The sequence below is a fragment of the Poseidonocella pacifica genome (assembly GCF_900111875.1).
Lineage (GTDB): Bacteria > Pseudomonadota > Alphaproteobacteria > Rhodobacterales > Rhodobacteraceae > Poseidonocella > Poseidonocella pacifica.
On sequence record NZ_FOJU01000001.1, the window covers coordinates 396,929 to 510,882 of the forward strand.

Consider the following 113,954-nt stretch of genomic DNA (forward strand, 5'->3'; position numbering starts at 1 on the left):
TTTTTGTTGCGAGGTTTTCAACGACTTTTGCGAAAGCCCAACGGGGTGGGCCTCTTGGAACGCGTTGTCTCGTTATCCGGCCTGAGCGTCTGCGCGGCTCTTGCCGGCAACATCCATGGCAAGGGTCGCGGCCATGAAGGGATCAAGATCTCCGTCCAGAACGCCCTTGGTGTCGGAGGTTTCGTGGTTCGTCCGCAGATCCTTGACCATCTGATAGGGCTGCAGAACGTAGGACCTGATCTGATTGCCCCAACCGGCATCGCCCTTTGCCTCGTGCGCTGCGTTGATCTCTGCGTTCCGGCGATCAAGCTCCAACTGGTAGAGCCGGGATTTCAGCGCCTTCATCGCGATATCGCGGTTCTGGTGCTGGGACTTTTCCGAGGAGGTCACAACGATCCCGGTCGGCATGTGCGTGATGCGAACCGCCGAATCGGTGGTGTTCACGTGCTGACCGCCCGCGCCGGAGGATCGATAGGTGTCGATGCGGATGTCGGAGGGGTTCACCTCAATCTCGATGTTGTCATCGACGACTGGATAGACCCAGACCGAGGAAAACGACGTGTGCCGTTTCGCGGCGCTGTCGTATGGGGAAATCCGCACCAACCGGTGAACACCCGACTCGGATTTGAGCCAGCCATAGGCGTTGTGCCCGGTGATCTTGTAGGTCGCGGATTTGATACCGGCTTCTTCGCCGGCGCTTTCTGACTGCAATTCGACTTTGTAGCCGCGCTTTTCGGCCCAGCGGACATACATCCGCGCCAGCATCGACGCCCAATCGCAACTTTCCGTACCACCGGCCCCGGCATTGATCTCAAGGAAGGTGTCGTTGGGATCCGCTTCGCCATCAAGCAGCGCTTCCAACTCCTTTTCGGCGGCCCTGTCGCGCAGCGCGCGGATCGCGCCTTCGGCATCGGTGACGACTTCGGCATCGTCTTCCATCTCGCCCATCTCGATCAGTTCGAGATTGTCAGCCAGATCCTGCTTGATGGAGCGGTGCGTTTCCATGGAATCGAGCAACGCCTGTCGTTCGCGCATAAGCTTTTGTGCGCCTTCGGGATTGTCCCACAGGGTGGGATCCTCCACCCGCGCGTTGAATTCTTCCAGACGGTGCTGCGCCGTCTCGATGTCCATCCGCTGGGCCAACAGGTCCAAGGATTTCTCGATCTCGGTCACGAAGGTCTGGATCTCTGCGCGCATTTGGGTCCCGCTCTTTGGCTTGTCAGGCCGCCCTGATACCAAGCCGTGCGGCCCGGAACAAGATGGCGCTCAGCGATCCGCGTCTTCGGCCTCGGCCCACACCGTGACGGCCTGCGCAATCGCGGCGGCCATCCGTTGACGCCACGCCGGATCGTTGAGATCGGCGCGATCCCGTTCGGAGGAGAGGAAACCCAGCTCCAGCAGGATGGAGGGCATGTCGGCGGCTTTCAGAACGGAGAAGCCCGCGCGGCGTATCGGGCGGGAGTTCACGGCCAGCTCTGCGGCACGCAGTTCGGTAAGGATGCCCCGGGCCAGCCGTTCGGTACGTGGCGACGTGCTTTGGCGGGCGAGGTCGAGCAGGACATGCGCCACGCGGTCATCCGTCCCGGTGAGATCGTGTCCCTCTAGGAGATGGCTTCTGTCATGGCGCTCTGTGAGGCGCTGGCTCGCCCGTTGACGACTGGACGGCGACAGGAGGTGTACGGTGGCGCCGTGGGCTTCGCCTTCGGTCACGGCGTCGGCGTGTAGCGAGATGAACAGCCCCCCTCCGGCGGCCCGTGCGCGCCGCAAACGCTCCTCCAGCCCGACAAACACGTCACTGTCCCGCGTAAGAACCACCTCAATATCTGCGCCGGCCTTTGGCAAAGCTGCCGCCAGATCCCGCGCCATGGCCAGCATCAGCGTCTTTTCAGGGACCCGCCCATATTCGGCGCCCGGATCGTGGCCCCCGTGGCCCGGGTCGATCACGACGCGGAAGGGGGGAGGATCGGCGGGCAGTTCGGGCGTCTCTTGCGCCGGGAGGGCGACGTCGCGAAAGGCGGCCTCGCTCGCCGGGCGCAAGATGGCGATAAGTTGCGCGGAGCCATCTTCGTTGATCGACATGGAGATGTCGCCGGGCAGGAGCGGGCGCGCCAGATACATGGTGAGTCGCGCCCAGCCGGTGCCTGCGGGCTCTACCTGCGTGCTTGTGATGTCTTTGACCTGCAATTGAACTTGATCAAACGCGGTCAGGTCAGCATCGCGCAGGTCGAAGGTGATGCGGGGCGGCCCCTGATGGAACACTGCGCGATAGGGTACGCCGCGACTCAGCCCGATCCGAATCTCCACGCCGCGCCAAAGCTGCTGCACCTCCGTGCGGGCCGGATCGATCCGCGCGGATTCGGCGACGAGTGGCGCGGCAAGCCCTGTCCAGAGCGCGGCCAAGAGTAACAATAGGAGGCGATACACTGCACGATCCCCGCTGGCGAGCCTGTCTTGTCGCAGGCTTTTCAATCGCCACGAGCCTAGGTGCAAACGGTTCCTCGGGGAAGGGCGCCTTATGAGCGAAAAAGCGGCGATTGGCGGGTTGCATGCGCGCAAACCTTCTGGCATATGCTCCGCCAATCCTGCACACTCGGGATTGTGTGCCGCCTTAGCTCAGTTGGTTAGAGCACTGGTTTGTGGAACCAGGGGTCCCCCGTTCAAGCCGGGGAGGCGGTACCATCACTCTCCTTCGATCTCGATCCGCTGCTTCAAGGCACCGTTAGCATCGTAGATCAGGATCTCGTCCTCTGCCGTGACCACCGCGAACCAGTCGGGCCCTCGGGTAAAGGCTGTAGGCCTCGTTCCGTCGGGCAGTGCGATTGCCTCGGGCAAGGTAACGCGAACTTCCGGTAAGCGGATGACAAGCAGGACGATCAGCACTATGACCCCCACGATCATCACCGAGGTCAAGGTCGTCACGAGCCTGCGCAGGAAGCGCAGAGTGGCGGCATCCTCAGGCGAAATAGGGGTCTCGTCCATGTCGGCTTCCTGCGTGGAATTCATCATAGCGGCCGATCCGCCGTCCCGGCTTGATAAGGCACTGGCCCGCGATGTGCCAGAGGAGGCCGCCCTGTCGCGCAGCCGCCTTGCCAAGCTCATCGCGGAAGGCGCGGTCGCAGTGAACGGCGTGACCGCGATGGAGCCGAAGGCCCGCGTGGCCGAAGGGGATCGTGTCGCCGTGACCCTTGCCCCTGCCGCCGAGAGCCACATGCTTCCCGAGGCGATTCCGCTGACCATCATCCATGAGGATGCCGATCTGGTGGTGGTGAACAAGCCCGCCGGGATGGTGGTGCATCCCGCGCCCGGTTCTCCCTCCGGGACGCTCGTCAATGCGCTGTTGCACCATTGCGGTGATGACCTGTCCGGGGTCGGTGGGGCGCGGCGACCCGGTATCGTGCACCGGATCGACAAGGATACATCGGGGCTGCTCGTGGTCGCCAAAACAGATCGCGCGCATCACGGGTTGGCTGAGCAGTTTGCGGCCCACACGGTCGAACGCCATTATCGCGCAGTTGTTCATGGGGTGCCCGACGCGGCGGACCCGCGGCTTCGCGGGTTGCGCGGCGTGGCCTTCGAATCGGGGCAGGTGCTGCGCATTGTTACCCAGCTTGATCGCCACCCGACCGATCGTCAGCGTCAGGCGGTTACTTTCGAGCGGGGACGTCATGCCGTCACCCGCGCGCGTCTGGTAGAGAGCTTCGCAGGAACAGCGGCGTTGGTGGAATGCTGGCTGGAGACAGGCCGGACCCATCAGATCCGTGTGCATATGACTTATGCGGGCCATGCGCTGATCGGCGATCCTACCTATGGTGGCCGAAGAAAGCTGGCAGAAAAAGCGATCGGAGCGGGGGCAGTCGAGGCTGCGGCCGCGTTTGGCCGTCAGGCGCTTCATGCCGCGACACTGGGGTTCACGCATCCCGTGACGGGGGAGGCCTTGCGCTTCGAGGCCCCCTTACCAGAGGACATGGTCGCGCTTCTCGATGCCTTCAGGGGTGCCGCTGCGCCCTAGTGCAAGGCGCGATTACGGGGCGTGATCGCCCCCCTATTCAATCCCAAGTCTGCAAAATGGCCCGGGCACATGCGCGTGAACGCACTGAAATCTCTCTTTAGAGGTGGAACTGCGCGCGGTAGTGTTGCGTCGATCCGCTAGCTGGGACTTGTAACATTGTTTGTTCGATCCTAGCTCTATGTTAAGCGGTTATACATAAGAGGGAACAGGGCAGAATGGCCAACTTTGCAAATCTACCGGCTCCGTCACCGGAAGGTGGCCTCAACCGGTATCTTCAGGAAATCCGAAAATTCCCGCTCCTTGAGCCGGAAGAAGAATACATGCTCGCCAAACGGTGGGTCGAGGAACAGGACACCGAAGCGGCCCACAAGATGGTCACATCGCACCTGCGGCTCGCGGCCAAGATCGCCATGGGGTACCGCGGCTATGGGCTGCCGCAGGCCGAGGTGATCTCCGAGGCGAACGTGGGCCTCATGCAGGCGGTGAAACGCTTTGATCCTGAGCGAGGCTTTCGTCTGGCCACCTATGCGATGTGGTGGATCAGAGCGTCGATCCAAGAGTATATCCTGCGGTCATGGAGCCTCGTGAAGCTTGGCACCACGTCCGGCCAGAAGAAGCTTTTCTTCAATCTTCGCAAGGCGAAAGCCCGGATAGGCGCGCTGGAGGAAGGCGATCTTCGCCCCGATAACGTCAAGCGGATCGCCACCGATCTGGGCGTGACCGAAGCCGAAGTCATCAGCATGAACCGCCGTCTTGCGGGGAGCGATGCCTCGCTCAACGCGACCATCGGGTCCGATGATGAAAGCTCGATGCAGTGGCAGGATTGGCTTGAGGACGAGGACGCCGATCAGGCGGGCGACTATGAGGCTCGGGATGAGCTTGAGGCCCGCCGGGAAATGCTCTCCAGCTCCATGGATGTGCTCAACGACCGTGAGCGTGATATCCTGACTCAGCGGCGATTGTCAGACAAGCCGGTCACGCTCGAAGACCTGTCGGTTCAATACTCGGTCAGCCGGGAGCGCATCCGCCAGATCGAGGTGCGCGCGTTTGAAAAACTACAGGCCCGGATGAAGGAGCTTGCTGCGGAAAATGGAATGATGGCAGAGGTTTGAGGGTTTGATCTCACCCGGAACCTTCCTGTGATTTCCGCGGACTGAGCCCGAATTCGATCCATACACGAAAGCCCGTGCCGCCCTGCGGCGCGGGCTTTGTCGTTTGACCTTTCCCAGTGCCAAATCCCTTGCCGAACGTGGCTCGCTTCCGGTGAGGCCCGCTTGCACCCGGCGGGAAAAACGGGTTCTCTTGCGCGCGAGGATCAAGAGGGAGCACGACATGGCCGGACACGTCCGTTGGGGTATCATTGGCGCCGCGAAGTTCGCGTTTGAGCACATGGGGCCCGCTCTCCACGCGGCGAGCGGCGGCTGTTTGGAGGCGATTGCCACGCAAAGCCCCGAAAAGATTGCAAAATTCAAGGAGCGGTTCCCGCATCTGCGCGCGCATGAAAGCTATGACGCGCTGCTTGCGGACCCCGAGATCGACGCGGTTTATATCCCGTTGCCGAACGTCTTGCATGTGGAATGGGCGCTCAAGGCGCTGGACGCGGGCAAGCATGTTCTGGTGGAAAAACCGCTGGCGATGAAGGCGGAGGAATTCGACGCCATCATTGCCCGGCGTGACGCCACCGGATTGCACGCGGCCGAGGCCTATATGATCGTCCATCACCCCCAGTGGCAGTACGCCAAAGCGCTCTATGATGCGGGGGAGATCGGGCGGCTTTTGTCGGTCAGGGGTGTGTTTTCATACGATAATTCCGCGGATACGGCAAACATCCGGCTCAATCCCGCGCTCGGCGGGGGCGGGGTGCCGGATATCGGCGTCTATAGCTATGGCTGCACCCGGTTCCTGACCGGGGAGGAGCCAGAGGAGGTGACGCGGGCGGACCTTGATTGGGAAAACGGTGTGGACGTCTATGCGGAGGTCTCCGCCCGCTTCCCGAGTTTCCGCTATCACGCGATAAATTCGATGCGCATGTTCGCCCATCAGGAGATGCAATTCCACGGGGAAAAAGGCCTTATCCGGATGACGGCCCCGTTCAATGCGGGGGTCTTTGGCGAGGCGCGAGTGGAGCTTCACCGCACCAAGATGCGCATTGAGGAGAAGCGGTTTCCCGCCGTAAATCAGTACGTTATGCAGGTCGAGGCGTTCAACCAGACGGTGTTGAACGGTGATCGCTATGCCTGTCCTCTGGAGTTCTCCAAGGGGACGCAGGCGATGATCGACATGGTCTTTGCGGCGGCGAAGACATGAGCGGGGAAGAGCGGAACCACGACCCTCTGGAGGGGCGCGTTCACGGCGAACGGGATGAGCCGGAAACGCGGGACGGGATGCTGCTGCGGCTCATCTATTCGGTGCTGATCCTCGTAATGATCAACCTTGCGCAGACGGTGCTCATCGTGGTGACGGTGATCCAATACGTGGTCATGCTGGTGCACAAGCGGCCCAATGAGCGGGTGTCGGATTTCGGGCTGGACCTTGGGGTGTGGATCGCCAAGGCGGCGCGGTATCTCACCGGGGGCAGCGAGGAGAAACCCTGGCCCTGGAGCGATCTGGACTGAACCGCGTAAGCCTTTGAAAAGTGGGTATGACTTTTGTATGACATCCGTATGACTCTGCGTCATACATCTGTGTGACTCTGGTCATCCTTGGCGGGGGGCCTTTTCCACCGGCGACGCATGGGGCGGACATCCATCGCGGCGATGGCGACGCCCAGCGGGATCATCCAGAATCCGAGAATCGGCAGAAAGCCGAGGATCCCGCCGAAGATCAGCAGAACCCCAAGCACGAGCCGTAGACCCGGCGGCACGTTGCGGCGAACGCGGAGACGGGCCCGGGCAAGCCGGGCGCGCCAATCCGTTCGCTCATGCTGATTGCGGTGCAGATCAGTCCTCCATCGCCTCTAGCTCGTCGATGAATCCTTCGATCATCGACAGGCCCTTGTCCCAGAACTTGGGATCGGAGGCGTCGAGCCCGAAGGGGGCGAGAAGCTCCTTGTGGTGCTTTGACCCGCCCGCCTTGAGCATGTCGAAATACTTCTCTTGGAAGCCCTCGGGGTTTTCCTCGTAATTGGCATAGAGCGCATTCACGAGGCCGTCGCCGAACGCATAGGCATAGACGTAGAAGGGCGAGTGGACGAAGTGCGGGATGTAGGCCCAGAAGGTCTCATACCCGTCCATGTAATCGAACGCCGGCCCGAGGCTTTCGGCCTGAATCGACATCCAGATCGCGTTGATGTCATCGGGGGTCAATTCCCCGCCGCGGCGCGCCTCGTGCAGCTTGCATTCGAAATCGTAGAAGGCGATCTGGCGCACGACGGTGTTGATCATATCCTCGACCTTGCCGGCGAGCAGGACCTTGCGCTCCTTCTGATCCTTCGCTGTTTCCAGAAGTTTGCGGAAGGTCAACATTTCGCCAAACACCGAAGCGGTTTCGGCGAGGGTCAGCGGGGTGGAGGAGAGCATTTCGCCCTGCGGCGCGGCCAGACGCTGGTGCACGCCGTGGCCAAGCTCATGGGCGAGGGTCATCACATCGCGCGGTTTGCCCAGATAGTTGAGCATCACATAGGGATGCACGTTGGTGACGGTGGGGTGGGCAAAGGCGCCGGGGGCCTTGCCCGGTTTGACGCCCGCGTCGATCCAGCCATCGGTAAAGAACGGTTCGGCGAGATCGGCCATGCGCGGATCAAAGCCGGCATAGGCATCGGTCACGATCTTGCGCGCCTCGTCCCAACCGACGGTCTTTTGCGTTTCCATGGGCAGCGGCGCGTTGCGATCCCAAACCTGCATCCGGTCGAGGCCGAGCCACTTGCGCTTGAGCTCATAGTAGCGATGCGAGAGCCGGGGATAGGCCGAAACCACCGCGTTGCGCAGCGCTTCGACAACCTCGGGTTCCACATCGTTGGACAGGTGGCGCCCGGTCTGGGGCGTGGGCATTCCGCGCCAGCGGTCGATGACCTCCTTTTCCTTGGCTTGCGTATTGTGGACGCGGGCAAAGGTGCGGATGTTCTCGCCAAACACACGGGCCAATTCATTGGCGGCGGCCTCGCGCTTGTCGCGATCCTGATCGGTCAGGAAATTGAGCGTGCCCTCGATGCCGTATTCGTCGCCGTCGAGAAAGAAGGTGAGGCCGGCGATCGTCTCATCAAAGAGCTTTTCCCAAGCATCCCCGACCACGCCAAGATCGTGAAGGAATTTTTCCAGCTTATCGGAAAGCTGATAGGGCTTCATCGCGCGGATACGGTCGAACACCGGCTTGTAGCGGGCCAGTTCGGAATGCGAGGCGAAGTGTTGGTCCAGCGCATCGTCGTCGAGCCGGTTAAGCTCCAGCGTGAAAAAGACGAGCGGCGTGGTGAAGAGGGTGATCTTCTCCTGACAGTCGGACATGAACTTGGCGCGGCCCGCATCGGTCGTGTGCTGATAGTAGCGCAGCCCGGCAAAGGACATGATCCGCCCGGCGATGTTGTTGATCTTCTCATTGCGCTGCACGCATTCATAAAGACCGGCGGCGTCGAGATCGGCGAGCTTGTCTTCATACGCTTCGGCAAAGGCCGAACATTCTTTTTCCAACCAGTCGAGATCGGCGCGCAATTCGGGCGCGTCTTCGGAGGGGTAGAGATCCGTCAGATCCCATTCGGGCAAGTCGCCGAAACCCTTGTCGCCGGAACCGGCGTTGGCGTCTTGGACGGGGAAGGGCAGGTGCAGCATGCGGATCTCCTGAAAATACGGTCAATGACACATAGGGCCCCCGAACGGTGCGGTTCAAGGGTGACTAGCCGTAGGTGTCGAGCAATTGGTGCAGGTCGTCCAGCGAATTGGCCTCTGCCAGCGGCTTGTCGTGGCGCCAGCGCGCCATCCGGGGAAAGCGCAGGGCGATACCGGACTTGTGGCGCGGGCTTTCGTGGATACCTTCGAAAGCGATTTCAAAGACATGCTCGGGGCGGACCTGCCGGACAGGCCCGAAACGTTGCAGGGTATTCTTGCGCACCCACGCGGTGATCTTGCGGAATTCTTCGTCCGTCAGGCCCGAATAGGCCTTGGTAAAGGGCACGAGATCGTTGCCTTTCCAGACCGCGAAGGTAAAATCCGTGAAGAGGTTGGCGCGCCGGCCGTGACCCTGCTGGGCATAGATCAGCACGGCGTCGACGGTGAGGGGATCGAGCTTCCACTTCCACCAATCGCCCTTTTTTCGCCCGGCGAGATAGGGGCTGTCGCGGCGTTTGAGCATCACGCCCTCGGCGCTTTCTTCTCGGGCGGTCAGACGCGCCGTTTCGATAGTTTGCCAAGTATCGAACGGAATTTCGGGGGAAAGCCGTATGGGGGCCGTGTCGGACAGGGGCGTCACGAGATCGCAAAGAATTCTTCGACGATCCCCGAAGGGTTGGGCGCGCATGTCTTTGCCGTCCCATTCCAGCAGGTCGTAAGCATAAAGCAGGACGGGCGCGTCCTTCAACAGTTTTGCGGGCACCGTTTTGCGCCCGATCCGCTTTTGCAGGGCGTTGAACCCCATCGGGCCGTCGCGCCACGCGAGGATCTCTCCGTCCAGAACGGTGTTGTCAGGTATGAAATCGGTGAGGCGCGCAAACTCGGGGAAGCGGTCGGTCATCAACTCCTCCCCGCGCGACCAGACGTGGTGCACGCCGCCGCGCAGAACGATCTGGCCCCGGATCCCGTCCCATTTCCATTCCGCGTGCCAATCTGCGGGCGCGCCCAGATCCTTGGGAGGCTGTTCCAGCGCATAGGCGAGGTAAAAGGGATAGGGGCGCGAGAGGTCCGCGGCGGCGTCCTCTGCCTCCACCAGATCGTGATAGGAGATCGTGTCAGGGCTCCAATCCCCCATGAGCCGATGGGCCAGTTCAGGCTCCTCCCGGCCACTGGCGCGGGAGAGGGCGCGGGTCATCAGCTTCTGGCTGACCCCGATGCGAAACCCGCCGGTGATCAGCTTGTTGAAAAGAAACCGCTCTGTCGCCTGAAGCCTGTCCCACGCATCCAGAACGGCGGCCTTGCGCCCTTCTTCGGGCATCGCGGCCATCTCACGCAGATAGGTGATCCAGTAGGACAGGGATTGGTCAGAGCGTTGCGCCGGCGGCGGCAGGATCAGGGCGATGGTTTCCGCCAGATCACCGACGATGGGGTAGGATTCCTCGAAAAGCCACAAGGGGATACCCGCCCGCTCGGCGGCCCATTCCCGCAGCCGCGTGGTCGTCACCGCGCGCTTGGGGCGACGACCGGTGAAGATGGCGATGCACCACAGCTTGTCCTCGTCCGGGGCATCGCGGAAATAGGCGGCAAGCGCGTCCACCTTGGGATTGGTCCGGGTCGTCTGGTCGATAAGCGTGAAGAGATCGGCAAATCGCTTCATGTGTCCGTCTCCTCGACCACTTCGCCTTCGTATTCGGTGCTGACGACGGCGGCGGTATATCCGGCGCTGTTGAGGTATTTTGTGAAGATATCCGTATAACCATGTGTGACGTATATATTTTCTGCGCCGGTTTCCTTGATCGCGGAGAGCAGGCCGGTCCAGTCAGCGTGGTCCGATATGACAAAGCCGCGGTCGGCGGCGCGACGTCGTCGCACGCCCCGCAGCCGCATCCAGCCGCTGGCAAACGCGGTGGAAACCGGCCCGAAACGACGGGCCCACGGGGTGCCGAACGCCGAGGGCGTGGCGAGGACGAGCGCGCCGGGATACTCCTTTGGCGCCAGGTCGGGGGTGACCCGGTGGGTCGGGGGCAGCGTCAGACCCTGCGCGCGCAGAACCTCATTGGTATTTTCCACCGCGCCGTGGGTCAGGATCGGGCCTCTGTCCGGGTTGAGCATCGTCAGAAGCCGTTGCGCCTTGCCCAGCGCATAGGCTCCGAGCAGCGGGGTTCGCCCGCTCGTCTGGCAATCCGCCCACCAGGTGTCGATCTGCGCCGCGATGTCGGCTTGGGGGGCCCACGTGAACACGGGCAGGCCAAAGGTGCTTTCGGTGATGAAGTGGTGACAGGGGACCGGCTCAAACGGTTCGGACAGCCCGTCGTTTTCGATCTTGTAGTCCCCCGAGGCGACCCAGACCTGTCCGCCGACCTCCACCCGTATCTGGGCCGATCCCGGTACGTGGCTCGCCGGGTGGAAGGACACCGCCGCGCCGCCGATCATTCGACGTTCGCCGAAGTCTATTTCGTCGAGGGCGATATCCCCGAGCCTGTGCCGCATGACGGGGGCGGCGGCCCGCGTTGCGAGATAGGCGCCATGACCGGAGCGCGCATGGTCGGCGTGACCATGCGTGATGAGGGCGCGATCGACCGGGCGCCACGGGTCGATGTAGAAATCGCCAGCAGCGCAATAGATGCCGCGATCGGTGAAGCTGAGAACCGGGTCCATCCCGGTAAGGATAGCGTTGCCGCGCCCGCGGGCCAGCCCGCTTGTCGGGCCCTCAACCTGCGCCTAAGCTTGGTCGGAATGCGTCAGCGACGGGAGGACGAGATGCGATTTGTGCGTCATGGTGAGATTGGTCAGGAGCGTCCGGGGCTCATCGGGCCGGAAGGGGAACTGCGGGATCTGTCTGGAGTGATCGACGATCTGGGCGGGGAGGTGCTTGGCGCGCTTCCGCAGGTCGCTGCTGCGGAGTTGCCGCGCGTGGAAGGCACGCCACGTTTGGGGGTGCCCATCGCGGGGATCGGAAAACTGGTCGCCATCGGGCTGAATTATTCGGACCATGCGGCGGAAACCGGGATGCCCGTGCCGAAGGAGCCGATCCTGTTCATGAAGGCGACGTCCTGTATCGTCGGCCCAGATGATCCGGTCGTTCTGCCGCGCGGGCACAGCAAGGTGGATTGGGAGATCGAGCTGGGTATCGTGATCGGGCGCGCGGCGTCCTATGTGACGGAAGAGGACGCGCTCAACCACATCGCGGGGTTCACCATCGTCAACGACGTGAGCGAGCGGGCGTTTCAGTTGGAGCGCGGCGGGCAGTGGACCAAGGGCAAGAGCTGTGACACGTTCGGGCCGATCGGGCCCTGGCTGGTCACTCCGGATGAGATCGCCGACCCGCAGGATCTTGCGATGTCGCTCAAGGTGAACGGCGAGGTGATGCAATCGGGAACGACGCGCACCATGGTGTTCGATTGCGCCAAGATCGTCTCATACGTCAGTCAGCTCATGAGCCTTCAGCCGGGCGACGTGATCGCGACGGGAACGCCCCCCGGTGTCGGCATGGGAAAGACGCCGCAACGCTGGCTCAATCCCGGCGACGTTATGGAATTGGAGATTGCGGGGTTGGGCCGTCAGCGGCAGGAGGTCCTCGCGCCACGTTAGGGCGAGGGGCGTGCGGCCTGCCTGTGAAGGTGGCAGGCCGGCACGCTTAGCGGCGAAAGAGGACGGAGTGCTCTGACTGCGGGCGCGGACCGTCTTTGCGCAGATCGGCATGTAGCGCCCGGCCGCGCTGTACGCCCGGGCGGGCCGAGACTGTCTCCAGCCAGCGTTTGAAATGCGGCTTGTCGTCCAGCGTCTGTTGCTGACCTTCCCAAAGCGAGGCCCACCCCCAACAGGCGATGTCTGCGATTGTAAAGCTGTCCCCGGCGAGAAATTCGCGCTCCGCCAGCCGTCGATCCATGACGCCATACAGGCGGGCGACTTCGGCGCGGTAGCGGTCCTTGGGGTAGGGAAGATCCTGTGGGGGATCGAGTTGCGGCGCGTATTTCAGGAAGTGATGCGCCTGTCCCGCCATGGGGCCGAGGCCGCCCATTTGCCACATCAGCCATTCTTCTATGGCGATGCGGTCACGCTCCGTTTCGCCATAGAAAAGACCGGTCTTGCGGGCAAGATAGAGAAGTATCGCGCCGGATTCAAAAACCGAAATGGGCGCCCCGTCCGGGCCGTCGGGATCGGTGATCGCGGGCATTCTGTTGTTGGGGGAAATTTTCAGAAACTCGGGCGCGAATTGCTCACCCTTGCCGATATTGATCAGGTGGGTGTCATAGGGGAGCGCCATTTCCTCCAGCGCGATGGAGATCTTCCAGCCGTTGGGCGTGGGCCAGAAGTAGAGATCTATGGGGGCGGTCATCAAAATCCTCCGGGACATACCCGGTCAGATTGACGCGACGGGCCCCGGAGGCAAGGCATTTTCGGCGCGGCCGGAGAAAAGCCGCGACCAACGAGCCGATTGCCTTTTTGGCAGGATCGCCGACAGGCGGGCAGGGGCGACCTGCGGTTTGCCAGCGAGGAATGCGCGATAAAGCGGGAAAACTCCGGGCCGCATATAGGGGAACCAATGACAGATCTGTCGCGCTGGAGGGGCGATGCGGAACCCGAGTGCGGCGAGGCGTTCTCTGGCGTCTTCGCTGTCGATCTGGAGGTCGCACCAGTGGGGGTGACGCCGATCCAGCCCCTGTCCCAATGCACGGGCGCCGGTCAGCAGGGCCGTCAGGCGCAGCTCGAAAAGGAAGTCAAACAGATCGTTTTCGCGGCTCGTCACATTGAGCACACGGGCAAGCCGGCCCGCAGGTGTCTGGAGCGCGTCTTGACCAAGGCAGGTGAATTCCGCGCCCGCCATGAGGATGGCGCGCGTTTCGATAGGGCCAAGATGGCGGAGCGCCTCGAGATAGACCCGCGCCCCAAGCGAATGGGTCACGAGGCTGATCGGGCGACCCGGCGCAATGGCAGCGATGCGTGTCATCAGTGATGCCAGCGCCTTGCCAGCGCGCGCGGCCTCAGCATAGGCGCGGGGAAGCGATCCGCGGGCGCTCCACCCGAAGGCGATGCCCGCACCGTTGGTTTCCGTCACGCCGAGATGGCGGGGCCAGCTTATTCCGAGGCGGCCGGTAGATGTCGTTTTGGGGGCGAGGATCGTTTCAAAGGGGCAATGAGCTGAATCGGGCAGAAACTTGTAGCCATGGACCATGATGACGACGGGGACGGGGGCGCTTAGCAGCGTATCGAGGCTGCTCTGGGGCAGATCACCCGCGCCGTGGAGCACGGGCTGCTCTTCTTTGGCTGTGATCCGCACGAGGGGCATGCTGTGGCTCCGCTAGATGTTGTATCTCCGCATAACCAAAAGCATATGAAACGAGCGTGAAACCTGAGTTAAGGGACCGTGACGGTGTTGACGTGCCGCACCTGCGCCTCTAAAAAACACGGCGTGGCGATTTGTTACCGGATTGCGGGCCACGTTAATCCTTCCGCTAAAGAGGTCGAAGACTGGGAACCCCCTCGTCGCCCGACCGCGACCGGGGGTTTTTTATTGCTCCGCGATGGCGGACAGGAGGCGAGAATGGCACGCAAACCACGCACAGAGCTTGTCCATGGCGGCACGCGTCGCAGCCAGTACAACGAGGTCAGTGAGGCGATTTTCCTAACCCAGGGCTTCGTTTATGACACCGCCGATCAAGCGCGGATGCGCTTCGAAGCAGCGGGACCGGATGAGTTCATCTATGCCCGCTACGGCAACCCGACTGTCGCGATGTTCGAACAGCGGATCGCGCTTCTGGAAGGCGCAGAAGACGCCTTTGCGACAGCATCGGGAATGGCGGCTGTTAACGGTGCCTTGTGCTCGGCCCTGAAGGCGGGGGATCATGTGGTAGCGGGCAAGGCGCTTTTCGGGTCCTGCCTATACATACTTCAGGAGATTTTGCCGCGGTTCGGGGTTGAGGTGGACTTTGTAGATGGCACCGATCTTGATGCGTGGCGCGCCGCAATCCGCCCCGATACCCGGGCTGTCTTCTTCGAATCGGTCGCCAATCCGACGCTGGATGTCGTGGATATCGCGGGCGTCGTCGAGATCGCCCATGCGCATGGCGCTTTGGTCATGGTCGACAATGTCTTTGCGACCCCGGTCTTTTCGCGGGCCATCGAACTTGGGGCTGATGTGGTGATCTATTCGGCCACCAAACACATTGACGGTCAGGGGCGCGCCCTAGGGGGCGTCGTTCTGGGAACGAAGGAATTCATCCGCAAGACGCTTGAACCCTATATGAAGCATACCGGCGGATCGCTCAGCCCGTTCAACGCGTGGATTATGCTCAAGGGGCTGGAGACGATCGATCTGCGCGTCCGTGCGCAGGCGGACGCGACGCTTCAGATCGCGGAGGCGCTCCGGGGCCACGAAAAGCTGGGCCGTGTGCTCTATCCTGGGCTCGCGGATCACCCCCAAAAAGCGCTGGTGGATCGTCAGACGGGAAGCGGTGGAACGGTGCTCTCCCTCGATCTCAAGGGAGGGCAGGAGGCCGCGTTTGCATTCCTCGACGCGCTCGAGATCGTCATCATCTCGAACAACCTAGGCGATGCGAAATCCATCGCGACCCACCCGGCGACAACAACCCACCAACGATTGGACGATGCGTTGAAGCAGGAATTGGGAATTACTCCGGGATTGGTGCGGCTTTCCGTTGGGCTGGAGGATGTCGAAGATCTGATCGACGATATCGAACAGGCCCTCTCACGGTGTTGATTTAGGCGCTCTCGGTAAAGTCATGGCAAGGTGGGCCTCAAGGTCTTATGTTGGCAGGACGAAACCGGGGGGAGGCCCGAGATGAACGCCCATACCAAGGCATTGGACGGGGAAGAGCCGAAGCGTGAGGACGCAGAGGCCGCAATAGCGCTCTTGCGGCGCTGGGCAGAACGCGCGGAGGAAGAGGACCGGGCAGCGTTGGCAACGGCGCTTGCCGCCATCCGCCCCGACGCTGCGGCCTATCCGGCGTTGCGCCGCCAATATCCCGAAGAGTTTGACGCCAATCAGGCCTATCGCGCCGGTCTTCCGGATCTTCAGAACGGGCCTGCCAGCCTGATCCGAGGCGCGCGGCAGGAGATACAGCACGTCGGCATCTCCAACTTCCGGCTGCCGATCCGGTTTCACACCCGCGACGGAGGAGATCTGACGCTGGAAACCTCGGTCACCGGCACGGTCAGCCTCGATGCCGAGACCAAGGGCATCAACATGTCGCGCATCATGCGCACCTTTTATCAGCACGCCGAAGAGACCTTCAGTTTCGAGGTGATTGAGCGTGCGGTAGAAGCCTACAAGGCCGATCTGGGCAGTTTCGACGCGCGGATCCAGATGCGCTTTTCCTTCCCCATGAAGGTGCAAAGCCTGCGCTCCGGCCTCTGGGGCTATCAATATTATGACATGACGATGGAATTTGTCGAACAAGACGGGGTGCAGCGCAAGTTCATGCATCTTGACTATGTATATTCCTCGACCTGTCCCTGTTCGCTGGAGTTGAGCGAACACGCCCGCCAGACTCGCGGACAACTCGCCACTCCGCATTCTCAGCGTTCGGTTGCCCGGATCTCGCTTGAGGTTCTTCCGGGAGAAATCCTGTGGTTCGAAGATCTCGTGGAGATGTGCCGGCGCGCGGTGCCCACGGAAACGCAAGTGATGGTCAAGCGAGAGGATGAGCAGGCGTTCGCGGAGCTCAACGCGGCGAATCCCATCTTTGTCGAAGATGCTGCACGGCTCTTTTGCGAACATCTCATCGGAGATCCCCGGATCGGCGATTTTCGGGTCATCGCGAGCCATCAGGAAAGCCTGCACAGCCACGATGCGGTAAGCATTCTGACCGAGGGCGATACCTTTGCGCAGCCGAGCCACGACCCCAAGCTGTTCGCGACCCTCTTTCACGTCGGTTAGGCCCCCGGCGGGCTACTCGGTGAAGGCGCGCTCCGATACGGAGATGGAGTTGTTCGACGGATCCTTCGCGTTGGCGAATGAGTAGCCATCGGCGTGATGAATGGGGCCGAACAGCAATCCTTCCGCCTTCGCAGCGGCGCAGAATGCCGCGACATCTTTTACGTCGAACACCAGCTTTATGAGGGATTGCCCCTCTTTTTGCCCCTTGGCCGCAGGATGTAGCAGCAGGGGGAGACCCGGGCCCTTCGGAATCAATTCAACCAGCCGATCACCCTCGCGGCGATGCGCCTCGTATCCGAAGTGTCGTTTGTAAAACGCGATCATCTCTTCGGTACGCTTGGTGTAGAGGATCAGTCGACCTAGCTGCGCCATTTTGGACCCCTTTGCGCTGCGTGCGGGGTATCGCCGCTATCCCTGCGCCGCATACGTTGCGTCATTCACCAAGTTTTACAGAGTACGAGACGCGTTTTTTTGTTACACTATGGGTGGCGACACAGGGCACGAACCCTAAGTGTGGCCTCGGGAGGAAACCATAGCCCAGAGGGTTTCCAAATGTCGAATAACCACATCAATCTCGATTTCACCCGTCAGGTCTGGCGTCAGAGGATCGACGACTACCTCGCCTCACATGGCCTTGGCTTCAACACATACCTCGCGCGTGAAGAGCGGCTTGACCTGATTGCCCGCCTTGATCTGTTGCCAGAGCAGGAATTACGCCGGATTGGCCTTGATGGGCGGCAGGACATTCTGCCCTTTGCCTTTCGCGACCTGCTCGCAGCCTGAGCGGCTTGACAGCGACCGGGGCGCGCGCCAAGCCTGCGCCTTATGTTTGATCTTCGCCCCGTCGGATATGTGATCGGTCTGTTGCTGCTGGCGCTTGGGGCGACCATGCTGCTCCCGCTCGCGCTGGACATATATGATGGCGAAGGGCACTGGGACGCATTCCTTGAATCCTGCTTGATCACCATGCTTGCCGGCGGGCTGATGTCGCTTGCCTGTGCAAACGGGGTTGGCGATCGATTGTCACTGGAACAGACCTTCCTGCTCACTTCAGGGGTCTGGTTCATGCTGCCGATCTTTGGCGCGCTGCCCTTTATCTTGGGCGCGACGGAGGCGAGGGCGGTCGATGCTTTCTTCGAGGCTATGTCAGGGCTGACCACAACCGGCTCCACCGTATTCACCGGGCTTGAAGACTTGCCGCGCGGCCTGCTGCTCTGGCGCGGTATCCTGCAATGGCTGGGTGGGATCGGGATTATCGTCGTCGCCATGGTGTTCCTGCCGGAGCTGCGCGTCGGCGGGATGCAGATCTTTCGTTCCGAAGCGTTTGAGACGATGGGCAAGATCCTCCCCCGTGCGACGGCGATCGCAAGCCAGATTTCCGGGATCTATGTCGGCCTGACGCTCGCGTGTTTCCTCAGTTATGTGGGCGTCGGGATGGATTGGTTTGATGCCGTCGTCCATTCCCTGACCACCATTTCCACGGGCGGATTTGCAAACTACGACGCCTCCTTCGGGGTGTTCACCGGCGTCGCCGAATACGTCGCTTCCGTGTTCATGGTCCTCGCGGCGCTGCCCTTCGTGCGCTATGTGCAACTCGTCAATGGCAATACCACTGCGATCTTTCGCGATGCGCAGATACGGGGGTTTTTCTTTGTGATCGCCGTTCTCGTGACGGTCACGTCCGGCGTTTTGACGACTGTTTTCCCACACCACTGGGAGCAGGCATTGCGCGAGGCGCTCTTTAACATCACCTCCATCATCAGCGGCACGGGCTACTCCAGTGTCGATTACATGAATTGGGGTCCGTTTCTCATCGCGCTCTTTTTCTTCATCGGGTTGATAGGCGGCTGCGCCGGCTCGACCGCCTGTTCGGTGAAGATTTTCCGCTATCAGCTTTTGATCAGTGCGATCCGGGTGCAGTTGCAGCGGATTCACACCCCAAGCGGCGTGTTTACGACCCGCTATGACGGGCGCACCGTGGGCGATGACGTGATCAGTTCCGTCATGGCCTTCTTCACGTTCTTCATCGTTTCGCTCGGCGTGTTGTCGGTCGCGCTTGGGCTTACCGGGCTCGACTTCATCACCTCTGTGAGCGGGGCAGCCACGGCGCTTGCAAACATCGGCCCCGGACTTGGCGATCAGATCGGCCCGGCGGGGAATTTCGCCGGGCTGAACGACAGCGCCAAGTGGATGCTCAGCTTCGCCATGCTTGTCGGGCGGCTGGAGTTGCTGGCGGTGTTTGCGCTCTTTACCGTGCAGTTCTGGCGCGCCTGAGCGCCGCGCCTATTCCCAACAACTGACCAGAACAGTCATGTCCGCAGCATGATCCACGAGATCCTCCGGCGTCATGCCCGGAAGCCCCTGCGTCGCCTCATAGGAGATACCTGCCTCGGCAAGCAAAGCGCGGATCGCGGGGCCGTCGGCGGCAAAGGAGACATCTTCGGGAAGGCGCTGATCACCGCCCGCGCGGGGCAGCAGCATCCCGAGTACGGCACCGCCCGCATCAAACACCGGGCCGCCCACGTCACCGTCGAGCGCGGCAAGGCGAAGGCGGTTCAATCCATCTTCGCCCTGCAACCCGCGCAGATCCGCAAGTTCCCCGTAAGTCAGCGTCGGCGCCCCAAGAAGACCGCCATAGGAATACCCGGCTACGGCAACCTCGTCGCGCAGCCGCGGCGTGCCATCGCGAAATACGGCGGCACCCGGCGGCGTGATCGCCTCGGTGGGGCGCAACACGGCAAGCCCGCGTGCGGGATCGGTCGCGACGACTGTGGCCTCGTATTCCTCATCCAGCGTGATGCGGGTACAGCTTTCGACAACCTGCGCTGCGGTCAATACCGTGCCGTCACGGCCGATGTAAAAGCCCGAACCCGCGCGCTTCGCCTGACGGATCTGAAGCCCGGACAGAAGGTCGATGCGCTGTTCGGCTTCGAGCCCGGCGTCGGAGGGGAGCACACCGCCGATGGCCCGATAGCTCGCCTGCATATCTTGTAGAAGTCGGGTACGGCGCGCCTCATCTCCTACTGGCCAGACAAGGGCAAACCCTTTGATCGAGCGGCCCTCGATGGCCGCTTCCACGTGGGTGACGATCCGATCGTTGCTGCCTTCGATCGAAAAACGCCCCCGGCCGTTCTCGCGCGGCCCTTCCAGTGGCACGATCTCCAGCGTTTGCAGGATATCGTAGAGACCCTGAAGCGCATCGGAGCCTCCGAGCTTGCTGATGAGCAGAACACGCGCGGGAAGGTCGCCGGTGGGGGTATAATGGGCGAACGGCGCTTCGAGCCGGTCAAAGGCGACGACACCAAGCGGGATCTTCATTTCGATCCCCGCGTCGGTGTTGGACACGAGCGTCAGATCCAGCCCTTCGAGAACCGCGTTGTACTGCGAGAGCAACTCGGCGCGCTGCGCCGTGGTCAGCACGCCTGTAGGCTCAAAGTTCTGCTGTGTTTGCCACGCGGCCATCGCATCGCGCGTTCCCCGGCCAAAAGCACCATCGATCCCGGAGGCATAGACACCAGCCCAGCGAAGCGCGATCTGGAGTTCCTCCCGTTCCTGACGGCTGAGCAGCCGCTCGGACTGAAGGGCCTCGGCGCGCGTCTCGGAGGCCTCACGTTGCGGCGCCTCCTCAACCGGCGCGGTTTGCGCGGGCGCTTCGGCGACGGGTCCCTGATCCGGGAAAAAGCGGGTTTCATACGTAGAGGGCAGGGCCACATAACTGTCGCGCGGGATGACCCCTTCGGCGCGATAACGGCGGAGCACGACCTGCGCATCCTCCGGGCTATAGGGGCCAAGGGCAATGCCGTACCAGCCTGTCCCCAAGGCAAACCCGTTCACATCGGGCAAACGCGCGGCATAGGCGGCCAGCCGTTCCTCGGCTTCGGCCCGCGTTGGCTGCGCTTCGATCTGGACCCAGACCTGTTCTTGTCCGAACGCTGCGCTGGCGGTCAGAAGACCGCTGAGAACCATCCCGTAAACGAACCGCTTTTTCACTCGTGAAACCCTTTTGCCGATTTGTCGCGCCGCGTTGGCACATTGAGGTATGTGTAGCAAATGCGCCTTCCGATACACCTCACATCTGCCGATTGCGGGCGGGTGTGGCGGGCGCGCAATAGGCCCGCCCGTTGACGCTGCTGAGCCCGCGCAATAGGAGGGGGCTCAAGCGAAACGGGGGCCATGGCCATGAGCGACATTCCAGCAAGTTTTCAGGAAATCATCCTGCGCCTGCAGAGCTATTGGGCGGAGCGGGGCTGTGCCCTGATGCAACCCTATGACATGGAAGTCGGCGCGGGAACGTTCCACCCGGCCACCACGCTGCGGGCCCTTGGGCCAAAGCCGTGGGCCGCGGCTTATGTCCAGCCCTCGCGCCGCCCGACCGATGGGCGCTATGGCGAAAACCCCAACCGGTTGCAGCACTATTACCAGTTTCAGGTTCTCATCAAACCAAGTCCGCCCGATTTGCAGGCGCTCTATCTCGGCTCGCTCGAAGCGATCGGGATCGACATGACCAAGCACGACATCCGCTTTGTCGAGGATGACTGGGAAAGCCCGACACTCGGGGCTTGGGGTCTTGGCTGGGAAGTCTGGTGCGATGGGATGGAAGTCAGCCAGTTCACATATTTCCAGCAGGTGGGCGGCCATGATTGCGCGCCCGTCGCCGGAGAGTTGACCTATGGGCTGGAACGACTCGCCATGTATGTGCTGGGAATCGATCATGTGATGGACATGCCCTTCAACGCCCCCGACGCGCCGATCCCGCTCACCTATGGGGATGTGTTTCGCCAGACGGAACAGGAATTTTCCCGCTGGAACTTTGACGTGGCCAATACCGATGTGCTGTTGCGCCACTTCGAGGAGGCCGAAGCGGAGTGTGAAGCGATCCTGTCGCAAGACGAGGTTGATCCCAAGACAGGGCACCGGATCGTCATGGCGCATCCCGCTTATGATCAGTGCATCAAGGCCAGTCACCTCTTCAACCTGCTTGACGCGCGGGGCGTCATCTCCGTGACCGAACGGCAGGGGTATATCGGGCGCGTGCGTGCACTCGCCAAGCGATGCGCCGACGCCTTCTTGATGACCGAGGCGGGCGGTCACGCGGCATGACCGGCAAGATCCTCGTTCTGGCAATCGTTTTCAGCGCGCTTCTGGCGGGTGCCGGGCTCTATTACCTGCAGGTCTATGGCTATTATGAGGACGTGACCGATCCCGAGATCCGCCTGACCCGCCTCGGCGGTGAAGCCGAACCCATCCTGATCGAGGACTTCGAGGGGATCGACGCCACCAGTTCACCGATCCGCTTTCGCGCTTGTTTCACCGCGCAGAGCAGCCTCGCGACCCTGACCGAAACTTACGAGATATATGAGGGGGCGGAACCGCTTGTCGCGCCGGGCTGGTTCTCCTGCTTCGATGCGGATGGAATCGCCACTGAGCTGCGCGATGGCGCCGTGGCCTTTCTGGGCGAGAAGAACATCGAATACGGTGTCGACCGGGTCGTGGCGGTATTTCCCGACGGCCGGGGTTTTGCCTGGCACCAACTCAACGGCTGCGGCCAAAAGGCCTATGATGGCACCCCCGTAGGAGAGACCTGTCCCGCCCGAGAGTGATCAAATCGGAACCTTTCGTGCTGCCTGAGCGCTTGTCTTGCAAGGCAACACGGGAGAAAGATCATGGCAGACAAGGCGCCCGCATGGGTGGTGCCGGTGATGCGAGCGGGATACGGCGCGCGCGGGCTGGTCTATACGATCGTCGGGGGGCTTGCCGTTCTGGCCGCTGTTCGCGGCTCCAATGCGCAAGGCACGACGAATGCGCTGGCCGATCTCAAAGCCCAGAGTTGGGGCACCCTCGTGCTGTGGATCATCGCGGTAGGCCTTGTCGCGTATGCCGTCTGGCGTTTCATTGATGCCGCAATGGATCTTGAGGATCATGGCCATGATGCAAAGGGAATCGTCGCCCGCACGGGGCAAGTCGTCACGGGGCTGATTCACGGGGCGCTTGGCATTTCTGTCGCGGGCATTGCCCTTGGGGGCAACAGCGGAAGCGGAGGCGGCGGCGCGCAGGATATGACGGCACGGCTTATGCAAATGCCGTTTGGCCCGTGGATCGTCGGTTTTGCCGGGGTCTGTACCATCGGCGCCGGGATCTATTACGTGCAGAAAGGCGTACTGGAGAAATACAAACGCAACCTGCGCCTGACGTCGACGACGCAAAAGCTCGATCCTGCGTTGAAAGCAGGGCTTATCGCCGAGGGCATCGTCGTTGCCATCATCGGCGTTTCGATTGTGTATGCCGCAGTACAAACCAACCCGGCGCAGGCCGGCGGCGTCGGTCAAGCGCTCGATGCGGTTCGCTCCGCCCCCTTCGGTCGAGTCTTGCTTGGGATCTTGGCGCTTGGGCTGATGGGGTTCGGGGTCGAGAACTTCGTTGAGGCGATCTACCGGATCGTGCCGCGCCGCTCCGGGACCGACGTGGAGACTCTCGCGATGCGGGCAAAGGCCAAGGCACGTGCGATGACCTGATCGCAAGCGGCGCTATCGGCTGGACGCCGCCTGCGGGGGCCGTTATCCACCCTCCAAACTGCCACCCCCGCGCGGGCAAGTCGCGCGGGCCCAAGCGTTTGGTGAGGCCATGCCCGATCTGCTGATCGAACTATTCTCCGAGGAAATTCCTGCACGGATGCAGGCCCGCGCGGCCAAGGATCTCAAGGAACTCATGACCGGCGGTTTGGTCGATGCCGGGTTGACGTACCGGAGCGCTGGCGCATTCGCGACGCCCCGCCGCCTCACCCTTAATGTCGAAGCCCTCTTGGGGGAAAGCCCGACTGTTCGAGAAGAGCGCAAGGGCCCGAAAGTCGGCGCGCCGGAAAAGGCGATCGAGGGCTTTTGCCGTGGCGCCGGAATTGCACGCGACGACCTTGAAGAGCGTGAAACCCCGAAGGGCGCGGTTTATTTCGCCACGATCACCAAGCCGGGACGCCCCGCAGCGGAGATCGTTGCAGAGGTGCTTGACGCCACAATACGCAATTTCCCGTGGGCCAAGTCCATGCGTTGGGGGGCGGGATCCCTGCGGTGGGTGCGGCCCCTACACTCCATCCTCTGCATTCTCACCGATGACGCGGGCGATACCGAAGTCGTTCCGCTTGAAATCGACGGGATCACGGCGGGAAACATGACATTCGGTCACCGTTTCCTAGCCCCTGCAAGGTTTGCCGTATCGTCGTTCGACGATTATGCCGCCAAGTTGAAATCTGCCAAGGTCATGCTCGACCCCGAGGAGCGGGCGGAGCACATCTGGCACGATGCCACGAACCAAGCCTTCGCTGCCGGGCTTGAGGTTGTGGATGACCGGGGGCTGTTGTCCGAGGTTGCCGGACTGGTCGAGTGGCCCGTGGTGCTGATGGGGGAAATCGGCGCTGAGTTTCTGGAGTTGCCCCCCGAGGTCTTGCAGACATCGATGAAGGAGCATCAGAAATTCTTCTCCGTTCGTGACAAGACGGGCAAGATCACCCGTTTCATCACGGTGGCAAATACAGAGACCGCGGATCACGGTGCGACGATCCTTGCGGGAAACCAAAAGGTGCTTGCGGCGCGTCTCTCTGACGCCAAATTCTTCTGGACGAACGATCTTCGCATCGCGCAGGAGCAAAAGCTTGTGCCGTGGCAGCAGGCACTTGCGTCCGTCACCTTCCAGAACAAGCTAGGCAGCCAAGCGGCACGGATCGACCGTATCGCGGCACTCTCGCGGGAAATCGCGCCTTCAGTCGGTGCCGATCCCGACAAGGCAGAGAGCGCCGCGCGCATCGCCAAGGCCGATCTTTCTTCTGAAATGGTGTATGAGTTCCCCGAGTTGCAGGGCCTTATGGGGCGCTACTATGCAAAGGCGGCGGGCTTTGACGCCGATGTGGCGGCTGTTGCCGAGGAGCACTACCGCCCGCTCGGCCCCTCCGACGCCGTTCCCGAAGCGCCGCTCTCCGTCGCTGTTGCGCTTGCAGACAAACTCGATTTGCTGACCGGATTCTGGGCGATTGATGAGAAGCCTACCGGCTCAAAAGACCCATTTGCCCTGCGCCGCGCCGCACTCGGGGTGATCCGAATGGTACTTGTGAACGGGTTGCGCTTGTCCCTGATCCCGCTTTTGGGGGCATCGCTTCGCCAGCACGTCGAGGCGTTGGCACTGCGCGATGATGCCGTCGAGGTTTCGGACACATGGCAGGCCGAGGTAACTGAGAGTTTGCTCGCCTTCCTACATGATCGCCTCAAGGTTCATCTGCGGGACGAGGGCCTGCGCCATGACGTGATTGATGCCTGCCTTGCGATGGGGGGCTCGGACGATCTGGCGCTTGTCGTGGCCCGGACCCGTGCGTTGGCCGGATTCCTTGGCACCGATGACGGGGAAAACCTGCTTCAGGGGTTCAAGAGGGCGAACAATATCCTGTCGCAGGCCGAAGAAAGCGACGGTGTTGAATATTCCTACGGGGCCGACCCGAAGTTTGCCAAGGACGCAGCGGAAGTTGCTCTGTTCGACGCGCTGGAGACACGCGGACCTGCCATAGCCGAAGCGGTGCGGCAAGAGGATTTTGCCGCCGCAATGCAAGGGATGGCCACGCTTCGCGCGCCTATTGATGCGTTTTTCGAAGCCGTCCAGGTCAATGCGGAAAATGCGGTACTGCGGCGCAACCGTCTGAACCTGCTTGGTCAGATACGCGATGTCTGTAGCCTCGTTGCCGATTTGACCCGGATTGAGGGCTAGTCCCCCGTCGGGCATCGTCGCCTTGCGCTCCGCGGGCTTGCGTTGCGTCGCGCGGCCTCTATCCTTCGGCGGATCCAGAGAGGCGGCGCAGTGCAGCATGTTAATCCTGACGTGACCCCGATCACGCCCGAGGCCAATATCTCGGGCGCGACGCACGGGGGGCGGGCAAAATGCCTGCAACGGCTGATCCGCATGGATCTTCCCGTGCCGGACACTGTCGCGCTTTCTTTTGGGGCGGTTAACCGGATTGCATCGGGCGATATGCCCGATCTCAAGTCGCTTGTCGCCCGGTTCGGAGAGTGCCCGGTGATGTGCGTGCGTCCTTCCAGCGCGGACCCCGATTGGGGCGGACCCGGCGCGATGCTCAACATCGGCCTGTCGGATGCGACCTGTGCCGTGCTGTCGGACAAGATAGGTGAAGCCGCGGCGACCTCCCTCTATCTGCGCTTTGTGCAATCCTATGCGATCCACGTGGCGCGGCTCGACCCGGACATGTTCGACGATCTGCCTGACGCTGGAACCGAAGCACTCGCGCAAGCGCTGCGCGCATATGAGAGAGAGACGGAAGAGCCCTTTCCCCAAGATCCCGCCTTGCAATTGGGCGAAGTGCTGCGATCCATGGCGCGCGCTTGGGGCGGGACGACGGCGCGACTTTTGCGGGAATCCAAAGGCGCGCCTGCGGATGCAGGTCTTGGCCTTGTGGTTCAGAGAATGGCGTTCGGACTGGGGCGGGGCGTGTGCGGGTCCGGAGTGTTGCAACTGGTGAATTCGCAAACCGGGCTGCCTCTTGTCACGGGGCGATACCTGTCCCAATCGCAAGGCCGCGAGGCGTTGGAGCCGGGAGCGGAGGCGCTTTTTCTCGGTGCCGATCCGCGCGGGCCGTCGTTGGAGGATGCCGCGCCGGAAGCTTTTGCCGATCTCATTGCCTCTGCTGAGCGGATGCGGGTGCGGCTACGCGAAGAGATGCAGGTCGAATTCACGCTGCAGAACGGGGCGGTGCATATCCTTGATGGCGTGCCCGTCGTGCGCAGTGGGCGGGCCGCGGTTAGGATCGCGGTGGAGCTTGCGCGTACCGGGATCATTCCCCGCGAAGAGGCTGTGCTCCGCATTCCGCCGCGATCGCTCAACGAACTGCTGCACCGCCAAGTTGATCCCAAGGCCGCTCGCGACGTGTTGGCCATCGGAGTCGCGGCCAGCCCCGGCGCTGCGAGCGGGGCCATCGTGTTTACCGCAGCCGCGGCGCAAGCCTCTGCGGCGCGGGGGGAGGCTTGCATTCTCGTGCGCAGAGAGACCAGCCCGGAGGATGTGCGCGGGGTTCATGCGGCATCGGCCGTGCTGACAGAGCGAGGCGGCTTGACCAGCCATGCGGCGGTGATCGGGCGGGGGCTTGGCCTGCCGTGTGTTGTGGGGGCCTCGGATATTGGCTTCATGCTTCACAGCAAGGAATTGCGCATGCCAGACGGTCGGGTGTTTCGGGAGGGTGATATCCTGACCGTGGACGGCAGCACGGGGAGCGTGCTCGCCGGGTGCCCATCCATGGTGGAGCCGGCCATGGACGATGCCTTTCTGGCGCTGATGGACTGGGCGGATGCCTCCCGCGAGATCGGCATTCGTGCCAATGCAGACACGCCCGCTGATGCCCGGTTGGCCCGGAAATTCGGCGCGGAAGGCATCGGACTGTGCCGGACCGAGCACATGTTTTTCGACGCGGAACGCCTGACCGCGATGCGCGAGATGATCTTTGCCAATACGGCGGAAGACCGACGCGCTGCGCTTGATCTCATCCTACCAATGCAGCGAGCCGATTTTCAGGAGCTTTTCGAGATCATGGTTGGGCTGCCGGTCTGTATCCGCCTTTTCGATCCGCCCTTGCACGAATTCCTTCCCACGGATCGGGTCGGTCTGCGCGATCTGGCCGAAGCGCTCGACCTGCCTCTATCCGATGTGACCCGCCGGGTGGAGGCGCTTGCGGAATATAACCCAATGCTGGGGATGCGCGGCGTGCGCCTTGGGATCACGGTGCCGGAAATCTATGAGATGCAGGCCCGCGCGATTTTCGAGGCTGCGGTTTCCGTTACTGGCGAGGCGGTCGTGCCGGAGATCATGATCCCGCTCGTGTCCGCCCGCCGCGAAGTGGAACTGGTCAAGACGCGGGTCGAAGCGGTCGCGGCGGCGGTTCAGATGGAGACGGGCAGGACGGTGAACTATCGCCTCGGCGTCATGGTTGAAACCCCGCGGGCGGCCTTGCGCGCGGGCGAGATCGCGCCCTATTCGGACTTTCTCAGCTTTGGCACAAACGATCTGACCCAGATGACCTATGGGCTCTCACGCGATGACGCAGGGCGATTCATGTCAGCTTACGTGAAAGCAGGCGTCTATCCCGAAGATCCATTCCATACGCTCGACATCGATGGCGTGGGTGAATTGCTGGAAATCGGCGCGGCGCGGGGCCGAGAAGCGCGTCCGGGCTTGACCTTGTCCCTCTGCGGCGAGCACGGGGGCAACCCCGAATCAATCGCATTTTGCTCGGAAGCCGGCTTTGATTATGTGTCCTGTTCGTCCTTCCGCGTGCCCGTTGCGCGACTTGCCGCCGGTCAGATAGCGCTTAAAAAACGGGCATTCTTAGAAAAACCCCCCCAAACCCAGTGAGTTATCCAAAAATGCTCAGTCGGGAGCCTTTTAGCGGAATTTCGCGCAAATTCGCTCAGACTAGACGCATTCCAAATGCTGGGTTATCCGCCGCCTCGGACTTGACCATGACATATTTGACCGATCCGGGGGGATGGGATGAAGAATTTTTACATGCTGGTGTTGGGCGTTTGCCTGACGTTTGCTTCCAGTTCAGTGCCGGCGATGTCGTCGGAACAGATTGAGAAACTTGCTGCTGCCGAAGGAGAAGCTCTTGCCTCGGTCACCGAAGAGCGGATGCGCCTTCTGTCGACACCGATGCCGCCCGCCCGGCAGTTGAGCGTAAGCTATGATCGCGCGTTCCTCGCGGCACTGCCAAAGGCCAAGGGAAACGACGAATGGCGTTGCCTCGCCGAGGCGCTTTACTTCGAAGCGCGTGGCGAAACCGTGCGCGGCCAGTTCGCCGTCGCCGAGGTCATCATGAACCGCGTCGACAGCTCGCGCTATCCCGACAGCGTCTGCGGTGTGATTACGCAAGGCACCGGCAAACGGTTCCAGTGCCAGTTCACCTATACGTGCGACGGCAAGAAAGAGACCATCGCCGAACCGCGTGCCTGGACACGAGTGGGGAAGGTGGCGCGGCTGGTGCTTGATGGCGCGCCGAAGGTGCTGACCGAGGGCGCGACGCACTATCATACCAAGCACGTGCGCCCCAGCTGGTCGCGAAAGTTCGACCGTACCGCCGAAATCGGTGTGCATCTCTTCTATCGCCAGCCTACGCGGCTGTCGCAGAACTAACGCCCCGCGAGGCGTTTGAGCTCATCCCGCAGGGCGCGGGGTGGGTGACGGGCTGCGTCAAGAACCGGCCCTTCGGAAAGACCATCGGATGTGCCGCGCCCGACCTGCACCAAGCTGTAGGTATGGCTCCGGGCGATACCGGTGAGGGCATCGCGAACAAGCGCCTGCAGCGTCAGATGAAGCGGCTGTGCGCCAAGCACACCGGTGCCCGCAGCCGGAATCCCATCCGCATTCTTCATGCAGGCCTCGGCGCTCGTCGAATGGTAGCTTCGACAGATCATGGGGCGGTCTTCATAGACCCGACAGCGCATGGTTTCGGGGTCGAGCGCGGCGCAGGCATCCGGATGTGCCGCGCGTCCATCAGGTGATCCGGCGAAAGGGAGCAGCGCGGCATGCATTCTTTGCGCCTCATGCTCCAGGATCGTACCGCCATCTGCCCCGTTGAGAATGCAGCAAAAGGCGCAGCCCGCGCCGCAAGCGATGCCCTCCAGACGGGCGGCCTGATCCTCGAGGTCGATCTGCGCGATCTGTGTTGCCGCTTCGCCAGAGGCGAGTCGTCTGACCACCTGTGAAAACGGCATCCCGACGGAAGCTGCGTGGCGAAGCCAAGCGATGAGCATCCGGCGCGCACGATCGGCGATCTCGGGGCGTATTCCAGAAACGGAAGCACGCTCGACCCGGCCAACAAGGGCCGCCGTATCGCGGGGATTCTCCTTGGTCGCACGGCGGCGGCGGGCGCGGGGCGGTTGGGGCATCGGCTCTCCTCTGGGCGCGGTTTTGCCGTATACAGCAACACTCGGCAAGCCCCGCCAGCTACAGCTTTGCAGGCCCTTGCACAGCCTGCTAGAAGAAGCCAACAGGCCCGGTCCAAGGGGGGAGCCATGACCAACGAAATCCGTCTTGCCTTTGCGCATCCCGATGAACGCGCGGCAGCGTCGGCCATGGGGCAAAGTCGGCCACTTGACCGGATTTCCCTGCGCGATCACCTTGTGGAGGTAGAGATTGGCGCGTTTCAGGCTGAACGCGGCGTACGGCAACGGATCAATTTCAACGTGGTGGTCGAGGTCGCGCCCTCCGACGCGCCGCTTGGCGATGATGTCGACAGGATCCTTTCCTATGACCGCGTGACCGAAGCGATTGCCCACGCGCTCGCGGCCGAAAGGCTCAACCTGCTGGAAACACTTGCCGATCGCGTGGCAGAGCGGATCTTGCATGAACCGCAAGCTGTCCGTGCCTTTGTGCGCATCGAAAAGCTGGATCGCGGGCCCGGCGCGCTTGGGGTGGAAATCGTGCGGACACGGCGTGATCTTGAAGACGACGGCGATGATGATCCCGCGCCGCATCCACGCATCATCTATTTCTCGAATGCCGCGATTGCCTCGCCTCATCTCAAGGGGTGGATCGACCAGATTGATACAGGTGGCCAACCTACGATCCTTTGCGTTGGACCTGCGGATTTCCCCGCGCCGCAAATTGCGGGAAAGCCTCTGGTGCAACGCCGCGTGGATCTTCTGGCCATTGAGCAGAATGCGTGGATGCTGGCGAGCAAGGATCGCCGCTGTGTCGTCGTCGGCTCCCGCACCGAACTCGACTGGGGCATGAAGAATGGCCAGATCAGCATTTGGGCCCCATCCAAGGTGGTGCTTGATGCCGTTGATGGGCCCAAAGCCGGGCCCCGGGACGTGCTCGACCTCATCACCTGGTTCGCGAAGGAGATGGAAGCGGTGGAGTTGACCGTGATTGGCGATGCTTCGCCGGCGGGCGCACCGTGTCCGGTCACGTTGGTTGCACCCGAAAGCCCTTCGGTCTGAAAGGGTCGCAGGCCTGAAATCGTCGGCGCAAGAGGGATACATGACAGTCTATTTTCGCCCCATCCCGCAAAGTGGCCCGGAGGCGCCGGATGGTGCGCTTCGTCTCGCCGGTGGCTGGTGCTGGTTCAGCCACGTGGAGCGCCTTGAACGCGGCGCAGCGCCCGTTGTTCTTCCGGCAGAAGATCTGCCCGAGGATTGGCAGACGCGCCTGACCGCGCGCCGGGCGCCATTGATGGGGGTGTCCTTCGACCGGCCAAGGCTCATGGGAATTCTCAACGTCACGCCGGACAGCTTTTCGGACGGAGGCCGTTTTCTGGACCCCAAGAATGCGATGTCGCAAGCGCGGACGCTCATCGAGGGTGGCGCGGATATCCTCGACATAGGCGGAGAGTCAACGCGACCCGGCGCTGTGGAGGTAGAGACGGAAGAAGAGATCCGCCGCACCGCGCCGATCATAACCGCCCTCAGAAGAGAGATCGCCACCCCCATCTCCATCGACACGCGAAAAGCGCCGGTTGCCCGTGCGGCGCTCGATGCCGGTGCGGATATGGTAAACGATGTCGCGGCGCTGCTCTTTGATCCGGAGTTGCTGTCATTGGTGGCCGAAACCAATGTCCCCTTGTGCCTGATGCATGCGCAGGGCGATCCAGCCACGATGCAGAATGCGCCCGATTATGACGATGTGCTGCTCGACGTTTACGATTTTCTCTCCGAACGGTTGGAGGCGGCCGTGGCCGCGGGCGTGCCTCGGCATCGTATCGTGGTCGATCCCGGTATCGGCTTTGGCAAGACGCAGGCGCACAATCTCGCGCTTCTCTCACGGCTGAGCCTGTTTCACGGGCTCGGCGCGCCGGTTCTGCTCGGGGCCTCCCGCAAGAGGTTCATCGGGACAATCGGACAGGCCCCGGTCGCCGCGGATCGCATGCCGGGATCGATTGCCGTGGCATTGGCCGGGGTGTCGCAGGGGGCACAGATCCTGCGGGTTCATGACATGAAAGAGACCCGGCAGGCGCTTGACCTATACCGGGCCGCGATCGGAGGCACGACATGACAGGCAGGACTCTCTTCGGAACGGACGGCGTGCGTGGGCGCGCCAACACACATCCGATGACCGCCGAAATGGCGCTTCGGATCGGGGCGGCGGCGGGGCGTTACTTTCGCCGTGACGGCTCCGCCGCGCATCGGGTGGTGATCGGCAAGGACACGCGCCTGTCGGGCTATATGTTCGAAAACGCCCTGACCGCCGGGCTGACCTCGACGGGGATGAGTGTGCTGTTGCTGGGGCCCGTGCCGACACCAGCGGTCGGATTGCTCACGCCCTCGATGCGGGCCGATGTGGGTATCATGATCTCGGCAAGCCACAATCCGCACGAAGACAACGGCATCAAGTTCTTCGGGCCCGACGGATTCAAGCTGTCGGATGAGGCGGAGCAGGAGATCGAAGCGCTGGTGAATGCCGGGATAGAGCCGGCGCTCGCCGGTAATATCGGACGAGCCAAGCGGATCGACGACGGCCGTTTTCGCTATGTCGAACGGGTGAAGGGGACGCTGCCCCACGGCATGTCACTCGATGGGTTGAAGGTGGTGATCGATTGCGCCAATGGGGCGGCATACCGCGCGGCCCCCGAAGTTCTGTGGGAACTGGGCGCAGAGGTGATTCCCGTCGGGGTGTCGCCGAACGGCAAGAACATCAACGACCGGTGCGGCTCCACGCATCCGCAGGTCGCCGCTGAACAGGTGGTTGCCCATGGCGCGCATGTGGGGATCTGTCTTGATGGGGATGCCGACCGGGTGATCCTGATCGATGAACGCGGTCAGAAGGCGGACGGCGATCAGCTCATGGCGCTGCTGGCCGGGCGTTGGGCAGAAGAGGGACGGCTTCGGGGCGGTGCCTTGGTCGCAACGGTCATGTCGAACCTCGGGCTGGAGCGTTATCTCGGCGCGCGCGGTGTGCGGTTGGAACGTACCTCGGTGGGCGATCGCTATGTGGTCGAACGGATGCGCGCGGGGGGCTTCAACCTCGGCGGAGAGCAATCCGGGCATATCGTCATGACGGATTACGCGACCACCGGGGATGGTCTCATGGCCGCGCTACAATTTCTTGCGGAGATGGTCAGCACAGGCAAACCTGCGAGCGAACTTGCCCGTAACTTTGAGACGGTGCCACAACTGCTGAAGAACGTCCGGTATGCTGCGGGTGAGACTCCGCTGGAAGCGGGTAGCGTGAAAGCTGCGATTAAAGCGGCGGAGGCACGGCTGGACGGGCAGGGGCGTCTTCTTATCCGAAAGTCGGGGACAGAGCCCCTTATTCGGGTGATGGCGGAATGTGAGGACGACGCCGTTCTGACCGAAGTCGTAGATGGCGTCGTAGACGCAGTAGAGCGTGCGGTCGGAAGTTAGTCCGACGGCGACAGCGCGGCGTTCCGGGAGGGATCTTCGCAATCGAAGCTGGGCTGGCGGCTTGCACCAAGATCAAGGGACAGGGTCGCGGGGATAAGGCCCGCCGGACCTTGTGGCGCGGTTCCGGCGCGTGAGGCCCAATACCGCCGCTCTTCGGGGGCGAGACGGTGCCCGGCCATTTCCAGAACCAGCTTGGACATCAGCGTATCGCGAAACACTTCCCAGCTTCCCGCGACGACATGGAATGCGCCCGCGCCACCGATGACGCAATGCTCATAGAATAACCCGACATCAGGCCCGTGATACGCAGTGTTTCCGCGCGTTATGGGCAAACCATTGATGGTGATCCCGGCCCGAACGAGGTTGTCACGCACATGCGTCACGGAATGACCTGCATTGCTGTGCCCATCGCCGGAAATATCGATCACCCGATAGACGGCATCGCCCTCATGGCTTTCGAGCATCGTCGCCGCTGCGGTGAGCGCGTTGCCGATCGCGGTTGTACCATAGTGCATCGGATCGCCGATTTGATCCTCGATGGCACGGATCTGCATCGCGAAGGCGTTCATTTCTTCGAAGGTTCGGATTGTCCGCATGGGGACGAGGATTCTCTGCGACGATGGCCCGGACCACTCAAAATATCCGATCGCGATCCCGCCTCCGGCAAGGGCTGCGCGGGCGATACGATTGTCGGTCAGCGCGGTCGCGTAAGCTTCCCGTTGAAACAGGCGTTCTTGATCCGAAACCGAGGAGGAGACATCGACGGCAAGAACCAACGCGACCTCCACCGCATCATCAGCCGCGCTTTGACCTGCATGTGCAGTGAGGGAGCAGGCCATGGCGGCAAGCTGAAAAAGAGTACGAACGGGCTTTGAAAAACGGTTCAACATGGGCTATCCAGTGACTGATACACATCATTTCTACACAGGGGCGGTACCCGACCGTTTGGCTGTGTATTGGCGCCGTGCGATCTGGGCCTTGGCTTCATGATGTGGCTCGCAGCCCTGAAAGCAGGGTTAACAGCGCGCTTTTTCGAATTTCACAGAGGTGTTGGCGCGCATATTGTGCAGATTTTTGGTACCTGCCGAATTTTTGTGCGGAAAATCCATGAAATTTATGCTGCGATGCAGCATTTCAGTCAGCCATTTTGACCTAACTTCTGAGTCGTTTCCGTAAAGGAAAGATGAAAAAACCCCGCAGCGGCCTGCGGGGTTTGTGTCATCTCGAAAAGGTGAGGAATGCTCAGCTTTCGGCGCGTGTGGCCGGCTGGGGGGCGGCGCTCTTCTTCGGGCCGCCCGAGCTGAGCGGGTCATCTTGCCGCTGGACCGAGCCTTCGAAATGTGCGCCGGATTCGATCGCGATCGTCTTGTGGATGATGTCGCCTTCGACACGAGCGGTCGAAGTGAGTCGAACTTTCAAACCACGGACGCGGCCGACAATGCGGCCATTGATGACGACGTCATCGGCAATAACTTCGCCCTTGATCGTTGCGCCTTCGCCAATGGTCAGCAGGTGCGCGCGGATATCGCCCTCAACCGTTCCTTCGACCTGAATGTCGCCGGTCGTCTTGATGTTGCCGGTGATATGCAGATCCGAAGACAGGCTCGAAGCAGGCGGCTTGGCCTTCGGCGCGGGGGCCGGAGCGCTGCTCTGCACAGGAGCGGAGGTGCTGCCACCCGGCGCGGGAGCGGAGGAGCTTTCCTGCGGTTTGGGGGCGGGGTCGTTGATTTTGCTCTTAGAAAACATCTCTCGCGGCCTTTATGTAGCTCATCGGGTTTACGGGGGTTCCGTTGACGAGGACTTCGTAGTGCAGATGCACGCCCGTCACCCTACCGGACGCTCCCATATCACCGATCCTGTCGCCGCGCGAGACTCTATCGCCCACTTTGACACGCAATTTGGACAAATGCGCAAAGCGTGTCTCGATCCCGAAATCATGTTTGATCTTCACCAACCGGCCATAGCCCGAGCTCCACCCAGCATGGATCACGACGCCGTCGGCGGTGGAGTAAAGTGGGGTACCGGAGGGCGCTGCAAAGTCTACGCCCTGGTGCATCCTGCGCCCGCCGGTCTTGGGGTCGCGGCGATACCCAAAGGGAGAGGTAAAGCGGTAAGCGTTCTTGACGGGAAGGGCAAAGGGCGCCTTCTCGGCTGCGATGCGGTAAAGGTTCAACCGGTCCAGTTCCTGCAGGATTCCATTGGCCCGCAGCGCGTCGGGGCCCGGGGCCTGTCCCATGGTCGAGGTGATCGGGGTGAGCGGGCCACCCTGACCGGAGTAGCGGCGCTTGACCTGCGACAACAGCGTGTCGGTATCGAGACCGGCGCTGCGGAACATCTTGTCGAGCGGCTCGACCGAGACGGTCATGGCCTCTTCGAGTTGCCGGAAGATCTGGTCGTTGGAATCTTCCATGAGGCGGATACGCAGGGCGAGTTCGTCCGCATGGCCAACCACAAGCTCTGCGTCGCGCGCGACGGAGTCGCGTTCTTTCGCAGTGCGCTCAAGCGCGGCGGTCAGATGCGCCAGAGTCCCGGCGGTTTCTCCGTCGAGCGGCGCGCTTTCGCCAAGGTCGCCCTCTCCGCGCGTGGCAAGAAGCTCCATCCGGGCCGCATCGCGTTCCTTCATCGTCCGGCGAAGCCCGACCTGAATGACGTCTATGCCCTTCTCAAGCTCGCGCCGATGCTCTTCAGAGGCCAGAAGCTCTGACTGCATCGTCGAGATTTGCGCCAATGCGGAGGTGAAACGTTCCTGAGCGGCGCGGGCCTCTTCGGCGCGGGTGTCGCGCTCTTCCGAGAGGGCGTTCAAACGCGCCTGATAGGTTGCCAGATCGCGCTTGGCCTGATCGCGAAAATTGCCGGAGCCGATGCTATCCATCGTAAGAACGGCGGTCGCCACGATCGCCCACCCTATTACGGCGGTGCTTCCGGCAAGGGCAACAAGTTGCGATGTCGGTTTGAGACGAATGAAACGGGTTTCGGTATCGGATCGGAGGAAGAGGCGTCGTTCAGGAAGTATGCGCTCTAGAGCGGTATCAAGTCTGTGTCTGAAACGTGAAATCACGTGCCCGTCCTTCGTGCCAACCTCTTTTACCGGCGCGCCAATGTCCCCGTCGGCGCCGTGGGCAGATGATTAACGGGGCGCCGACGGGCTCGCAAAGGCTTTTCTGACACCTGCGTGGAACCCGGCGCAAAACGGGGTCCAACTGGCAGTTTTCCGCCGAAAACCGCCTTCAAAGACCTAACGAATGATTAACTATGATCCGAGTCTTCGGTGAGCGGCCAGTAGAAGTCAGGGGGTAGTCCGGCTTCGGCCCGCTTCTCATCGTTGAACGGCGGCTTGAGCGTGCTGTGGAAATAGCGGCGCACAAGATCGTGAAAGAGAGGCTTTGGATCACGGTTGTCTCGCCCGCAAAGGAAGTGAAACCACTTTGACCCATAGGCGACATGACCCACTTCTTCGGCGTAGATCGTCTCAAGCGCGTCTACTGCGCCAGCATCCCCCGCCTTGGTAAAGAGTGCGATCATCCCGGGCGTCACATCGAGGCCCCGCGCCTCCAGCACCATGGGCACCACCGCGAGCCTGCCAAAGATATCCTCGGCAGTATCACTGGCGGCGCGCCACATTCCCGCATGGGCGGGCAGTGCCCCATAAAAGCTGCCCTTCGCTTCGAGGCAGTCTGCCATGAGGTTGAAATGCTTTGATTCCTCATCGGCGGCGCGTACCCAATCATCATAGAATCCCGGCGGCATCGGCACATGGCCGAAGCGCGCAATGAGATCCCAATGGAGATCGACGGCGTTCAACTCAATATGGGCTACCGCATGCAGGAGCGCGATGCGCCCCTCAGGGCTCCCTGGTTTGCGCTTGGGGACGTCGCGCGGATCGCGGAGTTCGGGGCGCTCCGGCCGGGCGGGAAAATCCGGTGGTGCGCCGATCCCGATTTCGATCTCCTCACCTGCATCGCGGGCCTCGAACCAACGGGCGGCGTGGCGGTGCGACAGGGCGGTCTTTTCGCGGCCATCGGCGCAGGTCAGCACCTCCACCGCCATTTCCGTGAGCGTCATCACAGCGATTGCACCGCCTTGAGCACGTCTTCGGCATGGCCGGCGACTTTCACCTTCGGCCAGATACGGGCGATCTTTCCGTCACGGTCAATCAACACGGTCGTTCGCTCGATCCCCATGAAGGTCTTGCCGTACATGCTCTTTTCTTTCCAAACACCATACCGCTCGCAGGTATCGCCGTCTTCATCCGAAAGCAGCGCAACCTTGAGCCCGTGCTTGTCACGAAACTTGTCGTGCTTGGCGATGCTGTCCTTGGAAATCCCGAGAACAACCGAACCGGCCGCCGCGAATTCGTTGGCGGCATCGGTGAAGGCGATCGCTTCCTTGGTGCAGCCGGACGTATCGTCCCGCGGATAGAAATAGAGCACGACAATCTGGCCGCGCAGATCAGAGAGCGAAACACTGCCGCCCCCGTCGCGAGGCAACGTGACATCGGGTGCGAGTTGGCCGGGTTCGATCATAGGTTTCTCCTCATGGCGCAGCGAATGCTTTCATACTAGACCGGCATGCGGGAGATGAAAGAGATGACGCAACCCGATGCCCCCACGCGCGGGCAACGCCTTCGGCGCCACGCCTTGCGGACCTGCCTGACTGCAAGCGGGTTGGGGCTGATTTGTGCGCTGGTCGTCGGTCTGACGATCTACGCCCATTACGGACGCGCGGTTGCGGCGCCGGCGTGGTTGCAGGCGCGCGTCGAAGCGCGGCTGGCCGAAACCTTGCCGGGCATGCAATTGGATTTCGACGATATGGCGTTGGAACTGTCCACCTCTTGGCGGCCTCGGGTGATCCTGACGGGCGTTGAAATTTCGTCGCCCGAGGTCGGCCGAATTGCCCGGATCGAAGACCTCCGCGCCACCTTTGCCCGGCGCGCGGCCTTGCGCCGCGAGATGCGGCCAAGGGACATCGCGCTCACCGGGGCGGTTCTTACGGTGCGCCGTGATCACGACGGCGACTTTGAACTGGCCTTCGGGGATGCCGCCTCTCTTGGAGAGGGGGCGGTGCTTGATCTCATGGCTGCGATCGAGGCCGCCTTTGATGATCCGCGACTATCCTATCTTCGCGGGGTCGAAGCGCGCGCATTGACGCTGCGCTATGAGGATGCCCACGCGGAACGTGCGTGGACGGTGGATGGCGGGCTCATGTCGATTACGCGGGAGGGCGACACGCTCGACCTGTCCACCACACTCACGGTGCTCGGCCAACAGGGCGGGGCGGCGACGCTTGAAGGCGGTTTTGAAACGCAGATCGGCGCCGGCGCGTCAGAGTTCCAGATTCGCATCGCGGATGTCCCCGGATCGGATCTGGCGACACAAAGTCGCGCACTCGGATGGCTCGCGGGGCTGCAGGCCCCGATTTCCGGGGCGATCCGGGGTAGTGTGACAAATGCGGGCGGCCTTGGGCCCATCTCCGCGTCGCTGCGGATCGGCGCGGGCGCCCTGCAACCCAATGAGCGTACCCGGCCGATCCCCCTCCGTTCGGCGCGGGCCTATTTCACCTATGCGCCGGAAAGCCGGCTTCTGAATTTCGATGAGTTCTCGCTCGAAAGCGATTGGGTGACCGGCCGGGCCGAAGGCTACGCCCAGATTGTGGAGGATGAGGGCGGCTGGCCGACTGCTTTTGCCGGTCAGCTTGAATTCACCAATATCACCGCCAATCCCGGTGGGCTTTATCCCGAAGCGCGGGGGCTGGATCGCGCATTGCTGGACCTGCGCTTGACGCTTGATCCTTTCCGGATCGAACTGGGGGAGGGCACACTCTTTTCGGGGGATGAAGTCCTGCATCTTTCGGGGGCGGCCACGGCCGAGCCGGAGGGTTGGTCGGCCAGAGCGGAGGCCGAGATTGCCCGTCTTCCACGAGACAGGCTGTTTCACTATTGGCCCGAGACGTTCAAGCCCCGCGCCCGCAGGTGGGTCGGGGAGAACCTCTATGCGGCGGATCTGACGAATGCGGTTGGCAATATCGTCGCTGAGCCGGGGCGCCTGCCGGAGATATATTTGTCATCCGGGTTTGAGGGCGGAGAGGCGCGAATCCTGCGCGACATTCCCCCGATCAAGGATGTCTCTGGCCGGATCGAAATTCTGCGCGAGGCGCTGTCGGTGGTGGTTGAGAAGGGCACCATCACCGCGCCCGAAGGCGGCGCGCTTTCGATGGCGGACACGGTGTTTCACATTCCCGACACGCGCTGGCGCTACGGGCCCGCACTGACACGCATCTCGGCAGAAGGGCCGGTGACGGCGTTGCTGTCGCTGCTCGATCAACCGCCATTGGAGTTGATGTCCAAGGCGGGCAAACCCGTGGATCTGTTTGACGGTCAGATCCGCGTCGGGGGCACGGTCCGCTTTCCGCGCAAGTCCGGGACGACTTTCTCCGAACTGGCTCTGAACCTTGATGGGGTCGTGACGGACTTGCAAAGCGAGACGGTCATTCCGGGCCATGTACTCGCCGCTCCCGAAGCGCGGGTAACCCTGACGAACGAAGGGGTGAGTATTGCGGGCAAGGGCACCTTTGATGGGGTGCCCTTCGACGGGGAATGGACCAGACCTGTGGTGTCCACCGGCGGCCAACCGATCCCGAGCGCGGTGACCGCCGAAGTCACTCTTACTCCCGACGCGCTTGTTGGGCTTGGTGTTACCCTACCCAACGGGACGTTTGCGGGCGAGGCGTCGGGATACCTCACGCTGGATTTGCCGTCAGGGGAGACGCCCCAATTCACCTTTCGGTCCGATCTGATAGGTGCGCGCCTCTCGGTTGCGCCGCTCAACTGGAGCAAGGCCGCTGGCCGCGCTGCGGAATTGGAGCTGAGCGGGCGGCTCGGTTCACTAGCCGTGGTGGATCGCTTGCGCCTTGATGCGCCGGGTCTTCTGGCCGAGGGCCGTCTTTCGCTGCGGTCAGAAGGTGGGCTGGATCAGCTGCAACTCAGCACCCTGCGAAGTGGCGGTTGGCTCGACGTGTCGGCCACATTGACGGGGCGCGGCGCGGGGCGGACCCCCGCCGTCGCGGTTTCAGGCGGTACGGTCGATCTTGGCAAACGCCCCTCCAGCAATGCCAGCGGACCCTCGGGCGGGTCTGTACCGCTGTCCTTGGCGCTCGATCGGTTGCGTTTGACGGATACGATTTCTCTGACTCAATTGCGCGGGGATCTGACTTCCAATTCCGGCCTTTCAGGACAGGTGCAGGGGCGGATCAACGGCGGCGCGCGGGTCTCGGCCACGCTTGTGCCCCGGTCGGGTCGCACGGCGGTGCGCCTCAGGGGCGAGGATGCCGGCGACATGCTGCGCGATGCGGGGTTTCTCAAGAACGCGCGCAACGGCGCTTTCGATCTGCAACTCGTGCCCCGTGCCGCAGCCGGGCACTATGACGGGAACCTCTCGATCAGGACGATGCGCATGCAGGACATGCCCGTTTTGGCACAATTGCTTGACGCAATCTCGGTCGTTGGAATTCTGGATCAGCTTCGGGGGCCCGGCATCTTCTTCTCTGAGATAGACGCCCAGTTCCGGCTGACGCCGCAGCAGCTCATCGTCACCCAGTCCAGCGCCGTTGGCCCGTCAATCGGTGTATCGCTCGACGGGATCTACAATATCAACAGTAAGGACGTCGCGATGCAGGGCGTTCTTTCGCCTGTCTATGCGTTGAATGCGCTCGGTGCGCCGCTGACACGCAAGGGCGAGGGGTTGATCGGCTTCACCTATGAGATTAACGGGACGTCCTCCGATCCACGGGTTTCGGTCAATCCGCTCTCGGCCCTCACGCCGGGGTTCTTCCGTGAGATCTTTCGACGCCAGCCGCCGCAGACCGGGAACTGAACTCCATGCAACTGTCCGATTTCGATTTCGATCTTCCTGAGGCTCTCATCGCCACGCGGCCCGCGCGCCCCAGATCTTCCGCACGGCTTCTGGTGGCAGAGGGCGATGCGATCCACGATCAGCACGTCTTGGACCTGACCCAATGGCTGCGCCCCGGTGACAGGTTGGTTCTCAACGACACAAAGGTGATCCCCGCCCGTCTTTCCGGGCTGCGTCGCCGAGAGGGACCGGAGGGGTCAACGGAGGCCCGGATTGAGGCCACCTTGCTGGAGCCGAAACCGGGCGGCCAATGGTCGGCATTGCTCAAACCCCTGCGGAAGGTACGAGACGGCGAGGAAATCCGTTTCTCAGAGGCGCTTTCCGCGCGGGTGGAGAATCGTAAGGAGGGAACAGCGACGCTTTCCTTCAATCTGGCGGGCGAGGATTTTGACGCAGCGCTGGCCGAGGCAGGAGCCATGCCGCTTCCGCCCTATATCGCGGCGCGCCGTGCCGCCGACGCGCAGGATCACGAGGATTACCAAACCGTCTGGGCGCGGAACACGGGGGCCGTCGCGGCGCCTACCGCCTCATTGCATTTCGACGATGCTTTGCTCGCGGCACTGCGTGAGCGGGGAGTGGAGATTTCTTATGTCACTCTTCATGTGGGCGCGGGCACCTTCCTGCCGGTGAAGGTCGAGGACGTCAGCCGCCACAAGATGCATGGCGAATGGGGTGAGATCAGTGAAACGGCAGCAGCCGAGATCGCCGCCACGAAAGCCGCCGGTGGTCGCGTGATCCCAGTGGGCACCACCGCGTTGCGCCTGATTGAAACCGCAGCCCGGAGCACGGGCGCCATTGCGCCCTGGCAAGGCACCACAGACATCTTCATCTATCCCGGGTTTGCCTTTCATGTGGCCGACGCGCTTATGACGAATTTCCATCTTCCCAGATCGACGCTCATGATGCTGGTTTCGGCCTTTATGGGCATGGAGAGGATTCGCGCTATCTATGCCCACGCGGTAGCGGAAAGTTACCGGTTCTTCTCCTATGGGGATGCATCTCTCTTGCTCCCGACGTCGCGAAATGACACGGCGACAGTCGCGGACGGACAATCCGGGGACGGCGCGCGCCCCTAATCTTCTACCCAACTAGGGGAAAGCCATGCTGACGGTCTTTGCGAATTCTTGGGCTCTTCTTCTGGGCATGTTGCTGTTGATGCTGGGCAATGGCGTACAAGGCACGCTTCTGGGCATACGAGGCGGCGCGGCGGGCTTTGGCACGTTGCAGATGTCGATCGTCATGTCCGCATACTTCGCGGGTTTCTTGATCGCCAGCAGGCTTACTCCGGGTATGATTCGGCGCGTGGGGCATGTGCGGGTCTTTGCGGCGCTAGGCTCGCTCATCTCCGCCGTTCTCATTCTTTATCCGACATTCGAGAATCCGTGGGCTTGGGCCGTTGGGCGTATCATCATCGGCTTTTGCTTTTGCGGGGTCTACGTGACAGCGGAAAGCTGGCTCAACAATGCGGCCACCAATGAAACCCGCGGGCAGGCGCTTTCGCTCTACATGATTGTCCAGATGATCGGGATCATCGCAGCGCAGGCCGTCGTGCTGATCCCCGATGCGTCGGGCTTTCTGCTTTTCGTCATTCCCTCGGTGCTGGTGTCCGTGGCCTTTGCGCCGATTCTTCTGTCGATCAGCCCGACACCGTCGTTCGAGACGACCAAACCCATGAGCCTGCCGCAACTGTTCCAAAGCTCTCCGCTCGGCTGTGTCGGCATGTTCCTGCTTGGCGGCGTATACTCGGCCCAGTTCGGGATGTCGGCGGTCTATGGCACGACGGCGGGCCTGTCGCTTGCGCAGATTTCCATGTTCGTAGCAGCCTTCTATGTGGGCGCGCTCATCATGCAGTATCCGCTGGGTTGGCTCTCGGACCGTTCCGACCGGCGGCGTCTGGTGACCATCGTCGCAGCGGTGGGGGGATTTGCCTCCATCCTCGCGGTTCTCGCCAGCGGTTGGTTCACGGCGCTTCTGGTGGCGGCGTTCCTCGTTGGCGGAATGTCGAACCCGCTCTATTCCATGTTGATTGCCCATACGAACGACTTTCTTGAGGTGGAGGACATGGCCAGCGCCTCTGCTGGCCTGCTCTTTATCAACGGTCTGGGGGCGATCCTTGGACCGCTGGGGACCGGCTGGTTCATGGGCGCGGTCGGCGCAGAGGGCTACTTTATTATCATTGGGGCATTGCTCTTCATTCTGGCGGGCTATGGTCTTTACCGGATGACACAGCGCGCGGCGCCATCGTCTGAGGATACCCACGGGCTGGCACCACTGGCGCCGATGGGGTCGCATTATTCGGTCGAAGCCGCGCAAGAAGTCGCCATCGAAGAAGCGCAGGAGGACAGCCGAAACGTCGCCTGACGCTCGTCGCATGGGCAGGGCCGTGCGAGGCCTGTCTCAAACTGACGCAATTTGTGACTGGCTGCTTGAATTGTCGCGGGTTTATCCTTCCGATGGACCCAAGACCTGTAACATGAGGGGGAACGGATGGTACGGCCCGATGAGGTTCTGGAATTCTGGCTCGACGAGATCGGGCAAGAGGGATGGTACAAGGTCTCCGAGGACCTGGATGAGGCTGTGCGCAACCGCTTCGAGGAGCCTTGGGTGAACGCTTGCGAGGGCTCTTATGCGCTCTGGCTGACCTACCCGAGCGGGGCGCTGGCCTATATCATTCTCATGGACCAGTTCCCGCGCAACATGTTCCGGGGGATGGGGCGCGCCTTTTCCTCGGACAAATATGCCATGGCCGCCGCAAAGGTTGCGATTGACCGTGGCTGGGACATGAAGATCGATGAACCTGCTCGGCAATTCTTCTATCTCCCGCTGATGCACTCCGAGAGCCTTTCGGATCAGGACCGTTGCGTGCGACTCATGTGCGAACGGATGCCCGAGACCGGCGCACCGAACCTGCTCCATGCCCGTGCGCACCGCGAGGTGATCCGCATGTTTGGTCGCTTCCCCTACCGCAACGAGGCGCTGGCCCGTCGGACAACGCCGCAAGAGCAGAACTACATCGATCAAGGCGGCTATGGCAGCACCATCAAGGCGTTTCAGACAGCCGCGGAATAGGGCCTAAGGGCAATACACCTAGGAGGGGGCGTGGCCGATCTTTGTCGCCGCGGCCCTATCCGAAGGGCAGCGAAGTGACGTCGAGCTGGCGCGACTCTCCCCCGAGGGTGACACTAAGATCCGTTGCGTCGTCGCCGATCTCTGATGCGATCATTCCTACGCCCACATTGCAAGAAAAACGGCTTGAGTAGATGCTCTCGCTGAGGATGCCGACGGTTTCTCCATCAGCAGTTTGTACTGCGACCGAGGACTGGCAGGACCGTATCGGCGCGCCCGACACCCTGAACCCAACACGCCTGCGGCGCGGTCCTTCGGTCTTGATCTTCAGAAGTGCGGCGCGGCCGACAAAATCGTCGGGCTGATCGAAATCGACCAGCTTTCCCAGCGAAATTTCAAATGGATTGCAGGGGTTAGTCTGCAAACGGCCATCGGCACCGTAGGAGACAAGACCGCTTTCGATACGTTCTTGATCGTTGGGCGCGCCCGGCCGAATGCCATAGCGCTCCCCTGCGGCCTTGACGATGCTCCAGAGATCTCCGCCACGGGAGCCGTCGAGCAAGTAGAGTTCGAAACCGCCCTGTTTTGACCAGCCGGACCGCGCAAGGATCAAAGGAATCCCGCGAAGGCTCGTCTCCTTGAACCCGAAGTATTTCAAGGAGGTGACCCATTCGCCGAAAAGATCCACGGCCAGCGCTTCCGCCTTGGGGCCTTGAATGGCGAGGGGGGAAACGTCTGCTTCGGAAACCTGCACATCCATGCCGCGCTCCGCCGCGATGGCGCTCGCCCACAGTTCGATGTCGCTGTCGGCGATCGACAGCCAGTACCGGTCCGGCGCCACCATCAACGCAACCGGATCGTTGATGAGCCTGCCCGCGTGATTACAGATCGGCACATAGCGGCCTTGGCCAATCTTCGTCTTACTCATGTCGCGGGTTGTCAGAAATTGGATGAGCCGCCCGGCGTCGGGGCCGGAAATTTCAATCTGACGCTGCGCTGCGACATCCCACATGGCGACGCCGTTCATCAGGCTGTCGTATTCCGCTTCGGGATTTCCGAAATGTGCGGGGATATACATGTGGTTGTAGACTGAGAACCCCGCGACGCCATCTGCAACGGTGGCATCAAAATAGACGGACTTTCGAATGTTTGGCCCGATGCCGATCTGAAAGTTCACGTAAATTCCCCCCCGTATTTTCCTTGAGACCTCAGGGCCGGTTGGGGCGGAGTGTGCGTCCGCCCGAATGTGCCGTCGCCCATTGGTCTTTTCCCGATCCGACACTAGGCGGGGGAACGCGCAAGTCCAGCAGGTAGCGCGGCAGAGCGAAGGTTTTGTGGGGGGGGATGCGCAGGCTGAAACGAAAAAACGCCCGGGAAGAACCCGGGCGTTCGATGCTTCAGGACGTGCTGCGATCAGCAGCTGTAGTACATCTGGAATTCGACCGGATGCGGCGTGTGCTCGAAGAGTTCGATTTCTTCCATCTTCAGCGCGACATAGCCGTCAATCTGGTCCTTGGTGAAGACATCACCGGCCAGAAGGTACTCGTGGTCCTTCTCCAACTCGACAAGCGCCTCACGCAGCGAGCCGCAAACCGTGGGAATGCCTTCGAGCTCTTCGGCGGGCAGATCGTAGAGGTTCTTGTCCATGGCTTCGCCCGGATCGATCTTGTTCTGGATGCCGTCGAGGCCGGCCATCAGGAGCGCGGCAAAGCACAGATAGGGGTTTGCCGATGGATCGGGGAAACGGGCCTCAACGCGCTTGGCCTTCGGGCTTTCCGTCCATGGGATCCGGACGCAGCCAGACCGGTTGCGAGCGGAATAGGCGCGCAGAACCGGGGCTTCAAAGCCGGGGATCAGGCGCTTGTAGGAGTTGGTGGACGGGTTGGTGAAGGCGTTGAGCGACTTGGCGTGGACTAGGATGCCGCCGATGAACCACAGCGCTTCCTGGCTCAGATCCGCATATTTGTCGCCTGCGAAAAGCGGCTTGCCGTCTTTCCAGATCGACATGTTGCAGTGCATGCCGGTGCCGTTATCGCCATAGATCGGCTTCGGCATGAACGTGGCGGACTTGCCATAGGCGTGGGCCACGTTGTGGATCACGTATTTGTACTTCTGAAGCTCGTCGGCCTGCTTGGTGAGCGTGCCGAAGATGAGGCCAAGTTCGTGCTGGCACGACGCCACCTCGTGGTGGTGCTTGTCGACCTTCATCCCGAGGCGCTTCATGGTGGAGAGCATCTCCGAGCGCAGGTCCTGTGCTTCGTCGGTCGGGTTGACCGGGAAGTAGCCGCCCTTGATGCCGGGCCGGTGGCCCATGTTGCCCATCTCGTATTCGGTGTCTGAGTTCCACGACGCGTCGCTTGCGTCGACCTCGTAGGACACCTTGTTTATCTTGTTTGAGAAGCGAACGTCGTCAAACAAGAAGAATTCCGCTTCGGGGCCCCAATAGGACACATCGCCGATCCCGGAGGATTTGAGATAGGCTTCTGCCTTCTCCGCCGTGCCGCGCGGGTCGCGCTCATACGATTCGCCGGTGTCGGGCTCGACGACGGAACAGTGGATGCAGAGCGTCTTTTCCGCATAGAACGGATCGATATAGGCGCTTTCGGTGTCCGGCATGAGTTTCATGTCGGAGGCCTCGATCGATTTCCATCCTGCGATGGACGAGCCGTCGAACATGAAGCCTTCTTCGAGGAAGTCTTCGTCGACCTGATCGGCCATGATGGTTACGTGCTGCAGTTTCCCCCGCGGGTCGGTGAAGCGGATGTCGACATATGCGACCTCCTCGTCCTTCATCGTCTTGAGAACGTCCTTGTTGCTCATTCCCGTCTTCCCTTTCGTTTCTTGGTAATATCGTTGTTGTTCAGAGCGCGTCCGAGCCGGTTTCACCGGTGCGGATGCGGATAGCTTGCTCCACGGGGCTCACGAAGATCTTGCCGTCGCCAATCTTGTCGGTCTTGGCCGCAGCGATGATCGCCTCGATCGCGCCTTCGACTTGCGCGTCGTCAATCACCACCTCGATCTTCACCTTGGGCAGGAAGTCGACGACGTATTCGGCACCGCGGTACAGTTCGGTATGACCCTTTTGCCGCCCGAACCCTTTGACCTCAATGACCGAGAGGCCCTGAACCCCCACGTCCTGAAGCGCTTCTTTCACCTCATCGAGTTTGAAGGGTTTGATGATCGCTTCGATCTTCTTCATGGGGATCTCCTCGCCAATGACCTGCTGGTTTCGGTGCAGATCATTTTCATTACATGCTCACAATCGGATAGGGTGACAGTTAGTCAGCTCATCCGTGGCACCGATGTAGCGTGATTTTATTTTAAGCGTAATGCCTAAAGTATGTGCAGGGTTGAATCGAGGTGATCGAAAAAATGACGGACTTGCTTAGCACTGCTCAAATGCGCGCCACAGAAGCCCGCGCAATCGACTCGAAACAGGTATCTGGCGCCGACCTGATGGAGCGCGCAGGGGCAGCGGTCGCGGCGGCGATTGGGGAGCGGTTTGAACCTGGGCGGGCGCTTATTCTGGCCGGTCCGGGAAACAATGGCGGGGATGGTTTCGTCATCGCCCATCATCTTGCCCAAACCGGTTGGACCGTCGAGGTTGGCTTGCTCGGCGCAGCGGAAGCGTTGCCGCGTGATGCGCGCGCGATGCATGACCGATGGGCCGACGCGAACCCGGTGACAACGCTGGATAACGTGCGCGTCGAAGGGGCCGATCTGGTGGTCGATGCGCTCTTTGGAACGGGCCTCGCAAGACCCTTGGATGGGCGCGCGGCAGACTTGGCTCGGGATACTGTCCCGGCGACGTGCGTCGCGGTGGATATCCCCTCGGGGCTCTGCGCCGATAGCGGGCGTGCGCTTGGGGGCGTGGCGTTTCATGCAGCGTTGACGGTCACGTTTCATCGCCCGAAGCGCGGGCATTATATCTCCGCAGGGCCTGACCACTGTGGCGAGCTAGTCGTGACTGATATCGGGCTGGAGCACTTTGCGGAGCAGGACGGGATTCCGCTCATTGGTGCTCCGGTTCAGTCCGACCTCTCCAAAGGAGCCTCCGCGCACAAATATCACAGCGGGCATGCTTTTGTGGTCGCGGGCGGCCCCGGCAAGGGCGGAGCGGCGCGGCTTGCCGCGAGGGCTGCACTGCGAATCGGAGCGGGCCTTGTCACGGTTGGGTGTCCTCTGCGCGCTCTGACGGAAAACGCGGCGCGACTTGATGCGGTGATGCTGCGGCCGCTGGATGGTGCGCCGGGACTTGCCGAAGCGTTGGAGGATGAGCGTATCTCCTCGGTGTGCCTCGGCCCGGGGCTTGGCCTGCGCCACGATACCCAGATGCTGGCCATCACAGCACTGCGATCCGAGATTCCCGCCGTGCTGGATGCCGATGCCCTGAGTCGGTTTTCGCGTGATCCGTCTGTGCTGTTCGGCTTTCTTCACGACAAATGCGTGCTCACCCCGCACGGTGGCGAATTCGCGCGGCTCTTCCCTGATCTGGCGGAACGGTTGAGCGATCCGGCCGAGGCGGGCCCTGCCTATTCGCGGGTGGATGCCGCCCAGGCGGCGGCGGAGCGTGCGGGATGCACTGTGGTGCTCAAGGGGCCGGATACGATTATTGCAGGCCCCGACGGGCGCATTGCCGTGCACGTGGCCGCCTATGATCGCGCAGCGCCGTGGCTCGCAACGGCCGGGGCCGGAGATGTGCTCGCAGGTATGATCGTAGGGCTGATTGCGAGGGGCATGTCGCCCTTTGAGGCAGCTGCGGCGGCGGTCTGGCTTCATGTCCAAGCCGCCCGCACCTTCGGGCCGGGGCTCATTGCCGAGGATCTTTCCGATGCTCTCCCTGCCGTCTTTCGCACGATTGGGGTTTGACCGCGAGTTGGTGAAAGAATCCGCTCGCATCCCCCTCAGAGCTTTGTTATTGAGCGCCCCGTTGCGGGTGTGGCGAAATTGGTAGACGCACCAGATTTAGGTTCTGGCGCCGCAAGGCGTGGGGGTTCAAGTCCCTCCACCCGCACCACCTTCTTTCAGGGCATGATGGGCACAGGCTTGCGAAACCCGCAGTCTGAATCACACGCGCGGGTTGCATCGCGCGCCGGCTGCGAACATGGTCTTGCCATAGGTGGCGCTGGCCCGAGGGGGGCCATGCCACAACCATGCCGGATGGAGACCATGATGCGCCTGCGCTTTCTCGCCGCTTTTATCGTGCTCGCAGCGCCGGTTGAGGCCCGGATGATCACAGACAGCGCTGGTCGGCAGGTGGAGGTTCCCGAAGACATCACTACGGTGTTTGCCGCCGGACCCACGGCCTCGATCCTGACCTATGTGATACGTCCCGAGGTTCTGGCCGGTTGGCCGCGCGCGCTCCGGGCCGAAGAGAGGGATTATATCGCCGCTCCCTACCGCGACCTTCCCGAAACGGGGCGCCTGACGGGGCGGGGCGGGGAGGCAAACCTCGAACGGGTGTTGCAGATCGCGCCTGATCTCATCCTCGATTTCGGCTCGGTGCGCGACACCTATATCGATCTGGCAAACCGCGTGCAGGAACAAACCGGCATTCCCTACCTGCTGATCGACGGACGATTTGAGAATACTCCAGAGGCGCTGCGCCTCGTGGGAGAGATCCTGAACGTGCCGGAGCGAGGAGAGGCACTCGCCTCCGATACCGAGCAGATTTTTGCCCGGATCGATGCGATCCTCGGGGATGCTCCGGAAGAGGCGCGCCCGCGCACCTATCTCGCCCGCGGACCTGACGGGCTGGAGACGGGCATGAAGGGATCGATCAATACAGAGATCATCGAACGTGCAGGGGGCGTGAATGTCGCCGATGACGGTGGGGCAACCCGCGGGCTGGTGCAAAGCTCGATGGAAACAGTGATCGTTGCGAACCCCGAAGTCGTGGTGACATGGGACCGCAATTTTTATGGCCGCGTCTGGGCCGATCCTCTTTGGGCCGGTGTGGAGGCGGTGCGGACAGGGCAGGTCTATCTCTCGCCCACCGCTCCCTTTGGCTGGATCGACCGTCCCCCATCGGTCAACCGGATGATGGGGCTGCAATGGATGGCGGGACTGTTCTATCCCGATGACTGGGGGAGTGACCTTCGAGAGGAGACGCGCGACTTCTTCCAATTGTGGTATCACGTCGATCTTTCGGAAGAAGAGCTTGATCGCCTGCTGGAGTGGGCCGAGGGAAGGCCGCCAAGCTGACCCGGGTACCGAGATTGATGATCTGGCTCGCGGTGGGATTGGCGCTTCTTTCCTTCGGGGCCTTGCTGGTTGGTCCCTATGGGCTCACGCCTTCGGAAACGCTGGCCGCGTTGCTGGGTCGGGGGGATGCGCAATCCGGGATCGTCATCCTGAACATCCGCCTACCGCGCGTCGCCTCAGCGCTTCTCGTAGGGGCGGCGCTTTCTGCCGCCGGGGCGACCTATCAGGCGCTGTTTCGCAACCCGCTCGTTTCCCCGGACATCCTCGGTGTTTCCGCCGGTGCCGGCCTTGGGGCGGTCGGCGGGATCTTCCTTGGGATGCCTGTCCTCTTCATTCAAGGCTTCGCCTTTGCGGGTGGGCTTCTCTCCGTCGCGCTCGTGATGGCGGTGGCTTCACTTGTGCGGCATGCGGAACGAACGCTAAGCCTTGTCCTTACAGGGGTCGTCATCGGGGCGCTCGCCGGGGCCGCGACCTCTTTGCTCAAGGTGATGGCCGACCCCTATGATCAACTGCCCGCGATAACCTTCTGGCTCCTTGGGTCGCTGGCCTCGGTAACATCCGCCGATCTGACGCCCGCGCTCGTCCCGGTCGCGCTGGGGCTTTTGCCTTTGTTTTTGTTGCGCTGGCAGATCAACGTCCTGTCGATGGGGGATGAGGAGGCGCTCGCGCTGGGGATTGATACCACCCGCACGCGTATCGCCGTCATCGCGGCCGCGACCTTGGTGACGGCCAGCGTCACCGCTCTGGCCGGCGTAGTGGGGTGGGTCGGGCTCGTCATCCCGCACATCGCGCGAATGCTGGTGGGGCCGGGGTTCGGCAGGCTTCTCCCGGCATCCGCTCTGCTTGGAGCAGGCTACCTGTTGGCGGTCGATACGGCGGCGCGCACCATCGCCCGGGCCGAGGTGCCGCTCGGAATTCTCACCGCCGTAGTCGGGGCCCCGTTCTTTGTGTGGCTGCTCGCGCGTGGGCGGAGCGGCTGGTCATGACCTTGCGCGCGCGCGATCTTGCCATCGGGCATGGGGGGCGCAGGATCGGGGAGGGGCTTTCGCTTGCGCTTGGTCGGGGCGAAATCCTCTGCCTGCTTGGGCCAAATGGGTGCGGCAAGACCACCCTCTTTCGTACCCTGCTGGGATTGCTGCCTCCGCTTGGGGGAGAGATACACTTGGGCGACAGGCCCATGTTGCGTCTGTCCCGCGCCGAAATCGCAACCCGCATTGCCTATGTGCCACAGGCACATGCGCCGACATTTGCCTTCGACGTGCTCGAAGTTGTCCTTATGGGACGGACGGCGCGGCTCGGGGCATTCGGGCAACCGGGTGCGAAGGATCGGAAAATCGCATTAGAAGCTCTTGAGCGTCTGGGGATCGCCGAACTGGCGGCGCAGGACTACGCTCAACTCTCCGGGGGGCAGCGGCAATTGGTGATGATCGCCCGAGCCCTTGCGCAGGATACGTCCCTCATCGTTCTGGATGAGCCGACTGCCAGCCTCGACTTCGGCAATCAGGTTCAGGTTCTTGATCAGATCGCCAGGCTTTCCAAAGAGGAACAGGGGCGCGGTATCGTGCTATCCACCCACGACCCGGATCAGGCGTTTGCGCTAGAGGCGCGGGTCTTGCTGATGTCGGGGGGGCGCATTGCGGCGCAGGGCCCGGCAGAAGAGGTTCTGACCGCCGGGGCCCTGTCTGCGGTGTATGGCGTGGGCATCGAAGTGGAGCGCACGCCCTCTGGTCGGCGTGTCTGCCTGCCTGCGCGTCAGTCGGCAGCCACCATGACATCCGAGGCCTTGACCACGGCATAGGCGCTGCCACCCACGGCTAGCCCCAGTTCCTCGACGGCTTCGTTGGTGATCATGGCGGTGATCTGGCTTCCGCCGCCGATGTCGATGCGGACCGTACTGTTGACGGCCCCAGTCTCGATGGCGGTCACGGTGCCTTGAAGCTTGTTGCGCGCACTGATTTTCATCGCTGTCTCCTTTGCGTGTTTGGGTCTACCTAGGTGACGGGGGCAGGGGCGTGCAAGTCCGCCTTGCAGGAGTGAGGAATTTGCAGGCAGCCTACGCCGGGAGCGCATTGCCGATGTCCGGCCGCGCTTTACATCCCACCACGAACGGTCTCTCCTATCCCGGCACAGGGACCAAAGACCAAAGGCAAACAATGGCAATCACCGCAAGTATCCGGCATCTCACTCACTACCGCTATGATCGGCCCGTCATGCTTAGCCCGCAGGTCATTCGCCTGCGCCCCGCGCCGCATAGCCGGACGCGCGTGATATCCCATTCGCTGAAAGTTTCTCCCGAGGGGCACTTCGTCAATCATCAGCAGGACCCTTACGGAAACTGGATGTCTCGGTTTGTCTTTCCCGAACCGGTGCGCGAATTGAAGATCGAAGTGGATCTCGTTGCCGACATGACGGTCTACAACCCGTTCGATTTCTTCGTCGATGAGACCGCTGCGAGTTTTCCCTTTACGTACCCCGAGGACATCTTCGAAGACCTGTCGATCTACCGCAAGGTCGAGACGCAGGGCCCGCTTTTCGACGCGTTGCTCGGGAGTATTCAGAAACAGGCCGAGAGCACGGTAGATTTCCTCGTTGAGATCAACGCACGGCTCGCGCGCGAAATCGGCTATGTGATCCGTATGGAGCCGGGCGTGCAGACGCCCGAGGAAACCCTACAGACGGCCAAGGGATCGTGCCGCGATACGAGTTGGCTGCTTGTCCACCTGCTGCGCCATCTCGGCTTTGCCGCGCGGTTTGTCTCTGGGTACCTCATCCAACTCAAGCCGGATCTCAAGGCGCTCGACGGCCCTTCGGGAACCGAGCAGGATTTTACCGATCTGCACGCGTGGTGCGAAGTGTACCTTCCCGGCGCGGGGTGGATCGGCTTTGACCCGACCTCCGGGCTTTTGACGGGAGAGAGCCACATTCCGCTGGCCGCGACCCCGCATTACCGGAATGCCGCGCCCATCGTGGGTGGGTATACCGGCTCCCCCGATACCCAGATCGATTTCGATTTCGACATGCAGGTGACGCGGATTGCCGAGCATCCCCGCATTACCAAGCCCTTTTCCGATGAAAGCTGGGAAGCGCTCGATGCGCTGGGCCGCAAAGTCGATGAAAAGATCGCCGCTCAGGATATGCGTCTCACCATGGGGGGGGAGCCGACATTCGTCTCGATCGACGGTTTTGAGGGGGATGAGTGGAACACCGCAGCAGTGGGGCCGATGAAACGGGGTTTGGCGGACAAGCTGATCCGGCGTTTGCGGGATCGCTTCGCACCGGGCGGGTTCCTCCACTATGGGCAAGGCAAGTGGTATCCCGGAGAGACGCTTCCCCGGTGGACCTTCTCCCTTTACTGGCGGCGGGACGAAAAGCCGGTGTGGAAAGATCCCGCGCTGATCGCTGAGGAGAATGACAACACCGGAGCGACGCCAGAGCAGTCCGAGGCGCTGCTTGCCAACATCGCGGAACGGTTGGGCGTCGAAAGCGAGATGGTGGTGGCAGCCTATGAAGATCCCGCCGAATGGGTCATCAAGGAAGGCAGCCTGCCGGAGAATGTGACGCCGGAGAACTCTCGTCTCAAGGATCCCGAAGAACGTAACCGCATCGCGCGCGTCTTTGGGCGTGGCCTGACTGAACCAGCGGGCCATGTGCTTCCGATCCAACGCTGGCAATCGAAGGCGGCGGGGCATCGCTGGCGGTCCGAAAAATGGAAACTCCGCCGTGGTCACGTGTTTCTCGTGCCGGGCGACAGCCCCGTTGGATACCGCATTCCGCTCGGCTCGCTACCCCATGTGCCACCCTCGCAGTATCCATACGTCTATGTCACTGATCCGACGGTTGAGCGCGGGCCACTGCCTGATTTCGGCAACGGCCCGACCGAGCCCGCTCGGACGCCCGAGCGCGAACAGCCCGTGTCGGCCCCGCGTGAAAGCGGCAATTCGCAAGACGTTCGCGAGCAGCAGTTGAATTCCCCCGATGGGGCAGTGCGCACGGCAATCTCCGTGGAGCCGCGCGATGGCCGGCTTTGTGTCTTCATGCCCCCGGTCGAGGCGCTTGAGGATTATCTGGAGCTGATCGACGCCGCCGAGGATTCCGCGCGTGCGCTGGGCCTCAAGGTGCATATCGAAGGTTATGCGCCGCCGCAGGACCCGCGCATGAATGTTATCCGCGTGGCGCCCGACCCCGGCGTAATCGAGGTCAACGTGCATCCTGCAGGCGATTGGGCCGACTGCGTCGCCATCACCAACGCCGTGTACGAAGAGGCGCGTCAATGTCGTCTTGGGGCGGACAAGTTCATGATCGACGGCCGCCATACGGGCACGGGCGGCGGCAATCACGTGGTTGTGGGCGGAGAAACTCCGAACGACTCACCGTTCCTACGGCGGCCTGACCTGCTTGGATCGCTTATCTTGCACTGGCAGCGGCACCCCTCGCTCTCCTACCTGTTCTCCGGGCTTTTCATTGGGCCCACGTCGCAGGCTCCGCGGATCGACGAAGCGCGCCACGACACGCTCTATGAGCTTGAGATCGCGCTTGCTCAGATCCCGACGCCGGAGCAGGGGCCCCCGGTACAGCCATGGCTGACCGACCGGCTTCTGCGCAATATGCTGACCGATGTGACGGGCAATACCCACCGGGCGGAGATTTGCATCGACAAGCTCTATTCGCCCGATGGCCCGACAGGACGGCTCGGCCTCGTGGAATTCCGCGGGTTCGAGATGCCGCCCGATGCGCGCATGTCCCTCGCGCAGCAACTTCTGATCCGGGCGCTACTGACCCGGTTCTGGGATGCGCCGCTCAAGGGCAAACCGGTGCGATGGGGTACGACGCTGCATGATCGTTTCATGCTGCCCTATTTCGTTTGGCAGGATTTCCTCGACGTTCTGCGGGACCTTGGCGACCATGGGCTTCATTTCCGGCCCGAGTGGTACGAGGCGCAACGCGAGTTCCGCTTCCCCTTCGCGGGCGAGGTTGAATACGAGGGTGTGCATCTGGAAGTGCGTCAGGCGCTGGAGCCTTGGCACGTTCTGGGAGAGCGGGGCGCCATTGGCGGCACCGTGCGCTACACTGACAGTTCGGTGGAGCGGATGCAGGTGCAGCTCTCCGCTGCCGACCCCGACCGCTATATCGTCACATGCAACCGCCGCGCCATTCCACTTACCGCGACGGATCAGAATGGCGTTTCTGTGGGCGGAGTACGTTTCAAGGCTTGGCAGCCGGCAGAGGCCTTGCATCCGGTCCTGCCGGTCGATGCGCCCCTGACCTTCGACATCTTTGATACGTGGACGGGCCGCGCGCTTGGCGGGTGTACCTATCACGTGGCGCATCCGGGCGGTCGCAACTATGAGACCTTCCCGGTCAACACGAATGAGGCCGATGCCCGCCGCCTTGCGCGGTTTGAGAAGTCCGGCCATACGCCGGGCAGTTACTGGCCCGCACCCGAGACGCCTCATCCGGAATTCCCGATGACCCTCGATCTGCGGCGCGCTCCGGGAATATGATCGATGAACGACCACGCCGCTTTGCCGGATTTTGCTGCTGGGCTGCTGGCGGGCTATCGCCCTCCGGACGGCGTGGCGGACGAGTTGCTGCGCCGAAACGGCACGATCCGGCCTGTCTGGGATCCGTTGCTGAGGTATCTCGGCGGTCAGACGCCTGAGCAACGGGCGCAGGCCCTTCAACGAGGCGATCAGTACCTGCGCGATGCCGGGGTCTATTTCCGGCACCATTCCGGAGAATCCTCGACCGAGCGCGATTGGCCGCTGTCGCATATCCCGGTGATGATTGACGGCACCGAGTGGCAGCGGCTGTCGCGCGGGATCGTTCAGCGGGCCGAGCTTCTTGAACGGGTGATGGCCGATCTTTATGGGCCGGGCGATCTGGTGAAGAACGGACTGCTCCCGGCGGAACTGGTTGCGCGCAATCCCGAATGGTTGCGTCCAGTGGTGGGAATGCGCCCAAGATCAGGCAATTTCCTGCATTTCCTCGCCTTCGAGATCGGCAGATCCCCTGACGGCAGTTGGTTCGTTCTGGGGGATCGTACGCAGGCACCATCCGGATCTGGCTTCGCGCTGGAAAACAGGATGGCGACCAGCCGCGCCTTTCATGAGCTGTTTCCGAACGCCAATGTAGAGCGGCTCGCCTCCTTCTTTCGCAGCTTTCGCGACCGGCTGAGCGCGCTGCGCGGCGACGACGGGGGGCGCGTTGCGATCCTGACACCGGGGCCGCACACGGACACCTATTTCGAGCACGCCTATATGGCGCGATACCTTGGCATCATGTTGTTGGAATGCGAGGATCTCAAGGTTGTGGATGGTCGGCTGATGGTGCGGACCGTCAGCGGGCTTGAGCCGCTCAGCGTGATCTGGCGCAGGCTCGATGCGCGCTTTGCCGATCCGCTCGAACTCGATGAAGGCACCGCGCTCGGGACGCCGGGCATGGTGTCGGCGCTCAGGGCAGGCGGGGTGAGCATGCTCAATTGTCTGGGCTCTGGCGTGCTGGAGGCGCGAGCGCTCATGGCGTTCTTGCCGCGCATTTCCCGGCATTTGCTTGGCGAGCCGCTGGAGTTGCCCAACATCGCAACGTGGTGGTGCGGACAGTCCAAGGAGCGGGCCTATGTCCGCGACAATTTCGAAAAGATGATGATTGGTCCCGCGCTGTCGACGCAATTGCCGTTCGAGATGGATGCGACCACCGTTCTGGGCGGGCGGTTTCGAGGGGCGGCGCACGCGCCGGTGGCCGATTGGATTGAGGCGGAGGGGGATACGCTGGTTGGGCAGGAGGCTGTCAGCCTGTCAACGACCCCCGCGCTGATCGACGGCGTGCTGCAACCAAGGCCCATGGTCGTCCGGGTCTTTGCCGCGCGTACTGAAAATGGCTGGACGGTCATGCCGGGGGGGTATGCACGGATCGGAAAGACGGAGGATCCGACCGCGCTCGCCATGCAGGACGGCGGCTCCGTTGCCGATGTCTGGATCGTGTCCGACGCGCCCGTGGCCGCCGATAGCCTGACCGGGCAAGCATCCGGGCCGTTCATGCGCCAGATGCCGGGACGATTGCCCGCCCGTTCCGCCGACAACCTCTTTTGGCTTGGCCGCTTCGTCGAGCGGGCCGATTTCACCGTGCGGTTGCTGCGCGCCTATCATCTCCGGCTGGAGGAGGGCGGACAGACAGTCTCGCCCGTGACCAGGGCGGTGGAGACCTACCTGAAGGGGCTTGGCCTCGATCTGTCGCGCGCGATCCCCGAGGGGCTGCTTGAACTCTTCGATCTGGCCAAGACGGCAGCGGGCAAGGTGCGAGATCGCTTTTCCCCGGACGGATGGAACGCGATCAACGATCTGGCGCTGACCGCACGCGCATTGGCGGTAAGTGCAGGACCGGGTGACGATGCGGCCCGCGCCATGGGGGTTCTGCTGCGCAAACTGGCGGGGTTCGCCGGCCTTGTTCATGACAACATGTTTCGATTCACCGGCTGGCGGTTCCTGACCATTGGGCGCGCGCTGGAACGGGGATACCAGATGTCGGGACTGCTTGCGGTTTTCGCGGATCTGGGCGCCCCGCCGGGGGGCTTCGAAGTGGCGATCGAGGTGGGGGATAGTGCCATGACCCACCGCCGTAGGTATTCGGTAGAAACCAACCGCAACACCACAATCGATCTACTCGTGCTGGACCGGGAAAACCCGCGCTCGGTATTGTTCCAGATCGATGCCCTGCATGAGGAGCAACGCCGTTTGCCACAACGCGGCAGCACCTCCCAGATGACGCCCGTCGCGCGCAAGATCCTGAGCCTTCAAACCCGGATTGCCGTTGCCACACCGGAAGAAATGTCCAGCGCCGCGCTCAACAATGTGATGAGCGAACTCGCGATGATCTCCGACAGTCTTACCGCGCAATACATGAGTTAAGGGCATGCAGTACGATATCACCTTGCGCATCACCTATACCTATGAGCGCCCCGCGGCCGATACCCGGATGCTCTTGCGTATGGCGCCACGCATGTTGCCGGATCAGCGACCGATTTCCGGTATTGTGACGGTTGATCCTATACCCGATTTTCGCCGTGACGGATTGGATTTCTTCGGCAACAGCACGACCGAGATCGCCATAGACGCCCCGATCATCAAGATCGGGTTCACTTATCGTGGCCGGGTGGAGCGCAATCCCGGATCGGGTGGGCTTGACCTGTCCTGTCCGCTCTGGGCACTTCGCCGAGAGATCGAGGCCTGCCACGGGCTTGGACCCGAGACGCCGCATCACTTTCTTGGTCCTTCCGACCGTATCCGCCATGAGCCGGAGATACGTACTTTCGCCGAAGAGATCGCCCTGCCGGATATGTCGACGTTGTCGGTCGTGGAGGCGATCTGTGCCGCCCTGCATCAGAGTTTTGCCTTCGACCCGTCGGCCACCGAAGTGACGACCGAGCCGATAGAGGCCTTTCGCAATCGCCGCGGCGTATGCCAGGACATGAGCCATGTCATGATCACCGCCCTGCGCGAGGTGGGCATTCCGGCGGGTTATGTGTCGGGCTTCCTGCGTACATCGCCGCCGCCGGGCCAAGCCCGCCTCGAAGGAGCCGATGCGATGCACGCCTGGGTCCGGGCTTGGTGTGGGCAGGAATTGGGTTGGGTGGAGATCGACCCGACGAACAATATCCGCGCCGGAACGGATCACGTGGTCGTGGCCTATGGGCGCGACTATGCGGATGTGTCACCGGTGCGCGGCTCCATGCGGTCTTCTGGCTCTCAGACCACCACCCATCAGGTCGATGTGGCACCGCTCGAGATGACCGGCTGATCCGTCATTGTTCAGATACGCACGGGACCTGTGGGTTTTCCCTCAGTTGCTGTGGCGTCTGTTCTGCGTCACTTACGGCCCACAATCTTATTCACCTCTGGAGTACCTTGATGAACCGTATCCTTGCCGCCGTTTGCGCCGCGTCTTTTGTCGCAGCCCCAGCCTTTGCCGAGCCCGAAGCCTATGTGCTCGACAGCAGCCACAGCCAGATCCTCTTCTCCTACAATCACCTTGGCTATTCGACGACATGGGGCCTCTTTTCCGGCTTCGAAGGCGAGATTCAGTTCGACAAGGAAGATCCGGCGAATTCGTCCGTGGAGGTGTCTTTTCCGGTTCGCTCCATGCTGACCGGCTGGGAACAGCGCTTCCAGCACTTCATGTCGGATGATTTCTTCGGCGCGGATGAGAACGAGATGGTGACCTTCGCGTCCACTTCTATCGAAGTGACCGGCGACACCACCGCCGAGATCACCGGCGATTTGACGCTCAATGGCGTGACCAAGGAAGTCGTTCTGGATGCAGTCATGACCCAAGCGGGTGACCACCCGATGGAGCAAAAGCCCTGGGCCGGGTTCACGGCGACGACAACGTTGCTCCGCTCCGACTACGAAGTTGGCGCATTCGCGCCCTACGTAAGCGACGAAGTGCAGGTGCAGATCGCGATCGAAGCGATGAAGGCCGATGGCTAAGCCTGACCGCCATCATTGACGATGCAAGGTCGCCGGATCCCCCGGCGGCCTTTTTTTATTGAGCGGTAGCGCTTTGTGCACATGCCCGCAGATGCAGCTTGCACAGCCTTCCCGGGATCACTAGAAGGAGCCGGATTCCGCGACCACAGCGCGCGCGGGGATATTCTGCGCGCCCGAACGAGATGAGGATGTGACCCGATGCAAGTCACCGAGACCCAAAACGAAGGTCTGAAACGCGCTTATAATATCACCGTGTCGGCCGATGAACTCGACGCCAAGGTGACTGAGAAGCTCGTAGAGGCCCAGCCCGAAATCGAAATGAAGGGCTTCCGCAAGGGCAAGGTGCCGCTTCCTCTGCTCAAGAAGCAGTTTGGACAGCGTCTGCTCGGCGAAGCCATGCAGGAGACCATCGACGGCGCGATGGCTGAGCACTTTGAAAGCACTGGCGACCGTCCCGCGCTTCAGCCGCAGGTCAAGATGACCAACGACGACTGGAAAGAGGGCGACGACGTCAAGGTCGAAATGGCCTATGAAGCACTGCCCGAAATCCCGGAAGTCGATCTCTCCGGCATTTCGTTGGAAAAGCTGGTCGCGAAAGCTGATGAGTCCTCCGTTGATGAGGCGCTTGCCAACCTCGCCGAGACTGCGCAGGACTTCAAAGCTCGTCGCAAGGGTTCCAAGGCGAAAGACGGCGATCAGGTCGTCATCGACTTCGTGGGCAAGGTTGACGGCGAACCTTTTGAAGGTGGCTCCGCCGAAGACTACCCCCTCGTGCTCGGCTCCAACTCCTTCATTCCCGGCTTCGAAGAGCAACTCGTCGGTGTGAAGGCCGAAGAGGAAAAGAGCGTCGAGGTCAGCTTCCCCGAGGATTACCAAGCCGAGCATCTTGCGGGCAAGGCCGCGGTCTTCGAGTGCACGATCAAGGAAGTCAAAGAGCCGGTAGCCGCCGAGGTTGACGACGAGCTTGCCAAGAAGTTCGGCGCTGAAGATCTCGAAGCGCTCAAGGGTCAGATCCGTGAGCGGCTCGAGGCGGAATATGTCCAAGCATCCCGCGCGATCACCAAGCGCGCCTTGCTCGACAAGCTCGACGAACTGGTTTCCTTTGACCTTCCCCCAAGCCTTGTCGAAGCCGAAGCCAAGCAGATCGCACATCAGCTTTGGCACGAGGAAAACCCCGAAGTAGAGGGGCATGACCACGCAGAGGTCGAGCCGACCGATGAGCACAACAAGCTTGCCGAGCGCCGCGTGCGTCTTGGCCTGTTGCTTGCCGAACTCGGTCAGCGCCAGGAGATCAATGTCTCTGACGCGGAAATGACGCAATCGATCATGAATCAGGCGCGGCAATATCCGGGGCAGGAGCGCCAGTTCTTTGAATTCGTTCAGCAGAACCAGCAGATGCAGCAGCAACTCCGCGCGCCGATCTTCGAAGATAAGGTCGTCGACTATATCATCGAGCAGGCCGAAGTTTCCGAAAAGGAAGTTTCCAAGGACGAGCTTCAGAAGGCTGTCGAGGCCCTCGAAGAAGAGTGAGCCATTGCTCAATAGATCGGATCAAGGGGCCTTTTCGGGCCCCTTTTTCTTTGCCGCAAGGGTGCACATCCGCAGCCGGGGTACTAGGTAGAGGCGCATGAAAATGGTCCTGTTTATCTTGCTGTTGATCCTGATCGCGGCGGCGCTCTATGTGCGGCTCGCGCCCCATGACGCCGCGCGGTGGCATCAGCCGGTCGAGGGGGACGACAAGGATTTTCCGTTTGGCCTGCGCCGGATTATTCCCGGCGGTTCAGAGCGGTTTTCCCGGCTTGATGCGATCATCCGCGCCACGCCCCGGACGCAGCATCTGGCAGGCTCGCTGGAGGAGGGGCGCCTGACCTATGTCACGCGCTCCGCGCTCTGGGGGTTTCCCGACTACACGACAATCGACCTGCGCGACCAAGAGATCGCGATTTATGCGCGCCTTCGATTTGGCAAGGCGGACATGGGCGTCAATCGCCGCCGTGTCTTGGCATGGCTGGAGCGGCTTGATTCCTAAACCCGCTTGACCGCGCGAAGGGCTTGGGCGAGAGAGCAGCATGGTTCCCGCAGAGAGACTGGATCAGATTGTCGGACGTTTCGAGTATCTCGAAGCGAAGCTGGCCGAAGGGGGCGGCGCGGATGTCGCGCGCCTGTCTCGTGAGTATTCCGAGTTGCGCACCGTCGTGGCCCAGATCAGAGAATATCGCCGACTGCTGAGCGATATCAGCGATGCCGAATCCCTGCTGGACGACCCCGAAATGGGGGAGTTGGCGCGCGACGAGCTGCCCGGACTTCGGATGCAGCTTCCCGAGGCGGAACACGCGTTGCAACTTGCGCTCTTGCCGAAGGATTCCGCCGATGCGAGGCCCGCGATCCTTGAGATTCGCCCCGGAACGGGGGGGGATGAGGCCGCGCTTTTTGCGGGGGATCTCTTGCGCATGTACCACCGCTATGCCGAAGCGCGCGGCTGGCGCATTGAGATGATCGAGGAACAAGCGACGGAGCTTGGCGGCATCAAGGAGGTCGTGGCGCGTATCGTGGGGGAAAACGTATTTGCCCGGTTGAAATTCGAAAGCGGCGTCCACCGTGTACAGCGCGTTCCCGAGACAGAGAGCGGCGGGCGGATTCACACCTCCGCCGCGACCGTGGCCGTTCTTCCGGAGGCTGAGGATGTGGACGTCCAGATCGACGCGAACGACCTGAGGATTGATACAATGCGGTCCTCCGGGGCGGGCGGTCAGCATGTCAACACAACCGACAGCGCGGTGCGGATCACCCACTTGCCAAGCGGGATCGTCGTGACATCCTCCGAGAAGTCGCAGCATCGCAACCGGGAGATCGCCATGCAGGTGCTCAAAACCCGGCTTTTCGACATGGAACGTCAGCGCGCCGCGGATGAACGCTCTGCAAGCCGCAAGGCGCAGGTCGGCTCCGGCGACCGGTCGGAGCGCATCCGGACCTATAACTTCCCCCAAGGCCGCATGACCGATCACCGGATCAACCTTACGCTCTACAAACTCGATCAGATCATGCAGGGCGATCTCGACGACGTAATTGATGCGTTGACCGCCGATTTCCAAGCGTCCCAGTTGGCAGAGATGCAATGACCGCCGGCCAGGCGCTTGCCGCTGCGGCTGCTCAACTCCGAGAGGCGGGTGTGCCCGATGCCGCGCGGGATGCGCGTCGGCTTCTGGCTCATGCCGCTCAGATCGAGGCGAGTCGCGTGACGCTGATCGCCCCGGAGGACCTCGCGCCAGAAGTCGCCGAAAATTTCAGCGCCCTCATCCGTCTTCGGGCCGAACGCATTCCGGTTTCTCATCTCGTGGGTGAGCGGGAGTTTTACGGGAGGCCCTATTTCGTCTCCCGCAATGTGCTCGACCCGCGCCCGGAAACAGAGATGCTGATCGAAGCGGCGCTGGCGGAGCCGTTTTCCAGCGTGCTCGACCTGGGAACTGGATCCGGGTGTATTCTCGTTACGCTTCTCGCGGAGCGGGAGGGGGCGGTCGGGCTGGGCGTCGACACATCCGAGGCGGCCTGTCTTGAAGCAGCGGCGAATGCTGTGCGCCATGAGGTTGCGCGCCGGGCGGATTTCGTCGCATCGGATTGGTTCTCGGGGGTGGAGGGGCAATTCGATCTGATCGTATCAAATCCCCCCTATATCGCGATCGGCGAAATGGCGGACCTTTCCCCGGAAGTTCGCAGGCACGAGCCTTGGGGCGCGCTGACTGACGGGGCGGACGGGCTTTCGGCCTATCGCGCGATTGCCGCTGGGGCAGGGGCGCATCTGGAGCGTCATGGGCGGCTCATCGTCGAAATCGGACCAACGCAGGCAGAGGCTGTTCGCGAAATCTTTACGGAGTTCGGGTTTTCCTTTTTGCAAGTGCTCCCCGATCTTGATGCGCGGGACAGAGTTGTCGTCGCGAAACGAGGGTAATGCGCGGATTTGGCGCGTGAAATGGCGTTTTTTAGCTGTTAGAATACAGTTCTTACTTGTCAGGTTAGACAAGACATGTTTAATCAGGGATGCCGCTCGGCGAGGAGGCCCCCGGGCCCCGGACGCGGCACCAAGCCGAACAGCAAGGTTCTTCGTAAGTCTTCCACGCACGAGGCGCGGAACGGGACCTGCCAGAAAAGACACAGGCTGGACCAGCAACCAATGAGATCAAGCAAGCAACGCTCGCGCAACAAGAACCGCAATCGCTCTGTGGGCAACAATATCAACCGGGTCTTTGACAGCTCCGGGCCCGAGGGCAAGGTGCGCGGTACACCGCAGCAGATTATCGAGAAGTACAATCAGCTCGCTCGCGATGCGCAGTTGTCCAACGACCGTGTGGCCGCTGAGAATTTTCAGCAGCATGCCGAGCACTATCTGCGGATGCTGAGCGAAGCGACGCGGGAACAAGACCAGCGCCGTGAGGAGCAGGAGCAGCGCCGCGAAGAGCAGGAGCGCCAGAACCGCGAGCGTCAAGCTGAGCGGGATCGCTCGCGCCCGGAGCAGCGTCAGGAGCCCGAGACGAATACCACGCCCGAAGATCCGGCGGAGTCACCCCAGCCTGATGTGATCGACGCAAGCGGCGGTGAGGAAAGCGGTTTGGTGGAGACGCCCGAGACCGCGGAGAAACCCAAGCCCAAGCGTGCCCCGCGTCCGCGCAAGCCGCGTGCCAAGAAACCCGACCCGGAAACGACGGGTGAAGCGGCAGAGCCGGCATCGCAGGACACCTCTGAAAGCACGCCCGACGCCGCCGAATAGGCGTCAGGCGACGTTGCGCGCCAGCGCGCAGAACCCTTCCAGTGGTATTTCTTCGGCACGGGCCGTCGGCGCTATTCCTACAGAGCGCAGGCGGTCCTCGATGTCGGGCGCGAGGCCCTTGAGCGCCGCGCGCAGCATCTTGCGCCGCTGATTGAAGGCCATGGCCACCACACGTTCCAAAACCTTTGCATCAGCCTCAAATCGCGGTGCGGGCAACGCGGTGAGATGGACCACAGCCGAGCTGACCTTGGGCGGCGGAGTAAAGGCTTCGGGCGGAAGGTTCATCGCGATACGTGGATCCGTTCGCCATTGGGCGAGGATGGCAAGCCGGCCGTAAGCCTTGCTTCCGGGCTTCGCCACGATCCGCTCGGCCACTTCCCGCTGAAACATCAGGGTCAGGCTATCCCACACCGGCGGCCACACCTTCGGGGTCAGCCAGCGCACCAACAATTCCGTACCGACATTATACGGCAGGTTCGCAACGATCCGGAACGGCGCATCGAGATGTTCCAATGGATCGACCTCTAGAGCGTCGCCCTCGATGACGGTCAGGCGGCCAGGATAGGCTTCGCCGATCTGCTCCAGAGCGGGCAAACAGCGGCGATCCTTTTCGATCGCCAGAACCCGGCGCGCACCTTCGGCCAGCAAACCGCGCGTCAAACCTCCGGGGCCGGGGCCAACTTCGAGCACGTCCACGCCTGTAAGGTCCCCGGCTTGGCGGGCAATCTTGGCCGTCAGGTTGAGGTCCAGCAGGAAGTTCTGCCCCAGCGACTTGCGCGCCGAAAGCTCATGCGTAGCGATCACCTCGCGGAGGGGCGGCAGGCCGTCGATAGCGCTCATAGGTGATGACTTTCAGAACAGGGGGTCATGCCGTGCGATTGGCGGCCATGCGCGCCGCCAGTTCGAGAGCGGCAACGGTTGATCGTGGGTCGGCGCGCCCGGTCCCGGCGATGTCAAAGGCCGTGCCATGGTCAGGAGAGGTCCGAACGAAAGGCAGCCCGAGTGTGACATTGACCCCATGCGCGAAATCGATTGTCTTGATCGGGATCAGAGCCTGATCGTGGTACATGGCGATCGCGGCGTCGTACCGCTCGCGCGCTTCGGCATGAAACATGGTATCGGCGGAATGCGGACCGCTTACGTCCAGCCCTTCGCGGCGGAGCCGTTGAATGACCGGGGAGATCATGTCGATCTCTTCCGAGCCCATCGCGCCACCTTCCCCCGCGTGAGGGTTGAGACCAGCAACAACAAGCCGGGGCGCTTCGATGCCGAAGTCCCGCCGAAGCGCGCGCTCCGTCGTCACGATCGTCTCGGATAGCAATTCGTCGGTCAGCGCTTGCGGCACGTCGGAGAGCGGAATGTGGATTGTGGTGGGAACCACCCGCAGCGCGTCGCAGGCCAGCATCATCACAACGCGGTCAACCCCGGCCAGAGCGGCCAGATATTCCGTGTGACCGGGATAGGCAAAGTTCGCACCATCTTTCAGCGCCTTTTTGTGGATCGGGGCTGTGCAAAGCGCGATGGCCTCTCCGCCCTGCACGAGATTGACAGCGCGGGCGATCACCTCGATCACGGCGCGTGCATTCTCGGGGCTGGGTTGTCCGGGGAGAGCGGGGGCGGGGAAATCATGCCGCAGGACCGGCAAAGCGCGAGACGCGACATAGAGCGCTTCGGCGGGGCTGGAGATTTCCGCAACCGGTGTTCCGGCGGGAAGATGCGACGGATCGCCGAGCCACGCAAAGGGGCGGCGCGCGCCGAGTGTTTCCCAGGCGCGCACGGCGAGTTCCGGCCCGATACCGGCGGGCTCTCCGCAAGTCAGAAGCAGCGGGCCCATCCTTATTCGTCCCGGATCACGGCATCTGCACGCAGCTGCGCGAGAAAGCTTTCGGCCACAGAGTTGAGCTTCGCGTTGCGCAGTTGCGTCTCTACCTGCTCTCGGTCCGTTCCGGTGTTTCCGGCGGCAGTGCGTCCGCAGAGCATCAAGAGCATCAGCGTATCCCCGTCCGCGCGGGTCAGCAGCGTTGAGGTTTCGCCCGGATCGAGCTTCGCCAGTTCGACGGCGATATCCTGCGGGATGTCCCCGGGGGCGCGATCGCTGCGCTCAAGTTGTTCGGGGGGCAGGTCCTTGGCGATCCCGTAGAGATCGTCGCAGGTGTCGGTCGCGGCGGTAATCCGGGCCGCTTCTGCAAGTGTCTCGGCGCTGCGTCCGCCGGGGAGATAAAGCGCCGCGTAATCGATGCTGGCATACTCCCGATCCACTCCAGTGACTTCCTCGATGGCGCGCAGCTGGAAGACCGCGACCGCGTTGTCGAGCGGCAGCGGTTCGGTCACCTCGCCGGGTTCAAGCCCGAGAAAGATCGTCCGCAGTTGTGGTGGGAAGCGCGACAAGGGAAGCCAAGGCAAACGCCCGCCCTGATCGCGGGTCGGGGTCGCCGAAACCTCACGCGCGCGCTGAGAGAAGGTCGTGAACGACTGCATCCCGCCCAGTTGTTCGGCAATGCGCATCGCCTCGGCGCGCCGTTGCGGCGGGGCGGGGATGATGATCTCGGCCAGAAGGACACGAACCGCATCCCCACTGCTGGAGGTGGCGAGCGCCATGTCGATCTCGCTCTGGGTGACTTGGGTCCGGGGAGCGAAGCGCGCCCGGATCAGCTCCCGCCAGCTCAGACCCGCACGAACAAAATCCCGCAGGGTTTCCGGCTCAATACCTTGCCCTCCGAGTTGCCCCAGAAACTGATCGAGCGAGAGATTGGCGCGGCCGGCGAATTCTTCCATGCCCGCGCGGATCTGCTCTTCGGCAAGGCGGATACCGGCAGCTTCGGCCGCATCGAGGCGGAGCCGGTCGTCGATCAGACCCTCACGGGCGACTTCGGCCGGATTACCGGGATTGTTGAGAACGCCAAGCAGGCGCACACGCTGTTGAATTTCGTAATTCGTGATCACCCGGTCATTGACGCGGATGGCCGGTGCAAACAGGCCCTGAGCCGTCGCAACGGGAGCCGCAAAAGTGATGATGGCGAGAAGCGCGGGGAAGACGGCAATCAGGCGCATGAATCCTCTTTCTTGATCAGTAGGTGCAGCTTCGGCTGCGGTCGGTCTCGCTCCGGCGTCCGCCGAAGCCGCGCAGTTCGATCAGGAAATCGAACTCCGTCGAGGGGTCAAGCTCATCCGTGGACGTATAGCGGCGCGATGCCGACAATGTCATGGCGATGCATTCGTTTTCATAGGTCAACTCTCCCCCCGCGCGCGCGGTGCTTGCGCTGCTGACGTCATAACGCCAATCAACCGAGGCGGTCCAGTGCCGCGACAGATCGTATCCGCCCTCAAGCGAAACTTCGGAGATAGCTTCATCCCGATCTTCGTCGTCATCCCGAGGCAGCAGCACATGGGTCGCCGCGAGGGTCAGCCGGTCGCCGTCCCATCCCAGCCGGGATTCGGATTTGGTCACATCAAAGCCGTCGTCGAACAAGGTTCGTGTGGTGAAGGCGAGGCCGTTCTCCGACAGAACCTGTCCGCCGATCAGCCAATCCGATTGCCGCCCGGCGAGGCCGGAGCTTATGGAAAAGCTGTCGACGGAAGACTCACGATAAAGCCGGCCGAACCCGAGTTTGCTCGTCAGGCCGGAGGTCGCATCGGTCCGGCTCCATGTCAGCCCGGCAGAGGCGCGCAGCCCTTCGTCGCGGCGATCCGGGGCAGGGTATCGCGACAGCGCGAACAGGTTTCCCTCGTCGAATTCGATCCGCGTGCTTTCCTCATTGGGGATCGTCGTGCCCAGTGTTTCCGACCACGCAAGGAGCACCACAGGTTCGAGCAGGTGGGTAACACCGGTCGCCCCTTGCCGGGCCAGAGGCCAACGCAATTCGGCGGCGATGGCTGGCTGGTAGGTAAAGGCGTTGGGGTCGCTCTCACTGTCCTGCTGAATATTGAACCAATCCACGTTGAGCCGGGTCAGAAGCCCGAACCGCAGTCCCGCCGGCCCGGTCCAACGCCGTTGCCAATCCAGTTCCGCATTGGCGCGTGACACATCCCGTCCCACGATATCGGTGTCGGAATAGCGGTAATGGCTATGGGCGCTCATGCCAAAGCGCAGGATTCCGCCAATGCGGGTGGGGGCGATCCGCCGGTCATAGATGATATCCCCGATGATCGTCGGCTGGGTGGAATTGGCCTCATCGTCGCGCAGGGTCTGGTAGTGGATGATACCTGCGCCGAAATACTCATCCGCCTGGGTGCGCGAAATTTCGACTTCGCTGTCGAGCCGGTCCTTGGAAGAATAGCCGTAGTCGAGAAGGTAGGTATCGTCGGTGGTGGCTTCCACGTCGAAATCGAGCGTGTATCCGCGATTGAGGTAAAAGAACCCGGAGCCGAAGAGATAGCCGCGCCACTCATCCGGTTTGATATCGTCGTCCGAAAGCGCGCCCTCCAGCGAGATCCACCCACGGGTGAACGCCTGTCGATAACGCCATTCCAACGTGCGGGTTTCGCGCGTCACGAACGGCGTCAGCGTGATGTCGGCGTGATCCCCGAGCCGGAGGAAATACGGCAGCTTCAGGCCCGTTCCCACTTCGGAGTTGGACCGAACCGACGGCACCAGAAAGCCCGATGCGCGCTCCAGCGTCGGGTCGGGAAAACGCAGGCGCGGCAACCAGAGCACTGGCACGTTCAGCACACGGAATTGGGCGTTCTCGAAATAGACCTGACGTTCGAGTTCGTCGTGGATCACGCGCGAGGCGCGAATCTGCCAGATCGGCGGGCCGCCGTTGCAGATCTGACACGAGGATGCTGCGACCTTGGCCAGTTGGGTATAGCGTCCACCGGCGCGGTCAAGCTGAACGGCAGCAAGCTGAAGCTGCTGGTCGAGCACGAGACGAGCACCGCGCAGGATCCCGTCCTGAAGATCGCGGTCCAACTCGGCCCCATCCGCCAGAAGCAGCATGTCCTCCCCGTCTTCGATCCGTACCGGGCCCGTGATCGACAGGCGGTTCGCCTGATCGTCAAAGGTGATGGCCGAAGCGGTCAGGCGCGTGTCGCCCTGAAACACTTCGACGTTCCCTTCGGCAATCAATTGGTCCTCGCCCTCGATCCGCACACTGTCGGCGATGAGCAGCGCGGCCTCTTGCGCCAGAGAGGTACAGGGAAGGAGCGCCATCAGCGCCGCGAGTAACCGTTTCATCCGTCCTCCATATGCAGGATCAGCCCGAGCGCAAAGAGGATGCCGACCGCGGGCGGCGCCCACGCAGCGAGGATCACGGGAATTTGGCCGTTCTCTCCGAGGATTTGCGCGAAGTTCCGGACGAAATACAGGGCGAAAGCAAGCAAAACCGCGATCAGCACCATCAGGCCGGTGCGCCCGAACCTTGCGGGGCGCATGGTGAACGCAGCCGCGATCAGGACCATCGAGGCCAGAAACAGCGGGCGAGCGAGTTCGGTCTGAAACCATGTCACATGGCGGCGGGCGGAAAAGCCCGAGGCTTCGAGTTGAGCGATATAGATGGGCAGATCCCAGATCGGGATGGCCGAAGGCGTACCGACAGAGGCCGCGATCCGCTCCTTCGTAAGGCTGGAGGCGATGCGCAGGGTTTCATGCTGTTGAGAGGAGGCTTCGGGATTGAGCCCCTCGGCCAGTGGCCACGCCTTGGCATTGGTGAGAATCCACGCCCCCTCGGCCAGAACGGCACGTTCCGCCTCCACCCGCCGGATCGGTGTGCCGGATGGCGCGAAGCTGAGGAACGACACCCCATAAAGCTCTGAGCCATCCCCATTGGCGGAAGATGCGCGGATAACCGTTTGACCTTGCTCAGAACCCTGGCGCAGCCACAGTCCTTCCCGCGAGATCGAGAAGATGCTTTCCACCCCGCTCTTGTAGCGCAGCGCGAGGGCGTCATAGCGCTTGGAGGTGGCCGCAACGATCGGATTGACCACGGACACCGCGACAATCCCGATCAGCAGCGCCGCGACAAAGGGTGCCAACAACGCGCGAAGCGCAGAGCGCCCCGCTGCCCGTGCCACGACCAACTCCGACGTGCGGGCGAGGCCGAGAAACAGTGCGAGCGCCGCGAGGATCATCATAAGGGGCAAGAATTCGTAGAGCGTTTCCGGCGTCTGGAGCGCGGTAAGCTGCGCGGCCTCAGCAAGCCCCACGGTATCGCTGTCGAAACGGCGTATCTGTTCCACCAGATCCAGCAAAAAGAGAAAGGCCGCAAAAACTGCGAAGGTCGCGAGGAAAATCATCAGGAACTTGCGCGCGAAATACCGGTGCAGAATCATGTCGCCACCCTGCGGGCGCGCCGGTGGAGCCCCCCGCGCTGCGCGATCCAGAGCATGATGCCCGCGATCGCAAAGCCGACCCCGGCAGGGAGATAGGCCAGCGGCCAAAGCGCCGCAGTGCTTCGGACCGGGTCGGTTATGGCACCGAGGGTGCCTTGTACGACGATCAGGAAAAAGATCGAAAGGATGATCCACGGCCCGATTCCAAAACGTGAAAAACCGCCCGCCATGAGCGTGGAAAAGCCGATGAGGGCCGCAGCGATGCAGAGCAACGGTTGTTGCAACCGCTCGTGCAACTCGGCCCGTACGCGGGCGGGGTCGGACCGTGCGATCTCCACAGCTTCATCCGGCGCGAACATCAGCATGGAGGTCGGTAGATGCCCCACCCGCGGGCGGGAGTCGCCCGCCTCCCCGATAAGCGCGCCGATGTCATAGGTGAAATCCTGAAAATGGGTTGTGGAAAGCCGCATCCCGTCCTGCTCCAGCGATTGCGCAAGTCCTTCGAGCATGACCAGTTTGGCCGCTTCCTCATCGCTGCGCACAAGGTAGGCCTCTGACGCGGTATAGGTGGTGATCCGTGTCGCTTCGCGGGTGTCCGACAAGAAGACGTGGCGCAGGACGGCATCGGGCGTGATCTCTCCGATATAGAAGGTCACACCTTTGACGGGATGCAGGAAAACGCCTTCTGTCAGTAGCTTGGCGGTGATGTTTCGCGCAATTTCATCCTCCCGGTCGCTCAGGCGATCCGCGCTCATCGGAACTAGGAAAAGCGTGAGCGCCGACATCATAACCGCGACCATCACGCCAAAGATCGCCACTGGCCGGGCCAGACGGAGCGGTGAATTCCCCGTGGCCTGAAGCGCGGTAAGCTCGGATTCCGAACTGAGCCGGTTGATGACATAGGTCGTTCCGGCAAACGCTGCGAGTGGGAGGATCTGGGCGATGACGGCGGGCAGGGACAGGAGCGAGAATTCTAGGAAAACGCGCGCGGATTGCCCATCCCCCACCAACTTGTCGAACAGCACGACGGCGCGGTTGATCCAATAAACGGCGACCAGAACGAGCGCAAAGAATCCGAAAAGGACCGTGAGTTGCGACAGAAGATATTTGTCCGTCCTGCCCACCTGTCCCCCGGGGTTTCGCCGCCTCTTTGGCGCTGGACACTAGCTCAACTCCGAACGGGGGAAAACTGCAATCTGGTCATTCCGGGGGGCGCGGGCTAGGACTCAAGCCCAAGAGAGCAAGAGACATCGCCAAGGAGGCTGCCACGTGACGGACGTTCTTTCATTCCAATTTGCCGAAACGGATCTTGAGGCGATCGCAACCGCCGAGGGGCGCGTCGCCGTCGTCGTGGGCGCGGATGGCAAGATGGGGCCTGCGGCACGCCGGCTGAACCGGCTCAGCAAGGGCGCCGTGGCGCGTCTGGTCGGGGCCGAGCGCTTTGAAAAGGCCAAGCCGGGCGACGTGCTGAGCCTTGCGTTTCCCGCCGGAATGGAGGCCGAGGCGATCGACGTGGTAAAGCTTGACCGGCGCGCCGGGGCAGAAGAGGCCCGCAAAGCCGGGGCGTCTCTTGCCAAGGCTAAAGGCTCTGCCGCGCTGACCGTGTGTTTGGGCAGTATCGCACGTCCCGCGGAGGTGGTGCTTGGGTTGGCCATGCGGGCCTATGCCTTCAGCGATCACAAATCCGACAAGCCTGATGCGGCGCAGGGCGTAACGGTCATGTGCACCAAGCCGGATGAGGCAGAGGCGGCCGCCGCGCCGGTGCTCGCCGTGGCCGAGGGCGCGTTCTTCACCCGCGATCTGGTGAGCGAGCCTGCGAACGTGCTCAACACCGTGGAATTCGCCGATCGGCTTGTGGCGTTGTCCGAGCTTGGGGTGGAGGTCGAGGTACTCGAAGAGGCGGATATGGAGGCGCTCGGGATGGGCGCGCTTCTGTCCGTGGGGCACGGCTCCGCACAGCCGTCAAAGATGGTGGTGATGAAGTGGATGGGCGGCGGCGATGAGTCCCCGCTCGCGCTTGTCGGCAAGGGCGTTGTCTTCGACACTGGCGGGATCAGCCTCAAGCCTGCCGCTGGCATGGAAGACATGACCATGGATATGGGCGGCGCGGGCGTTGTCTCTGGCGTGATGAAAACATTGGCGCGACGCAAGGCCAAGGCCAATGTGGTCGGCCTTGTCGGGATCGTCGAAAACATGCCCTCTGATCGTGCGACGCGCCCCGGCGATGTCGTGACCTCCATGAAGGGCGATACGATCGAGGTCATCAACACCGATGCCGAAGGCCGTCTCGTGCTTGCCGACGTGCTTTGGTACGCGCAGGAAAAGATCAATCCTTCCTGCATCGTGGATCTCGCCACGCTGACCGGCGCGGCGATCATCGCCTTGGGCCACGAAAACGCAGGCGTGCTTTCCAACGACGACGAGTTTGTCGGCAAGTTCCTCAAGGCGGCTGCCGCCGAGGGAGAGGGCGCATGGCGTCTTCCGCTGGGACAGGGCTATGCGGACTTGATCAAGAGCCGGATCGCGGACGTCAAGAACTCCGGCGGCCGGCCTGCGGGCACGATCACCGCGGCCGAGTTCCTGCACCGGTTCATCAAGGATGGCATGCCTTGGATCCACCTCGATATCGCGGGTGTGGCATCCGTCAAGGCAGAGACCAAGCTCGCGCCCCAAGGGGCAACGGGCTGGGGCGTTCTGTCTCTCAACCGGCTGGTACAGGAGTATTTCGAGAACTGATGGGTGCGGCCTATTTCTACCATCTGACACGCCACCCGCTGGAGGTGACATTGCCGCTACTGATCGGCAAGTCGCTTGCGGCGGGTTGGCGCGTGGCGGTCCGGGGAACGGATGAGAACCGGCTGCGCACATTGGATGAGAAGTTATGGCTTGGGTCCGACAGTTTTCTACCGCACGGTATGGCGGGCGGTGAATTCGATAGTGACCAGCCTGTGCTTCTGACGCGGGATGATGCGCGGAACAGCGCGCAATGCTGGATGATGATCGACGGGGCCACCGCATCGCCTGACGAGGTCACGGCAGCGGAGCGTGTCTGCATCCTCTTCGATGGCAATGACGATGTCGCGATGCAGCGCGCGAGAGAGCAGTGGCGCACCCTGACAGGCGCGGGGTGTGCAGCACAATACTGGTCCGAAGAAAGCGGTCGTTGGGAAAAGAAGAGGGATACAGCGGCGTGAACGACCGAAAGCCTCCGCAATGATCCGCAGCCGCGTCGCCTTTATCATCCGGCGTTTGCGCAGCAGGTTGTGGATCAAGCCCATCGGTTATGCGGTTGCCGCCGTCGGTTCCGTGTTCCTCGCCGGGGCCTGCGATGCGCTCGACTGGCAGGAATACGTGCTCAACATCAGCGACGAGACGATCGAGAAACTCCTCTCGGTCATCTCGGCGAGCATGTTGGGCGTTGCGACCTTTGCGGTGACCTCCATGGTATCGGCCTATGCCTCGGCAAGCGGGCGGGCCACCCCGCGCGCCTTTGCGCTGGTGATCTCTGACGGTCAGACGCAGACCGCGCTTTCCAGCTTTATCGGGGCGTTCATCTTCAGCGTGGTCGGCATCATCGCCATCCGCGTGGGCAGCTTTGGCGAGGTGGGGCGTTTTGCGCTGTTCGTCCTGACGGTGCTCATCTTCGCTTGGGTCGTGCTGACCTTCGTTCGATGGGTGGACAGGATCGCGCGGCTTGGCCGATTGGGCAACACCATCCAGAAGGTCGACGACGCGGCGCGCGATGCCTTCGATCAGTGGCCCAGGAGCGCGCCGCTTGGCGCACGCCCAAGCAACGATGTGCCCGAGGGAACAGAGGTTTTTCCGGACCGGATCGGCTTCATCCAGCACGTGGATATGGAAGCGCTGCAACAATGGGCCGAGAAGAGCGAGACGCGTGTGCACCTGTTGGCCCGGCCGGGTGCCCATGTGCATCCCGAACGACCTTTGCTTTGCGTGGAGGGCGCGGCCGAAGATCTGGACGCGGCGCGCAAGACAGTCCTGATAGATGGTGAGCGGTCTTTCGCAACCGATCCCCGGTTTGGCCTTATTGTCCTGTCGGAGATTGCCTCGCGCGCGCTGTCGCCTGCGGTCAACGATCCTGGCACCGCCATCGACATCGTCACCCGTATGGCGCGGATACTCCATGACTGGGCGGGAAAGGAACCGGTCGATCCGGAGTGTGACCGGGTCTATGTCGCGCCCCTCAACGCCAATGACTTGCTGGAGGACGGGTTTGCAGCCCTCTCCAAGGATGGGGTTGGATCGGTCGAGCTGGGGATATGGGTGCAGAAGTCGCTTGGCATCGTGATGCGTGCGAGAGATCCCGATCTGCGCGCGGCGGCGGAGCGACAGGCGAGGATTTCCGCGGACCGGGCCGAAGCTGCGCTGACATTCGAGCCGGACAGAGAGCGGATGAGGCGGGCACGGGCCTTTTAGCGGGTCAGGACAAGTTTGTCCGGGGTGAGTTCCACACTGGCGAACCGGCCGAGATAGGCCATGCCTAGCAGCGACCCGGACATCTCCCCTTCGTTGACCCAAACCGGTACGCTTCGGTCGACGATAGGCCCGAGCGCGACCTCATCCAGCACTACGCGCGATGTACGCACGGGGCCATTCGCGGTCTGGGCGCGGCCCAGATAGGCCAGCCCGTCGAGGTCGATCCCGACCCGTTCGGCATCCCGCCGTGACAACATGATTTCCGTGGCGCCGGTATCCACGACGAACCGCACCGGGGTACCATCAATCTGTAGCGTCAGGTAAAAGTGGCGGTCCGGCGCGCGGGGCACCTCGATCACGCTCTCTGAGAGGGCACGTTGCGACGGGATGATCTGGGTCCGGATATCGCCCCAAAGCCCGATGGCCGCGATCGTTCCGAGAAAGATCAGCCCCCAAAGGGCGGCGCTTTGCATGACCTTGCTCAGGTTCGCGCGATTGGCCACCACGAAACTGCCCACCAGCACGAGGAGCAACAGGCCAAGATAGATGAGCGAGGCGGTATTTTGCGAGGTCAAGAGCGGTCCTTTCCGCCCCTAGATAGGGGCGCGGATCGTGCCTGTCACCCGCCGAGGCCAAAGCCGCGAAGCCCGTCGAGCACGAACTGTACCGAAAGGGCGGCGAGAAGCATCCCCAACAGCCGGGAGACGACGGTAATGCCCGTGCGCCCAAGGGCGCGTTCGACCATGCCCGCCATGAGAAACATCAAGAGCAGCAGCCCCAGAACCGCGAAGGTCACCCCAAGAACGGAGAAAAACCCAAGCATGCCATCAGCCCGTCCCGCCAGCAGGATGATTGACGCAATCGATCCGGGACCGGCAATGAGGGGGATCGCGATGGGAAAGACCGACGGGTCGGGATGCTCTTCGTCCGGGTCCGCCTTGTCTTCGCGGCGCTTCGTGCGCCGTTCAAAGAGCATGTCGAGCGCCGTCAGAAAGAGCAGGATACCCCCGGCAATACGAAAGGCGGGCATGGTGATGCCGATCACGCCCAGTACCTGTTCACCGGCAAAGGCAAAGAGGGTCAGGATGATGGCCGCGATAAGGGTTGCGCGTATGGCCACGGCGCGCCGATGGGCGGCGTCCGTGCCTTGGGTCAACGTGATGAACACCGGCGCAAGACCGATGGGATCGATGATGACGAACATGGTCACAAAAGCCGTAATGAGGAATGCGCTATCCATCAGGCCTCCGCGCCCTCAAGCTTTTCGAGGGCCGCCATCCAGAGCGCTTCCGCGCGTTCCAGCGCGGTCATGACTTCGGCGTATTTCTTTTGCCAGACTTCCATCTCACCGATGCGCTCCCCCTCATAGAGGTCGGGGTTGGCAAGCTTGCTCGCCAGTTTGTCGCGCATGTCGTTGAGTTTGCCGACGCGCTCCTCGCATTTGCGCACCTCTTGTTTGAGCGCCTTGACCGTATCACGCGAGGGCTTGGCCTTTTCTGCCTTGGGCTTGTCGGCCTTGTTCGGTTTGGCCGGTTTGTCGGCGGACAGGAGCAGCCGGCGATAGGCGTCGAGGTCGTCCTCATAGGGCGTGACCGCCCCGTCTTTCACCAACCAGAGACGGTCCGCCACCATGGACAGAAGGTGCATGTCGTGGCTGACGAGGATCACCGCACCGGAATAAGCGGTGAGCGCTTCGACCAGCGCTTCGCGGCTTTCGATATCGAGGTGGTTGGTCGGCTCATCGAGGATCAACAGATGCGGCGCATCGAGGGTGGCCAGCAGCAACGAGAGCCGTGCCTTTTGGCCCCCCGACAGCTTGCCGACGAGCGTTTCCGCCTGCGCGGCCATGAGCCCGAAACCGGCAAGACGAGCGCGCAGCTTGCTGGGCGTTTCGTTCGGGAAATGGCGGCGCAGGTGGTCGATCGGGGTCTCGTCCACATGCAACTCATCCACTTGATGCTGCGCGAAAAAGCCGATCCGCAGCTTGTTCGAGCGCGTCATCTGGCCTTCCATCATGGGGAGACGGTCCGACAGGAGCTTGGCAAGTGTGGATTTGCCCTGACCGTTCTTGCCCAATAGCGCGATCCGGTCGTCCTGATCGATGCGCAGGTCCAGACGTCGCAACACGGCGCGCCCGTCATATCCCACAGCACCGCCTTCGATGCGGATGATCGGCGGGTTGAGCTCATCCGGCTGCGGGAAGGTAAACACCCGCTTGGCGGCCTCTTCCGGCGCGGCGACCATATCCATCCGCTCGATCATCTTGAGCCGGGCCTGCGCCTGCTTCGCTTTGCTCGCCTTGGCGCGGAACCTGTCTACGAAGCTTTGCAGATGCGCGACGCGGGCCTGTTGTTTCTTGGCGATGGAGGTGGCTTGGGCACGGCGCTCCGCGCGTTGACGCGCGAATTGATCGTAAGGCCCCTGATAGAAGGTTAGCTTGCGCTCTTCCAGATGCAGGATCGCGCCCACCGCCCGGTTCAGCAGGCCGCGGTCGTGGCTGATGATCAGTACGGTATGCGGATAGCGGGCGAGATATGTCTCCAGCCACAGCGCCCCTTCGAGATCGAGATAGTTGGTCGGCTCGTCGAGAAGCAGCAGATCCGGTTCGGCAAAGAGGACGGCGGCAAGAGCCACGCGCATCCGCCAGCCGCCGGAGAAGGCCGAGCAGGGGCGTTTCTGCTCCTCATCGTCAAAGCCCAACCCCTTGAGGATCGAGGCCGCGCGGGCCTCCGCCGACCATGCATCGATATCGGCAAGTCTCGTCTGGATCTCGGCGATGCGGGTGCCATCCTGCGCTGTTTCGGACTCGGCCATAAGCGATGCGCGTTCGGTATCGGCCGCCAGCACCGTGTCGATGAGCGAAACATCGGAAGAGGGCACCTCCTGCGACACGCCGCCGATCTTGGCGCGGGAGGGCAGGGCGATCTCCCCCGATTCCAAAGCAAGCTCACCCCGGATGAGCCGAAAGAGCGTGGTCTTGCCCGCACCGTTCGGCCCGACGAGGCCCACCTTGTGGCCTACGGGAATTGTGGCACTGGTGCCGTCGAAGAGCGGTCGTCCCTCGACCGCATAGGATATATCGCGCAATTCAAGCATGGCCCCCCTTTGGCCGAAGCCGGGCGCGCGGTCAATCACCGCTTTTCACTGGGGGAGACGCGTGATATCGGAGCCGCGGAAATTACGGCCTAAGGGCAGGGGCCCTTCGGTACAAATAGGAGACGACCCATGGCCATCGAACGCACGCTCAGCATCATCAAGCCCGATGCAACGAAGCGCAACCTCACCGGCAAGATCAATGCGAAATTCGAGGATGCGGGTCTGCGGATCATCGCTCAGAAGCGCATTCAGCTGACCAAAGACCAGGCCGGCGAATTCTATGCCGTCCACAAGGAACGCCCGTTCTATGACGAACTGTGCGAATTCATGGCGTCCGCACCGGTTGTGGCGCAGGTCCTCGAAGGCGAAGGCGCCATCGCGAAGAACCGCGAAGTAATGGGGGCCACCAACCCCGCAGATGCCGAAGCGGGCACCATCCGCGCCGAATTTGCGGAATCCGTAGGCGAAAACTCCGTCCATGGTTCGGACGCGCCTGATACCGCGGCGGACGAGATCGCCTATTTCTTCTCCGGGCTCGAACTGGTCGGCTAAACCGATCAGCGTTTGGGCTCCGCCCAGATTCTTTCAGACCGCCTGCGGAGCGCCGCGGGCGGTTTTTCGTTGCCTAGAACGCGGCCCAGTCGCGAAAGATCTGCCGAGGTGCTTCGGGTTCCGGGGACTTGGGTGCGGGGATCTGCTGTGGACGTTGATCAGCCATAACGGGCTCCTGCATACTGATATTAAACTCTATGAACGAGCCTGCGCCGCGAATATGAACATGAGGTTGCCATCACGCGCCTTTCATCAACGCCGCCACGGTTTTTGGTCCGAGTTTTAGCGAAATGCTTCAGGATGCAGCAGCGCGTTCAACCAAGAGGGCGCGTGCCATATAGACCGCGAGACTCCCCACGACGATCCCGCCCCCGATCAGCATCCACGGCCCCGGCGCCTCGCCAACTCCCCACCAGACAACCAGCGGGCCAAGCACTGTTTCCAGCAGCATCAGAAGGCTGACATTCGCCGCATGGGTATGCCGGGAGGCAAGTGACAGGGTGCCGAACGCGAGCGGCGCGATGACCGCTCCGGCAAGCAGAATGGGCAGGATGTGACCGTCGCCCATCCCGGCTGGGCCAACGATGAAAAGCCCGGTCATCCCGGAGAGCAGCGACCCGATCCCGATCACGAGCGGCAGGGGAATGTCGGAATTGTGGCGCAGCAGCGTGAAGTTGAAGGCCAGTACACCGGCCACCGACAGCCCCGCGAGCGCCCCCAGAAGTGTCCCCGCCCCAAATGCGGAACCGCCGTGGTCCTCCCCGAACACGGCGATTGCAATGCCTGCAAGAACTACAGTCATGGCGATCCAAGTTGCCCGGCCCGCGGGATCGCCATAGAGCACCCTTCCGATGACGGCGGCGAAGACCGGGGCCGTCGCGATGCTGACCAAAACAACCGCCACGGGCGCGACGGCGATAGCGAGGCTGAACAGGATCGCGTTGAGATACTGGCAGATCACCACCTGATAGGTCGCCCTTTGCCGCAGCGTCCCAATCTCCCGGCGGTGTGCGCGGCTCGTCGTCACCCAGAGCACCAGCATCACCGACCCCAATGAGAGGCCGCGCCATGCGATCATCTGTGCGCCCGACATGTCCGAGAGGCGCATGAGCAAGGTATCCGGCGTCAGGACGAGCGCACCAAATAGCGCGAGCAGCAGGCCGAAACGAGGATGATGTGACATGAGAGGCTTTCGAGCGATTGGCGCGGTGATCTCGCTACATCGGCCCGCGGGGAGGGGCAAGCAGCACTGGACCGACCAACCCCGCTGGTCTATGCCGATGAGCCGAGGGGATCGTCCATGGCAGCCTATGATCTGGTGATATTCGACTTCGACGGTGTCATCGTGGACAGCGAGACGATCAGCGCGCGCATGCTGATTGCCGAACTTGTCAAGATCGGCGTGACGCTCGACATGGAGTATGTGGCGCGTCACTTTCTCGGGCGCAGCTATCCCGTCGTGCTGAGCCAGATCCGCAAGGATTTCGGCGTGGTGCTGCCCGATGGGTTCGAGTTGGATTACCGGGCGCGGTTGCTTGCTGCGTTCCGGCGCGATCTGCGCGCCATGCCGGGCGTTGCCGGGGTGCTGAATACTCTCAGTGTGCCGCATACACTGGCCACCAGTTCAAGCCCCGTGCGCCTCGCCGAATCCCTGCGGATCGTGGACCTCGCCCATGCTTTTCCCGGGCCGGTCACCACTGCGTCCGAGGTGACACATGGCAAACCCGCCCCGGATCTTTTCCTGCTGGCGGCGTCCAAGTTCGGCGTGGAGCCGAACCGATGTCTCGTCGTCGAGGACAGCCGCCCCGGAATCCGCGCGGGTCTGGCGGCCGGCATGACCGTCTGGCACTTTGTTGGCGGGGGGCATTTCGCGGCCGGCGCGCCCCCAGCGGATACCGATGCCTTGCCACATCGACAGTTTGCCTCCTTTGACGAGTTCTTCCATGATGCGCCGGATCTGAAGCAGAGGGACACCCAGAATGGCGCGTAGCGGGCACGACGATCGCGATACATCACCGCAGGATGACGCGGCGCGGGCGGCTTGGCTCTATTACGTGGGCGGGTTGCGGCAGGATCAGATCGCAGAGGAACTCGGGGTGTCGCGGCAACGGGCCCAGCGTCTTGTGGCGCGGGCCGTTGCCGATGGCTTGATCCGGGTGCGGATTGCCCATCCCATCGCGTCCTGCCTTGAGCTGGAGCGGGATCTACGTGCGCGCTATGGGCTTGAACGGGCGCGCGTGGCCCCCAGCGTTCCCGGTGCGCCGGACCCGCTGGTCGCCCTTGCCCCCGTGGCGGCCCCGGAACTGGAGCGGATCTTTCTGGCCGAAGCGCCCCGGATCATCGCGCTTGGCACCGGGCGGACATTGCGCGCGGTGGTCGAGCAGATGCAGACGATTGACGCAGGACGCCACAAGGTCGTCTCGGTGATCGGCAATGTCGCGCCGGACGGATCGGCCTCCTTTTACGAGGTCATCATGCGCGTCGCGGACAAGACGGCAGCCCCGCATTATCCCATGGCCGTGCCGGTTATGGCGCGGGACCGCGACGAGCACCGACTCTATAGCGGCTTGCCCCATGTGCGGAACGCACGCGCTCTGGCAAAGATGGCCGATATCTCCATCGTCGGCGTGGGGCAGATCGGGCAGGATGCGCCGCTGTATGTCGATGGCTTCATCACCGCCGCGGAACTGGCCAGCCTGGAAGAGGCGGGGGCGGCAGGGGAAATCTGCGGCCATGTCTTCGATGCCGAAGGGCGTTTCCTCGATCACCCGGTCAATCACAACATGGTTGGCCTTCGCGTTCCCCATGACGGCGGCCCGGTGTTGGGGATCGGGGCGGGGGTTCGCAAGGCGGCGGCGATCCGTGCCGCTCTTGCCGGCGGTCTGCTGACCGGACTTGTCACCGACGAAGATACCGCAAAGCTGCTTCTTTAACCGCAAATCTTAAGAGTTGTTTAATTTTTGCGCTTGACTCGAATCAGCGTCTCATGAGTAATTGCTCATGTCTAGAGCATTTGCTCAATCTGGGAGGAGATAATGACAAACACTACCCGCGCTCTTCTGGGCGCTACCGCCCTGTCGGTTGTCGCCATGGCGGCGTCTGCACAGGACACAACCCTCACGATCGCGACCGTGAACAACGGCGACATGATCCGGATGCAGGGCCTGACGGAGAATTTCACCAGCGAGAATCCCGGCATCGCCATCGAGTGGGTCACGCTGGAAGAGAACGTTCTGCGTCAACGCGTTACCCAAGACATCGCCACCAATGGTGGCCAATTCGACGTGATGACCATCGGCACCTATGAGGTTCCGATCTGGGCGGCCCAAGATTGGCTCCTGCCACTCGACAACATGCCGGCGGAATGGGATCAGGCGGATTTCCTGCCCGCAATCGCATCCGGTCTTACAGCGGATGACAAGCTTTTTGCCGCGCCTTTCTATGGCGAAAGCTCAATGGTCATGTACCGCAAGGACCTGATGGAAGCGGCTGGCATGGAAATGCCCGATGAGCCCACATGGGACGAAATCAAGGCCGCCGCCGAAGCCATGACCGACGAAGAGAATGAGGTCTATGGCATCTGTCTTCGCGGCAAGGCGGGCTGGGGTGAGAACATGGCGTTCCTGACAGCCATGTCCAACTCCTACGGCGCCCGCTGGTTCGACGAAGAGTGGAACGCACAGTTCGACAGCGACGCGTGGAAGAACACGCTGACCGACTATCTCGAACTGATGAACACCTACGGCCCTCCGGGCGCGTCCTCCAACGGGTTCAACGAGAACCTCGCGCTGTTCCAGCAGGGCAAATGCGGCATGTGGATTGATGCCACGGTTGCGGCGTCCTTCGTGACCAACCCCGACGACAGCAATGTCGCCGATCAGGTCGGTTTCGCACTCGCCCCCGACAATGGCCTGGGCAAGCGCGGCAACTGGCTCTGGGCATGGACCCTTGGCATTCCTGCGGGCACCGATGCGCCTGAAGAAGCCAAGAAGTTCGTCGCGTGGGCCACGAGCAAGGGCTACACCGAGCTTGTCGCTTCCGAAGAGGGCTGGGCGAACGTACCTCCGGGCACACGCACATCGCTCTATGAGAACCAGGAGTATCTCGACGCGGCACCGTTCGCAGAGATGACCCTTGCTTCGATCAACGCGGCCGATCCCAAGAACCCGACCGTCGATCCGGTGCCTTACACAGGCGTTCAGTTCGTCGCCATTCCGGAGTTCCAGGGTATCGCAACCGCTGTGGGCCAGCAGTTCGCTGCCGCGCTTGCGGGCCAGATCTCCGCTGAAGAAGCACTTGCCAACGCGCAGAACCTCACCCAGCGTGAGATCGACCGAGCAGGTTACGGCGAATAACCACCAATAGTTCCGGGGCCGCAGTGTCGGCCCCGGTTCCCTCCGGGCGGAGCCCGCTATTGCGCTTGCCCCGCTTTCACTTCCGACGGGAGTAACCCCATGGCGACCCAGCATTCCCGCGCCGCGGCGCGATTGATGATCTCCCCTTCGGTGATCCTGCTCCTTGGATGGATGCTGATCCCGCTGGGGCTTACCCTTTACTTCTCCTTCTTGCGCTACAACCTGCTGATGCCGGGTGCGAACCCCTTTGTGGGCTGGGAGAACTACAGTTATTTCCTTTCTGATCCGGCCTTTAAGGCGGCGATCGTCAACACGCTGCTACTTGTGGTGGGTGTGCTGGTGATCACGGTCGTGGGCGGCACTCTGCTTGCCATCCTGCTTGATCAGGCGATGTGGGGGCAGGGGATTGTACGTATCCTCGTCATCGCGCCCTTCTTCGTCATGCCGACCGTTTCTGCGCTGGTCTGGAAGAACATGTTCATGAATCCGGTGAACGGGCTGTTTGCTCATCTCGCCAAGTTTCTGGGGCTGCCGCCGTTCGATTTCTTCGCCGCGGCCCCGCTCGCCTCGATCATCGGGATCGTCTCATGGCAATGGCTGCCATTCGCGACGCTCATCCTGCTCACGGCCATGCAATCGCTCGATAGCGAACGACTTGAGGCCGCCGAGATGGATGGCGCAGGCCCGCTGTCGCGGTTCTGGTACATGGTTTTGCCGCATCTCAGCCGCGCCATCACCGTCGTGATCCTGATCCAGACGATTTTCCTTCTGTCCGTCTTCGCCGAAATCCTTGTCACCACGAATGGTGGCCCGGGCAACGCCTCGACGAACCTCACCTATCTGGTCTACGCCGAAAGCCTGCTGCGCTTCGATGTGGGGACCGGGTCCGCCGGCGGCGTCGTCGCCATCATCCTCGCCAATATCGTCGCCATCTTCCTGATGCGGATGATCGGCAAGAATCTGGACGCATGAAGCCATGGCACGCGCAATAACCCCCCAACGCAAGGCGCTGAACACCGCGATCGCGTGGACCTTCGGCATCATGATCTTCTTCCCGATCCTCTGGACGGTCCTGACCTCCTTCAAGACAGAGGCCCAGGCCATCGCCGATCCGCCGGTCTTCCTGTTCTTCAACTGGACGACGGAAAACTACACCACGGTGCTGGAGCGCTCCAACTACTTCCGGCACTTCTGGAACTCTGTCGTGATCTCGGTCGGCTCGACGGTCCTTGGCCTCATCATCGCGGTGCCCGCCGCCTGGGCTATGGCCTTCGTGCCCGGCAAGCGAACCAAGGATGTCCTGATGTGGATGCTCAGCACCAAGATGCTGCCCCCCGTGGGCGTGCTGGTGCCGATCTACCTCATCTTCCGCGACATCGGCTTGCTCGATACCAAGACCGGCCTCGTGATCGTGCTGACCCTGATCAACCTGCCGATCATCGTCTGGATGCTCTATACCTACTTCAAGGAAATCCCGGTCGATATCCTCGAAGCGGCACGGATGGACGGAGCGAGCCTGCGGAACGAAGTCACCTATGTGCTGCTGCCGATGGCGGTGCCGGGGATTGCCTCCACCATGCTTCTCAACATCATCCTTGCATGGAACGAAGCATTCTGGACGCTGAACCTCACCGCAGCAAAGGCCGCACCGCTCACTGCCTTCATCGCGAGCTATTCCAGCCCCGAGGGCCTCTTCTACGCCAAGCTCAGCGCCGCAAGCACCATGGCCATCGCGCCCATTCTCATCATGGGCTGGTTCAGCCAGAAACAACTCGTGCGCGGCCTCACCTTCGGCGCCGTTAAGTAAGGAAGCAAGAATATGGGACGTATCACGCTCGACAAAGTGAGGAAGGCCTTCGGCGATGTGGAAGTCATCCCGCCGCTTGACCTGACGATCGAAGAAGGGGAATTCGTGGTCTTCGTGGGGCCTTCGGGCTGCGGCAAGTCCACCCTGCTGCGCCTGATCGCCGGGCTGGAGGATGTCTCCAGCGGGGAGATCCGGATCGATGGCCAGAACGCCACCGATCTTCCCCCGGCCAAGCGCCGCCTCGCGATGGTGTTTCAATCCTACGCGCTCTATCCGCACATGACCGTGCGCAAGAACATTGCCTTCCCGCTCAAGATGGCCGGGTTGGATCAGGCCGCGCAGGACAAGAAGGTGGAGGGCGCCGCCAGCGTGCTCAACCTCACCGACTATCTCGAAAGGCGCCCCGGGCAGCTTTCAGGTGGTCAGCGACAGCGCGTCGCCATCGGTCGGGCCATCGTGCGGGAACCGGCAGCTTTCCTCTTCGATGAGCCGCTGTCGAACCTCGACGCCGCGCTGCGCGTGGGCATGCGCATGGAAATCAGCGAGTTGCACGAGCGGCTCAAGACCACCATGATCTACGTCACCCACGATCAGGTCGAAGCCATGACCATGGCCGACAAGATCGTCGTTCTGCGGGCGGGCAACATCGAACAGGTCGGCTCCCCGCTGGAGTTGTACCGTGCGCCTCGGAACGTCTTTGTCGCAGGGTTCATCGGCTCGCCGAAAATGAACCTCATTGATGGCGAAGAGGCGGCAAAGCGTAATGCCCATACCATCGGCATTCGCCCTGAGCACATCACGCCATCGCCTGACGCTGGCACATGGGAGGGCACCGTCGGCGTCGCCGAGCACCTCGGCTCCGACACGTTCTTCCACGTGCATCTGCCGGGCCGGGAAGAGCCGATGACCGTTCGTGCCGGGGGCGAGGTGTCGCTTCACCACGGCGACAAGATCTTCCTGACGCCGGATGAAACGCAGCTCCACCGCTTCGACGCGCAAGGGCTTCGGATCTGATGGGACAATCGGCGCGCGGGACGGAAGACTTTCCTCCCGGCGGGAAAAACGATCCCACCGGATCGAAAGGGCCCGTCGCAGGACGCCTCGACAAATTGGGCATCATGCCCGAGGTCGAAAGTCCGTCCAGCCGCCGAAGCGCACTCAACATCGCCCGCTCCCTCGTCGGGGTGGGCGGATTGGCCCGCTGGGGCAAGTCCGGTCGTGCGCCGGGCAAAACCGATACATCAAGCTGACGGGGCACATGGCCATGCGACTTTCAAATTCCGCGATCACGGGCCTGCCAGGAAGTATCCAGGGGCCCACGTATGACCGCGCGGCGCTCACCACCGGGATCGTCCATATCGGACTTGGCAATTTCCACCGCGCGCACCAGGCCGTCTATCTCGATGATCTCTTTTCCAAGGGATTGGATCATGACTGGGCGATCTGCGGGGCCGGGGTTCGGGCACCCGACGCGGGGATGCGCGACGCGCTCATGGCACAGGATTGCCTGTCGACCGTGATCGAACTTTCCCCCGAGGATGCCTCCGCACGGATCATCGGCGCGATGATCGACTTCGTTGAGGTTGCCCCGGATAATGGCCCGCTCATCGCCCGTATCTCCGACGCGTCGATACGCATCGTGTCGTTAACCGTGACCGAAGGCGGCTATTTCGTGGACGCAGGGACCGGCACGTTCGATCCAACCCATCCCGATATCGTGGCGGATGCGGCCAATCCCGGCGCGCCGCGCACCGTCTTCGGGGCCATCGTCGCGGGGCTTCGGGCGCGCAAGGATGCGGGCATCAAACCCTTTACTGTCATGTCCTGCGATAACCTGCCGGGCAATGGCACGGTGACGCGTGACGCTGTCGTGGGCATGGCGCGCCTGATCGATCCGGCGCTGGCCGACTGGATCGCGCTTGAGGTGACTTTTCCCAATTCGATGGTCGATCGCATCACCCCGGCCACTGGCGACCGTGAACGCGCTCTGGCGCGGGAGACTTTCGGCCTCGACGATCCCGTCCCGGTGACCTGCGAGCCGTTCCGCCAGTGGGTCATGGAAGACAATTTCTGTAACGGGCGCCCGCGCTTCGAAGAGGCGGGCGTGACCCTGACCTCAGAGGTGCATACCTATGAGCGCATGAAGATCCGCATCCTGAACGGTGGGCACGCGATCATTGCCTATCCCGCCGCGCTGCTCGGAATCGAATATGCGCATGAGGCCATCGCCCATCCGCTGGTACGAGGCTTCTTCCGCAAGGTGGAAACCGAAGAGGTTCTGCCTCACGTGGCGCCGGTGCCGGAGATGACCCCCGCCGCCTATCTTGAGCTGATCGAGTCCCGTGTGGCCAACCCGGCGGTCGTCGATACCACGCGCCGCCTGTGCCACGACGGCAGCAACCGCCAGCCGAAATTCATCGTGCCGTCGGTGCGCGACGGGATTCGGGCGGGCATCTCCGTCAACGGACTTGCGCTGCTCTCCGCTCTTTGGTGCCGCTACTGCGCCGGCCAGATCGAAAGTGGTGCGGAGATCGCGCCCAACGATCCAAGCTGGGACATGCTGGTCGCCACGGCCCAAGAGGCGCGCAGCCGTCCGCGTGCATGGCTCGAGATGTCGGATGTTTACGGCGATCTTGCGCAGATGCCGGCGTTTTCCGAACGGTTCGAGTATTGGCTTCGGATGATCTGGCAGACAGGCACCACGGCCACCCTCGAAACCTACATCCAGAGCTGAGCTTTCAGCGGGAAATGGCCGTTTTGCGGCGCATTTCCCGCCCGTTCGCGCCTTCCCGCCGATCCTGTCGGCCAGAGCGCGCTGCCGCTCGGCGGGTGGTGGCCCATGAGCGCAGGGCAGGAATTCCCGACTGGCGCGATCCTTCACCGCATGGTCCTCTTTCCTCATCGTCATATCGACATGAGGAGCATTTTGGATGAGCCACGCCCTGTTTCCCGCCCTTGCGCTTGCCATATTGGCGGGTGCTGCCTTCGCGCTCGACAATGCCGCAGCCGCCTTGGACCGGAATGCCGACGGATACGTCAGCTTCGGAGAGTTGCTCAGCGATCATCCCGACCTGACGGTGGAAACCTTTGCCGCGCTTGATACCGATCAGGACGGGCTGCTTGGCGAAGACGAGGTCACCGCCGCACGCACGACGGGGCTCTGGCCCTCCGATCCGCGGGGGTGACGGCCTTACTGAAAGACTTCGCCGATGCGCAGGTGCTTGCGGTGAAAGGCGGAAACCGCTTCGATCTCGCACAGGCCCGTTTGGCGCGCGGCCCGCAGGACCGGTCCGGTTTCCGTCGGCAGATGCTCAAACACGATCCGCGCGGCGCGCCGGCTGTCGAGCGCTTCGGGCGCGGTACGGGTGGTGTAGCCGACCCAGAAGTTGTTCTCGAAGGACGTCACGCGGGTGAGATAGGTGAAGCTGGTCGAAAGCGTGTTTCGCCGAGAGATCAGCATGGACACACCGTCGTTCTGGGCGATCATGATCCCGCGAAATTCCCGCGTGGCCCCATCCGGGCGCAAACCCTGAAGCGCCACGGCCTCGCGCGCTTCATAGCCCCGCACAAAGGTGTATCCGTCCGCGCGATAGACATAGACCAGCCCCTGAAGATAGGCGGTGCTCTCGACAAAGCTGGGGCGGGTGAAGCGATAGAACCCGACCGGGAAAAGCTCGTCGGAAATCTCGGTTGCGCGCGCACCGATGAAATCGTTGACCTGCGGGTGGGTGAGCAGGTCGTTGCCAGCCTCCTCGATATTCTCGACCGGTTCCAGCAACACGCGGGCGTCGACCTCGAAAAACGAACAGATCCGATAGAGCACGTCGGGCCGCGGAAAGCTCTCACTCGCGAGATAGCGGTTGAACTGTGTCCGGTTGATTCCCAGCTCCCGGCACAACCCCGCGACGGAGGCGTGACGGGACGCAAGACGCCGCAGATTCTCGCCGAATATGGTCCGAAGCTCCGTCGGGGTAGGGGGCTTGGATTTATTCGTCGTACGCAGCATTCCTGTTTCCTCAATATACTCGGTTGATTTTTTAACCGATTTTTAATGACTTACCTAGCGTTAGGTAGTCGAACTCGCGCCACCTGACGCGATTTAGCGTCGCGTGTGATGCGCATTAGCTTCACGTACCCAAATTGCCGACACAAATCAAAAGGTCAAGACGCGCTTTCGGCGATAGGTTTGTGTCAGCTTGTGGGGGACTATGATCGGTATTGGGACTGCACGTCTGCAAGTGAACGGAGAATGCAATGATTGGTGTCGTCATCTGGAGTGACCGAGTAGATCGTAAAGCGGTTATCTGGTGTGAAGACCATGGCAATCTTGCCTACCTGAACAACGAGGGCGAGATGCCCGAAGCGTTGCCCGAACTCGAAGAGGGTGACATCGTGAAATTCCGCCTGCAGGAACGTCAGAGCATCAGGCTCGCCCATGACGTCGCTGTGGTCGAGACAGAAGGGTACACCGGGCTTTCCGGTGCCCTCAAGGCAACGGCCGATCGCGAACCGGCGGCCCCAGTTGAAACGAATTCGAATCCGCGGATGGGCAATGTGGTCCGACTGCCCCGTCGCGGTATCCCCATGGCGAGGACAGCCTGAGCCTTCCCCCAGGGCAGGCAACTCCCCCATGAGGCAGAGGGCAGGTGGCGGTCACCTGCCCTTTTTCTGTTTGGGGTGTCCATATCCCGTGTTGGTCTACTTTGAGGCCAAAGAGCACCATGCTGCGGCTTGAATGAATGTCTTCTGTCAGGGGGGAATTCAACATAGGGCTTTGTGAGCGCCTTCTGCCAAAGCTATCGGTACACAACACTGATTTTAGGATAAAAGGTCTCTAGTTCATCAAGATCAACGGGGAGAAGACAAAATGAACGACGAGAAACTCGTGCGCCGTTTGACTGCTGCTGATTTCGATCAGGACCTTTTAGATCTTTACGACTACTACGCCCATGGGAAGATCTCGAAACGTGAGTTTCTTGATCGCGCTGGCAAGTGGGCCGTCGGGGGGCTGACCGCCGCTGCGATCCTGAGCACGCTTTCGCCGAACTACGCGTTGGCGCAGCAAATCGCCGAGGACGATCCGGAAATTGAAGGAGAGGATATCGTCTACTCCAGCCCGAATGGCACTGGCGACATCACTGCGTATCTCGTGCGCCCAGCCGAAATAGATCCCGACAGGCCGCCTGCCGCTGTTCTCGTGGTCCATGAGAACAGGGGGCTCAATCCTTATATCCGCGACGTCGTGCGTCGTCTCGCCAAGGCAGGTTTCATTGCAATGGGGCCTGACGGTCTGTCCTCGCTTGGTGGCTATCCAGGTACCGATGACCAGGGCCGCGAGATGCAGAGAACTCTCGATCAGAGCGCGCTCCTGAACGATTTCTTTGCGGGGTTTGAATATCTTCAAGCGCTTGGAGGAACGAATGGCAAGGTTGGCGCAACTGGCTTTTGCTACGGCGGCGGCGTGGTCAGCAAATTGGCAGCGGCCTATCCCGAGATGGCCGCCGGCGTTCCCTTCTACGGCTCATTCCCCGACGCGGAGCAGGTACCCGGCATCGAGGCCCCGCTCATGGTCCAGCTTGCTGCGCTCGACCAACGCATCAACGCGATGTGGCCGGCTTTTCAGAAGGCGATGGAGGCCAACGACAAGATCTATGAGGCGCATATCTATCCCGGCGTGAACCATGGATTCCATAACGACACGACACCGCGCTATGACGAGACCTCTGCCAAGCTGGCAGAAGAACGCATGGTGGCTTGGTTCCGCACGTATCTCGCTGGATGATAGGTTGCCGTGCATCCGCTCATCTCAGTGGTTGCACGCTCTTCGAATTGCTGACGTACAATTCGCAAGTCCATGCGGCAGCTCCGTCCCGCAGAGCACACCACCGCGAAACGCGGCCACTCTCGCTCTTCGTCTGAAAGAATGTGGTGGCCCCGAAGGGCCTATTCCGCGCCGCGCGCCAGCGCTGCAACACCGGTGCGCGCCACTTCGACAAGGCCGAGGGGCCGCATCAGATCGGCAAAGGCGTCGATCTTTTCCGGCGTGCCGGTAATCTCGAACACGAAGCTCGCCAAGGTGCTGTCGACCACCTTCGCGCGAAAGATATCCGCAAGGCGCAGCGCTTCGACACGCTGATCGCCCGTGCCTTCGACTTTCAGCAGCGCCAGTTCCCGTTCCACCGATGGCCCTTCGACCGTCAGGTCGTTGACCCGGTGTACCGGCACCAGCCGTTCCAGTTGTGCCTTGATCTGTTCGATGATCTGCGGCGTGCCGGTCGTCACGACGGTGATGCGGCTTTGATGTCCGGTATGATCGACCTCGGCGACGGTGAGGCTTTCGATGTTATAGCCGCGACCCGAGAAAAGGCCGATCACGCGGGCAAGGGTGCCCGGCTCGTTTTCGACCACCACGGCGAGGGTGTGCTTTTCCTGAACGTCCGAAAAGGTGGAACGCAGGTTATAGGCGGAGTGGCTGTTGGAGCCTCGTTTGATATGTAGAGCGGACATCATTCACTCTCTTTCATGTATTGGTTTCGGGCGATCCTGCGACGGCTGCGCGTGCGCCGGGTGCCCATCGTGCGGGCGTTCAGCCTTGGCCGAACCTCCATACGAGGGGGCGTTTTGGCGCGCGCGGCGGGTCATACCAGAACGCTGCCCTTTGCATCGATGGCGCCCTGCGTCTCGGCCTCGCCCAGCAGCATCTCATTATGCGCCTTGCCCGACGGGATCATGGGGAAGCAGTTTTCGTGCTTCTCCACGAGGCAATCCATGATTACCGGACCGTCGTAATCCAGCATCTCCTGAATCGCATCGTCGAGATCCGCCGGATCGGAGACCCGGATCCCCTTGCACCCGAAGGCTTCGGCGAGCTTCACGAAATCGGGCAGTGCCTCGGACCACGAGTGCGAATAGCGCTCACCATGCAGCAACTCCTGCCACTGGCGCACCATCCCGAGCCGTTCGTTGTTGAGGATGAACTGCTTGACCGGGGCGCGGTACTGCACCGCGGTGCCCATCTCCTGCATGTTCATCAGCCAGGAGGCCTCACCTGCCACGTTGATGACCAGCGCATCGGGATGCGCGATCTGCACGCCGACAGAGGCCGGCAGGCCATAGCCCATCGTGCCGAGTCCGCCGCTCGTCATCCACTGATGCGGGTTCTCGAACCCAAGATACTGCGCCGCCCACATCTGATGCTGGCCCACTTCGGTACAGATGAAGCGGTCATCCTTGCGATGCTTGGTCAGCGCCTCGAGCCGGGTGAGTGCATGCTGCGGGCGGATGGTCTTGTCGTTGGGCTTGTAGTTGAGGCATTTGACCTCTTGCCACCCGGCGATCTTCTTCCACCACTTGGCCAGCCCGGTCTTGTCGGTCTTGGCCCCGCGCGATTTCCACAACTCCAGCACGTCCTGAAGCACCTCTGTGACATCGCCAACGATCGGGATGTCCACGCGGATGACCTTGTTGATCGAGGACGGGTCGATGTCGATATGCGCCTTGACCGAGTTCGGGCTGAACGCGTCGATCCGCCCGGTGATCCGGTCGTCAAAGCGCGCGCCGACGTTGATCATCAGATCGCAGTCGTGCATCGCGAGGTTCGCCTCATAGAGCCCGTGCATCCCCAGCATCCCGAGCCACTTGTCGCCCGAGGCGGGATAGGCCCCGAGCCCCATCAGCGTGGAGGTGATCGGAAAGCCTGTCGCCTCGACCAACTCACGCAACAGCTCGCTCGCCTTGGTGCCGGAGTTGATCACGCCGCCGCCGGTGTAGAAGACCGGCTTCTTGGCAACCTCAATGGCCGCGACCAGCTCCGCGATCTCTTCGGCGTCGCCTTTGGTTCGGGGTTGATAGTGACCCAAATCCGCATCCTCGGCCCGCACATATTGCCCATCGGCGAATTGTACGTCCTTCGGAATATCGACCAGCACCGGACCGGGGCGGCCCGCGGTGGCGACGTGAAATGCCTCATGGATGGTCCCGGCGAGCTTGTCGGTATCCTTCACCAGCCAGTTCATCTTGGTGCAGGGGCGCGTGATGCCGACGGTATCAGCCTCCTGAAAGGCATCCGAGCCGATCATGAACGTCGGCACCTGACCCGTCAGAACCACGAGCGGGATGGAATCCATCAGCGCGTCGGTCAGGCCGGTGACCGCGTTGGTCGCCCCCGGCCCGGAGGTCACCAGAACAACGCCAGGCTTGCCGGTGGAGCGCGCATAGCCCTCGGCCGCATGCACCGCGCCCTGCTCGTGCCGCACGAGGATGTGGCGAATATCGTTCTGCTGAAAAATCTCGTCGTAGATGGGTAGTACGGCGCCGCCCGGGTAGCCGAATACTGTGTCCACTCCCTGATCCTTCAGGGCCTGGACGACCATCTTCGCTCCGGTCATAGGACGTGCCATCTGTCTCTCCATCTCAAACACGTTTCGCGCATAAAAAAGCCCCCGGGGTCAGTCGGGGGCGCATGGGTCATATGTGGGTACGGTTACCCGCCCATGCGCTTCAGTCTCACGATGTCTACTAGGGTGTTCATCCCCGGCGGCTCCTCGATGCGTGGACGGGACATTAGGTGCATGTAAAAGGGGCGTCAACCGCAAACCAAAGCGGAAATGACAGGAAAACACCCCGAAAACGGAACTTTCTTTCGCGCCCGGCGTCTTTTCATTCCGAAAGTTGCGATTCGCGCGGACCAACCGGGGTTGCCGGTGGATTCGCAAGGTGCCGGTCGATCACCCCCGCGATCCACGCGCCCAGCTCCACCGCCAGCGCCAGCGTCTCCCCCTGACGCGCCACCGTCACGCCGACAACCTCCCATCCCGCGCTGCCTTGCCGCAGGACCGGTGCGCCGGAATGGCCCGACCGCACCGGACAGCCAAGCCGGAACATCCCCGGCGGGCGGTTCAACAGCGGGCAATCGAGCCGCCCGGTCAGGATATGCGGATGGTCCTGCTGATACCCCACGATCCCGAGCGTGCCCCCCGCCCGGCCCGAGGCGGAGACGGGCAGGGGGGCGACCCCCGTCATGGGGTCGGCCAGCACCATGAGCGCCACGTCATAGCGAAAATTCCCCGCGCCGCCCTGTTGGCCCAAGGGGTGCTCGATCACCTCCCTGACCCGCGCGGCGGCGGCATAGGCCCCCCGGTCCCACCCGGCGACAAAGAACAGATCCGGGATCACCCCGTTGACCAGCCGGTTGCCCCGTTTCACGCAATGCGCCGCCGTCAGCACCAGATCCGGCGCGACCAGCGTGCCCGAACACAGGCGCCGCGTCTGAAATCCCCCCCGGTTGACCCGCCCCACGGCCACCCACGCGGGCCGCTCATCCTCCGCAATGATCGGCAGAAGAAGCTCCTCCGCCGAGGCTGGCCCAAAGGGGAGCAGGGCAAGGACAAGGGCGAAAAGCCGCCTCACGTCGGGTTCTCCGGATCCTGCCCAATGCTGCGCTGGAACGCGCGCCATTCCTTGTTGAATCTATATGATATAAGCTTGGTATCGTGCAGTGGTCGGCGGTTGATCCCTATCGGTAGAATTACAGATCCATCCCAAAACACCTTACTCAACTGAGGCGCCTTTAAGTTTACCTCGGTATAGTCGACTTGTCTTAAGGCCGCGCCATTGAGAGAGACCCTGAAGAGGTTGGTAGCGGCATCCATCGTTGTCTGGTCGAGTAAGGCCCCGTCTAACTCTGCCTCAGCAAGCTGTGCAGCTTGAAACTGCGCCCTGCTAAGTTCAGTCTCTTGAAGTTTCGCTTTTTCAAGAAAAGCCTTCTGCATCTGAGCATCCTCAAGCTGCCCGCCCTGCATCTGCGCCTCTGCAAGGCACGCGCCTTGTAGTCGAACTCCTTTGAGGTATGCACCCTGCATTTGCGAAGATACTAGCGTCGCCCCCTTCAGGCGCGCGTTGAATAGCACCGTCCCTTGCATCTGCGCTTCGTCTAGAAGTGCATTTTCAAGACGCCCATCTGTTATATCAGCTCTTTGCAGGCAGGTGCCCTGCAGGTCGATCCGGTATCGCTGCCAGACTCCGTTCTCATCATAGTAACCTTCGCGCGCAATCTGCTCAGTCGTTCTTCGGCCGATCACGCGCAGGGCAACCTGAATATCTTCGCGGGGTTTGGTAAGCTTCGACGCCCAGTCATGGATTTGGGCGCGCATCGTTTTAATGATGATGCCGTCCTCATCCCACTTCACGGCGAACCTTTCTTCCCAATCCTCTGGGAAGGGCGTGGCCAGCCGCGCCGGGGCGTTTTCGCGGATATAGGCGCAGAGGATTTCCATGATCTGCACGTGATCGCGCAGGCTATCCTGTGCGATGCGTTCCAGCGCATAGATCGCCCCGATCCGAACTTCGAGATTGGGCTTGGTCAGCGAAACGTTTCTCCACTCCGTCGTGACCTCGGGGTCAAGGGCGACACCGTCAGGTAGGTCCACTCGGTCGTCATGCCATTCGAATTCTAAATGGTCCTTGCCGTTTTCTTTCCATCCGATAATGCGCCCAAGTCGGTTCACCTCGGTTGTGGCGCCCAGCCCCTCCACTGCCTTGTTGATCCGGTCGGTGATGAGCCCCTGTTCGGCGATGTCGACTTGTTTATGCGCGACGTAGGAGCGCCAGATCACAAACGGAATACCGACGATTGCCGCAAGCACGAGGCCAGTGTTGCGGATCGCCTCTCCGGTGCCGACCGTGCGTGTCGTCGCATCAATATAGTCGTCTAGCGCGAACACGAACATGGCCACAGCAAAAGCTACGAATAAGACAAAAATCGGCGGACCAAGCCATCGCGCCTTGGTGAAATCCGGAAGGTCTCGCAAACCGAACCACCCTCGCCAGTCCTTTTTGTTCCTCAAAATCACATGCTCCAAATACCGTGGGTCCAGCATGCCCGGCCCGCGCGCCGCTGCCAAGCTGTATGGGGGTGCGCCTCGGGGTCGGGCGATTGGAGCGGTCGGGGAGTGGGCGGCGGGGCGTGCGTGTCACACGATCGTATGCCGCGGAGTCATACGATTGTCATACACATGTCATACGCCCCCCAATCGCCTTGCAATGCCCCGCCGGTCCACATAGGTTCCGGCAAAATTTCCGCGGGCCAACACCCGCGCCGACAAAAGGATACCTCCATGGAAGGCAACGCGTTCGCGCAGTTCATCCCGCTCATTCTGATCTTCGTGATCATGTATTTCCTGCTCATCCGTCCTCAGCAGAAGAAGCTGAAAGATCACCAGAAAATGGTCACGGCCCTGCGCCGCGGCGATCAGATCGTGACCCAGGGCGGGCTCATCGGCAAGGTGAGCAAAGTCAAGGAAGACGGTGAAATCGAAGTAGAAATCGCCGACGGCGTCAAGGTGCGGGTGGTCCAATCCACCGTCGCACAGGTGCTGAACAAGACCGAGCCGGCCAACTCCTGATCCGGCCGGGAGGCCTCCTGACATGCTGCAGATCGATCTGTGGAAACGCGTCCTGATATGGGGGCTCGTCGCGGTGGGCCTCGCCCTCGCGCTGCCGAACCTCTTTTACGGGCGGGTCGAGCAGGCCAACGATGCCCGCGCCGCCATGGTCGCCGGAACTGCCGGGGATGAGGTCGAAGCGCAGGCAGGACAGTGGCCCGATTGGCTCCCCTCGGGAATCGTCAATCTCGGGCTGGATCTGCGCGGCGGTGCGCATCTTCTGGCCGAAGTGAAGGTCGAGGATGTCTATGCCGCCCGCATGGAAGCGTTCTGGCCCGAGGTGCGCGATGCCCTGCGCGATGCGCGCTCCGAGGTCGGCACCATCCGCCTGCAGCCCTCCGAGGCAGATACACTTGTGGTCCGCGTCAGCGAACCGGGGGGCGCGGCCCGCGCCGCAGAGATCCTGCGCGGACTGGCGCAGCCCGTCGTTTCGCTCACCGGTGCCGGGGCGAGCGACATTGAGGTTACAACGCGCGGTCAGGATGTTCTCGTCACGCTGAGCGAAGCGGAACGCCTCGCCACGGATGAGCGTACCGTCCGCCAAAGCCTTGAAATCATTCGCCGCCGCATCGATGAGGTCGGTACCCGCGAACCCACGATCCAGCGTCAGGGCGCAGACCGCATCCTGATCCAGGTGCCCGGACTTGGGTCCGCACAGGAACTCAAGGATATCATCGGCACCACGGCGCAGTTGACGTTTCAGCCGGTTGTAACGCGCACATCCGATCCTGATGCCAATCCTGGCATTGGCGAGGAGATCCTGCCCAGCCTTGATGATCCGGACACCTATTATGTGTTGGAAACCGCGCCTGTCGTGACGGGCGAAGAGTTGACCGACGCACAGCCGACCTTTGACCAGAACAACCGCCCCGCGGTCAGCTTCCGGTTCAACCCGTCGGGCGCGCGCAAGTTCGGCGAGTATACCGCCGAAAATATCGGCTCCCCCTTTGCCATCGTGCTGGATGAGGAAGTCATTTCCGCCCCCGTGATCCAGAGCCACATCGCCGGCGGGTCAGGCATCATAACCGGCAATTTCGCGGTCGAGGAATCGACCCACCTTGCCGTGCTGCTGCGGGCAGGGGCCTTGCCAGCGGGGCTCGAATTCCTCGAAGAGCGCACCATCGGCCCCGAACTGGGGGCCGACAGTATCGAGGCGGGCAAGATCGCCAGCATGGTTGCTTTCGTCGGCGTACTGATCTTCATGGCAGCAAGCTATGGTCTCTTCGGCCTTTTCGCCAATATTGCGCTGCTTATCAACGTGGGGCTCATCTTTGGCCTGCTGTCTTTGATCGGGGCGACGTTGACCTTGCCGGGGATTGCGGGGATCGTGCTGACCATCGGTATGGCGGTCGATGCGAACGTGCTGATCTTTGAGCGTATCCGCGAAGAGGTGAAAACCGCGCGCGGCCCTGCGCGGGCCATCGAGCTTGGGTATGAACGGGCGCTTTCGGCAATCCTCGACGCCAATATTACCACATTCATTACCGCCGTGATCCTCTTTGTCATGGGTTCGGGTCCGGTGCGCGGCTTTGCCGTGACGCTTGGTCTCGGGATCCTGACATCGGTCTTCACGGCGATTTTCGTAACCCGGGTGCTTATCGTCATGTGGTTTGAGCGCCGACGCCCCAAAACGCTGGAGGTCTGAGATGCGCCTGCGCCTCGTTCCGCAAGAGACCAACTGGGATTTCTTCAGCCGCTCCAAGCTGTGGCTCGGGATATCCGCCGTGCTCGTCGTGCTGGCCCTGACGAGCTTCCTCGTTCGCGGCCTGAACTACGGGATCGATTTCGAGGGCGGCACGACCATCCGCACCGAAAGTGCGCAGCCCGTCGATGTCGGGGCGTACCGCGATACGCTCAACGCGCTGGAACTTGGGGATGTGTCGATTTCCGAAGTGTTCGACCCCAGCTTCGGGCCGGAAAAGAACGTCGCCATGATCCGCGTACAGGCGCAAGACGGTGCGGAGAGCGCCGATCCCGCCATGATCGCCGCGATCCAGAACGCGCTGCAAGAAGTGTCACCGGATGTCGAGTTTCTCTCAGTGGAATCTGTCGGCCCCAAGGTTTCTGGCGAGCTGATCCAGACGGCCGCGCTGGCGGTTGTCGCGGCGATTGGCGCCGTTCTGGTGTACATCTGGTTGCGCTTCGAGTGGCAATTTGCACTCGGCGCGGTGATTGCCCTCGTTCACGACGTGGTGCTGACGATGGGTGTCTTTTCGGAACTACAGATCCGGTTTGACCTCGCCATCATCGCGGCGCTTCTCACGATCGTGGGGTACTCGCTCAACGATACGGTTGTCGTCTTTGACCGGGTGCGGGAGAACCTGCGCAAGTACAAGAACCGGCCGCTGCGCGAAGTTCTGAACCTGTCGATCAACGAAACGCTGAGCCGCACGGTGATGACCTCCGTGACCACGCTGCTTGCGCTGTTCGCGCTCTTCGCGCTCGGCGGCGACGTGATCCGGGGGTTCGTTTTCGCGATGATCTGGGGTGTGATCGTCGGGACGTATTCGTCGATCTTCGTGGCCTCCGCCATGTTGCTGCGCCTTGGCATCAAGCGCGATTGGTCCAAGCCGGATGCCAACAAGGGCAATCAGTTCGCAAACGTCGATGCCTGAGATTTGGGGCAGGTAAAGGCTGTTGGGATCACTGAGGCATAGTCAGGCCTTTCGGGATCGCGCTTTGAAAGGTCTCCTCACACCAAATACCTGCTAGGTGGAGTTTGACCCCGTGCGGGAGGCGCTCTACCGTTGGGTGGCTTGGCCCGCACGCGCACTGCGGTGCTCCGCAGTTTGCCATATTGGGACGGAAAAGCGATGCGCCTGAACGAGATCCAGTATACCGACGCAGTGCCTGTGGATGGCTATGGACCGGGCTTTTTTCGCATCGGTGGCAAGCTTGTCGACGGCGCGGCCGTGATTGCGCCCGATGGCGTGACCGGCTGGGGCGGCTATGAAGATGTGGAAACGCTGCTTGCGCTTGCCGGGGCGATCGACGTCATCCTCATGGGTACAGGCGCGGAGATATCCCATATCCCTTCCGATCTTCGCAGATCGCTTGAAGATGCCGGCATCGGTGTTGAGGTCATGGCCTCTCCTTCGGCCTGCCGCACCTATAATGTCCTGCTCTCCGAAGGGCGGCGCGTGGCATTGGCCGTTCTTCCGGTCTGAGCGGGGGGCCATGAAGGTCACAATTTCCGATCTCGCAATCGCACGCGGGGGCATTCCGGTTCTGGAAGGTCTGTCGTTTGAGGTGCCCGCTGGGCGCGCTCTGATCCTTCGCGGGCCGAACGGGTTGGGCAAAACGACGCTGCTACGTACGCTGTCGGGGTTGCAGCCTCCGCTCGTCGGGCAAATTGATCCCGGACCCGAAGCGATGGCCTATGGCGCCCACGCGGATGGGTTGAAGGCCACCTTGACCGTTGCGGAGAATCTGACCTTCTGGGCAAAGGTCTTTGGCAAGGCGGACATCGCGCCCGCGCTTGATGCTTTTCGCCTGCGCGATTTGGCGGCGCGTCCCGCTGCAACGCTTTCGGCCGGACAAAAGCGGCGGCTTGGTTTGGCACGAATGGTCGTGACCGGGCGGCCTGTCTGGTTGCTCGATGAGCCGACGGTTTCGCTTGATACCCAAGCCGTTGAATGGTTCGCCGAGGCCGTACGTACGCATCTGGGGCAGGGGGGCTGCGCGATGATCGCCACGCATATCGACCTGCGGATCGAAGCGGATGTGCTCGACCTTTCACCGTTCCGCGCGAAGCCTGCGCGGGAAGCCGACGATTTCGCAGAGGCCTTCTTGTGATCGCTTTGCTCCTTCGTGACCTGCGCCTGGCGGTCCGTGCGGGCGGGGGCTTTGGCCTTGGTCTGGCGTTCTTCCTGATTGTGACGGTCCTCGTTCCGTTTGGTGTCGGCCCGCAGAGCGAGTTGCTCGCCCGGATTGCACCCGGCATCTTGTGGCTGGGGGCGCTGCTCGCATGCCTTCTGTCGCTCGACAGGATCTTCGCGCTGGAATGGGAGGATGGCTCGCTCGATCTGTTGGCTACGTCGCCGCTGCCGCTTGAGGGAATCGCGGCGATCAAGGCGCTGGCGCATTGGTTGACCTCCGCTTTGCCGCTGGTGGCCGCGGCCCCCGCGCTTGGCCTGCTGCTCTCCCTTCCTCAAGGTGGCTACCTGTGGCTCATGGTATCCCTTCTTGCCGGAACACCCGCCCTGAGCGTGATCGGGGCCTTCGGCGCGGCGCTGACCGTCGGGATCAAGCGGGGCGGGCTTTTGCTCAGCCTGCTGGTGCTTCCGCTCTATGTTCCGACTTTGATTTTCGGGGCAGAAGTGGCGCGAAGGGGGGCTGAAGGGCTGAACCCGATTACGCCGCTCCTGCTGCTTGCGGGAATTACCTGCGGCACTATCGCGCTTTTGCCATTTGCCTCCGCCGCTGTATTGCGTATCAACCTGCGCTGAACCAAACGGGAGAGATCATGGCATCGCTCTGGGAATATGCAAATCCGAGAAAGTTCATGGGGACGTCCGGCGCACTCCTGCCTTGGGTCTCCTATGGGGCTGGTGCGTGCCTTGTTGTGGGACTCTTTTGGGGTTTTTTCTTCACGCCCGACGACTATCGACAAGGCTCCACGGTAAAGATCATTTATCTGCATGTTCCGGCGGCTCTCATGGCGATCAACGCGTGGTTCATGATGCTGGTGGCGTCACTGATCTGGATCGTCCGGCGGCACCACGTCTCTGCGCTCGCGGCCAAGGCGGCTGCCCCCATCGGTGCGGTCATGACCGTCATCGCGCTATTGACCGGCGCGATCTGGGGCCAGCCGATGTGGGGCACGTGGTGGGCGTGGGATCCCAGGCTGACGTCGTTTCTTATCCTGTTTCTATTTTATCTGGGCTATATCGCCCTGTGGTCCGCGATCGAGAATGACGATACCGCGGCTGACCTGACTTCGGTGCTTTGCCTTGTGGGTTCGGTCTTTGCGGTGCTCTCGCGCTATGCGGTCAACTTCTGGAATCAGGGGCTTCATCAGGGCGCCTCTCTCAGCCTCGACAAGGAAGAGAACGTGGCCGACGTCTTTTACCTGCCTCTGCTCGTATGCATTGCGGGCTTTGTCTTGCTGTTTCTCGCCCTCGTCCTGCTGCGCACCCGGACAGAAATCCGCGCGCGGCGGACCCGCGCCCTTCTTGCACGGGAGCGGATGGCATGATGCCGGATCTTGGGAAATACGCGGATGCCGTGCTTTCGGCCTATGGGGTCAGCCTTGCGCTAATCTTTGGGCTCGTGGCTTTGAGTCTATGGCAATCCCGACGCGCCCTCGCGTCCCTCCGGGAGATCGAGGCACGAAAGGACCATGATCATGGCGCTTAGGCCGATGATGTTGATCCCACCGCTGGCATTCGCGGGATTGGCCACGATGTTTTTCGTCGGCATGATGCGGGAGGATCCCGACGGCCTCCCGTCGACACGGGCGGGCGGCCCGGCCCCTGTGGTTCAGATCACACCACTTGGTGACAAGCCACTCTTTGACGATGCAGCGCTGCGCGACGGTGAGGTCAAGCTGGTGAATTACTGGGCGAGTTGGTGCGCCCCGTGCCGGGTCGAGCACCCCAATCTTGCCGAACTCTCTGCAATGGGCATCCCGGTCTATGGGGTCAACTACAAGGACAAACCCGAGAATGCGCTCGGGTTTCTGGCGGAACTCGGCGATCCCTATGCCGCCATCGGGGCGGACGCCGACGGGCGCATGGCGCTTGAATGGGGCGTTTATGGCGTGCCGGAAACTTACGTGATCGACGGCGATGGGGTGATCCTGTCCCGTTTCGCAGGGCCGATAACCGACCGTGTCATGACCTCCACGATACTGCCCGCGATAGAAGCTGCCCGAAACTAGGCGCGCCGCGCCGCCGTGATCCAGATCCCGACCAGAACGAGGCTCAGCACCGCGTTCCACCCGGCCATGCTCAGCCCCGCGAGGGACCACGCGATATCGTCGCAGCGTACGATCGGCGCATTCTGAATCTGAGCGAGCAACTCTGTGGGAGAGAGGCCGCCGATGTTATTGGTGGCGGTGCAGGATGTGGGCCCTTCCCAAAAATCCCACTCCACCCCGGCATGATAGATCCCGATGGCCGCCGTAGCCGCGGCAGCCAGCGCCCCGAGGAGAGGCAGCGCCGCACCGGGAACGACGACGGCGACCGCCCCTATGAGGATCGCTGCGGCATGCGGCCAACGTTGCCAAAGGCACATCTTGCAAGGAGCAAGCCCCCCGAGATGCTGGAACGCGAATGCGCCGAGCAGAAGGGCGGCCGAGCCACCAGCGGCTAGGATGACGAGAAGGCGTCGGTTCATAGGAATTTCGCGGCATAAAAGCCGCCCAATAGAATGACCACGAAGAGGGTGAACATCAGGCCAAGCCGCTTTTCGATGAAATCGCGGATCGGGGCGCCGAATTTCCACAAGAGCGCCGCCACGATGAAGAACCGAAGGCCCCGCGCAAGCAGCGAGGTCGCCATGAACGTCAGGAGCGGCATTCCCGTCCAGCCCGACATGATCGTGATGACCTTGTAGGGGAAGGGCGTGACCCCAGCGATGAGCACCGCCCAGAAGCCGAAGTCGTTGAACCGCGTGTTGAAATGCGCCATCGCATCCCCCTTGCCGAGCGCCTCCAGTATCGGAGCACCGATCTGTTCGTAGAAGAAAGCCCCGATCATATAGCCGAGCAGCCCGCCCAAAACGGAGGCCGTCAGAGCCACCAGAGCGATGAGCCACGCACGGGACGGCCTTGCGATGATCATCGGGATCATCAAGACGTCAGGAGGAATTGGGAAGACGGAACTTTCGATGAAGGCGACTGCGGCCAGCACCCAGAGCGCGTTGCGGTGATGCGCCATGCGCAGGGTCCAGTCATATAGGGATCGCAGCACGGGCACCTCTTGGATTCTTCTTGGCCTTCTTAGACGCAAATTTCCTGTATCGAAATACCTCCCCTTGCTTGCAATTCGCCATCACGCGTTCCAAACGACCAAGAGAACGGAGTTTGTGCAATGTTGGCACCAAATCTGGAGTTACGGGTCGGTCGGTGGATCGATTTTCTGGCACAGGCGATGGCTTGGGGCGGGGGGTGCATCCTCGCGGCGATCAGTCTCATGACCGTGGTGTCGATTGTCGGGCGCGGACTTGACGGGCTGGGCCTTGGACCGGTCACCGGGGATTACGAGCTTGCGGCCATAGGAACGGCGATTGCCGTTTTCGGTTTCATGCCGTGGTGTCAGCTTCGACGCGGCCACGTCACAGTGGATATCTTCACCGGTCGTCTGCCATCGCGGATCCATGCGGGCTTCGGGTTTTTGGGGGATGTGCTCATCACGGTGTCCAGCGCAGTCATCCTGCGACAACTCTGGTTCGGCTTTGCGGAGAAATATCCTCACGGCAGCGACGCGTTTCGCGGCGCGCTCGGCATGGGGTACAAGCCGTTCTTCGCGGAAACGACCTATGAGTTGCAGATCCCTGTCTGGATTCCCTATCTCGCGGCGCTTTGTGGTTCGGCGCTTTTCCTGATGGTCAGCCTGTATACCTGTTGGCGCAGCCTCAACTGGGTGATTGCGGGAGAGGAAAAAGCAGCATGAGTGGTCTCGTCCTTGCGCTCATCGCCTTTGCGGCGATGATTGGTGCGGTATTTCTGCGGGTGCCGATTGCGCTGGCGATGGGGCTGACCGGGTTCTTCGGCACTTGGCACGTCCTTGGATCACCCAACGCGCCGCTCGCCCAGATGAAAACGTTGACCTATGAGACGTTTGCCAATCCCGGGCTTGCCATTGTTCCTCTGTTCCTGCTGATGGGCCAGTTTGCAACGCGAACGGGCATGTCCGCCGCGCTCTTTCGGGCCGCTTCCGATTGGTTCGGGCACCGGCGCGGTGGCATTGCCATGGCAAGCGTCGGGGCCTGCGCGGGATTTGGCGCGATTTGCGGCTCTTCGCTCGCCACCGCTTCGACGATGGGGCAGGTCGCACTGCCTGAGATGCGCTCGCGAGGCTATTCTGATGCCCTGAGCACCGGCGTACTGGCTGCGGGCGGCACGCTTGGCATCCTTATCCCGCCGTCAATCATCCTCGTGATCTACGCGATCATGGCCGAACAGAATATCGTCAAGATGTTCATGGCCGCGATCATACCCGGCGTCCTGGCAGCCATCGGTTACATTCTGACCGTCGCAGTCTATGTCCGTTTGCGGCCCGGTGCGGGGTCGATTGATGCGCGAGTTCCTTGGGCGGCACGCTGGCGGACGCTTTGGGCCACGTGGCCGGTGTTCGTCATCTTTGGGCTGACGATCGGCGGGATTGTCGGAGACTGGAACTGGGCCAAACCCGGACCGCAGGCGCTCTTTACGCCGGGCGAGGCGGCGGCCTTTGGTACGGTCGCGACCGGCCTTTATGGCATCGCCACGCGGCAACTTGGCTTGACCGTTTTCTTCGAGGCCGTGCTGGAGACGGCGAAGACCAGCGCGATGATCTATCTCATTTTGCTTGGGGCGGAGGTTCTGAAGGGCTTTCTTGCCCTGACCCGTGCGCCCGACCAATTGGCCGACTGGGTGCTTTCGCAGGGGTATGCCCCGTTGACCGTGCTGGCGATCATGTTGCTGTGCTACCTGATCTTCGGATGCCTGATGGACAGTCTCAGCATGATCTTGCTGACGATTCCCATCTTTCTGCCGGTGATTGCCGTGCTTGATTTTGGCCTGTCACCCGAAGAGACTGCCATATGGTTTGGCATCCTCGCGCTGATCGTGGTGGAGGTGGGCCTTATTACGCCCCCGGTGGGGATGAACCTTTTCATCATCAACCGGGTCGCTCCCGATATTCCCATGACCGCGACCTATCGCGGCGTGGCGCCGTTCGTCATGTCGGATCTGCTGCGGGTAGGTCTGCTGGTCGGCTTCCCCGGGATCACGCTCTGGTTGGTGAGATTTCTCTTCTGATTGCTCTTTACGCCCCCGTTTTGCTTCGCTAAATCGGGGAGCGAGCCCAAGTGGCGGAATGGTAGACGCAGGGGATTCAAAATCCCCCGTCCTAACGGACGTGCCGGTTCGAGTCCGGCCTTGGGTACCATAGCAAAGCACAGCTTTTGCGTGAAAACCGCCGGTCGCACGATCGGCGGTTTTTCGTTGTCTGGACCGCCTTGCAGGGGGCACCCTATACTCTCGTGGTCATCCTACCTGGGCTTTGCCCCTATCATGGTCATGCGACCTTCCTCGCCGATATCCCGAATCGCATTCAATTGCCGTACCCTGATGCGGCTACACTCGACTGGTTGCTATCAGATCATGCAGAAAGGCACGCCGAGCTTACATCTGCAGGTTTGAGGCGTGGACGTGGCTCCACGTCGCGATGTCTATTGTCGGCAGGCTCGGTATCCCGGAGACGGCTGAAGTGATCATCGAATCCCCAATTGTGAAACGGTTCGCAAACCTCTTGGCCGATGCGCGGGCAACCGACGTGCGTGGTGATGCAAGTTCCCTCGCCGCGCCCGACTACGACGAGGCCTTGGCCATCCAGCGACGTGTGCTGCCTTTGCTCGGGCCGCTGAGCGGTTTCAAGGTGGGGGCATTTCGGCCGGGCCAACCCGCCATGGCCCCGATCCCCTCCGCGCGGACATTCCCCAGTGGCTCGGATGTTCCGGTGCGAGAGATGCTAGGCATCGAGTTGGAGGTCGGCTTTGAGATATTGCGAGCGCCGGAACCGGCGATGCGCCACGCGCCGCAGGATTTCCTCCTCCCTCGGATCGTTTTGGAGCTTTGCGACCAGCGATTTGATGGGGATGCGCTCGACCCTGCGGTGAAGTTGGCAGATATGCAGCTCAATGACGGCGTCGTACTTGGGCCCGCATTGGCCGACTGGGATGGCAGCGACTTTGGTCGGCTGAACGCGCGTCTGCGATGTGGTGACACGACGGTCGTCGATGGCGAGGTCATTGTGCCGGGCGGCTCTGCGTTGAGCAATCTGTGGACATTGCTGGACCATCTCGGAAATCATTGCGGCGGTATCAAGGTTGGGCAAACTGTCATAACCGGGTCAGTCTCCGGTCTCACGGAGTTTCCGCCGGGAACGCAGGTGGATGGGATGATCGTCGGGTTTGCGCCCATCTCTTGCCGCCTCGTACAGGCTTGAGGTCGAAATCGATACTCATCGGGAATCCTGTCGTCTTGGTGCCTGACAACAGGGCGGTTTGTACCGTTAGAGATTCGTGCCAACACCCTCGACTTCTCGAAAGGGCGCGAGCCGGGTAAATGCGGTTTGATCGCCGGGCCGAAGCGTCAGCGCAGTTCGAGAACAGCTTCGACCTCCACCAACGAATTCGCAGGCAGGGAGCTTACGTTCACCGCCGTCCGGGCATGGCGCCCCGCATCTCCGAACAGGTCGATGAACAACTGCGATGCGCCGTTGAGGATAAATGGTCCCTCACCATAATCCGGATCGGCCGCGACATAGCCGTTGACCTTGATCACACCCGCGATGCGGTCAAGAGATCCCGCTACTTGCTGCGCGCAGAACAGCAGGTTGAGGACGCACATGCGCGCGGCGTCCTGCCCGATGGTCACGTCGAAGCCTTTGGAGATCGGGCCGAAGTACTTCGGCACGCCTTCCCATTCGCAAATCTGACCGGAGAGGAACAGCAGGTTGCCGCTGATTTTGCCGGGCAGGAATAGGGCACGCGACGGGGCGGAGGGGGGCAGGGCAAGGCCCATCTCGGAGAGTTTCGCCTCAATCGTCATTCGGGGTCCTCGGTTTTGGTCATTTGGACTGCCAAGCGGATCAGGGACAGGTCGGACCCACGTGGTCCGATGAGCGAAAGGCCAAATGGCGCACCGTCTACTTGGCCCGCGGGAAAGACCACCTGCGGCAAGCCCGCAAGCCCGGCGATGCACAGCAATTTTTGCGAGTGATGGCGATAGGTGTCAAAGACTTCCAGCGGCGCATCATGTCGGAAGGGCGCATCATGGCAAACGGGGGCGAGGATCACGCCCGCTTCTCCGAGTAGGCGCTGCACGTGCGCGGCATAGGCGGCGCGGTCGCGGCGGGCGGGGGCGATTTCAGCTTCGCTCAAGGCCTCGGCCGCGGATGCACGTTCGCGGATGCCGCGTACAAGGGGCATGCCGGATTGGCGGATGAAGGGCAGGATATGGTCCTTCGCATCCGCGCCCACTGTGGTCAGGAACATCTGATAGATCGTCTCGACGCCCTCGGGGTATAGGCCCGTCAGGTTGGTTGTCTCGACCCCGGCAAAGCCCTCCTCGCATTGTGCGCGTTGGTCCGGGCCAAGCTGGTCCATCATCTCAACCGGCCAGAGCAACCGAGGCGCCTCGGGCAACGGTGCGTCATCTGTCTGCAGCGCGCCATGGGCGCGGAGAAGCGTTTCCCCGTCACGCGCAAACAGCCCGCAGGTGTCATAGCTGGGCGCCAGAGGCATGACGCCATCCAGTGGAATACGCCCATGCGTGGGGCGCAGGCCCCAGATGCCGCAGAAGCTGGCAGGCGCGCGTACCGAACCGCCAGTGTCGGACCCGATCGCAATGTCCACCAGCCCACCCGCGACCGCCGCAGCCGACCCGGAGGAGGATCCGCCGGTGATGCGGCCCGGCGCGGCAGGGTTCTGCACATAGCCCATGTGTTCGTTCATACCGTACATCGACCAAGCGAGTTCGTCGGTGTGGGTCTTCGCGATGAAGCGTGCGCCAGCGTCCAGAAGCATCTGCGCGGCAGGACATGTCGCGGTCTTGACCTCAGACATCGCCAGAGCCAGCGGATTGCCATTTCCCGTGCGGTATCCCGCCACGTCGTAGATGTCCTTTACGCCAAGCGTTAGCCCGTCGAGCGGACCGGAACCGTTCGGCACGGCAACAGGCGGGTAGGGCATGAGGCAGTGATAGGGATCGTTCGGAAGGTCCATCGTCTACTCGGCAGCCAAGGTTTCATCGGCGCGCAGACATCCCACCCGGCGACGCTCGGACGGGGTGATCATCGGCGGGAGTGCCTCGCGGCAAGCGGATAGAGCGCGCGGACAACGCGGCGCGAAAGAACAGGCATCGGGCTTTGCCTCCAGCGCCGGGGGGCTGCCGGCGATGGCGTTGAGCCGTTCGCCGCGCGCCACATCATGCAGGTTGGCGGCAAGCAAGCCGCGCGTATATGGGTGACGTCCGTCGCGGATGATCTCCCGCGTTGTGCCTTCTTCGACGATCTGGCCCGCGTACATCACGGCAACACGCTCGGAGATTTCCACCGCAACGCCGATGTCATGGGTGACGAAAATCACGCCCATGCCAAACTCCTTCTGCAACTCGCGCAGGAGCAGAAGGATCTGGATCTGCACCGTGGCGTCGAGCGCGGTGGTTGGCTCATCGGCGAGCAGGAGCTTGGGCCGGCACGCAAGCGCAAGGGCGATCATCACGCGTTGCCGCATGCCGCCTGAAAGCTCGTGCGGATAGTTGTTCAACCGGCGGTTGGCCGATGGGATGCGCACCCGGTCCAGCATATCGAGCGCGGTCGACAGCGCGTCCTCTTTGGACAGTCCCTTGTGCCGCATGACGGTCTCGGCAATCTGGTGGCCCACGGTGTAGACCGGATCGAGTGCCAGCGCAGGTTCCTGAAACACCATGGAGACTTCGCCGCCCCGGTAGCGTTGCAGCGCTTTGCCGGACAGGGACAGCACATCGGTGCCGTTGACGTGGATCGAGCCGGCGATGTCTGTGCGTTTTGGGGGGAGCAGGCCAAGGAGTGCCTTGAGCGTCACCGACTTGCCAGAGCCGGACTCTCCGAGAAGGGCGAGCGTCTCTCCCTGTTTCATGGAGAGCGAGACGTCGTTGATCGCGTGGACCGTTCGCTTGCCCTTGAAGCGGATGGTGAGGTTCTGGATGTCGAGCAGGTTGGTCATTGTCCGTCCTCCAGTTCGGGCGCGGTCGGGGCGTTGGTGCGCGGTGTGTTTTGGCGAGAGCGGATCATGCGGGTATTCCCTGCCCGGCGCGGGGATGGCCCGACGCGGCATCGTACAGGTGGCAAACGACCATGTGGGCGGCGTTCTGTGCAAGGCCATCAAGCCGAGGCGCATCGGACTTGCAGACGTCGGAGGCAAAGCGGCAGCGGGTGTGAAACCGGCACCCCGAGGGCGGATTGATCGGGTTCGGAGGATCGCCCGCCAGCGGCGGTTCCTGCGTACGGTTGTCCGGATCCATGGATGGCATCGCGGAGAAGAGCGAGCGCGTATAGGGGTGGGCCTGGCTTTTCCAGATCGAGTCCACCGGAGCCACCTCCACGACCTCTCCGAGGTACATCACGAGAATGCGGTCGGAGATATAGCGGACGACGTTGAGATCGTGCGAGATAAAGATGTACGTCAGGCCGAACTCGGCCCTCAGATCGTTCAGGAGGTTGAGCACCTGCGCTTCTACGGACTTGTCGAGCGCAGAGACGGCTTCATCCAGCACCACAAGGCGCGGCGACATGGCGAGCGCTCTGGCGATGTTGACGCGTTGCCGTTGCCCGCCAGAAAGCTCGTGAGGGTATCTATGGGCGAACCGATTGGGGTTGAGCCCCACGCGATCCATCATTTTCCGGGCAAGGCCGTTGGGATCTTTCAACCCCTGTACCTTTGTGCCGAACGCCACTGAATCGAGGATCGTCAGGCGCGGATTGAGTGTGGCATAGCTGTCCTGAAACACCATTTGCACGCCCTTGCGAAGATCCTTGAGCGGGAGGCGCTGTCCCAGCGAAAGCCCGTCAAAGATGATCTCGCCCCGGTCTTTTTCTGTCAGGCCAATGAGCAGCTTTGCGGTCGTTGACTTGCCGCATCCGCTCTCTCCAACGATGCCGAGGGTCTCCCCCTTCTTCACCTCAAAGGAGACGCCATCGACGGCCTGCACCTTTGCTTGCGTGCGACCAAACAGGCCGCCGCGCACGGGGAAGTGTTTCTGGAGATCCTTCACGATGAGAAGCGGTTGGGCGGGACCGCCCGTGTCGGGTTTCGGTGCGTAGTCAGTCGCGGACATTCATTGCACTCCTCAGACCGTCGGACAGCAGGTTCAGGCACAGGGAGGTGACGAAGATCATCACCCCCGGCAGGGCAGACAGCCACGGGTTGACGTAAATGGCAGAGCGAAGGGTGTTGAGCATCAGGCCCCATTCCGGTTCCGGCGGTCGTACTCCGATGCCGAGAAAGCTAAGCCCCGCCGCGAGGATCATGCACACGCTCGTGAGGGAGGTGGCATAGACGAAGATCGGCGAAAGCACATTGCCGATGACGTGAACACGGATCACGGTCAGCGCACTGGCCCCCGTGGCGCGAGCAGCATCGATATAGTCGAGCGAACGAACGCCCGAGGTCACGGCCTCGGCCACGCGGGTGAGCGGCGGGATAAAGACGATCGTGAGTGAAACGAGCGAATTCACGATGCCCGCGCCCAAGGCACCGGAGATGGCGATCGCAAGCAGCACCGAGGGGAAGGCAAAGAAGACATCCACGGTTCTCATGATGATCGTGTTGGTGATGCCCCCGACATAGCCCGCCAAGATGCCGAGCGTGGAGCCGATGAAAAAGGCGAGAACCACCGGCATCAGCCCGATGAAGAGCGTCAGGCGGCCGCCATAGATCAGGCGTGCGAGCATGTCGCGACCCTGCTCATCAGTGCCAAGGATGTGCCCTTCGGTGCCCAACGGCTTGAGCCGGGCAATCATCGATCCCTTGTAAGGATCGGCAAGGCCGAGCCATGGTGCGAAAATCGCCCCGAGGATCAAGGCAAGGATTACCGACGCACAGATCACGGTGAGAGGATCGCGCACCAACCGTGCGCCCACGCCTGACCAATACCCTTGCGGGATGGCGATGGGTTCGGGTTCTGCGGGAAGGGTTTCGGAAAGGGCCATGGATCAGGTCCTCTGGACGCGGGGGTCGATGGCGGCTTGGGCCACATCGACGATCAGGTTCATCGCGACGAAAAACAGCGCGAGCACGAGAATGGTGCCTTGCAGCAACGGCAGATCGCGCTGGAAGATCGCGTTCGAAAGCAGAAAGCCGGAGCCGGGCCAGTTGAACACAGTTTCGATCAGGATCGACCCGCCCAGCAGGTAGCCCAATTGAAGCCCCATCACCGACAAGGCCGTGGCAGCGGCGTTGCGGGCCACATGGCGCAGCACGTCGGCGCGGCTCATCCCCTTGGCATAGAGCGCCTGTACGAAATCCTGTGTGAGAATCTCCCCCGCCAGAGCGCGAACGGTTCGCGCGACGATACCGATCGGAACCACCGCAAGCGTTACGGCGGGCAGGACAAGGTGGCGCATGTGCAGCCAGTTCCACTCCCATTCCGACGATCCGCCGGGGCCCGCGCCCATGGAAGGCAACCAACCCAGATTCACCGAGAATATGATGACGAGGACGATCCCCAGCCAATAGTTCGGCACGGAGACACCAGCGATGGAGACGGCCGTGACGACGCGGTCGATCCACGTGTCACGGAAATAGCCGGCGAGAAACCCGAGGAAAATGCCGATGGGGAAGGCGATCACGGCTGCGGAGAGGGCGAGCAACAGCGAGTTCTGAACCGCACCGAACACCTCGCCGGCGACGGGCCTGCCTGTTGCGATCGATTTGCCCATATCGCCTTGCACGAGGTTTCCGATCCAGAAGGCGTATTGGACGGGCAACGGCTTATCGAGGCCGTAGGCCGCGCGCATGGCGTCCTGTTCCTCGGCGGTGGCATCGACGGGCATGATGGCGGTCAGCGGGTCGCCGGGAGCGATCTGGACCAGCAGGAAACAGATGACCGAAACCCCGAAGGCTACGGGCAAAACGAGTATGAGGCGGCGAATGAGATAAGTCAGCAAGGGGCGAGCTTTCCGAAGTTCGAAAAGGGAAAGCCCCCGCCCAAGAACGGGCGAGGGCCGGACAGCAGATTACTCTTCCATCGTGATGGAGGAGAAATTCTGGTACCAGTTCTGCGCTTGCACGAAGCCCTTCACCTTGGGCGACATGGCCCGCGGCGCGACGTCGTGCGTGACGAACAGGAACAGGGCCTCATCGACGAATTTCTCATGCGTCTTCTGAAGGACGGCGTTCTGTTCCTCTGGGTCAAAGGTCGTCTTGATCTGCTCGAAGAGCGCTTGCATCTCCGGATCGGAGTAATGACCCCAGTTGGTACCGTTCGGCGCGATCAGGTTTTCGTCTAGGTGGCGGATCAGACCGGTGAACGGGTCTTGGATGAAGTAGGTGAAGTTGATCGAGTGTGCGCCCTCCACGGCCGGATCGGCCGCGCCTGCGCGCCACAGGTTGATCATCTGGTTCCACTCCACGACCATGAAGTCTACGTCGATCCAGACTTCTGCGAGGCTCTGCTGCACGAACTCATTCATCGGAAGCGGCAGCATCTGACCGGAACCGGAAGGAGAGATGAGCGCCTTGACCTCCAGATGGTTGTCGGGTCCGAAACCGGCTTCTTCCATGAGCGCCTTGGCCGCCTCAAGATCGTATGAGGGATCGAACTCAGGGTTGCCGAACCACTGCGAAGAGGGCGGCAGGAAGCCCTTGCCCGGAACCATCAGACCACCGAGCAGTGGCATCATGCTTTCGCGGTCGATCGCCATGTTTGCGGCCTTGCGCACCCGGATATCGTTCCACGGGGAGTCTTCGAGCCGGGAGAGGTGCCAGGTCCAGTTATGCGGATAGGCGTTGGAGGAGATGACAAATCCGTTGCCGGTCATTGCGGGGATTGTGTCGGGTGCGGGGGCCTCGATCCAGTCCACTTGACCGGACATGAGTGCGGCGGAACGCGCATTGGGTTCGGGCAGCGGGATGAGGATCATCTCATCAAGTTGCGGGATACGGCTTTCGTCCCAGTAGTCTTCGTTCGGCACCATGACCGCGCGTTCGCGCGGCACGAACTCGGTCAGCTTCCACGGGCCGGTGCCGGAAGGGGAGGTCGCAACCTTCTCCCAGTCCTTGTCCAACGCTTCCCAATTGGCTTTGGACGACATCAAGATCCACGCCAGCTGGTAGGGCAGGGTGGCGTCAGGGGTGCCCGTCGTGATGGTCAGGGTCAGGTCATCGACCACCGCATAGGTGGCGACGGCGGGAATTCGGGATTTACCCTGCGCAGCTTGGCGGCTGTCATACTGCTCGGAGGTATCGTCCAGCAGCTTGTCTAGGTTCCAGACAACGACTTCGGCGGTCAGCGGTGAGCCATCGTGGAAGGTCACGCCCTCGCGCAGTTTGAATGTCCATGTCAGCTCGTCTTCGCCCACGGACCATTCGGTCGCGAGCCCGGGGATCAGAACAGAAGGCTTGTCGGCGCTGGTCAGATCCCACTCGATGAGCGAGTCGTAGACCGTGTACCCCATGAAGCGCATCCCTTCTCCACCCTGGTCCGTCTGGCCAGTGGTGAGCGGAATATCGGCGGCGGTCATGCCGACGCGAAGCGTGCCATCGGCTTGGGCAAGCGTGGCGCAAAACAACGCCGCGGCGGTAGCGAGGGCGCTGACGCCTCGTTTGAAATTCATCGTTTGTA

106 protein-coding genes, 3 tRNA genes and 1 riboswitch are annotated in these 113,954 nt (G+C 62.0%); of the genes, 65 read left to right on the forward strand and 44 right to left on the reverse strand.

The window, feature by feature from the left end:
- Positions 1-72: 72 nt before the first annotated feature.
- The gene (gene prfB, locus BM234_RS01885; protein WP_092060074.1) at positions 73-1,197 is read right to left on the reverse strand and encodes a peptide chain release factor 2; all 1,125 of its coding nucleotides are present in this window, start codon (positions 1,195-1,197) and stop codon (positions 73-75) included.
- Between the two features lie 69 nt (positions 1,198-1,266).
- A complete protein-coding gene (locus BM234_RS01890; protein WP_175501177.1) occupies positions 1,267-2,424 on the reverse strand; it encodes an N-acetylmuramoyl-L-alanine amidase family protein in 1,158 nt (385 codons plus the stop codon).
- A gap of 178 nt (positions 2,425-2,602) precedes the next feature.
- Between BM234_RS01890 and BM234_RS01895 the strand changes: the two genes are divergently transcribed.
- A tRNA-His gene (locus BM234_RS01895) sits at positions 2,603-2,679 on the forward strand.
- On the opposite strand, the gene BM234_RS01900 is transcribed toward BM234_RS01895, so the two are convergent.
- On the reverse strand, positions 2,680-2,979 hold the full coding sequence (locus BM234_RS01900; RefSeq protein WP_092060078.1) for a DUF6476 family protein: 300 nt from the start codon (positions 2,977-2,979) through the stop codon (positions 2,680-2,682).
- On the opposite strand from BM234_RS01900, the gene BM234_RS01905 reads away from it, so the two are divergent.
- From BM234_RS01905 to BM234_RS01920, 4 genes are all read left to right on the forward strand, one after another.
- Positions 2,978-4,009: an RluA family pseudouridine synthase gene (locus BM234_RS01905; RefSeq protein WP_092060080.1), complete on the forward strand. Its 1,032-nt coding sequence runs from the start codon at positions 2,978-2,980 to the stop codon at positions 4,007-4,009. The two genes, BM234_RS01900 and BM234_RS01905, sit on opposite strands and share 2 nt — an antisense overlap.
- A 215-nt stretch (positions 4,010-4,224) precedes the next feature.
- On the forward strand, positions 4,225-5,121 hold the full coding sequence (gene rpoH / locus BM234_RS01910) for an RNA polymerase sigma factor RpoH (RefSeq protein ID WP_092060082.1): 897 nt from the start codon (positions 4,225-4,227) through the stop codon (positions 5,119-5,121).
- Between the two features lie 220 nt (positions 5,122-5,341).
- A complete protein-coding gene (locus tag BM234_RS01915; protein ID WP_092060084.1) occupies positions 5,342-6,316 on the forward strand; it encodes a Gfo/Idh/MocA family protein in 975 nt (324 codons plus the stop codon).
- Positions 6,313-6,624 (forward strand): DUF4389 domain-containing protein, encoded by a 312-nt coding sequence (locus BM234_RS01920; protein ID WP_092060086.1) that lies wholly within the window; start codon positions 6,313-6,315, stop codon positions 6,622-6,624. Before BM234_RS01915 ends, BM234_RS01920 begins: the two co-directional genes overlap by 4 nt.
- A 324-nt stretch (positions 6,625-6,948) precedes the next feature.
- Here BM234_RS01920 and BM234_RS01930 read toward each other — a convergent pair whose 3' ends face one another.
- The 3 genes from BM234_RS01930 to BM234_RS01940 form a co-directional block, all read right to left on the reverse strand.
- Complete coding sequence (locus BM234_RS01930) at positions 6,949-8,769, reverse strand: M3 family oligoendopeptidase (protein ID WP_092060090.1); 1,821 nt, start codon at positions 8,767-8,769, stop codon at positions 6,949-6,951.
- A gap of 64 nt (positions 8,770-8,833) precedes the next feature.
- Complete coding sequence (locus tag BM234_RS01935; protein WP_092060092.1) at positions 8,834-10,423, reverse strand: ATP-dependent DNA ligase; 1,590 nt, start codon at positions 10,421-10,423, stop codon at positions 8,834-8,836.
- Entirely contained in the window at positions 10,420-11,424 is a 1,005-nt protein-coding gene (locus BM234_RS01940) for a ligase-associated DNA damage response exonuclease (RefSeq protein WP_092060094.1), read from the reverse strand. The genes BM234_RS01935 and BM234_RS01940 overlap by 4 nt, the downstream gene beginning before the upstream one ends.
- Positions 11,425-11,526: 102 nt before the next feature.
- On the opposite strand from BM234_RS01940, the gene BM234_RS01945 reads away from it, so the two are divergent.
- Positions 11,527-12,357 (forward strand): fumarylacetoacetate hydrolase family protein, encoded by an 831-nt coding sequence (locus tag BM234_RS01945; protein WP_092060096.1) that lies wholly within the window; start codon positions 11,527-11,529, stop codon positions 12,355-12,357.
- A 46-nt stretch (positions 12,358-12,403) separates the two neighbouring features.
- Here BM234_RS01945 and BM234_RS01950 read toward each other — a convergent pair whose 3' ends face one another.
- Together BM234_RS01950 and BM234_RS01955 are read right to left on the reverse strand one after the other, a co-directional pair.
- Positions 12,404-13,105: a glutathione binding-like protein gene (locus tag BM234_RS01950; RefSeq protein WP_092060098.1), complete on the reverse strand. Its 702-nt coding sequence runs from the start codon at positions 13,103-13,105 to the stop codon at positions 12,404-12,406.
- Between the two features lie 24 nt (positions 13,106-13,129).
- Positions 13,130-14,056: an alpha/beta hydrolase gene (locus tag BM234_RS01955; RefSeq protein WP_092060100.1), complete on the reverse strand. Its 927-nt coding sequence runs from the start codon at positions 14,054-14,056 to the stop codon at positions 13,130-13,132.
- Positions 14,057-14,169: 113 nt separating this feature from the next.
- Positions 14,170-14,247: riboswitch (SAM riboswitch) on the forward strand.
- Between the two features lie 64 nt (positions 14,248-14,311).
- Between BM234_RS01955 and metZ the strand changes: the two genes are divergently transcribed.
- Positions 14,312-15,487, forward strand: a complete 1,176-nt coding sequence (gene metZ / locus BM234_RS01960; RefSeq protein ID WP_092060102.1) for an O-succinylhomoserine sulfhydrylase — start codon at positions 14,312-14,314, stop codon at positions 15,485-15,487.
- A gap of 81 nt (positions 15,488-15,568) precedes the next feature.
- The gene (gene folE2, locus BM234_RS01965) at positions 15,569-16,666 is read left to right on the forward strand and encodes a GTP cyclohydrolase FolE2 (protein WP_092060104.1); all 1,098 of its coding nucleotides are present in this window, start codon (positions 15,569-15,571) and stop codon (positions 16,664-16,666) included.
- A gap of 12 nt (positions 16,667-16,678) precedes the next feature.
- Here the strand turns inward: folE2 and BM234_RS01970 are convergent, their stop codons facing one another.
- Entirely contained in the window at positions 16,679-17,038 is a 360-nt protein-coding gene (locus tag BM234_RS01970; protein WP_092060105.1) for a VOC family protein, read from the reverse strand.
- Positions 17,039-17,218: 180 nt separating this feature from the next.
- Between BM234_RS01970 and BM234_RS01975 the strand changes: the two genes are divergently transcribed.
- Complete coding sequence (locus BM234_RS01975) at positions 17,219-17,449, forward strand: hypothetical protein (RefSeq protein WP_092060107.1); 231 nt, start codon at positions 17,219-17,221, stop codon at positions 17,447-17,449.
- A gap of 42 nt (positions 17,450-17,491) precedes the next feature.
- Positions 17,492-18,940, forward strand: a complete 1,449-nt coding sequence (locus BM234_RS01980; RefSeq protein WP_092060108.1) for a TrkH family potassium uptake protein — start codon at positions 17,492-17,494, stop codon at positions 18,938-18,940.
- Positions 18,941-18,949: 9 nt separating this feature from the next.
- On the opposite strand, the gene BM234_RS01985 is transcribed toward BM234_RS01980, so the two are convergent.
- Positions 18,950-20,656, reverse strand: coding sequence for a serine protease (locus BM234_RS01985; protein WP_245752442.1), 1,707 nt, complete (start codon positions 20,654-20,656; stop codon positions 18,950-18,952).
- Positions 20,657-20,845: 189 nt separating this feature from the next.
- Here BM234_RS01985 and BM234_RS01990 point away from each other — a divergent pair, with 189 nt between their 5' ends.
- The 6 genes from BM234_RS01990 to BM234_RS02015 all read left to right on the forward strand — a co-directional run bounded on the left by BM234_RS01990 (position 20,846) and on the right by BM234_RS02015 (position 28,834).
- On the forward strand, positions 20,846-21,766 hold the full coding sequence (locus BM234_RS01990; RefSeq protein WP_425439212.1) for a glycine--tRNA ligase subunit alpha: 921 nt from the start codon (positions 20,846-20,848) through the stop codon (positions 21,764-21,766).
- Positions 21,763-22,266: a DUF6446 family protein gene (locus BM234_RS01995; protein ID WP_092060111.1), complete on the forward strand. Its 504-nt coding sequence runs from the start codon at positions 21,763-21,765 to the stop codon at positions 22,264-22,266. The genes BM234_RS01990 and BM234_RS01995 overlap by 4 nt, the downstream gene beginning before the upstream one ends.
- Before the next feature lie 63 nt (positions 22,267-22,329).
- Positions 22,330-23,178, forward strand: coding sequence for a DUF1206 domain-containing protein (locus BM234_RS02000; protein ID WP_092060113.1), 849 nt, complete (start codon positions 22,330-22,332; stop codon positions 23,176-23,178).
- A 109-nt stretch (positions 23,179-23,287) separates the two neighbouring features.
- Complete coding sequence (gene glyS / locus BM234_RS02005; protein WP_092060115.1) at positions 23,288-25,408, forward strand: glycine--tRNA ligase subunit beta; 2,121 nt, start codon at positions 23,288-23,290, stop codon at positions 25,406-25,408.
- Between the two features lie 90 nt (positions 25,409-25,498).
- Positions 25,499-28,057: a putative PEP-binding protein gene (locus tag BM234_RS02010; protein ID WP_092060117.1), complete on the forward strand. Its 2,559-nt coding sequence runs from the start codon at positions 25,499-25,501 to the stop codon at positions 28,055-28,057.
- Between the two features lie 138 nt (positions 28,058-28,195).
- Positions 28,196-28,834, forward strand: a complete 639-nt coding sequence (locus BM234_RS02015) for a cell wall hydrolase (RefSeq protein WP_245752444.1) — start codon at positions 28,196-28,198, stop codon at positions 28,832-28,834.
- Here the strand turns inward: BM234_RS02015 and BM234_RS02020 are convergent.
- Positions 28,831-29,589, reverse strand: a complete 759-nt coding sequence (locus BM234_RS02020) for a YkgJ family cysteine cluster protein (protein ID WP_175501178.1) — start codon at positions 29,587-29,589, stop codon at positions 28,831-28,833. The genes BM234_RS02015 and BM234_RS02020 overlap by 4 nt on opposite strands.
- Before the next feature lie 126 nt (positions 29,590-29,715).
- On the opposite strand from BM234_RS02020, the gene BM234_RS02025 reads away from it, so the two are divergent.
- From BM234_RS02025 to glmM, 3 genes are read left to right on the forward strand one after another with little or no spacing between them, the layout of a single operon-like run.
- Positions 29,716-30,645, forward strand: a complete 930-nt coding sequence (locus BM234_RS02025) for a dihydroneopterin aldolase (protein ID WP_092060119.1) — start codon at positions 29,716-29,718, stop codon at positions 30,643-30,645.
- A 40-nt stretch (positions 30,646-30,685) separates the two neighbouring features.
- Positions 30,686-31,696, forward strand: coding sequence for a dihydropteroate synthase (gene folP, locus BM234_RS02030; protein WP_092060121.1), 1,011 nt, complete (start codon positions 30,686-30,688; stop codon positions 31,694-31,696).
- Complete coding sequence (gene glmM, locus BM234_RS02035; RefSeq protein WP_092060123.1) at positions 31,693-33,045, forward strand: phosphoglucosamine mutase; 1,353 nt, start codon at positions 31,693-31,695, stop codon at positions 33,043-33,045. The genes folP and glmM overlap by 4 nt, the downstream gene beginning before the upstream one ends.
- Here glmM and BM234_RS02040 read toward each other — a convergent pair.
- The 5 genes from BM234_RS02040 to bcp form a co-directional block, all read right to left on the reverse strand.
- The gene (locus tag BM234_RS02040) at positions 33,042-33,935 is read right to left on the reverse strand and encodes a DUF1194 domain-containing protein (protein ID WP_092060125.1); all 894 of its coding nucleotides are present in this window, start codon (positions 33,933-33,935) and stop codon (positions 33,042-33,044) included. The two genes, glmM and BM234_RS02040, sit on opposite strands and share 4 nt — an antisense overlap.
- Before the next feature lie 352 nt (positions 33,936-34,287).
- Entirely contained in the window at positions 34,288-34,791 is a 504-nt protein-coding gene (locus BM234_RS02045) for a bactofilin family protein (RefSeq protein ID WP_092060127.1), read from the reverse strand.
- Positions 34,781-36,103 (reverse strand): M23 family metallopeptidase, encoded by a 1,323-nt coding sequence (locus tag BM234_RS02050; protein ID WP_092060129.1) that lies wholly within the window; start codon positions 36,101-36,103, stop codon positions 34,781-34,783. The genes BM234_RS02045 and BM234_RS02050 overlap by 11 nt, the downstream gene beginning before the upstream one ends.
- A 188-nt stretch (positions 36,104-36,291) precedes the next feature.
- Positions 36,292-37,107, reverse strand: coding sequence for a ferritin-like domain-containing protein (locus tag BM234_RS02055; protein ID WP_092060131.1), 816 nt, complete (start codon positions 37,105-37,107; stop codon positions 36,292-36,294).
- Positions 37,107-37,568, reverse strand: a complete 462-nt coding sequence (gene bcp, locus BM234_RS02060) for a thioredoxin-dependent thiol peroxidase (protein ID WP_092060133.1) — start codon at positions 37,566-37,568, stop codon at positions 37,107-37,109. The genes BM234_RS02055 and bcp overlap by 1 nt, the downstream gene beginning before the upstream one ends.
- 63 nt (positions 37,569-37,631) lie before the next feature.
- Between bcp and BM234_RS02065 the strand changes: the two genes are divergently transcribed.
- The 4 genes from BM234_RS02065 (at position 37,632) to BM234_RS02080 (ending at position 44,021) form a co-directional block, all read left to right on the forward strand.
- Positions 37,632-40,913 (forward strand): AsmA-like C-terminal region-containing protein, encoded by a 3,282-nt coding sequence (locus BM234_RS02065; protein WP_175501179.1) that lies wholly within the window; start codon positions 37,632-37,634, stop codon positions 40,911-40,913.
- Positions 40,914-40,918: 5 nt separating this feature from the next.
- Complete coding sequence (gene queA, locus BM234_RS02070; protein WP_092060137.1) at positions 40,919-42,028, forward strand: tRNA preQ1(34) S-adenosylmethionine ribosyltransferase-isomerase QueA; 1,110 nt, start codon at positions 40,919-40,921, stop codon at positions 42,026-42,028.
- 25 nt (positions 42,029-42,053) lie between these two features.
- Positions 42,054-43,313 (forward strand): MFS transporter, encoded by a 1,260-nt coding sequence (locus BM234_RS02075; RefSeq protein WP_092060139.1) that lies wholly within the window; start codon positions 42,054-42,056, stop codon positions 43,311-43,313.
- Positions 43,314-43,439: 126 nt separating this feature from the next.
- Positions 43,440-44,021 (forward strand): DUF924 family protein, encoded by a 582-nt coding sequence (locus tag BM234_RS02080; protein WP_092060141.1) that lies wholly within the window; start codon positions 43,440-43,442, stop codon positions 44,019-44,021.
- Between the two features lie 55 nt (positions 44,022-44,076).
- Here BM234_RS02080 and BM234_RS02085 read toward each other — a convergent pair whose 3' ends face one another.
- From BM234_RS02085 to BM234_RS02095, 3 genes are all read right to left on the reverse strand, one after another.
- The gene (locus tag BM234_RS02085) at positions 44,077-45,195 is read right to left on the reverse strand and encodes a glycine cleavage T C-terminal barrel domain-containing protein (protein ID WP_092060143.1); all 1,119 of its coding nucleotides are present in this window, start codon (positions 45,193-45,195) and stop codon (positions 44,077-44,079) included.
- Between the two features lie 236 nt (positions 45,196-45,431).
- On the reverse strand, positions 45,432-46,838 hold the full coding sequence (glnA, locus tag BM234_RS02090; protein ID WP_092060145.1) for a type I glutamate--ammonia ligase: 1,407 nt from the start codon (positions 46,836-46,838) through the stop codon (positions 45,432-45,434).
- Positions 46,839-46,878: 40 nt separating this feature from the next.
- Positions 46,879-47,217 carry a P-II family nitrogen regulator gene (locus BM234_RS02095; protein WP_092060147.1) on the reverse strand — a complete coding sequence of 113 codons (339 nt, stop codon included), beginning with the start codon at positions 47,215-47,217 and terminating at the stop codon, positions 46,879-46,881.
- A 173-nt stretch (positions 47,218-47,390) separates the two neighbouring features.
- Here BM234_RS02095 and BM234_RS02100 point away from each other — a divergent pair, with 173 nt between their 5' ends.
- The 5 genes from BM234_RS02100 (at position 47,391) to BM234_RS02120 (ending at position 52,020) form a co-directional block, all read left to right on the forward strand.
- Positions 47,391-48,887, forward strand: coding sequence for an NAD(P)H-hydrate dehydratase (locus BM234_RS02100; RefSeq protein ID WP_092061301.1), 1,497 nt, complete (start codon positions 47,391-47,393; stop codon positions 48,885-48,887).
- Between the two features lie 63 nt (positions 48,888-48,950).
- Positions 48,951-49,035 (forward strand) — tRNA-Leu (locus BM234_RS02105).
- Between the two features lie 125 nt (positions 49,036-49,160).
- Positions 49,161-50,222: an ABC transporter substrate-binding protein gene (locus BM234_RS02110; protein ID WP_245752446.1), complete on the forward strand. Its 1,062-nt coding sequence runs from the start codon at positions 49,161-49,163 to the stop codon at positions 50,220-50,222.
- A 17-nt stretch (positions 50,223-50,239) separates the two neighbouring features.
- On the forward strand, positions 50,240-51,208 hold the full coding sequence (locus BM234_RS02115; RefSeq protein ID WP_092060151.1) for a FecCD family ABC transporter permease: 969 nt from the start codon (positions 50,240-50,242) through the stop codon (positions 51,206-51,208).
- Positions 51,205-52,020, forward strand: a complete 816-nt coding sequence (locus BM234_RS02120; protein WP_092060153.1) for an ABC transporter ATP-binding protein — start codon at positions 51,205-51,207, stop codon at positions 52,018-52,020. The genes BM234_RS02115 and BM234_RS02120 overlap by 4 nt, the downstream gene beginning before the upstream one ends.
- Here the strand turns inward: BM234_RS02120 and BM234_RS02125 are convergent.
- On the reverse strand, positions 51,975-52,184 hold the full coding sequence (locus tag BM234_RS02125; RefSeq protein WP_092060155.1) for a TOBE domain-containing protein: 210 nt from the start codon (positions 52,182-52,184) through the stop codon (positions 51,975-51,977). The genes BM234_RS02120 and BM234_RS02125 overlap by 46 nt on opposite strands.
- Before the next feature lie 191 nt (positions 52,185-52,375).
- On the opposite strand from BM234_RS02125, the gene BM234_RS02130 reads away from it, so the two are divergent.
- The 9 genes from BM234_RS02130 to BM234_RS02170 all read left to right on the forward strand — a co-directional run bounded on the left by BM234_RS02130 (position 52,376) and on the right by BM234_RS02170 (position 64,466).
- Positions 52,376-55,723 carry a transglutaminase family protein gene (locus tag BM234_RS02130; protein WP_092060157.1) on the forward strand — a complete coding sequence of 1,116 codons (3,348 nt, stop codon included), beginning with the start codon at positions 52,376-52,378 and terminating at the stop codon, positions 55,721-55,723.
- Positions 55,724-55,726: 3 nt separating this feature from the next.
- Positions 55,727-58,126 carry a circularly permuted type 2 ATP-grasp protein gene (locus BM234_RS02135; protein ID WP_092060159.1) on the forward strand — a complete coding sequence of 800 codons (2,400 nt, stop codon included), beginning with the start codon at positions 55,727-55,729 and terminating at the stop codon, positions 58,124-58,126.
- 4 nt (positions 58,127-58,130) lie between these two features.
- On the forward strand, positions 58,131-59,015 hold the full coding sequence (locus BM234_RS02140; protein WP_092060161.1) for a transglutaminase family protein: 885 nt from the start codon (positions 58,131-58,133) through the stop codon (positions 59,013-59,015).
- A 110-nt stretch (positions 59,016-59,125) separates the two neighbouring features.
- Entirely contained in the window at positions 59,126-59,704 is a 579-nt protein-coding gene (locus BM234_RS02145) for a YceI family protein (RefSeq protein ID WP_092060163.1), read from the forward strand.
- A 198-nt stretch (positions 59,705-59,902) separates the two neighbouring features.
- The gene (tig, locus tag BM234_RS02150) at positions 59,903-61,234 is read left to right on the forward strand and encodes a trigger factor (RefSeq protein ID WP_092060165.1); all 1,332 of its coding nucleotides are present in this window, start codon (positions 59,903-59,905) and stop codon (positions 61,232-61,234) included.
- 103 nt (positions 61,235-61,337) lie between these two features.
- Positions 61,338-61,733 (forward strand): DUF1499 domain-containing protein, encoded by a 396-nt coding sequence (locus BM234_RS02155; RefSeq protein ID WP_245752447.1) that lies wholly within the window; start codon positions 61,338-61,340, stop codon positions 61,731-61,733.
- Between the two features lie 40 nt (positions 61,734-61,773).
- A complete protein-coding gene (prfA, locus tag BM234_RS02160) occupies positions 61,774-62,823 on the forward strand; it encodes a peptide chain release factor 1 (protein WP_092060169.1) in 1,050 nt (349 codons plus the stop codon).
- A complete protein-coding gene (gene prmC, locus BM234_RS02165; RefSeq protein ID WP_092060171.1) occupies positions 62,820-63,650 on the forward strand; it encodes a peptide chain release factor N(5)-glutamine methyltransferase in 831 nt (276 codons plus the stop codon). Before prfA ends, prmC begins: the two co-directional genes overlap by 4 nt.
- 222 nt (positions 63,651-63,872) lie before the next feature.
- Positions 63,873-64,466 carry a DUF4167 domain-containing protein gene (locus BM234_RS02170; RefSeq protein WP_092060173.1) on the forward strand — a complete coding sequence of 198 codons (594 nt, stop codon included), beginning with the start codon at positions 63,873-63,875 and terminating at the stop codon, positions 64,464-64,466.
- 3 nt (positions 64,467-64,469) lie between these two features.
- Here the strand turns inward: BM234_RS02170 and rsmA are convergent, their stop codons facing one another.
- Genes rsmA through lptF form a run of 6 tightly spaced genes read right to left on the reverse strand, consistent with a single transcriptional unit; the run spans position 64,470 to position 71,857 of the window.
- Complete coding sequence (rsmA, locus tag BM234_RS02175; protein ID WP_092060175.1) at positions 64,470-65,306, reverse strand: 16S rRNA (adenine(1518)-N(6)/adenine(1519)-N(6))-dimethyltransferase RsmA; 837 nt, start codon at positions 65,304-65,306, stop codon at positions 64,470-64,472.
- Positions 65,307-65,331: 25 nt separating this feature from the next.
- Entirely contained in the window at positions 65,332-66,300 is a 969-nt protein-coding gene (gene pdxA / locus BM234_RS02180; RefSeq protein WP_092060177.1) for a 4-hydroxythreonine-4-phosphate dehydrogenase PdxA, read from the reverse strand.
- Between the two features lie 2 nt (positions 66,301-66,302).
- On the reverse strand, positions 66,303-67,517 hold the full coding sequence (locus tag BM234_RS02185) for a peptidylprolyl isomerase (RefSeq protein WP_092060179.1): 1,215 nt from the start codon (positions 67,515-67,517) through the stop codon (positions 66,303-66,305).
- A gap of 16 nt (positions 67,518-67,533) precedes the next feature.
- On the reverse strand, positions 67,534-69,639 hold the full coding sequence (locus tag BM234_RS02190) for an LPS-assembly protein LptD (RefSeq protein WP_092060181.1): 2,106 nt from the start codon (positions 69,637-69,639) through the stop codon (positions 67,534-67,536).
- Positions 69,636-70,733 (reverse strand): LPS export ABC transporter permease LptG, encoded by a 1,098-nt coding sequence (gene lptG, locus BM234_RS02195; protein WP_092060183.1) that lies wholly within the window; start codon positions 70,731-70,733, stop codon positions 69,636-69,638. Before lptG ends, BM234_RS02190 begins: the two co-directional genes overlap by 4 nt.
- On the reverse strand, positions 70,730-71,857 hold the full coding sequence (lptF, locus tag BM234_RS02200; RefSeq protein ID WP_092060185.1) for an LPS export ABC transporter permease LptF: 1,128 nt from the start codon (positions 71,855-71,857) through the stop codon (positions 70,730-70,732). The genes lptG and lptF overlap by 4 nt, the downstream gene beginning before the upstream one ends.
- A gap of 145 nt (positions 71,858-72,002) precedes the next feature.
- Between lptF and BM234_RS02205 the strand changes: the two genes are divergently transcribed.
- The 3 genes from BM234_RS02205 to BM234_RS02215 are packed head-to-tail and all read left to right on the forward strand — an operon-like array spanning position 72,003 to position 75,170.
- Entirely contained in the window at positions 72,003-73,469 is a 1,467-nt protein-coding gene (locus BM234_RS02205) for a leucyl aminopeptidase (protein WP_092060187.1), read from the forward strand.
- Positions 73,469-73,927, forward strand: coding sequence for a DNA polymerase III subunit chi (locus BM234_RS02210; RefSeq protein ID WP_092060189.1), 459 nt, complete (start codon positions 73,469-73,471; stop codon positions 73,925-73,927). Before BM234_RS02205 ends, BM234_RS02210 begins: the two co-directional genes overlap by 1 nt.
- Before the next feature lie 19 nt (positions 73,928-73,946).
- On the forward strand, positions 73,947-75,170 hold the full coding sequence (locus BM234_RS02215; protein WP_092060191.1) for a DUF2254 domain-containing protein: 1,224 nt from the start codon (positions 73,947-73,949) through the stop codon (positions 75,168-75,170).
- Here BM234_RS02215 and BM234_RS02220 read toward each other — a convergent pair.
- The 3 genes from BM234_RS02220 to BM234_RS02230 are packed head-to-tail and all read right to left on the reverse strand — an operon-like array spanning position 75,167 to position 78,266.
- Positions 75,167-75,745: a retropepsin-like aspartic protease family protein gene (locus BM234_RS02220; protein WP_245752449.1), complete on the reverse strand. Its 579-nt coding sequence runs from the start codon at positions 75,743-75,745 to the stop codon at positions 75,167-75,169. The genes BM234_RS02215 and BM234_RS02220 overlap by 4 nt on opposite strands.
- Positions 75,746-75,789: 44 nt before the next feature.
- Positions 75,790-76,410, reverse strand: a complete 621-nt coding sequence (locus tag BM234_RS02225; protein WP_175501180.1) for a MarC family protein — start codon at positions 76,408-76,410, stop codon at positions 75,790-75,792.
- Positions 76,410-78,266 carry an ABC-F family ATP-binding cassette domain-containing protein gene (locus BM234_RS02230; protein WP_092060195.1) on the reverse strand — a complete coding sequence of 619 codons (1,857 nt, stop codon included), beginning with the start codon at positions 78,264-78,266 and terminating at the stop codon, positions 76,410-76,412. The genes BM234_RS02225 and BM234_RS02230 overlap by 1 nt, the downstream gene beginning before the upstream one ends.
- Positions 78,267-78,395: 129 nt before the next feature.
- Between BM234_RS02230 and ndk the strand changes: the two genes are divergently transcribed.
- Complete coding sequence (ndk, locus tag BM234_RS02235) at positions 78,396-78,818, forward strand: nucleoside-diphosphate kinase (protein ID WP_092060197.1); 423 nt, start codon at positions 78,396-78,398, stop codon at positions 78,816-78,818.
- A gap of 295 nt (positions 78,819-79,113) precedes the next feature.
- On the opposite strand, the gene BM234_RS02240 is transcribed toward ndk, so the two are convergent.
- Entirely contained in the window at positions 79,114-80,001 is an 888-nt protein-coding gene (locus tag BM234_RS02240; protein ID WP_092060199.1) for a DMT family transporter, read from the reverse strand.
- Positions 80,002-80,118: 117 nt separating this feature from the next.
- On the opposite strand from BM234_RS02240, the gene BM234_RS02245 reads away from it, so the two are divergent.
- The 9 genes from BM234_RS02245 (at position 80,119) to BM234_RS02285 (ending at position 88,165) form a co-directional block, all read left to right on the forward strand.
- On the forward strand, positions 80,119-80,808 hold the full coding sequence (locus tag BM234_RS02245; RefSeq protein WP_092060201.1) for an HAD family hydrolase: 690 nt from the start codon (positions 80,119-80,121) through the stop codon (positions 80,806-80,808).
- On the forward strand, positions 80,798-81,751 hold the full coding sequence (locus tag BM234_RS02250) for a sugar-binding transcriptional regulator (RefSeq protein ID WP_092060203.1): 954 nt from the start codon (positions 80,798-80,800) through the stop codon (positions 81,749-81,751). Before BM234_RS02245 ends, BM234_RS02250 begins: the two co-directional genes overlap by 11 nt.
- Before the next feature lie 102 nt (positions 81,752-81,853).
- Positions 81,854-83,173: an ABC transporter substrate-binding protein gene (locus tag BM234_RS02255; RefSeq protein ID WP_092060205.1), complete on the forward strand. Its 1,320-nt coding sequence runs from the start codon at positions 81,854-81,856 to the stop codon at positions 83,171-83,173.
- 99 nt (positions 83,174-83,272) lie between these two features.
- Positions 83,273-84,145, forward strand: coding sequence for a carbohydrate ABC transporter permease (locus tag BM234_RS02260; protein ID WP_092060207.1), 873 nt, complete (start codon positions 83,273-83,275; stop codon positions 84,143-84,145).
- 4 nt (positions 84,146-84,149) lie between these two features.
- Positions 84,150-84,980 carry a carbohydrate ABC transporter permease gene (locus BM234_RS02265; RefSeq protein WP_092060209.1) on the forward strand — a complete coding sequence of 277 codons (831 nt, stop codon included), beginning with the start codon at positions 84,150-84,152 and terminating at the stop codon, positions 84,978-84,980.
- A 12-nt stretch (positions 84,981-84,992) separates the two neighbouring features.
- Complete coding sequence (locus BM234_RS02270) at positions 84,993-85,994, forward strand: ABC transporter ATP-binding protein (protein ID WP_092060210.1); 1,002 nt, start codon at positions 84,993-84,995, stop codon at positions 85,992-85,994.
- Positions 85,994-86,230, forward strand: coding sequence for a hypothetical protein (locus BM234_RS02275; protein ID WP_092060212.1), 237 nt, complete (start codon positions 85,994-85,996; stop codon positions 86,228-86,230). The genes BM234_RS02270 and BM234_RS02275 overlap by 1 nt, the downstream gene beginning before the upstream one ends.
- A gap of 14 nt (positions 86,231-86,244) precedes the next feature.
- Positions 86,245-87,714, forward strand: coding sequence for a mannitol dehydrogenase family protein (locus tag BM234_RS02280; protein WP_092061305.1), 1,470 nt, complete (start codon positions 86,245-86,247; stop codon positions 87,712-87,714).
- Positions 87,715-87,910: 196 nt separating this feature from the next.
- On the forward strand, positions 87,911-88,165 hold the full coding sequence (locus tag BM234_RS02285) for an EF-hand domain-containing protein (protein WP_092060214.1): 255 nt from the start codon (positions 87,911-87,913) through the stop codon (positions 88,163-88,165).
- 5 nt (positions 88,166-88,170) lie between these two features.
- Here the strand turns inward: BM234_RS02285 and BM234_RS02290 are convergent, their stop codons facing one another.
- Positions 88,171-88,986, reverse strand: a complete 816-nt coding sequence (locus BM234_RS02290) for a helix-turn-helix domain-containing protein (protein WP_092060216.1) — start codon at positions 88,984-88,986, stop codon at positions 88,171-88,173.
- Positions 88,987-89,234: 248 nt separating this feature from the next.
- On the opposite strand from BM234_RS02290, the gene BM234_RS02295 reads away from it, so the two are divergent.
- Both BM234_RS02295 and yghX read left to right on the forward strand, forming a co-directional pair.
- Positions 89,235-89,582, forward strand: coding sequence for a hypothetical protein (locus BM234_RS02295; RefSeq protein ID WP_092060218.1), 348 nt, complete (start codon positions 89,235-89,237; stop codon positions 89,580-89,582).
- Between the two features lie 265 nt (positions 89,583-89,847).
- A complete protein-coding gene (yghX, locus tag BM234_RS02300; protein WP_217645938.1) occupies positions 89,848-90,762 on the forward strand; it encodes a YghX family hydrolase in 915 nt (304 codons plus the stop codon).
- Between the two features lie 161 nt (positions 90,763-90,923).
- Here yghX and ilvN read toward each other — a convergent pair whose 3' ends face one another.
- The 4 genes from ilvN to BM234_RS02320 form a co-directional block, all read right to left on the reverse strand.
- The gene (gene ilvN / locus BM234_RS02305) at positions 90,924-91,487 is read right to left on the reverse strand and encodes an acetolactate synthase small subunit (RefSeq protein ID WP_092061309.1); all 564 of its coding nucleotides are present in this window, start codon (positions 91,485-91,487) and stop codon (positions 90,924-90,926) included.
- Positions 91,488-91,618: 131 nt separating this feature from the next.
- The gene (locus BM234_RS02310) at positions 91,619-93,379 is read right to left on the reverse strand and encodes an acetolactate synthase 3 large subunit (RefSeq protein WP_092060220.1); all 1,761 of its coding nucleotides are present in this window, start codon (positions 93,377-93,379) and stop codon (positions 91,619-91,621) included.
- 259 nt (positions 93,380-93,638) lie between these two features.
- A complete protein-coding gene (locus BM234_RS02315; RefSeq protein ID WP_175501181.1) occupies positions 93,639-94,388 on the reverse strand; it encodes a trypsin-like serine peptidase in 750 nt (249 codons plus the stop codon).
- A complete protein-coding gene (locus BM234_RS02320; protein ID WP_092060224.1) occupies positions 94,385-95,857 on the reverse strand; it encodes a pentapeptide repeat-containing protein in 1,473 nt (490 codons plus the stop codon). The genes BM234_RS02315 and BM234_RS02320 overlap by 4 nt, the downstream gene beginning before the upstream one ends.
- Positions 95,858-96,094: 237 nt before the next feature.
- On the opposite strand from BM234_RS02320, the gene yajC reads away from it, so the two are divergent.
- The 9 genes from yajC to BM234_RS02365 all read left to right on the forward strand — a co-directional run bounded on the left by yajC (position 96,095) and on the right by BM234_RS02365 (position 102,302).
- A complete protein-coding gene (yajC, locus tag BM234_RS02325; RefSeq protein ID WP_092060226.1) occupies positions 96,095-96,382 on the forward strand; it encodes a preprotein translocase subunit YajC in 288 nt (95 codons plus the stop codon).
- 22 nt (positions 96,383-96,404) lie between these two features.
- Positions 96,405-98,066, forward strand: a complete 1,662-nt coding sequence (gene secD, locus BM234_RS02330; protein ID WP_092060228.1) for a protein translocase subunit SecD — start codon at positions 96,405-96,407, stop codon at positions 98,064-98,066.
- A gap of 1 nt (position 98,067) precedes the next feature.
- Complete coding sequence (secF, locus tag BM234_RS02335) at positions 98,068-99,036, forward strand: protein translocase subunit SecF (protein WP_092060230.1); 969 nt, start codon at positions 98,068-98,070, stop codon at positions 99,034-99,036.
- 198 nt (positions 99,037-99,234) lie between these two features.
- Positions 99,235-99,588: an Mth938-like domain-containing protein gene (locus tag BM234_RS02340; RefSeq protein ID WP_092060232.1), complete on the forward strand. Its 354-nt coding sequence runs from the start codon at positions 99,235-99,237 to the stop codon at positions 99,586-99,588.
- 10 nt (positions 99,589-99,598) lie between these two features.
- A complete protein-coding gene (gene ccmA / locus BM234_RS02345) occupies positions 99,599-100,216 on the forward strand; it encodes a heme ABC exporter ATP-binding protein CcmA (RefSeq protein WP_092060234.1) in 618 nt (205 codons plus the stop codon).
- On the forward strand, positions 100,213-100,869 hold the full coding sequence (ccmB, locus tag BM234_RS02350) for a heme exporter protein CcmB (RefSeq protein ID WP_092060236.1): 657 nt from the start codon (positions 100,213-100,215) through the stop codon (positions 100,867-100,869). The genes ccmA and ccmB overlap by 4 nt, the downstream gene beginning before the upstream one ends.
- Before the next feature lie 17 nt (positions 100,870-100,886).
- Positions 100,887-101,618, forward strand: coding sequence for a heme ABC transporter permease (locus BM234_RS02355; RefSeq protein WP_175501182.1), 732 nt, complete (start codon positions 100,887-100,889; stop codon positions 101,616-101,618).
- Complete coding sequence (gene ccmD / locus BM234_RS02360; protein ID WP_092060241.1) at positions 101,615-101,779, forward strand: heme exporter protein CcmD; 165 nt, start codon at positions 101,615-101,617, stop codon at positions 101,777-101,779. The genes BM234_RS02355 and ccmD overlap by 4 nt, the downstream gene beginning before the upstream one ends.
- 7 nt (positions 101,780-101,786) lie before the next feature.
- The gene (locus BM234_RS02365; protein ID WP_092061311.1) at positions 101,787-102,302 is read left to right on the forward strand and encodes a DsbE family thiol:disulfide interchange protein; all 516 of its coding nucleotides are present in this window, start codon (positions 101,787-101,789) and stop codon (positions 102,300-102,302) included.
- On the opposite strand, the gene BM234_RS02370 is transcribed toward BM234_RS02365, so the two are convergent.
- Both BM234_RS02370 and BM234_RS02375 read right to left on the reverse strand, forming a co-directional pair.
- Positions 102,299-102,760, reverse strand: a complete 462-nt coding sequence (locus tag BM234_RS02370; RefSeq protein ID WP_092060243.1) for a disulfide bond formation protein B — start codon at positions 102,758-102,760, stop codon at positions 102,299-102,301. The genes BM234_RS02365 and BM234_RS02370 overlap by 4 nt on opposite strands.
- Positions 102,757-103,335 carry a YqaA family protein gene (locus tag BM234_RS02375; RefSeq protein ID WP_092060245.1) on the reverse strand — a complete coding sequence of 193 codons (579 nt, stop codon included), beginning with the start codon at positions 103,333-103,335 and terminating at the stop codon, positions 102,757-102,759. Before BM234_RS02375 ends, BM234_RS02370 begins: the two co-directional genes overlap by 4 nt.
- Positions 103,336-103,455: 120 nt before the next feature.
- Here BM234_RS02375 and BM234_RS02380 point away from each other — a divergent pair, with 120 nt between their 5' ends.
- From BM234_RS02380 to BM234_RS02395, 4 genes are all read left to right on the forward strand, one after another.
- Positions 103,456-104,037, forward strand: coding sequence for a TRAP transporter small permease (locus BM234_RS02380; protein WP_092060247.1), 582 nt, complete (start codon positions 103,456-103,458; stop codon positions 104,035-104,037).
- Complete coding sequence (locus tag BM234_RS02385) at positions 104,034-105,386, forward strand: TRAP transporter large permease (RefSeq protein ID WP_092060249.1); 1,353 nt, start codon at positions 104,034-104,036, stop codon at positions 105,384-105,386. Before BM234_RS02380 ends, BM234_RS02385 begins: the two co-directional genes overlap by 4 nt.
- A 44-nt stretch (positions 105,387-105,430) precedes the next feature.
- A tRNA-Leu gene (locus tag BM234_RS02390) sits at positions 105,431-105,516 on the forward strand.
- A 321-nt stretch (positions 105,517-105,837) separates the two neighbouring features.
- Entirely contained in the window at positions 105,838-106,575 is a 738-nt protein-coding gene (locus tag BM234_RS02395; protein WP_245752451.1) for a hydratase, read from the forward strand.
- A 146-nt stretch (positions 106,576-106,721) separates the two neighbouring features.
- Here the strand turns inward: BM234_RS02395 and BM234_RS02400 are convergent, their stop codons facing one another.
- From BM234_RS02400 to BM234_RS02430, 7 genes are all read right to left on the reverse strand, one after another.
- Positions 106,722-107,180 carry a RidA family protein gene (locus tag BM234_RS02400; protein ID WP_092060251.1) on the reverse strand — a complete coding sequence of 153 codons (459 nt, stop codon included), beginning with the start codon at positions 107,178-107,180 and terminating at the stop codon, positions 106,722-106,724.
- Entirely contained in the window at positions 107,177-108,355 is a 1,179-nt protein-coding gene (locus BM234_RS02405) for an amidase (RefSeq protein WP_092060253.1), read from the reverse strand. Before BM234_RS02405 ends, BM234_RS02400 begins: the two co-directional genes overlap by 4 nt.
- A gap of 3 nt (positions 108,356-108,358) precedes the next feature.
- Entirely contained in the window at positions 108,359-109,336 is a 978-nt protein-coding gene (locus BM234_RS02410; RefSeq protein ID WP_092060255.1) for an ABC transporter ATP-binding protein, read from the reverse strand.
- Between the two features lie 64 nt (positions 109,337-109,400).
- On the reverse strand, positions 109,401-110,447 hold the full coding sequence (locus tag BM234_RS02415) for an ABC transporter ATP-binding protein (protein ID WP_092060257.1): 1,047 nt from the start codon (positions 110,445-110,447) through the stop codon (positions 109,401-109,403).
- Positions 110,434-111,321 (reverse strand): ABC transporter permease, encoded by an 888-nt coding sequence (locus BM234_RS02420; protein WP_092060259.1) that lies wholly within the window; start codon positions 111,319-111,321, stop codon positions 110,434-110,436. Before BM234_RS02420 ends, BM234_RS02415 begins: the two co-directional genes overlap by 14 nt.
- Before the next feature lie 3 nt (positions 111,322-111,324).
- On the reverse strand, positions 111,325-112,278 hold the full coding sequence (locus BM234_RS02425) for an ABC transporter permease (protein ID WP_092060261.1): 954 nt from the start codon (positions 112,276-112,278) through the stop codon (positions 111,325-111,327).
- A 69-nt stretch (positions 112,279-112,347) separates the two neighbouring features.
- Entirely contained in the window at positions 112,348-113,946 is a 1,599-nt protein-coding gene (locus BM234_RS02430) for an ABC transporter substrate-binding protein (RefSeq protein ID WP_092060263.1), read from the reverse strand.
- Between the last annotated feature and the right edge of the window lie 8 nt (positions 113,947-113,954).

Excerpts from the sequence above, each read along its gene's own strand:
- prfB (WP_092060074.1), bottom strand. The coding sequence starts at position 1,197 with ATGCGCGCAGAGATCCAGACCTTCGTGACCGAGATCGAGAAATCCTTG.
- BM234_RS01905 (WP_092060080.1), top strand. The coding sequence starts at position 2,978 with ATGTCGGCTTCCTGCGTGGAATTCATCATAGCGGCCGATCCGCCGTCC.
- BM234_RS01900 (WP_092060078.1), bottom strand. The coding sequence starts at position 2,979 with ATGGACGAGACCCCTATTTCGCCTGAGGATGCCGCCACTCTGCGCTTC.
- rpoH (WP_092060082.1), top strand. The coding sequence starts at position 4,225 with ATGGCCAACTTTGCAAATCTACCGGCTCCGTCACCGGAAGGTGGCCTC.
- BM234_RS01915 (WP_092060084.1), top strand. The coding sequence starts at position 5,342 with ATGGCCGGACACGTCCGTTGGGGTATCATTGGCGCCGCGAAGTTCGCG.
- BM234_RS01920 (WP_092060086.1), top strand. The coding sequence starts at position 6,313 with ATGAGCGGGGAAGAGCGGAACCACGACCCTCTGGAGGGGCGCGTTCAC.
- BM234_RS01930 (WP_092060090.1), bottom strand. The coding sequence starts at position 8,769 with ATGCTGCACCTGCCCTTCCCCGTCCAAGACGCCAACGCCGGTTCCGGC.
- BM234_RS01935 (WP_092060092.1), bottom strand. The coding sequence starts at position 10,423 with ATGAAGCGATTTGCCGATCTCTTCACGCTTATCGACCAGACGACCCGG.
- BM234_RS01940 (WP_092060094.1), bottom strand. The coding sequence starts at position 11,424 with ATGGACCCGGTTCTCAGCTTCACCGATCGCGGCATCTATTGCGCTGCT.
- BM234_RS01945 (WP_092060096.1), top strand. The coding sequence starts at position 11,527 with ATGCGATTTGTGCGTCATGGTGAGATTGGTCAGGAGCGTCCGGGGCTC.
- BM234_RS01950 (WP_092060098.1), bottom strand. The coding sequence starts at position 13,105 with ATGACCGCCCCCATAGATCTCTACTTCTGGCCCACGCCCAACGGCTGG.
- BM234_RS01955 (WP_092060100.1), bottom strand. The coding sequence starts at position 14,056 with ATGCCCCTCGTGCGGATCACAGCCAAAGAAGAGCAGCCCGTGCTCCAC.
- metZ (WP_092060102.1), top strand. The coding sequence starts at position 14,312 with ATGGCACGCAAACCACGCACAGAGCTTGTCCATGGCGGCACGCGTCGC.
- folE2 (WP_092060104.1), top strand. The coding sequence starts at position 15,569 with ATGAACGCCCATACCAAGGCATTGGACGGGGAAGAGCCGAAGCGTGAG.
- BM234_RS01970 (WP_092060105.1), bottom strand. The coding sequence starts at position 17,038 with ATGGCGCAGCTAGGTCGACTGATCCTCTACACCAAGCGTACCGAAGAG.
- BM234_RS01975 (WP_092060107.1), top strand. The coding sequence starts at position 17,219 with ATGTCGAATAACCACATCAATCTCGATTTCACCCGTCAGGTCTGGCGT.
- BM234_RS01980 (WP_092060108.1), top strand. The coding sequence starts at position 17,492 with ATGTTTGATCTTCGCCCCGTCGGATATGTGATCGGTCTGTTGCTGCTG.
- BM234_RS01990 (WP_425439212.1), top strand. The coding sequence starts at position 20,846 with ATGAGCGACATTCCAGCAAGTTTTCAGGAAATCATCCTGCGCCTGCAG.
- BM234_RS01995 (WP_092060111.1), top strand. The coding sequence starts at position 21,763 with ATGACCGGCAAGATCCTCGTTCTGGCAATCGTTTTCAGCGCGCTTCTG.
- BM234_RS02000 (WP_092060113.1), top strand. The coding sequence starts at position 22,330 with ATGGCAGACAAGGCGCCCGCATGGGTGGTGCCGGTGATGCGAGCGGGA.
- glyS (WP_092060115.1), top strand. The coding sequence starts at position 23,288 with ATGCCCGATCTGCTGATCGAACTATTCTCCGAGGAAATTCCTGCACGG.
- BM234_RS02015 (WP_245752444.1), top strand. The coding sequence starts at position 28,196 with ATGAAGAATTTTTACATGCTGGTGTTGGGCGTTTGCCTGACGTTTGCT.
- BM234_RS02020 (WP_175501178.1), bottom strand. The coding sequence starts at position 29,589 with ATGCCCCAACCGCCCCGCGCCCGCCGCCGCCGTGCGACCAAGGAGAAT.
- BM234_RS02025 (WP_092060119.1), top strand. The coding sequence starts at position 29,716 with ATGACCAACGAAATCCGTCTTGCCTTTGCGCATCCCGATGAACGCGCG.
- folP (WP_092060121.1), top strand. The coding sequence starts at position 30,686 with ATGACAGTCTATTTTCGCCCCATCCCGCAAAGTGGCCCGGAGGCGCCG.
- glmM (WP_092060123.1), top strand. The coding sequence starts at position 31,693 with ATGACAGGCAGGACTCTCTTCGGAACGGACGGCGTGCGTGGGCGCGCC.
- BM234_RS02040 (WP_092060125.1), bottom strand. The coding sequence starts at position 33,935 with ATGTTGAACCGTTTTTCAAAGCCCGTTCGTACTCTTTTTCAGCTTGCC.
- BM234_RS02045 (WP_092060127.1), bottom strand. The coding sequence starts at position 34,791 with ATGTTTTCTAAGAGCAAAATCAACGACCCCGCCCCCAAACCGCAGGAA.
- BM234_RS02055 (WP_092060131.1), bottom strand. The coding sequence starts at position 37,107 with ATGACGCTCACGGAAATGGCGGTGGAGGTGCTGACCTGCGCCGATGGC.
- bcp (WP_092060133.1), bottom strand. The coding sequence starts at position 37,568 with ATGATCGAACCCGGCCAACTCGCACCCGATGTCACGTTGCCTCGCGAC.
- BM234_RS02065 (WP_175501179.1), top strand. The coding sequence starts at position 37,632 with ATGACGCAACCCGATGCCCCCACGCGCGGGCAACGCCTTCGGCGCCAC.
- queA (WP_092060137.1), top strand. The coding sequence starts at position 40,919 with ATGCAACTGTCCGATTTCGATTTCGATCTTCCTGAGGCTCTCATCGCC.
- BM234_RS02075 (WP_092060139.1), top strand. The coding sequence starts at position 42,054 with ATGCTGACGGTCTTTGCGAATTCTTGGGCTCTTCTTCTGGGCATGTTG.
- BM234_RS02080 (WP_092060141.1), top strand. The coding sequence starts at position 43,440 with ATGGTACGGCCCGATGAGGTTCTGGAATTCTGGCTCGACGAGATCGGG.
- glnA (WP_092060145.1), bottom strand. The coding sequence starts at position 46,838 with ATGAGCAACAAGGACGTTCTCAAGACGATGAAGGACGAGGAGGTCGCA.
- BM234_RS02095 (WP_092060147.1), bottom strand. The coding sequence starts at position 47,217 with ATGAAGAAGATCGAAGCGATCATCAAACCCTTCAAACTCGATGAGGTG.
- BM234_RS02100 (WP_092061301.1), top strand. The coding sequence starts at position 47,391 with ATGACGGACTTGCTTAGCACTGCTCAAATGCGCGCCACAGAAGCCCGC.
- BM234_RS02110 (WP_245752446.1), top strand. The coding sequence starts at position 49,161 with ATGCCACAACCATGCCGGATGGAGACCATGATGCGCCTGCGCTTTCTC.
- BM234_RS02115 (WP_092060151.1), top strand. The coding sequence starts at position 50,240 with ATGATCTGGCTCGCGGTGGGATTGGCGCTTCTTTCCTTCGGGGCCTTG.
- BM234_RS02120 (WP_092060153.1), top strand. The coding sequence starts at position 51,205 with ATGACCTTGCGCGCGCGCGATCTTGCCATCGGGCATGGGGGGCGCAGG.
- BM234_RS02125 (WP_092060155.1), bottom strand. The coding sequence starts at position 52,184 with ATGAAAATCAGTGCGCGCAACAAGCTTCAAGGCACCGTGACCGCCATC.
- BM234_RS02130 (WP_092060157.1), top strand. The coding sequence starts at position 52,376 with ATGGCAATCACCGCAAGTATCCGGCATCTCACTCACTACCGCTATGAT.
- BM234_RS02135 (WP_092060159.1), top strand. The coding sequence starts at position 55,727 with ATGAACGACCACGCCGCTTTGCCGGATTTTGCTGCTGGGCTGCTGGCG.
- BM234_RS02140 (WP_092060161.1), top strand. The coding sequence starts at position 58,131 with ATGCAGTACGATATCACCTTGCGCATCACCTATACCTATGAGCGCCCC.
- BM234_RS02145 (WP_092060163.1), top strand. The coding sequence starts at position 59,126 with ATGAACCGTATCCTTGCCGCCGTTTGCGCCGCGTCTTTTGTCGCAGCC.
- tig (WP_092060165.1), top strand. The coding sequence starts at position 59,903 with ATGCAAGTCACCGAGACCCAAAACGAAGGTCTGAAACGCGCTTATAAT.
- BM234_RS02155 (WP_245752447.1), top strand. The coding sequence starts at position 61,338 with ATGGTCCTGTTTATCTTGCTGTTGATCCTGATCGCGGCGGCGCTCTAT.
- prfA (WP_092060169.1), top strand. The coding sequence starts at position 61,774 with ATGGTTCCCGCAGAGAGACTGGATCAGATTGTCGGACGTTTCGAGTAT.
- prmC (WP_092060171.1), top strand. The coding sequence starts at position 62,820 with ATGACCGCCGGCCAGGCGCTTGCCGCTGCGGCTGCTCAACTCCGAGAG.
- BM234_RS02170 (WP_092060173.1), top strand. The coding sequence starts at position 63,873 with ATGAGATCAAGCAAGCAACGCTCGCGCAACAAGAACCGCAATCGCTCT.
- rsmA (WP_092060175.1), bottom strand. The coding sequence starts at position 65,306 with ATGAGCGCTATCGACGGCCTGCCGCCCCTCCGCGAGGTGATCGCTACG.
- pdxA (WP_092060177.1), bottom strand. The coding sequence starts at position 66,300 with ATGGGCCCGCTGCTTCTGACTTGCGGAGAGCCCGCCGGTATCGGGCCG.
- BM234_RS02185 (WP_092060179.1), bottom strand. The coding sequence starts at position 67,517 with ATGCGCCTGATTGCCGTCTTCCCCGCGCTTCTCGCCATCATCACTTTT.
- BM234_RS02190 (WP_092060181.1), bottom strand. The coding sequence starts at position 69,639 with ATGAAACGGTTACTCGCGGCGCTGATGGCGCTCCTTCCCTGTACCTCT.
- lptG (WP_092060183.1), bottom strand. The coding sequence starts at position 70,733 with ATGATTCTGCACCGGTATTTCGCGCGCAAGTTCCTGATGATTTTCCTC.
- BM234_RS02210 (WP_092060189.1), top strand. The coding sequence starts at position 73,469 with ATGGGTGCGGCCTATTTCTACCATCTGACACGCCACCCGCTGGAGGTG.
- BM234_RS02215 (WP_092060191.1), top strand. The coding sequence starts at position 73,947 with ATGATCCGCAGCCGCGTCGCCTTTATCATCCGGCGTTTGCGCAGCAGG.
- BM234_RS02225 (WP_175501180.1), bottom strand. The coding sequence starts at position 76,410 with ATGGATAGCGCATTCCTCATTACGGCTTTTGTGACCATGTTCGTCATC.
- BM234_RS02230 (WP_092060195.1), bottom strand. The coding sequence starts at position 78,266 with ATGCTTGAATTGCGCGATATATCCTATGCGGTCGAGGGACGACCGCTC.
- ndk (WP_092060197.1), top strand. The coding sequence starts at position 78,396 with ATGGCCATCGAACGCACGCTCAGCATCATCAAGCCCGATGCAACGAAG.
- BM234_RS02240 (WP_092060199.1), bottom strand. The coding sequence starts at position 80,001 with ATGTCACATCATCCTCGTTTCGGCCTGCTGCTCGCGCTATTTGGTGCG.
- BM234_RS02245 (WP_092060201.1), top strand. The coding sequence starts at position 80,119 with ATGGCAGCCTATGATCTGGTGATATTCGACTTCGACGGTGTCATCGTG.
- BM234_RS02250 (WP_092060203.1), top strand. The coding sequence starts at position 80,798 with ATGGCGCGTAGCGGGCACGACGATCGCGATACATCACCGCAGGATGAC.
- BM234_RS02255 (WP_092060205.1), top strand. The coding sequence starts at position 81,854 with ATGACAAACACTACCCGCGCTCTTCTGGGCGCTACCGCCCTGTCGGTT.
- BM234_RS02260 (WP_092060207.1), top strand. The coding sequence starts at position 83,273 with ATGGCGACCCAGCATTCCCGCGCCGCGGCGCGATTGATGATCTCCCCT.
- BM234_RS02265 (WP_092060209.1), top strand. The coding sequence starts at position 84,150 with ATGGCACGCGCAATAACCCCCCAACGCAAGGCGCTGAACACCGCGATC.
- BM234_RS02270 (WP_092060210.1), top strand. The coding sequence starts at position 84,993 with ATGGGACGTATCACGCTCGACAAAGTGAGGAAGGCCTTCGGCGATGTG.
- BM234_RS02275 (WP_092060212.1), top strand. The coding sequence starts at position 85,994 with ATGGGACAATCGGCGCGCGGGACGGAAGACTTTCCTCCCGGCGGGAAA.
- BM234_RS02280 (WP_092061305.1), top strand. The coding sequence starts at position 86,245 with ATGCGACTTTCAAATTCCGCGATCACGGGCCTGCCAGGAAGTATCCAG.
- BM234_RS02285 (WP_092060214.1), top strand. The coding sequence starts at position 87,911 with ATGAGCCACGCCCTGTTTCCCGCCCTTGCGCTTGCCATATTGGCGGGT.
- BM234_RS02290 (WP_092060216.1), bottom strand. The coding sequence starts at position 88,986 with ATGCTGCGTACGACGAATAAATCCAAGCCCCCTACCCCGACGGAGCTT.
- BM234_RS02295 (WP_092060218.1), top strand. The coding sequence starts at position 89,235 with ATGATTGGTGTCGTCATCTGGAGTGACCGAGTAGATCGTAAAGCGGTT.
- yghX (WP_217645938.1), top strand. The coding sequence starts at position 89,848 with ATGAACGACGAGAAACTCGTGCGCCGTTTGACTGCTGCTGATTTCGAT.
- ilvN (WP_092061309.1), bottom strand. The coding sequence starts at position 91,487 with ATGTCCGCTCTACATATCAAACGAGGCTCCAACAGCCACTCCGCCTAT.
- BM234_RS02310 (WP_092060220.1), bottom strand. The coding sequence starts at position 93,379 with ATGGCACGTCCTATGACCGGAGCGAAGATGGTCGTCCAGGCCCTGAAG.
- BM234_RS02320 (WP_092060224.1), bottom strand. The coding sequence starts at position 95,857 with ATGCTGGACCCACGGTATTTGGAGCATGTGATTTTGAGGAACAAAAAG.
- yajC (WP_092060226.1), top strand. The coding sequence starts at position 96,095 with ATGGAAGGCAACGCGTTCGCGCAGTTCATCCCGCTCATTCTGATCTTC.
- secD (WP_092060228.1), top strand. The coding sequence starts at position 96,405 with ATGCTGCAGATCGATCTGTGGAAACGCGTCCTGATATGGGGGCTCGTC.
- secF (WP_092060230.1), top strand. The coding sequence starts at position 98,068 with ATGCGCCTGCGCCTCGTTCCGCAAGAGACCAACTGGGATTTCTTCAGC.
- BM234_RS02340 (WP_092060232.1), top strand. The coding sequence starts at position 99,235 with ATGCGCCTGAACGAGATCCAGTATACCGACGCAGTGCCTGTGGATGGC.
- ccmA (WP_092060234.1), top strand. The coding sequence starts at position 99,599 with ATGAAGGTCACAATTTCCGATCTCGCAATCGCACGCGGGGGCATTCCG.
- BM234_RS02355 (WP_175501182.1), top strand. The coding sequence starts at position 100,887 with ATGGCATCGCTCTGGGAATATGCAAATCCGAGAAAGTTCATGGGGACG.
- ccmD (WP_092060241.1), top strand. The coding sequence starts at position 101,615 with ATGATGCCGGATCTTGGGAAATACGCGGATGCCGTGCTTTCGGCCTAT.
- BM234_RS02365 (WP_092061311.1), top strand. The coding sequence starts at position 101,787 with ATGTTGATCCCACCGCTGGCATTCGCGGGATTGGCCACGATGTTTTTC.
- BM234_RS02370 (WP_092060243.1), bottom strand. The coding sequence starts at position 102,760 with ATGAACCGACGCCTTCTCGTCATCCTAGCCGCTGGTGGCTCGGCCGCC.
- BM234_RS02380 (WP_092060247.1), top strand. The coding sequence starts at position 103,456 with ATGTTGGCACCAAATCTGGAGTTACGGGTCGGTCGGTGGATCGATTTT.
- BM234_RS02385 (WP_092060249.1), top strand. The coding sequence starts at position 104,034 with ATGAGTGGTCTCGTCCTTGCGCTCATCGCCTTTGCGGCGATGATTGGT.
- BM234_RS02400 (WP_092060251.1), bottom strand. The coding sequence starts at position 107,180 with ATGACGATTGAGGCGAAACTCTCCGAGATGGGCCTTGCCCTGCCCCCC.
- BM234_RS02405 (WP_092060253.1), bottom strand. The coding sequence starts at position 108,355 with ATGGACCTTCCGAACGATCCCTATCACTGCCTCATGCCCTACCCGCCT.
- BM234_RS02410 (WP_092060255.1), bottom strand. The coding sequence starts at position 109,336 with ATGACCAACCTGCTCGACATCCAGAACCTCACCATCCGCTTCAAGGGC.
- BM234_RS02415 (WP_092060257.1), bottom strand. The coding sequence starts at position 110,447 with ATGTCCGCGACTGACTACGCACCGAAACCCGACACGGGCGGTCCCGCC.
- BM234_RS02420 (WP_092060259.1), bottom strand. The coding sequence starts at position 111,321 with ATGGCCCTTTCCGAAACCCTTCCCGCAGAACCCGAACCCATCGCCATC.
- BM234_RS02430 (WP_092060263.1), bottom strand. The coding sequence starts at position 113,946 with ATGAATTTCAAACGAGGCGTCAGCGCCCTCGCTACCGCCGCGGCGTTG.